Genomic DNA, 96,140 nt, shown 5'->3' with positions numbered 1-96,140 from the left:
CCGCTTTGAACGCCTTCGCCATCACTTTCAGCGACCGATTCCCGGCAGCTGAAAACTACTAAAACAAACCGCCGGATACACCGTTTATGAGATAGTCCCTCAACGACGGCACCGAGACCGACTTTGGCCGGTTCAAGGGCAAAGTGGTGATGGTGGTCAACGTCGCATCGAACTGTGGTTTCACGCCGCAGTACGCAGGCCTGGAGAAGCTCTACGAAACCTACCGGGACCGTGGCTTCGAAATCCTTGGCATGCCGTGCAATCAGTTTGCCGGCCAGGAACCGGGCACGGACAGCGAAATCGCAGAGTTCTGCGAGCGCAACTTCGGCGTCACGTTCCCACTGACCGTCAAGGCTGATGTCCGTGGCAAGGGCCAGCACCAGCTGTACTCCGAGCTGACCAAGTTCAAGACGGGCATCCTTCCGGGCCTGGTCAAGTGGAACTTCGAGAAGTTCCTGGTGAACCGGGAGGGCACCATCGTGGCCCGCTTCGCGCCCACCACCGCTCCGGACTCCACTGACATTTCAGCAGCTATTGAAGCGGCGCTCGGCTAAAGAACTGGTCAGCGGATCCCGCATTCGGCGAACCGGGTGCGCAAAAGCGCAGTTCTTTTGGTTTTTTCCACATCAGCACCGGCGATTTGCCGGAAGTTTGCCGGATGTCTGGTTGGATAAACGTTACTGAAAGGTAGAAGGGAAGCGCCGTTTCCCACCAACCACAGAGGCAGCAATGGAGCACATCGAGGCCGAACATCCCCGGCCACGCCACTTCCTTCTTCACCTGAGCGATCCGCACCTGTTGGCCGGACCGGAACCCTTGTACGGCGTCGCGGATAGCGACTCCCGCTTGGCTCAGTTGTTCGAAGAGGTCAAAGCCTCCGGTGCGAAGCCTGAGGCAGTTATTTTCACCGGCGACCTGGCTGATAAGGGCGACCCGGAGGCGTACATCAAGCTGCGTTCCATTGTGGAACCGGCCTGCAAGGATCTCGGGGCCCAGGTGATCTGGGCCATGGGCAACCACGATGACCGGGCGAACTTCCGCCGGGAACTCCTGGACCAGCCCGGCTCCGACGAACCCGTGGATCACAGCTACTTCATTAATGGTCTCCGCGTCATCACCCTGGACACCACCGTCCCCGGTTTCCACCATGGCGAGATCAGCCAAGACCAGCTTGAGTGGCTGACCCGGCAACTTGATACGCCAGCCCCGGACGGCACCATCTTGGCACTGCACCACCCGCCCATCCCGTCGGTGCTGGACCTGGCAGTCCTGGTGGAACTGCGAAACCAGTCAGCCCTGGAAAGGGTGGTCCGGAACTCGGATGTCCGCACCATCTTGGCTGGCCACCTGCATTACTCGTCGACGGCGAGCTTCGCCGGCATCCCCGTGTCTGTGGCCTCCGCCAGCTGCTACACGCAGGACCTCAACGTTCCCGTGGGCGGCACCCGGGGCCAGGACGCCGGCCAGGCATTCAACCTGGTACACGTCTACGAACACACCATTGTGCATTCGGTGGTGCCGCTGGGAAGCGCAGCGACGGTGGGCGAGTACGTGTCCGCCGAAGAAACCACGCGCCGGTTGGCGGCAGCGGGGATCAGGATCCCCCAAACCACCAAAGCGCGGGTCAGCCCCAGGCTGGGGATGCCCTCCCGGTTCCTCTAGGACTAACCAGCCTACGGGCTGCTACTTCTCCCAGGGCGCCTTGATGGGGAAGTACTTCTCCAGGAAGTCAGTCACCAGTTCTGCCCGCTCATCTGAACTGACCTCCGGGAAACTGCCATCGTTGAGGCAGAAGAAGTCCACGTTGCGCTTGGCCAGCAGCCGCGGGAGCGAGTTCAGCCCCGTACGCATGGTGGTGTCCACGTACCGCACCTTGGCCGCGGTCTGGGTAACAGCCCGCCCGGTCAACAACGCGTAGTAGTGGTAGAACGAGTTCGTCACGGAGATGTTGTCTGCGGCGCGGAACCTGCTGGCCGCCGTCGAACGGAATTCCTCCGGGAACTCCCGCTCCATCCGGGCAACAACGCTTCGGCGCAGCGGCGCCGCTGCGTGCTCGAGGTGGCGGGTGGTAATCCGGCCGAACCGGTTCCACAGAAGTTTCCGGTTGACCCGCGCGGCGTTCTCGAAACCGCTGCGCTCAGCATCGTTGTCGCCGAGCCCAATCCTGGTTTCGGCCTCGATGAACTTGGTGATGCCGCCAGGAGTGAAGAACATGTCCGGGCTGACGGCGCGGCCGAAGAACATGTCGTCATTGGAGTACAGAAAGTGTTCGGACAGGCCCTCAATGTTGTGCAGCTGGCACTCCACCGCCTGGGAGTTGTGCGTGGGCAGCACCGACGGGTCGGCGAAGAATTCCTCGCTCCGGACAATGGTCACCGTGGGGTGTTCAGCCAGCCACTTGGGCGCCGGCGAGTCCGTGGCAATGAAGATCCGGCGGATCCACGGCGCAAACATGTAGATGGAGCGGAGCGCGTACTTGAGCTCATCGATCTGGCGGAAGCGGGCCTCGTGGTCGTCACCCTCACCGAGGACGGCGTCCTTCTGCTGGGCCCGCCGGGCTGCGATGTACTCCGGCGAGCTCCCGTCGACCCAGGAAAACACCAGGTCGATGTCAAAGCTGATATCGCTGGCATGATCGGCGAACATGTTCTCGATGGTGGGCCAGGTATGGCCATAGCGTTCCACGGTGCCGCGGACAGCATCCTGCCGCAAGAGCGTGCGGCGGGTCAGGGAATTTTCGATCGGCAGGGTCAGCTGGTCGCCTTCAAAGCTCCACAGCTCGATCTGCACCCCTGCAGAGGCGCCAAATTCGAACCCACCCACGGGCTCTACCCGCGGCCGGTACAGCCTGAAGATTCGGGCCTTGCGGTTGGACGACAGCTCACCGTCGGCCACCAGGACCGAGGTTTTCTTCTTCGCGTCCACCGTCATCGAGTAGAACGGCTGGTCGCGACAGGCTTCCACCAGCGCGGCGCGCAGCTTCTTCCGGCTTTTCCAGTCCAGGGCGATGACCGGGCGGTGGTTGTTGCCGCGTACCAGGAGGTACGCGAGGCCGGCATCGGCGAGCACGTTGCGGAGGAAAACGAGGTCCTCCACCATTGCCTGGTACGGCGTCTGGGTATCGTTGACGACGGCGTAGCGACCCTTATGCCGCACCATATCCGCACGAGGTTCCAGGCGCAGTTGCGCCTCCGGTGAGGTGACTTCATCGTGGAATAGTTCCGCCACTGACGCTTGCCCGCCGTAGTAGACCTCGTCCTGAACCTGAGACTCTGTAATGGTTTTCCCCTGCTAGTGGATGTAAGTGCTCTTACTACTTGCATGATAGCCCGTGCCAGCCACGGCTCAGGCGGTGAGCTCTTCCCGCCACCGGCGCAGGAAGGCGCCCCCGGCGTCGTCGTGAATCACATCCGCGCCCAACCCCAGATCCGCAGCGGTGAGCACCGTGTACTCCTTCATCGGGACCCCGTCAGCCGGCCGGACGTCAACGTGCTTCACCGGGTGGCCGTTGTGGTGCAGCCAATCAGCCATGGCGTAGTCGGTCCGGGAGTCGCCGACGGTGCGCCAGGCCTGCGGCGTGATGCCCTGGGCGGCCAGCAATTCCACGGCCCGGCTGGCGCCCAAGTCCTTGCCCAGCCGCACCGATTCCACGTCGGTGGAGACGATGGTGGGATCCACGCGGTAGTCCACGGCGTCGTCGGAATCCGGGGCATGGTGATCCAGCCGGACCACCCCCAGGCCGTGCTTGACCATCAAGGCCACAGCATCGGCGTCGAACAGTTCCTGCTCCGCTAGGTAAGCCTCGCTGGAGACCTCAATGTGCTGCTCCACGGAGACCATGGCGCGCTTTGTCTCATCGAAGAACATGTGCTCAGCGTATTTTTCGGCAACCAGAGTCCGGATCTCCGCACCGTACGCGGCGGGAACGGCCAGCTCATGGTCAACATGGATGTGCCCGGCGCCGGCAGCCGTGTAGCTGAACCAGACGGCGCCCTTTTCGCAGATCGCGTGGATGACGGTTCCTGCCGGAATGCCCGCGGCGAGCATCGGCGCCATCACCTCCTCGCGGATGAACGCGTCCGAACGTCCCGTATTGAACACCACGGGAATACCCGCGGCAGCCAGCGCCACCAGGTCCTGGATGATCTCGGCACGGACGGAGCGGGTGACCGGGCTGGCGACGGGTCCGTCCACGTCCAACAGCAGGGCCAGCGGCGGAACGGTCTGGAGGATTCCGACGGCGGGAAGGGCGGGGGATTGCGGCACAGTCATGGCTCCATTCTCGCAGCCGCGGAGACACCCATATTCCGTGTTTCCGGACGTGACGGTGACCGCCGGGATGGTCACTGTTTGGCCACAACCTCACATTGGTCAGTGCTGGCTACTTTCGCTTGGCCGGGACCGTGCCTAGGGTGGCATGGTGATATTCAAAGCTGTGGGTGAGGGCCGCCCCTACCCCGACCATGGTTACAGCACGCCCAAGGAGTGGGCCGCGCTGCCGCCACGGCCGGTACGACTCGACGAGTTGGTGACCACCAAACGCACCCTGGACCTGGAGGCGCTCCTCGCGGAGGACTCCACGTTCTTCGGCGACCTCTTCCCGCACGTTGTCCAATACCAGGGGATCCTCTACCTGGAGGACGGCCTGCACCGGGCCGTGCGGACTGCCCTGCACCAGCGCACAGCCATCCACGCCCGGGTCCTGGTGATCGATGGCTAGGAAGCGGCAGCAGGATGTGACGGTTCTGCACGGCCACCACGTCGTCACCGGACCTGAGCTGCGCGCCGCCATGGACTCGGTCCGCAATCCCGACGGCACCGGCAGCATCCGCCGTCGGGCAGTACACGGCATGGTGCTGGTAATCCTGATCGGGCTGATCTGCGCCGCCATCATCCTGGCGTTTGCCATCATCAACGGCCAGCTCAAGGTCCCGGCAGCCGTCGCCGCTAAGGAAACCGTCAAAACGTGCCCTACGGACAGCTTCACCTATGCCGCCAACGAATCCATCAACGTCAACGTCTACAACTCCACCAACAGGCCAGGGCTGGCGCGCGCCGTGGCGGACGATCTCCTGGCCCGGAAATTCGTGGTGGGGGCAGTGTCCAACATCGATGCGAACTACCGCGGCGCGGCGGCGGTGGTGTCCGGCACGGCAGGGCAGGCGGCCGCGTTCAGCCTCCAACGGAACCTGCAGGGCTCGGACTACTTCCTGGACGCCCGCACCGACGCCAGTGTGGACGTGGTGCTTGCGCAGAATTACAGTACGCTCACCCCGCAAGACGTGGTGGACCAGACGCCAGGGCCGCTTCTCTGCCCCCGAGACAGCCGCAGGGTGGCGGACACGGGCAAGTCCCCTGTGGTGCCGTCAGCCGCGCCAGCTGGCTGACCCTGCATCTCAGCGGGTCGGCCCGTTGCGTCTGCCCGTGCCTAGTGTGCGATGGCCAGGGGGTTGAGCTGGAGCGGCCGCCCGCCGTCGTCGAACCGTGCGCCTGCACCCAGCTGAATAAAATGCACCGTGCGATTCACGCGTGCCTCCAGATCGGCGGGCTCGTTGCTGCCTCGGGCCGCGCTGGAGGAAAGCGTGCCCAGGATCAGTTGCGACTGCTGAACAATGTCACCCACCGGCAGGTATCCCTGCGCCATGCCGTCCCGCAGGATGCCTTGCAGGAGCACGCTCAGCTCGCCCACGTGATCGGAGAGTTTGGCGAAGGACGACGGCGAGAGGACAGCGCCCATGGCGGGTCCGGGCGGCAGGTGGCGGCGGGAGAGGTCAACCACTTGGGCGCGCACGTAGACGGCCAGCCGATCCACCGGGTTGTCCAACGCGGCCAGTGCGGAGCGGAGGTCGGTGAGGAACTTCTCCGTCTCGTCGAGTGCGTAGGCGATCAGCAGCTCTTCAATGTCCGCGTAGTAGTTGTACACAGCCGTCCGGCCCACCCCGGCATGCCGCGCCACATCGGTCATGGTCAGGCCGGGGAGGCCGTGCGAAAAGAGCAACTCGCCAAAGGCCGTCAGGATGCGGCGCTGGGTGTCCGCACGCTGTTCGGCGTTGCTGGCGGCAGAAATCCGAGGCATGGAGACACTTTACCGCGATGTGTCAGTAAAGCCCTACTTGACCGCGCAGCCGTTCGGCCCGCAAACTCCTTCGGCAGCGTTGACCAACTCCAGCGGTTTGGCCTCGTCCCAGGCCCGGGTCAAGGCGGCCGTGAACGTCTCACTGGGCTGCGCGCCGGACAGGCCGAACTTCCGGTCGATGACGAAGAACGGCACCCCGGTGACGCCGAGCGCCCGGGCTTCCTCGAAATCGAGGCGCACATCTTCGGCGTACTTGTCACTGCTGAAAAGGTCCGCAACTTCGGCCGCAGCGATGCCAAGGTCCTTGCCCAACGCGGTGAGGTACTCCTGGTTGCCGATGTCCTTGCCGTGCTCGAAGTGGTCGCTGAGCAGGCGCTCCTTTGCCGCGTCCTGGACGCCGTGGGCAGCGGCCAGGTGGATCAGGCGGTGCGCTGTGAAGCTGTTCGCCACCACTACCTTGCCGAAATCGTATTCCAGGCCTTCACCCTTGGCCTCGTTGGCCACATGCGTGAACATCTTCGCTACCTGATCCGCGGGCATGCCCTTGCGGGTGCTCAGGTAATCCTGCTCGGTGCCGTCGTAGTGGTCCGGCAGGCCGGGGTCCAACTGGTAGCTGCGCCAGATGACCTCCACGTTTTCGCGGTGTGGGAATGCTGCCAAGGCAGTCTCAAAGCGGCGTTTCCCAATGAAACACCAGGGGCAAGCAACGTCTGACCAGATTTCAACCTTCATGCTCACCCCAACTGGTGGTGCCGGGAAAGTATTCCGGTGCCCGTCCTGCGGTCCCACGAACCCCGTTACGGCAGGGACCGCTCCAAGACGAAGTCGTGCTCAACGGTGGCGCCCAGGGTGAACGTCTTCTCGCCCACTTGGCTGAAACCGGACTTCGTGTAAAACCTGATCGCGCGGACGTTTTGGCTGTTGACGCCCAGCCACATGCCGGCGCCGCCCATCGCTGCCGCCCGCACCACGGACGCGGCCATCAGCTCGGCCGCAGCCCCCAGCCCATGGTGATCGGGGTGGACGTAGCACTTGCTCAGCTCAATCGAGGGGAGGAGCGTGAGGGAAGCTGCGACGTCGGAGTCCTCCGTTGGCCGGTTGACCAACAGGCTATAGCCGCGGAGTTCGCCGGCTGCGTCCATGACCAGGATGGCGATGTCCGGGTCAGCCAGGTAGGTGGCGAAGTGGCTGGCGGTCAGGGTCCGGGCAAGGTGCGCCGCGATGTCCACAGGTGACGCCGACGGCGGGCAGGCCAGCGGGAAGGTGACGGCAGCCAGCGCTGCCAGGGCCTCGGCGTCGTGGGCGGTGGCTTCGCGGATATCCGTCATGGAAACGATCATGCCACGATCTGCAGGTACGCCCTGATCCCGTCCACCACCAACTGGTGGTCCTGGTCTGAACTCAACCCAGACGCCGTGACGGCTCCGATAACGCCGGCGCCGCGGACCCGGAGGGGGAACGAACCGCCGGCGAGCGTGTAGTCCTCGGGGGCCAGCCAGCCGCCCTGGGTGGGGTCGTAATCGCTGAACTGTTCAGCGAGCAGCGCCGTGCTGTGCTCGAAGCGCAGGACCGAGGCGGACTTCCGCCGGATCCACTCCTCTTGATCAGAAGTAGGCCCGGGCAGGACGCAGCGGAACAGCACCACGTTGTGTCGGCGGATATCGATGGCGACACCGTGGCCCGCAGCTTCGGCGGCGGTTGTGAGCAGGGAGCCCAGGCGCCAGGCATCGAGATTGTCAAAACGTTCAAAGACCAGTTCGTCTTCCTGAGCCCGCAATTCCAGCAGGCGCGGCGAATCACTCATGGAGTGCACCGCCCGCCAGAGCGTCAGCGGCGTAGCGCAGCCCGATCTGGCTGCGAATCTGGTCCATGGCCGCCATGACGGCCACCGTCTCAGCCGGCGGCAGCACCGTCCCTGAGGTGGCGCCGGCTGCGATGAGCCGTTCGACTTCCGCGGCCTGGTACTGCATGCCGCGGCTGGTGACGGGCTGGTCAAAGCGCTCCAGCACGTTGCCCTCTGAATCGAACACGGTGAAGGGGACGGCGTTGTACCAGATCGATTCGATGTCGATCCAGCCGTCGGTACCGATCACCACCGCCCTGTTGGCGCCCGCGGCGTCAAGTTCGCAGTCCACGTAGGCTTGCTGGCCGTTCCCGTACTGGAAGATCGCTGCCGTCTGCCGATCCACGCCCGTGGCCGTGGGCGAGGAGCTGGCCAGGATGGTGGCGGGGGTGCCCAGCACATCGAAGGCGAAGGAAATGGGGTAAATTCCCAGGTCAAGCAGGGCACCGCCACCCAGTGCCGGATCGTTGAGCCGGTGCGCAGGATCCTTGGGCAGGTTCTGGTTGTGGCTGGCTACTACCTTGCGGACCTCGCCCAACGTTCCTGCTGCCAGGATCTCCCGGATCCGCACCATGTGCGGGAGGAACCTCGTCCACATGGCCTCGAGTGCCACCAGCCCCTTGGCTTCGGCCAACGCCACGATCTCCTGGGCTTCGGCGGCGTTCATGGTGAACGGCTTCTCTACGAGGACGTGCTTGCCGGCATTCAACGCCAGCAAGGCGTGGGCATGGTGGAACGGGTGTGGGGTGGCCACGTAGACCACATCCACCTCCGGATCAGCCACCAGATCCTCGTAGCTGCCGTGGGCCGTGGCCACACCGTATTGCTGGCTGAAGGCGGTGCTGGATTCGAGTGAGCGGGAGCCTACGGCCTGAACCGCGAAGCCGTTGTCGAGGAGGTCCGAGGTCTGCAAGCCGGCAATGAAGCCGGTGCCGAGGATACCCCAGCGGATGGTGCCGTCAGAGGTGCCATGGGTGGGGGCCACGTATTAGTCCTTCGAGGGGTCGGAAAGTGGGTAGGCAACGTACGCGAACCGATCTGATGTCGGCGCCCAGCTGTTGACGTTCAGGGTGCCCTGGCCGCCAAACAGTGGCCAGGTGTGAAGTGGTTCGGCCCAGTTGTCCGCGGCGACCAAGACGACGTCGACAGGCAGGTCGGCGGGGTGGCCTTGTGTTCCGCTGGGGAATCTAATGTAGCTTGCGTGCTGGGCATCGGGGGAGAGGTGTGGAAACCAGTCCACGGTTCCGGAGGTGAGCAGCTGCTCGAAACCGGTCCCGTCGGGGCGCACGCGCGCTAGTTGCGCGTGGCCCGGCGCCGTCGAAAACGATTCCGTGTTCAGGTAGAGCCACTGTCCATCCGGTGAATATTCCGGCCCGTCGCAGTGGCCTGCGCCCACGTCCACGGCGGCGGGAGCACCGCCGTCGACCGCTATGGTCATGAGTTTTCCCGGCTGGCTGAAATCACCCGCCTCGATGCCCACGTACGCCAACTCTCGGCCGTCCGGGCTGACGCCGTGCAGGAAATGGAAGGAGCCGTCCTCCGGGGTGACGCGCGTGGTGTCGCCACCGGACAGCGCTGCGCGGTAGATATGGCCGTCGTTGGCCGAGAGGAATATCCCCTCGCCGTCCGGGGCCAGGACGTGGTCGTTGTTCAGGTCGGGAATCCCTGCCAGCTCCACCTGCGTCAAGGACCCGCTGGCCAGCTCCAAGCGCCACAGTGTGCCGCCGCCATTCAGGATCAACGCCGCACCATCCAGTGTCCAGTTGGGCGCCTCCAACAAGACCTCATCGGTACTGAAAGCCAACTCGGCCTTGCCGCTCAGCGATGCCAGCCACACCTCACACCGTTGGCCAACCTGCAGTTCCCGGATCACTGCCGGGCCTCGCCGAGTTCCTTGATGCGGATATTCCGCCACCGGCACTGCGCACCCTTGCCCCAGCGGGCTTCGCCAAACATTTCGTCGTTGTCGTGCACCTCGAGGGCCAGGTGGCCGCGCTCGCCGAGGACAGCCAGGACGGCGGCCGCATCGTAGTCAGGGGAAACCACCGTGGCGGTGTCCAGCTCGGCGATCTGTACGCCGTTGATCCACGTGCTGATGACCGGCAACGCGCCCACACAGCGGATCCGCAGCTCGTTCCAGTCGTCCCAGCGCCAGGCGGCCAGGAAATCCTCGACGTCGGCCGCGTAGCTGAGCCGGGCGCGCTTCTCTTCCGTGACGGGTTCCACCGAGGTGGCCGGGTCATCGGCGATCAGCCCCGTGGGCGCCCCGGAGGCGTCACGGGCCACGTCGATGGCGAACGGCACGGCCGAAAAGCTGGCCAGTCCGTTGCCGAAGAACCCCCCTATACCGCCGGAAGGCCGGTGATCCACCAGGACCTGAAAGCCCTCCCAGCTATCCCGTTGCCGACGCAGCATCACGCCGGTATCAGCAGGCCAGTCGGGGCGCATCTCCAGAACGAGCTCAAAGTCACCGTAGGCCTGCTCACTGACCAGGTAGCCGCCGTACCCACTGCCGGGAGCGTCTTGTTCGCCCACCAGGACACCATCTTCGACAAACCAGTGCGCCGGATGTGCCTCGGGTTCCACCGGCCGCTTCAGGCCGTGGGCATCGAAGTAGTCCAGCAGTGACGGTCCGCCCGGGTAGACGGTGCCGTAGATGCGGGGAACGGCCCGCCACCCAGCCAGGCTGGCGCCGTCGAACAGTGGGTGGTACCCGTCGACGTCGGGCAGGGTGCTGAAGGGCATGCGGAAGGCTCCGATGTTCGAGGTGGGGGCAACTGGCGTCCGCAGGTCAGTCCTGGTTGCTAAAGGCGGCGTCGAAGGAGGTGTTGGAGGCGGGAAAGTCGAATTTCTTGAGGGCCGCGAGGGCTTCGGGGGCGCCGTGCAGCCGGTCCATAGCGGCGTCTTCCCATTCGACGCTGATGGGGCCGTCGTAGCCGATGGCGGTGAGGGCGCGGAAGGAGGCTTCCCAGGGGACGTCGCCGCGTCCGGCGGAGACGAAGTCCCAGCCGCGGCGGGGGTCGCCCCAGGGGAGGTGCGAGCCGAGGACGGTGTTCCGGCCGGTCTGGCGGATCTTGGTGTCCTTGCAGTCCACGTGGTAGATCCGGTCCTTGAAATCCCAGATGAAGGAGACCGGGTCCATGCCCTGCCACATCATGTGGGAGGGGTCCCAGTTCAGGCCGAAAGCTTCGCGGTGGCCGATCGCCTCAAGGGTCCGCACGGTGGTCCAGTAGTCGTAGGCAATTTCGGAGGGATGGACCTCGTGGGCGAACCGGACACCGCATTCGTCAAAGACGTCCAGGATGGGGTTCCACCGGTCGGCGAAGTCTTGGTAGCCGGCGTCGATGACCTTTTCGGGGACGGGCGGGAACATGGCCACGTACTGCCAGATGGAGGAGCCGGTGAAGCCGACGACGGTGTCCACCCCGAGTGCTTTGGCGAGCCGGGCGGTGTGTTGCATTTCTTCGGCGGCGCGTTGGCGGACACCTTCGGGATCGCCGTCGCCCCAGACCTTGGAACCCACGATCGCTTCGTGCCGGAAGTCGATGGGGTCATCGCAGACGGCCTGGCCCTTGAGGTGGTTGGAGATAGCCCAGACCTTGAGGTTGTACTTGGCCAGGACGGCGAGCTTGGCTTCGACGTACCCGGGCTCGTCCCAGCGCCAGGCGTCCAGGTGGTCGCCTGACACGGCGATCTCCAAGCCGTCGTAGCCCCACTCGGAGGCGAGGCGGGCGACTTCCTCGAAGGGGAGGTCGGCCCACTGGCCGGTGAACAGGGTGAACGGGCGGGCCATGTCAGGCTCCTTCGGTAGCGGTGTGCAGTTGGATCAGCGAACTTTTGGCGGCAGCGGATTCTTCCACTGCTGCCAGGATGTGCTGGACGTTCAGGCCTTCCTCAAACGAGGGGGAGGGCGCCTCGCCGGTGGCAATGGCGGTGAGGAAGTCCCGGACCTGGTGCGTGAAGGTCTGTTCCCAACCGATGATGTGGCCCTGCGGCCACCAAGCTTCAAGGTACGGGTGCTCGGGCTCGTTGACCAGAATCCGGCGGAACCCCTGCTCGCGGACCGGGACCGTGGCGTCCAGGAAGCCGAGCTCGTTCAGGGATTCCAGGTCGAACAGGATGGTGCCCTTGTCGCCGTAAATCTCGAGTTTGAGCGAGTTCTTCTGGCCGGTGGCCACCCGGGATACCTCCACGGAGGCGATTGCGCCGGAGGCCAGGGACAGGGTGGCCCAGGCGGCGTCGTCGACCGTGACCTCCTCGGTGCCGGAGGGCCCGGGCCGGTTGGTGACGAAGGTGTGCAGCCGACCTGACACCTCCGTGACGGCGTCGCCCAGGAGGAACAAGACCTGGTCGATGGCGTGCGAGGCAATGTCGCCCAGGGCGCCAGAACCGGCTGTTTCCTTGCGCAGGCGCCACGTCATGGGGGACTCTGCGTCGCTGAGCCAGTCCTGCAGGTAGGCCGCCCGGACATGCCGGACAGTACCCAGCCTGCCTTCGGCGATGAGTTCGCGGGCCAGGGCCAGGGCCGGCACGCGTCGGTAGTTGAAGCCGATCATGGACTGCACGCCCCGGGCTCGGGCCTTCGCCGCCGCGGCGGTCATCAGCTCGGCCTCCGCGATGGTGTTGGCCAGGGGTTTTTCCACGAGGACGTGCTTACCGGCGGCCAGGGCAGCAACGGCGATTTCGGCGTGCATCCAGCCTGGTGCACAGATATCGATGATGTGGATATCGTCCCGTTCAATGACGGTCCGCCAATCGGTGGCCGACTCCGCCCAGCCGTACTTGGCTGCAGCGGCGGCGACCTGGGTGGCGTCCCGGCCTACGAGGACTTTCTGCTCGAAGGCCGGGACGTCGAAAAAGCTGGCCACATTCCGCCACGCATTCGAGTGGGCCTTCCCCATGAAGGCATAACCGATGACCGCGACCCCCAGAGGGGTCGGCAGTTGCCGGTCGGAAGGCAGGGGCGAGTGGGTGGGGGTGGTCATGGTGATGATCCTCAGTTACAGGGTGGCGGTTTCCGGTGCCCAGTCCTCGGGGACGGTCGCCGAAACGGGTGCGTTGCTGGTGACGTCCACGAACGAACCGGTTTCCACCGACTCCGAAATCGAGACCATGGTGTCCAGGACGTGATAGGCGAGGTCGCCGGTGGCGCGGTGCGCGGTCCCGGCACGCAGGGCGCGGGCCATGTCCAGGGCGCCCAGGCCGCGTCCGTTGGCCGGGCCCACAGCCGGGATGATCTCCGGCTCGTCGGCTCCCGGCCGCCACAGCTTGAGGTCACCGTCGAAGTAGTTGGGATCCGGCAGGGACAGTGTTGCTTCGGTGCCGGTGATTTCCACGAAGCCCATCCGCAGGCGCGGGGATTCGAAGGAGAACACGCTGTGGCTGGACGCCCCGGATTCGAACTGCGCCATCGCGGAGACATGGGTGGGAACCTCGACGGCGAATTCCTCGCCCGCCTTGGGTCCGGAACCGATGACGCGGGTTGCCTTTGCCGCGGATCCGACGGCGGCCACCTTGCGGACCGAACCGAAGGTCTGGATCAGGGCCGTGAGGTAGTACGGGGCCATGTCGAACAGCGGTCCGGCGCCCTTTTGGAAGAGGAACGCGGGGTTGGGGTGCCAGGACTCCGGACCCGGGGTCTGGAATGTGGTCAAGCCGGTCAACGGGGTGCCAATGTCGCCGCGTTCAATGATGCGGCGGGCGGTCTGCAGGCCAGCACCCAGGAAGGTGTCCGGCGCGGTCCCCAGGCGGATGCCAGCGGCGTCGGCTGCCTTGAGCAGTCCCAGCCCGGAGTCGCGATCCAGGGAGAACGGCTTTTCGGTCCAGACGTGCTTGCCGGCGTTGACGGCGGCAGTGGCCACCTCGACGTGCGCTGCCGGGATGGTCAGGTTGACGATGATTTCGACGTCGGGGTGGTTGAGGGCCTTCTCCACGCCGCCCCATTCGGGGATGCCGTACTCCTTGGCGCGCGCCTCAGCGGTGGCCTCGAAAAGGTCGGCGATGACCAGCACCTTGAGGTCTGGGAAGACCGTCAGGTTGTCCAGGTACTGCTTGGAGATGTTGCCGGCACCGATGACGGCGACACCTACCGGGCCTTTGCGTTCTGAAGGGGCGAAACCGGCGCTCATGCGGTGGCTCCTTCAGTGGCGCCTGCGCCGGTGTTTGCGGTGAGGTACGCGAGGCTTTCGGCGATGCCTGCGAAGATGTCGCCGTCATAGTCATCGAATTCCACCACTCCCACTTCCAGGGCGGTGGCGGCAGCAATGACGTCCAGCACGGGAATGGTGCCCTGGCCGGCAGGCTGCTGGGCCGTAATGTCGGTGGTGGCCGGGCCGTCCTTGATGTGGATGAGCTTGACGCGGTCGCCGAGCCTGGCCAGCAGTTCCACCGGGTTCTGGCCGCCCACTGCGGCCCAGTAGGTATCGACCTCAAGGACCAGTTCGGGATCCAGCAGGGATTCGAAGTATTCCAGGGCGGTGGTGCCTTCGATGGTGGACTCCAGCTCCCAGGCGTGGTTGTGGTAGCCCACGCGGATGCCGTACTCGGCGCCCTTCTTGGCTGCCGCGTTCAAGGTGGCGGCCGTGGCCTGGATGGTTTCGGCGTCCTGCCAGTGCTCGGCGGGGAGGTAGGGATCGATGACAGTGCTGATGCCCAGTTCCTTGGCCGCGGCGAAGATTTCGTCCTGGTCCTGCGTCAACAGCGGTGCATGCCCGGACGGTGCGGTGAGCCCGTTCTCCTTCAGGGCTGCGCCGAGTTCCGCCGCGGTGGCCACGAAGTTGTACGGCTCAACCTGGGCGAAGCCGATCTCGGCCACCTTTTTGATGGTGCCGGGCAGGTCCTCGGCGATGGAGTTGCGCAGGGTGTAGAGCTGGATGGAGTACGACATGAAATTCCTTTACGGGAGAAGACGGTAGGTGGGGGTGTCAGCGGCCGGCGAGGGATCCGCCGATGCCGCCAACGCTGAAGTATTTGTTGAGGGCTGCAAACACAATGATCGGTGGCAGCATCATGACCACGGCAAGGGCCATGACACCAGACCAGTCGGTGTTGTTTTGCTGGAAGAAGGACTGTACGCCCATGGGGAGGGTGAAGATTTCGCTGGAGCGCAGGAACACGATGGCCACCAGGTAGTCGTTCCAGGCGAGCAGGAACGCGAAGATCGCGGTGGACAGGATGCCCGGGAGCGAGTTGCGCAGCACCACTTTGGTGAACGAACCAAACACCGAGCAGCCGTCAATCCAGGACGCTTCTTCCAGACTGATGGGGATGGAATCGAAGTACGCCGCCATCATCCAGGTGGCCACCGTCATGGTAGAGCCAACATAGATGATGGTCAGGCCCACCAGGTTGTCCACCAAGCCCATGGAGGCAAACAGGATGAACAGCGGCACCACCGAGGTGATGATCGGCAGTGACTGCATGACGAACAGCAGCAGCGAGTAGCCCGAGACGGCCTTGGACCGGCCGCGGGACAGGACGTAACCGGCAGGAGCAGCGACGGCCACTGACACGACGACGGTGGCCAGCGTGGTCAGGAGGCTGTTCTGCAGCCAGACCCCGGCGAGGGTGGTGGAGAAGACGCCGGTGATGTTTTCCAGGGTCAAGCCGGTGGTGGTGCTGTTGGGCCCTGGGGTCAGGGCCAGGATGATGGTGACGCCGATGGGGACCAGCACAATGGCGGTGATGATGAGGATGAAGACGAATCTCCACCACCGTCCGCGGTTGCCGGCATCGGAGACGACGCGGCGGGGCTTGCCGGTGTTGGTGACGCCGAGAGCGGGGCCAGATTCGGAGTGGGCGTGGAGGACAGTACTCATTATTCGACGCTCGACTTTCGGATCTGGCGGTACAGGATGACCGAGACGATCACCAAAGTGATGGTCATGAGGAAGGCGATGGCAACGCCGGGGCCGGTAGCGAAGTCCTGGAAGACGGTGCGGTAGGCAAGGACCACCAGGGAGGTGGTGGCATCCACGGGTCCGCCACCGGTGAGCAGGTAGATGGTGGGGAAGTCGTTGACGCAGAAGATGGTCATCAGGATCCACGAGATGTACGTGGAGCGGGCGATCAGCGGCAACGTGATCTGGCTGAACTGCTGCCAGCGGGTGGCGCCGTCCATGCTCGCTGCCTCATAGACGGTGCTGTCTACTGAGGCCAGGGCTGCCGAGGTCATCATCATCATGAAGGGAAACGAGACCCAGACCTTGAAGATCATCACCGTGATTGCGGCCAGGGTGGGGTCCGCAAGGAAGAGCGGGGTCCCCAGTCCGAGGTTGCGGAAGATGGCGGGGACCAGGCTGTCCGGGGTGGCAACCAGCCAGTTCCAGGCAGTGGAGGACACCACGATCGGGACAACCCACGGCAGGAGCAGCAGGACCTTGAAGGTGCCGCCCGCGGGGATCTTGGTCCGGAGTAGCAGGGCCAGGCCCAGGCCTGCCAGCCAGGACCCGAACACGCCCACAATGGTGAACAGCAGGGTGAACTGGGCTGCCTTCCAGAAGGCCGGGGAGGACAGCACCGCGGTGAAGTTCTCCAGGCCAACAAAGTTGCCGGTCTGGATCAGGTTGCCATCGTGGGTGGACTGGATGCCTGCGTAGATGAGCGGATAGCCGTTGATCAGGATCAGCAGCACAATCGAGGGGAGCAGGAGCCAGAAGAAAGTCCGGGACGCCTGCGATGAAAGTTTGCTCTTGCGGTTCAGGTTCAGGGTCCCGCCCCCGGACCCGCTGGGCGCAAGCCCCTTGCGGGCCCGGGCGAGGCCGGAGCTGGTTGTTGATGACATGACGGGAACGCTTACTTCTTCAGGACTGTTTTGAGGCCGGCTTCGAAGGCCTGCAGCGTGGTCTTGGCGTCTGTCTTGCCCGTGAGTACCGTCTGCGTGAGCTGGTTGAGGGCCTGGCCGCCGTCAAGGACGGCAAGGTCGGCACTGAGCGTGTTGCCCTGGGCGGCAAACGTCTTGCCGATCGGCTGGTACTCCTTGACGATCTTGACGTTGTTGGGATCGGCGGTGAACTCGGGCAGCTCGGTGATGGACTTGAACACGGGCAGCGCGTTCATGAGCTTCTGCTGCCACAGCTGGGAGAGCTGGCCCAGGTAGTAGGTCAGGAACTCTTCCGAGGCGGCCTGCGACGGGGTGTTGGTGTACATCATGATGTTGTTGGGGAAGATCAGCGCCGCCTTGTCACCGTGCGGGCCGGCCATGGGGCTGGCCACCATCAGGTCGCCCGAGGTGTCACCCACGCGTTCCGGAACGCCAAGGGTCAGCATGCCGAAGGCAGCCTTCTTGTCTTTCCACTGTGCGTTGAGGTTGTCAGTGGTGTAGCTGACGGCTGCGGGGTCCACCACGCCGTTGGAGACGAGTTCCAGCAGGAATTCGATCGCTTCGACGTTGCGGTCGTTCATGACATCCAGTTCACCCTCGGGGGTCCAGACGCCGCCGCCGTTGTTGAGCATCATCATGATCATCAGGTGGTTGCCGATGTTGTTGCCCGCACCGGAACCGGTAGCGAAGCCGACAGCGCCCATGGCCTTGAACTTCTTGCCGGCCTCCAGCAGCGACGGCCAGTCGGTGGGGACGTCCACGCCGGCCTGGTCGAAGAGCGACTTGCGGTACCAGAGCGGGCGGATGTCCAGCTGCCACGGCAGGGCCACGTAGCCCTTGTCCGACTTGAAGGGCTCCAGGACGCCGGGCAGGAAGTCATCAAACTGGCCGTTGGCCTTGAGGGCGTCAACCACCTTGTCGGCGTACGCAATCTGGCCCTGCTCCTCGAACTGGAAGGCCTGGAAACCGCCGCCGGTGGAGACAGCCGGGCCGGTCTTGGACGCAACGGCGGAGGAGAACGTCTGGTAGAAGTTGTTCCACTGGATCAGCTGGTAGGACGCCTTGGCGTTGTTCGCGCCGGCGAAGCCCTCAGTGATCTTGGTGGCCGCGGTGTTGTAGTTCGGGGCTGCCCAGGGCATGTCCCAGAACTTGATGGCGTTGCTCCCGCCACCTTGGGATGCTGAGCCGCCACCGCAGGCTGCAAGCAGCGGAACGGATGCTGCTGCGGCGGTGAGGCCGAGGAAGCCGCGGCGGGAAAAAGCCTTGCTGGCTGTGGACTGAACATTCATGATGATTCCTTTCGGGACCGGGAGCTCCGTGCTCCGGTCCAGCTCAACGTCGAGAGGGGCAGGTACTGAATGGACTAGCTGGGTACTGCGTGGTTACAGCGGGGATTACGAAACGCCGGAGAGAAGTTGTGTGAGTTGGGCGAACCGGTCCAGGTCCGGTGGGGTGGAGCGGGAGTCGAGGTGCTCCTTGAGTCGGCGCCACGTGGTGCGGTGCGCGGATTCGTACAGGGTGGGAAGGAGAACGGCGCCCTGCGGACCGGTGACCGTGACGGTGCCGGGCCACGCTGCCACCGGATCCGGCAGCGTGACGCTGACGCCGCCGTCGTCCGTGAGGACGCTGAGGGTGACGTGCGCGGGACGGGCAGCAGACACGATCCCCTGCAGCGCTACCGGCGCGCCGTTGCCGAAGCGGGCCGACGCCGAGTAGCCGTGCGCGCCGCGGTGGAGCAGCCGTAGGTCCGCCAGAGGCCCGGTGATCCGAACGACGGCGGCAACGTGGTCGGTCAGCAGCCGGTCGAGGTCGGTTCCCACCGGCGCCATGGCCACGCTGTCGATCAGGGCCAGCCGGCTGGCTGCCGAGCGGACAGCGTGCTCGGCGTGGCGGACGGCGGGATTGGCGGCCCAGCGCTGGTCGAGGACAATCGCCGATCCGGCGGCTCTGGCGGCCACCCGGAGGGCGGCGGTGTCTTCGGCTGCCGGGTTGACCACCACGACACCGCGGGCACCGGCGTCGACGGCCTGCTGCGCTGCGGTGGTCCAGCCTGCGGTGCCGGCGAGGACAATCACATCGGCTCCGGCAGCACCAGGGGTGAAGGACTCCGGAAGCGAGGCGACGGCTAGGGCGACCGCACCGGCTTCCTGAGCTGCCGGGGTGGCCTGGACTGAGTACTGCGCGCTCATACGGCGGCTCCTTCGGGAAGGGACGCGGCGGCCACGCTGGCTACCGTGGCGGCTGCGATGTCCAGGGCAAAGGTCAGGTCGTCGATCAGGGTCTGGGCTGAGGGAGCGGCCTTCGTTCCTGTTGCCAGCGCCGCCAGTTCCCGCCATTCGCCCTCGTAACCGTTGTGGTCGAACGGGCCATAGGTACTGGTTGCGGTGCCGCGGCTGAGTGTGGCCACCGCTGATCCGGCCTGAACGTAGGACGGGGTGAAATCGATGCGCAGGGCCTCGTCAGTGGAAATGGCCTCGAAGCTCCATTCCGGCTGCCAGGTGCTGTTCATGGCGGCCCGCAATTCAATGGAGCGGGTGGGGGTGCGCAGCGAGATGACGTAGCCGAACGGGCGGACGAACCGGGCGGACAGCACCTCAGCGCTGGCAAAGTCCGGGGTGAAGGCCCGCACCAGGGGGAGGTCGTGGATGGCAAGGCCCATCACTCCGCCGAGGAGGAAGTTCTTGATGACCTCTACATCTGCGTAGTCGGGGGTGCCGGTGGCGGGCCTGGTGATGATTTCGGTGGCGAAGTCCTCGAACCGGGCGTTGGGCGGCAGGACGATCGAGGAACGGATGGTGTGGGCGGTAGCCGGCAGTGTTCCCCAGTTGTCCTGGGCTGCAAGCCAGCCTGGATCGAAGGTGTGCATGGCGCCCACGATGATGGGTACGCCGGTTTCGAGGCTCACTGCGGAGATCTCGGCGGCTTCTGCAGCGTTCATGGCGAACGGCTTCTCGCACAGCACTGCCTTCTTGCCGGCGCGGCAGGCGGCGATGACCTGCTCGGCATGGAACTGGTGGGGGCTGCAGATCGCCACCACCTCAACGTCGGGGTCGGCCAGGAGTTCGTCGATGCTGGTGCTGTGGTTGGCTCCGACGCGGCCCGCCACCGAGGCGGCTACGGCAGGGTCCACGTCCATGATGTGGCGGACCGTGAGGATGTCGCCAAGTCTGGCGAGGGAGGGCAGGTGGATGGCCTGGGTGACCGGTCCTGCGCCGAGGATTCCGACGCCCAGGGGGCGGGGTGGGACCTCTGGATTGCTGGGCAAGTTCATTTACCTCTTCGTAAGGAGCCTGGTGTGATGTGCTTCACTCACAACTTAGAAGGACTTTTGACGAGCGTCAAGCAAAAGTTGATTAATTCCCGACAAACTTTCGTCAGATGACACGCATAAGCAGGTGTGCTATCACTGGAGCATGACAACCGCCACCGGAAACGACGCTGCCAGGGACGCCTCCGCACAGGAGCTCGGCAGTCTTTCCCGCGCCGGTGACCTCTTCCAGTTACTACGCGATGGCCAGGCCCGGACCCGAGCCGAACTCGCCCTGACTACCGGGCTTGCCCGATCCACCGTTGCTTCCCGCATCGACGCGCTCATGAGCTCGGGCCTGGTAGGCCCCGCCGGCGAGGCCAGCTCCAGTGGCGGCAGGCCGCCGTCGCGCTTTGCCTTCAACCCGGCAGCGCGGGTGGTCTTGGCGGTCGACGTCGGGGCCACGCACGTGATCGTGGCGGTCACGGACCTGGGCGGCACCGTCCTGGCCGAGCGCCGGTTCTCGCAGGAGGTGGCGGACGGGCCGGACATCGTGCTCCGACGCGTCATCAGCGCAGGCCGGGAGTTGCTGGCCGAAGCCGGCCGAAGCACCGAAGCGTTGGCGGGAATCGGGATCGGCCTGCCCGGGCCCGTGGAGCACGATACCGGTCGGCCCGTGAAGCCGCCCATCATGCCCGGCTGGGACGGGTTCGACGTGGTCCCGTACGTGCAGCGATCGCTGCCCGTGCCGGTGCTGGTGGACAACGACGTCAACATTATGGCCCTGGGGGAGCGGACGTCCTTCTGGCCCGAACACGAGAACTTCCTCTTCATCAAGGTGGCCACCGGCATCGGCGCTGGCATCATCAGCAGCGGCGACCTGCAGCGTGGCGCCAACGGCACTGCCGGGGACCTGGGCCACGTCCGCGTTCCCCGCGGCGACGACGTGCTGTGCCGTTGCGGCAATTACGGTTGCCTGGAGGCCCTCGCGTCAGGTCCCGCCGTCGCGCGCTTCCTGCAATCCCAGGGGCTGGCAGCAGCCTCGGGCGCCGATGTCCTGGCCCTGATCCGCGAGGGCAATCTGCAGGCCATCCAGGCCCTGCGCCAGGCCGGCCGCGACGTTGGTGATGTCCTCGCCACGGTGGTTAACCTGCTGAATCCGTCCATGATCGTCATCGGCGGCAGCGTGGGCGACGCCGGCGAGCACCTGGTGGCGGGCATCCGCGAGGTGGTGTACCGACGATCCCTGCCGCTGGCCACCACGCACCTGCGCATCGGCCTCTCGATGGCTGGCGACCGGGCCGCGATCCTCGGTGCCAGCCAGATGGTCACCCAACACGTGCTCTCGCCGGCCGTCATTGAAGCTACGCTCCAAGCCGTGGGGTAGCGGCCCAGCCGAGCGCACCTCCGTGCGGCGCCGGACAGGCACCTGCGGCGTGATACCAATAAAGGTGATGTTTTTGACCGCGAGTGACGCCACGTGAACCGTGTCTTTGGGGCCGCCATCCCCGCCAGTTGGATTCTGCTCGCCGGGATCGGGCTGCTGGCTCTGAACCAGCGCGGGCCGTTCGTGGCAGTGGCCCCCGTGGTGGACCTGCTGCAAGCGGACCTCAACTTTTCTCCTGTGCTCCTGGGCTTGCTCACCAGCATTCCCGTGCTCTGCTTCGCCCTTGCCGCCCCGCTGGCGTCCCTGGCTGCCCGTAAGTTTGGCGCCGAGTTCGCCGTCACTCTCACGCTTCTGGGTGTCTTGGTTGGGGTGCTGGTGCGTTCCTCGGGTGGCCCGGCGGCCGTGGTGATCGGAACGGTGATCATCGGGGTCGCAATCACCATCGGCAACATTGCGGCGCCACTGATCATTCGGCGAGACTTCTCGCCGGCCCGCCAAGGGACGGCCATGGGCATCTACACGGCCGCCTTGAACATCGGTTCGTTCCTGACGTCCGTGGTGACGGCACCGCTGGCTGCCGTGGCCGGTTGGCGGTTCGCGCTGGCCGCGGTGGCGTTACTTGCGGTCTTGGCTGTGGTGGCCTGGATCCTCGCTGTGGGGCCTCGCCGAGCACTCTTCGTTGCCGGCGAAGCACCAGCCGAGGCCACCCTGCCGGCGGTGAAGGGCGCCGGTTGGGTCACCGCCGGACTCACCGCAGGGTTCGGTGGCCAGGCCTTCTCCTACTACGGCGTCACAGCTTGGCTGCCCAGCTACCTGCACGACGAACTCGGCCTGTCCGCAGCTGCGGCTGGCGGCGGCTCCTCCATCTTCCAGATATTGGCGATCGTGGGCGGCTTGGGCGTTCCCTTTGCCGCCAAATATTTCAGTACGACGGCGGTGGCGATCACGTTGGGTGGGTTGTGGCTTACTGTCCCGCTGGGGCTACTTTTTTCGCCGCAGCTCTGGTGGCTATGGAGCGCCATGGGTGGGATCGCCCAGGGCGGCGGAATCACCATCATTTTCATCGCCATCATCCGGCTGGCGCGCAACCAAGCGGCAGCCGGGAAAATGTCCGCCACGGTCCAAGGGCTTGGCTACTGCCTTGGTGCCGCAGCCCCACCGATTGTGGGGTTCGTGCATGACCACTTCGATTCCTGGCAGCCTGCCCTGCTGGTGGTTCTAGGCTCCGTCTTGGTCTTTGCCGTCAGCACCACCCTCTCCGTGCGCCAGGTTCCCCGGCGGCGCTGAGCCGGGATCCCGCCGTCGTACCTTCACCCCGGATTAAACGGAACGTCCCACCCTCTCGGTGAGGATGGGACGTGGTTCCGTCGCCGCCCAGCGCTCCGGATTTCGGAGGTGCCTGTTGCGAAGGACGTGCTGGGCGGCGGACGGTTGCCTGGGGTGCGGACCCGGCGGGCCCGGCGTTTAGGCGGCGGCGAGTTCCTCCACCGTGGCGCGGATCCGGTCTTCCGTGAGGTAGCGGGCGTAGGCGGGCGTGGTCAGGAAGGACGGGAAATCGCGGGCCAGGGTGACTTCTTCGAAGATGTCACGGGAGTCTTCGAAGCGGTCGCCATCGAACCGTTCCAGCCGGGCGAACTCCTGGTCCAGGAGCTCCTGCACCCACTGGTGGGTGACGATTTCACCCTGGTCGGTAATGGCGGAGGCAAACATCCACTGCCACAGCTGCGAGCGGGAGATTTCCGCGGTGGCTGCGTCCTCCATCAGGTTGTGGATGGCTACCGCACCGTTGCCGCGCAGCCAGGACTCGATGTAGCGGATGCCCACCTCGATGTTGTTCCGGATGCCCTGCTCGGTGATGGTTCCCTCGGTGGCCGCCACGTTGATGAGCGCACGATCGTCCGGGGTGACATCCTCGCGGGTCCGGTCCAGCTGGTTCTTCCGGTCGCCGAGAACGCCGTCAAACACCTCACGGCACACCGGCACGAGGTCCGGGTGGGCCACCCAGGAACCATCGAAGCCGTCATTGGCCTCACGGGTCTTGTCTGCACGGACTTTCTCGAACGCGTTGGCGTTAGCTGCCTCGTCCTTGCGGTTGGGGACGGCGGCGGCCATGCCACCAATGGCCATGGCGCCCCGTTTGTGGCAGGCGCGCACCAGTTGCTCGGTGTAGGCCCGCATGAACGGCTGCGTCATGCTCACCTGGGAGCGATCCGGCAGGACGAACCGGGGGCCGCGGGTCCGGAAGTTCTTGATTAGCGAGAAGATGTAGTCCCAGCGGCCTGCGTTCAGGCCGGCGGCGTGGTCGCGGAGTTCGTAGAGGATCTCCTCCATTTCGAAGGCTGCCGTGATGGTTTCGATCAACACGGTGGCGCGGATGGTGCCCTGCGGGATACCCAGCAGGTCCTGCGCCTGGATGAAGATGTCATTCCAGAGCCGGGCCTCAAGGTGGTTCTCGATCTTGGGCAGGTAAAAGTACGGGCCCTTGCCCTGGGCCAGCAGGCGGCGGGCGTTGTGGAAGAAGAACAAGCCAAAGTCCACGATGCCGCCGGCCACGGGTGTGCCGTCGATCAGGAGGTGCTTCTCCGGCAGGTGCCAGCCGCGGGGTCGAACCACCATGGTGGGCAGTTCAGCGGCGGGGCGGAGCTTGTATTCCTTGCCCTCGTCGGTGGTGAAGTCGATCCGGCGTTCCAGGGCGTCCGTGAGGTTGACCTGGCCCTTGATGACGTTGCGCCAGGTGGGGGTGGAGGAGTCCTCCATGTCCGCAAGCCAGACCTTTGCGCCGGAGTTCAACGCATTGACGGTCATTTTCTTGTCCACGGGTCCGGTGATTTCCACCCGCCGGTCTTCCAAGCCAGGTGCTGGCGGTGCTACGCGCCAGGAAAGGTCGTTCCGGATGTCTTCGGTACTGCGCAGGAAGCGTGGGTCCTGGCCGGCAGCGATCTCAGCCCGGCGCAGCCGACGTGCGCTGAGCAGCTCCTGGCGACGATCCGCCGTCGAACGGTGCAGCGCGGCGATGAAGTCGAGGGCCTCCGGGGTGAGGACCTCGTCCTGCCGGCAGATGGGTTGTGCGGTCAGGGTGATGCCATGAGGGGTGGGCTGGGTGGTTTGGGTGGTTCCGTGGGTGTTCATGGGAGGTTCTCCTGTGGCTCTTCCCAACTAGGTAGCGCTAAGTGCAGTTTTGAGGGGTCAAAACTGCACTTCGCGCTACCTAGATGAGGGATGGGGAATGCTTAGTGGAACTGGCCTTCTTCGGTGGATCCCACCAGTGCCAGAGTGGAGGCGTTCGGGTTGAGCGCAGTGGCGATGTCATCGAAGTAGCCGGTACCGACTTCGCGTTGGTGCTTGGTTGCGGTGTAGCCGCGGGACTCTGAGGCGAATTCCTTCTCCTGGAGTTCGACGTAGGCGCTCATGCCTTCACGGGCGTAACCGTGGGCGAGATCGAACATCGAGTAGTTCAGGGCGTGGAAGCCGGCGAGGGTGATGAACTGGAAGGTGAAGCCCATGGCGCCGAGTTCGCGCTGGAACTTGGCGATGGTGGCGTCGTCCAGGTGCTTGCGCCAGTTGAAGGACGGCGAGCAGTTGTAGGAAAGCATCTGGTCGGGGAAGTCGGCTTTGACGGCTTCGGCGAACTTGCGGGCAAGCTCCAGGTCAGGGGTGCCGGTCTCCATCCAGATGAGGTCGGAGTACGGTGCGTAGGCTTTGGCGCGGGCGATGCAGGGTTCGATGCCGTTGCGGACCTTGTAGAAGCCTTCCGGGGTGCGTTCGCCGGTGACGAATTCCTGGTCGCGGGGATCGACGTCAGAGGTGATCAGGGTAGCCGCTTCCGCGTCGGTCCGGGCAATCACTACGGTAGGGGTGCCGGCAACGTCCGCTGCCAGGCGGGCTGCGTTCAGGGTCCGGACGTGCTGCTGGGTGGGGATCAGGACCTTGCCGCCCAGGTGTCCGCACTTCTTCTCTGAGGCGAGCTGGTCTTCCCAGTGCACGCCTGACGCGCCGGCCTGGATCATGGACTTCATCAGCTCGTAGGCGTTCAGCGGGCCGCCGAAACCGGCTTCGGCGTCGGCAACGATCGGCACCAGCCAATCTTCGACCGTCTGGACGCCCTCGGAGAACTCGATCTGGTCGGCGCGGAGCAGGGCGTTGTTGATGCGGCGGACAACCGTGGGAACCGAGTTGGCCGGGTACAGCGACTGGTCCGGGTAGGTGTGGCCGGAGTTGTTGGCGTCTGCCGCAACCTGCCAGCCCGAAAGGTAGATGGCGCGGAGCCCGGCCTTGACCTGCTGCACGGCCTGGTTGCCGGTGAGTGCCCCCAGTGCGTTGGTGTAACCGCCCGTCTTTTGCTCTTCAGTGAGCTGCTTCCACAGTTTTTCGGAACCGCGGCGTGCCAGGGTCTGCTCTTCGGTGACACGGCCGCGCAGTTTGACGACGTCGGCGGCCGAGTAATCGCGGGTCACACCTTCCCAACGGGGATTGGCTGCCCACTCAAGTTCCAGGGCGGTTGCCTGCTCTTCGGGCGTCTGCTGGGTGGGCTCAAATGCTGCAGTCATCATTGTCTCCTGGGTAGTTCGCTGTCTCCTGCCAGCTGGGCCGCGTCTTCGCGTCTCAGTAGCTGGTTCGGCGGTGCATCTCTTTCCGTAAGAATTACTTTTCCGTACTTTCAACCCCGCGAATAGAAGAAACATGTGGAAAGAAATGCACTTCTTCGCGTAATCTGCATAAATGCAACCTACAAGTTGGAGCCGCAACGACGCGGCCCCCACCACAACACCGGCAACCCCCGCTTTGGACGTCATCAGCCTGGGGCGCAGGCTCCGTCACCTGCGCAAGGCAGCGGGCATGACCCTGGACGATCTGAGCGCCGCCGTGGGCACCGCGCCAAGCCAGCTCAGCCTGATCGAGAACGGCAAGCGAGAGCCTCGCTTGGGCCTGCTTCAACAGCTGGCGGCGGCAGTGGGTGTGGGGGTTGAGCAGCTGCTGGGCGCCGAACCGCCCAGCCGGCGGGCAGCCCTGGAAATCGAGCTGGAGCGGTACCAGCGCGGACCCCTCTACGAATCCCTGAACCTCCCCAGAATCCGGATCAGCTCGCGGCTTCCGCTGGATGTCCTGGAAGCCCAGGTGGGATTGCTGCACGAGCTGGAGCGCAAGCTCAATGAACAGGTGGCCACCCCGGAAGAGGCCAGGCGGGCCAACGTGAGCCTGCGCGCCATGATGCGGGAGCGGGGTAACTACTTCCCGGAGTACGAGGCCGAGGCACAGAAGGTGCTGGCCGGCGTCGGCTATACCGGCGGTCCGCTGTCTCAACACGTGATTGCGGACATCGCGGAAAACCTCGGTTTCACGCTCCACCATGTGGGCGATTTGCCGCACTCAACCCGCTCCGTCACCGACCTGAAGAACCACAGAATTTACCTGACGCAGAGCCAGCGGCAGGATCACGATCCGCGGTCGGTGCTGCTGCAGGCGCTGGGGCACTACGTCCTGGGGCACGAGACGCCGCGAAGCTACGGGGATTTCCTGTCGCAGCGGGTGGCCACCAACTATTTCGCAGCGGCCCTGCTCCTCCCGGAACAGGCGACTGTCGACTTTCTCCGTAAGGCCAAAGACGCCAAGGAAATTGCCGTGGAGGACATCCGGGATGCCTTTGCCGTGTCCTACGAGACCGCTGCCCACCGCTTCACCAACCTGGCGACGCAGCACCTGGGGATCACCACTCACTTCCAGAAGACGCACCAGAGCGGCATCATCTATAAGGCCTACGAGAACGACGGCGTGACGTTCCCGCAGGATCACACCGGCGCCATTGAGGGCCAGCCGTCGTGCAAGGCCTGGACGTCACGCGCCGTGTTCGACGTGCCGGACAAGTTCAGCGCCTACAGCCAGTACACCGATACGCCTTCTGGAACGTACTGGTGTACTGCTCGGACGGAACGCTCAGCCAACGGCGAATTTTCGCTGTCCATCGGGGTGCCCTACCAGCACGTCAAATGGTTCCGTGGCCGGGAAACCACGGCGCGGGAAAAGTCCCTTTGCCCCGACCCGAATTGTTGCAAGCGGCCACCCGTGGCGTTGGCCTCCGAGTGGGCAGGCAACGCATGGCCCTCGGCGCGGGCTCACTCACACCTGCTGGCTGCCATGCCGCCAGGGGCATTCCCGGGCGTGGATGAAACCGAGGTGTACACGTTCCTGCAGTCGCACTCGGGGAGCTGAGTGGGCTCTCAGCTTGCCGCGGTCATCGGTTGGCCTGTTCTCCAAGCTGATGGTCTGTCGGATCCATTGCCATGCGGAATCCGCCGGTCAGAATCGACATGGTGCCCACCGAGAACAGGACGCGCGTTACTTGCCAGCCGAATATCCCGCCGCCGAGGTGTCGTCGTCTCGTGGGCCGACGTCCAACGTCATGGTGACGGCAATCGGCCGACGAGAAATCCCTCATGTAACCGAGGCTACTCTGGCCGTCCAGTCAAGAGGTCCCTTTTGTGAAGCGTGAGAGCATCAGTGAATGACCGACAGTACTTCGCCTAAACTGCCGCCCCTCTTCGAATCCCTCACCTGGCTTACCCCGCTTTCCGAGGAACGCGCTGAGCATCTTGTAACGTTCTTGTCCGACCCGGCGCCGACTGAGGTTCTGGACATGGGGTGCGGATGGGGTGAACTACTACTTCGGGCTTTGGCGTCGGCTCCGCAGGCTCGGGGACGCGGAGTGGACAGTGCTTCCGTCTTCATCGACCGTGCGAAGCAACAAGCGTTGAAGCGTTGGCTACTCGACAGGGCGACCTTTGATTTGATGCCTGGACTCGAGGCCCAAGACCGCCCCTCAGACGCTGTCATCTGCATCGGCGCGAGCCAGATCTGGGGGCCGCCGGTGGAGGCCGCGCAGCCGCTCGACTACGCCGCAGCCCTGCGCGCCCTTCGTGCGCTGGTGCTTCCCGGCGGCAGACTCGTCTACGGCGAAGCGATCTGGTCAGCAGCACCTCATCCGGCGGCCACCGCCCCACTGGCTGGACGCGATGATGAATACCTCACCCACGATGCTTTGCGGGAGCAGATCCGCGCAGCTGGGTTCGAGGTGGTAGACGATGACCAGGCAAGCCTTCAGGAGTGGGACGTTTTCGAGGCCGGGTACCGCGACAGGTTTACCCGCTGGCTCGCTGCACATGATGCCGACCACCCCGCCGCAGAGCAGGTCCGTCGGCAATATGAGGAACAACGCGCTGCCTACGAAGAGGGCTACCGAGGCGTACTCGGGATGGCGTATTTCTGCCTGAGGGGGTAGCCGATCACCACCGCGCTTCTGCTCCCTCGGAGAGAACGAGCTCATCTGGTAGCCATTCGCTACCGCCCACATGACCGGCTCTCAGCGGACAACGGCGGATATTGCGGCGTGGGCCCGCTTCCCGGTGTCGTGGCGCGTTTCAACGTCGAGGACGTCAAAGCCGGCCTCGTTCAGAAGGCGCTCCATCTGCTCAACGGACCAGTAGTACGCAGTTGTAACCGCATGTGGGAAGGGGGTGCGCGGCAAACCGTCGAAGAATCCGATGAGTAGGTGTCCTCCGGGGACAAGAATGCGAGCAAATTCGCGGAGAGCCAGGGGAACGTCATCTGGGGAAATGTGAATCAAGGAATACCATGCCAGCACGCCGCTCGCGATTCTGTCTGCGGACTCCATGGCGATGAAGGATCCCAGTCGAAAGGGCACCTCTGGGAAGCGTCGGCGGGCGTCATTGATGAATTCAGGGACCAGATCGATCCCTTCTATCGTTGCGCCTTGTCCGTGAAGGTAGCTGGTCCAATGGCCGGGCCCGCAGCCGGCATCGATGATTTGGCCGTTGATGCTTGCTGACCACCGTGCAATCAGTTGCTGATCAAGCTCGTGCATGTCTTCCACGGAACCAAGAATCCGAATGTACTCAGCTGCTCGGGCCCGGTAGGCGGTGCGAGTAGATTCATCTCCCATGTGAACGAGCGTAGTCCGCCGCGGCGAGCAGTGCAGTTGTCTTGGCGGTCTAGGATGCAGCTAAAGCAGTCCGCCGAGATCTACACCCACGAAGAGGAGCGGCGTTCATGCGCGAAGTCCGCCATGCAAAGCGCGTCTCTGTCATCGCCGGTGGAGCGACAGTGCTGGCCGCAAGCCTTGGTTTGTGGCGGGCCGCTGTGCTTGGTGGCTTTGGTTCTCAATCAACCCGAGCTCCGTGATCCTGGCTCACCGCCCATCTGGATGCTGGCACTGGTACTCGGGTCAACAGTATTGTCCGTGCAGCCGGCCGATAGGGCTCGGCTCCTGGAGATCCCGCGGCTTGGCTCAGTCAGCTTTCCGGACTGGGTACGGTCTATGGAATTCGGCTTGAGCACCCTGGTGCTCGCGATTCTCTTCATGACGACCTATTTCATTTCACCGTTCCGGAATGATGTTCTGACGCCTGTGATTGCGGTGCTGGCACTGGTGTACGTGTCGCTATCCATCTGGCGCATCGTGGAAAAGTACCAGGTGTCCAAGGCAGGGCCGAGCCTGTCCCAGATGCAGATCATCTGGCTGCGTGCCATTCACGTGAACCAAGGACATGAAGCCGCGATCAAGGAATTGCGGTCCATAAATCCCAAGATGGGCACGACTCAGGCTGAAAGAGTCGTAGAAAATCTCTACCGGGCTGAGGACGAACGCTAACGTCGACTGGACCTCCGTTCCCGGAAGGCGGCTCAGCCGTGCAACGCGCGGTAGGCGGCAGCGGCAGCCGGGTGCAGCGGCACGCCGGCAGTACTGATCAGCGTTTCCGGGCTGAGGAACTGAACGCCCAGGCTCGACTGTGGAATGAGCTCGGAAGCATATCTGACCAGCACCTGGACCGTCCGTTCCACCGTGGGCGCGTCCAGATCCGTGCGGCAAAGGAGCATGTTGGCCGCACCCACTGTCCACACCGCAGGGATTCCCGGGTAGCTGTCGGATGGGACAAGAACCCTGTCATACACCGCCCCGTGCCGCCGCCGCAGCTCGGGTAGCAGCGCCGAAAGGTCCAGCAGCGCCAACGGTACCTCCAGCTGGGCCGCGGCAATGGCGGCCGTCGGAACTCCACCGGACCAGAAGAGCGCGTCAACCTCACCGGAACGTAGGGCCGCGAGGCCGTCGTTCAGGCCGAGGTTAAGCACGACGACGGTCCCCGCCCCTGGTGCCTCAGCACCACCCGAGCGGGTGGCCAGTCCAGCCGCCGCCAGCAACCGGGGCGTGGTCAGGGACGTCCCGGAGCCGGGCTGTCCTACTGCAATCCGACGGCCAGCAAGATCGCCGATGGTGCGGACGCCGCTGCTTGCCCGCACCACGCAATGAACGTAGTTTTCGTACACTTTGCCGAGGGCCACCAGTTCCCCAGGCTGGCCCGGCTGGGTGACGTCGACAGCGTCGGCCAAGGCCACAGCGAAAGTGGCTCGTTCAGCCCGCAACTCGGCCAGGTTATCCAGGCTCCCGCCGGTGGACATGGCCTTAGCAGTGCCCGCCACACCGTGCCGTTGCAAGGATGCGGCCAGCAAGGTAGCAAACTCCAGATAGAACCCGCCAGCTTCGCCGCCGGCAACCGTCACCGCATCGGGACGTGGGGCGTCGGTGCAACCAGTGAAGGCCAGCGAAACGCCCAGCGCTACGCCACCGGCAAGGCCTGCCCTCAGGACTGTCCGGCGCGACGGACAGACTGTCCCCTCAATCACGGTGCTGATCCGATCGATGGTCCGGGCCCGGGACTTGGACCAGCGGAAATACCAGCCGGGCGGACAACCCCTGCGGAACTGCGGCGGCCAGGACCAGGCTGCCGCCGTTCGCTGCGGCCAGTTCGCTGACGATCGTCATGCCCAGGCCCGTGCCGGACACGGACGCATGCCCTGGGGACCGCCAGAACCTGGTGGCGGCGAGACCCAGCTCGGCGTCTGAAAGTCCCGGGCCGTCGTCGGAAATTAACACCACAGCCGTGCCTTGCGAGGACGCAACGGACGCGGTGATGGTGGCCGCCGGCGCGTACTTGATGGCATTGTTCAGCAGCTCTCCCACCATCTGCGCCAGTTCCCCGGGGTGGCACGCAACAAGGACTGGGACTGTTGGCGGGGCCGCCAGAACCAGCCGGCAACCGGCCTGCGCAGCCAGGAGTGCTGCCCGTTCCAGCTCGCCTTGCAGGATGGGATACGGATCCAAAGGCAGTGGCGCCGCCCGGCCCACGTCACTGAAGCCCAGCGCTGCGCCCTCGGAAGACCTGTGCTCGGCCGCGGCCAGTTTCAGGACGCCGTCCAGAATTTTCTCCACCCGTTCCAGCTCCACCATGGCGTTGTGGGCCGCAGCGCGTTCCTTGGTGCCGGCAAGTTCAAGGTTCAGCAGGTCCATGCGCAGCCGCAACGCACCCACGGGGTTCCGCAGCTCGTGCGAGGTGTCTGCGATCAGCCGGCGTTGGGAATCGATGCTTGCCGTGACCGTGCGGGCCATGGCGCTGAACGACCTGCCCAGCTGCCGCAGCTCCGGTGGGCCGTCCGCCGGCAGTTGCTCGGCACGACCAGTCCGTGCCAGCGCCGTCACCGCGGCGTCGAGCCGCAGGACCGGCCGCAGGACCCAGCCCGTCAGGCGGGCCGCGGCCAACAGCAGAACCGCGGCCAAGGCCAACGCGGCCGCGCCCACCAGCACCCATCGGTCGCGCAACTTCTGCCGGGCAGCCGTCAGGTCCACGTCCAGCACCACGGCGCCGAGGACCTGGCTTGCGCTGCCAAAGGGGCGGAACACCACTTCGGTGCCGGAGTCCAGCGGCTCCAGCGGACTCAGATCCGTGCCGAAGATGTTGAGCCGCGCCTGGGCGAGCGCGTTTGTGACATCCGGCCGGCCGGCGTCGAGCCCCCCGGATGTCAGCGTCACCTGCTGGACCCTGACCACCATCCCCTCGCCGTACAGCCCTGAGTAGGTGTCCATTTCGCGTTGCAGCCGGGCGGTGTCGCCGTCGGCTGAGGCATCAAAGGCAACCTGTGCCATCCTGTTCAGCGACGCTGCGCGGTTGATCTGCAGTTCCTGCGTCAACTCCCGCGAGGCTGAGGCCAGAATCGTGCCGCTGACCAGCACCACCACCAACAGGCACAGCACACTCAAGATCCCCAGGACTCGGAGCCTCATGCCGGATCGGACTCCACGCGGTACCCAACGCCGCGCACATTGATGATGAATCCGGGCCTCTTCAGCTTGGCGCGCAGCCCGGTGAGATGGACGTCCAGCGACCGGGAGGACGCCACGAAGGCGTCGCCCCACAGGGCATCGAGAATCTGTTCCCGGGTGACTACTGACCCGGCGTGACGGGCCAGCAGGGCCAGGAGATCGAACTCGGTGGCGGTCAGCGGGATTGCCTCACCGCTGCTGGTGACGGACCGTCGGCCCAAGTCGATGTCAAGGCCGGCCAGGCTGACAGCAGCCGGGTCGCTGCCGCGGATCCGCCCCGCACGGCGTGTCACCGCCTCCATCCTGGCCAGTAGCTCCACAAGTTTGACCGGTTTGACCAGGTAATCATCGGCGCCGGAACGCAGGCCCAGGACCACGCTGCGTTCATCGTCCCGGGCGGTCAGGATCAGGATGGGGCAGTCGGTAACTTGGCGGAGTTTCCGCAAGACCTCAAGACCGTCCATGTCCGGCAAGCCCAGGTCCAGCAGGATGAGCCGGAAATTGCGGTGCACCAGCAGCGCATCAGCACCGCGGGACACCCTTTCGGCGTGCAGACCGGCCGATCCCACCGCGGCCGCCAGGGCAGCGGCCATGGCGTCGTCGTCCTCGACGATCAGCACGTCCATGATCCGTCCTTGTCTGCTCCGCAACTGCTCCGCGACTGCGCCTGCGAGGCGGAAGCCCTGCCAATGGAGACTACCGCGTGCCGGCTGGGACTGTGGCCGGCCCGCTTGCCGAGAACCGCGATTCCTAAGGAAGTGTTAGGAATGCGCCTGCGGCGTTGGCTGTGGCCCGCATCACCCATAGCTTGGTGGAGGTCCTCCGCGCTTTCGGGAGACTGCCCACGCCAAGGAAGGTTCATTGATGAGCACTCAAAACGTAACGCCGTCCAGCGAGGCGGCCCAGACCCGGAGGGCCGTGGGCAACATCCTGAAGGGATCCGCCGGCAACCTCGTGGAGTGGTACGACCTCTACGTGTACACGGTTTTCGCCGCCTACTTCCAGTCCCACTTCTTCAGCTCTGAAAGTGACCTGCAGGCAGGCCTCGAGGCGATGGCGGTCTTCTCCACCACGTTCCTCATGCGGCCCATCGGCGCCTGGTTCTTCGGCCGGTACGCCGACCGGAACGGTCGCAAGGCCGCACTGACCCTCAGCGTGACCATGATGTCTGCCGGATCCTTCGCTATCGCCATCCTGCCCACCAAGGACGTCATCGGCATCTGGGCCCTGATCATCCTCGTGTTCATCCGCCTGGTGCAGGGGTTCTCCGTCGGTGGCGAGTACGGCACCAGCGCAACGTACATGTCCGAAGCGGCGACCTCCCGCCGTCGTGGATTCTTCTCCAGTTTCCAGTACGTGACCCTGGTGGGCGGCCAGATGCTGGCGCTGCTGGTACTGATCATCCTGCAAAACAACATGGGCAACACGGTGCTTACCGAGTGGGGCTGGCGGATCCCGTTCGCGATCGGCGGCGTTGCGGCCCTGGTGGTCCTGTGGCTGCGCCGCTCAATGGAAGAGACTCTCTCGTCCGACCAGTTGCGCGCCGCGCACGTGAAGGTGGCCGGCGAAGCGCAACCCGGAACCATGCGCCTCCTGCTGACCAAGCACCTCAAGCCGCTGCTGATCTGCATTGGCATCACGCTGGGTGGCACCGTTGCTTTCTACACGTACACCAACTTCATCTTGAAGTTCATGAACGATACCTCCGGCATTGCCAAGACCGACACTTCCGTGATCAACTTCTGGGCGCTGCTGATCTTCATGTGCCTGCAGCCCGTCTACGGCATCATCTCCGACAAGGTGGGACGCAAGCCGTTGCTGCTCTGGTTCGGCATCACGGGGGTCCTCTTCACCTGGCCGCTGCTGTCTGCCCTGGGCGGGACCAAGGATCCGTTCACCGCGTTCTTGCTGATGCTGGGCGGGTTGATCATTGTGGGCGGCTACACCTCGATCAACGCCTTGGTGAAGGCCGAGCTCTTCCCCGCCTCCATCCGGGCGCTGGGCGTGGGGCTGGGGTACGCCATCGCCAACTCACTGTTCGGTGGGACGGTCCCCCTGATCGGCGCCGCGCTGCAGAAAGCGGGCAACATTGAGCTCTTCTTCACCTACGTCACGGTGGCGATCGCCCTGTCCTTGCTGGTGTACATCTTCGCGCTCAAGAACAAAAAGCCAACACAGTTGGACGCGGAACAGGGGAACGCCTGGGATGCTGCAGCGCCCGACGGCGGCGCGGACCTTGTGGACGCCAAGCGGTAGGTCGCGCCGGGGTGCTCGGGCCGGGGCATGCGCACCCGAGTCAGGGGTCGACGTCGTGCGTTCCCCGCGTGACGCCGGGGAAGAACTCCCCATGGCCTGCTGCGCGCTGGCGTTTTAGGATGGCGGGGGACCGATCGGTCCCCTGCCGTCACTTTTTTGGGGAAAAGGACCATACCCATGCCGTCGCCGAGACCTGCCGTCAACCATCCACCTCGCAGACCACGGCGGGGGGTGTGGGCAAAACCGTGGGCCGTCCTGGCTGCGGTTGCGTTGGTGGCCGCGGGTCTCTTCGCCAGCGCCGTGCCTGCCTCGGCCGCAACCTACACCTTCAAAGGCGTGGTCAAGGGGAAGCTTACGGCTACCGCAACCCCCACGGCCCTCGGCGACGTGTGGGTGGGTGCTTACACCAACGACGACCGGGCCAGCTCAGTTGCTGGTGTCTGGTCGGCAGCGGACGGGTCCTACAGTTTCACGGTCCCGGCCGCCGGCAGCTACAAGATCTGGACCACGTGTGGGAGCGGAAGCTGCTCGGCTACGTATGCCGATGAGTGGAATGAGAACAAGTCCAGTTCCTACGGTTCAACGCCCGTTGCCGTGACCGATGCTGCACCCACCACCACCTACAACCCACAGCTGGACGCCTTCGCCAGCATGACCGGCAAAGTCACCAACAAAGCCGGGGCGCCTTTGACCGCCGTGTCCGTCTCGGCGTCGCCCAGTGGCGGTGGTCAGGTCAGTAGCACCAAACCCGATGCAAACGGCAACTTTACGCTCACCAAGATCCCGCCTAACCAGGCGTACATCAGCGTCCGGGACGAGTCCGGCCAGCGGCTCTACCTGGAGAAGTACTGGAACGGCACCGCCACCGTTGACGCCTACACCGTGGCCAACGTCCCGGCCGGAGCCGCGTGGACCAACGTGGCCTTTGTCCTTAAGGACGAGACCATCATGGAAGCTACCGTGACCGATCCCGCCGGTGCGCCTATTGCCGACGTGGGCTACATTCCCTTGGTCTTCAACGACGCCACGGGGGCCTGGGATGGACCCCAGATGGGCCCGCTCACCTCTAACGCGCAGGGCAAGATCTACTGGCGCATGACTGTCGGCAAGAAGTACAAACTGTGCGTCGAAGACAACGTCTACGAGGGCGCACCGCGTGAGAAGCGGTACCAGGCCGAGTGCTATGACAACGTCGCAACTAGGGACACCGCGACCGTCTTAACGGCAACCGCCGAAGGCCAGCGCGTGCAGTTCACCATGCAGTTGGCCGAGGCCGGCCTCTCCCTGGCGCCGGGTCGGCCCTTCGTCTACGGATCCGCCCAGGCCGGCCAAACCCTCACCGTTGATCCAGGTGTCTGGGGCCCCGCGCCCGTGAACATTGCCTACCAGTGGATGCGTTCCAAGGACAATGCTCCACTCCAAGCGATTGCCGGCGCTACCGCCACCACCTACGTGCCAACCGCCGCCGATGCCACCTATGACATCTGGGCGAAAGTCAGTGGCAGTAAAACCGGGTATGCCCCGTACTCCACCACGGTGCACGCCGGAAAGTCCGGTGCCGATGCCGTGACGGCCTCCAAACCGTTCACGATCGCGGGCACACCGAGCGCCGGGAACACCCTGACAGTGGACCACGGCACCCTGTCCCCTGCACCTGATTTTGGCCCCTACTACAACTGGTTCGTCAACGGCGTCGAGGACTACCGGACCAACGGCCCCACCTTCGCGGTGCAGGCCGCCGACGCCGGCAAGAAAGTCACCGCCCGGCTCAGCGTCCACGACTGGCCGCTCCAGCCGTACTACGGCCAAGCCACCGTCACCATCGCAGCGGCAGCGTTGACTGCTCCGGTTCCGACGGTTTCGGGGACGGCCAAGGTGGGGTCGGTGCTGACGGCTGTTCCTGGTACGTGGGGTCCGGCTCCGGTGGCGTTGGCGTATCAGTGGTTCCGCAGTGGTGTTGCCGTTTCGGGTGCGACTGCTGCGACGTATTCGCTGGTTGCTGCTGATCAGGGGAAGGCCATGACGGTCCGGGTGACCGGTACCAAGGCTGGATTTACGACGGCGGCCAAGACGTCGGCGGCGACGGCGGCTGTTGCAGTGGGGACGTTGACCGGGCCGGTGCCTACCATCGCAGGAACGAAAACCGTAGGGAGCACTCTGACCGCCACACCTGGTACGTGGGGTCCGGCTCCGGTCACGCTCACCTACCAGTGGTTCCGCGGCAGCACAGCAATTACCGGCGCCACCGGATCAATGTACAAGCTCGTGGCGGCGGACAAGGGGAGTGCGGTGAAGGTGCGGGTAACCGGCGCCAAGACGGCGTACAGTCCGCTGGCCCGCTATTCCACGGCCACTGCCCTGATTGGCTGATCTGCTGCCAGGCTGAGTGCGTTCCGGCAGCCGGGAGAGTACCCAGCCTGGCGTACTATATTGGGCGGATCAGCAACAACCGATCTCGGGAGTGTGCACGAATGGCCAAGGAAATCGCCACCCAACTCATTGAACAACTGCAGGCTGCCGGAGTGCAGCGGATCTACGGAATCGTCGGCGACAGCCTGAATCCGATCGTCGATGCAGTCCGCAAGACCGGTGGCTCCAGCCAAGGTGGCATCGACTGGATCCATGTGCGGCATGAGGAAGCGGCGGCTTTCGCCGCATCGGCGGAAGCGCAACTGACCGGCAAACTCGCAGTCTGTGCTGGCTCCTGCGGGCCCGGCAACCTGCACCTGATCAACGGCCTTTATGATGCGAACCGATCCGGTGCCCCCGTGCTGGCCATCGCCTCCCACATCCCCAGCAAGCAGATCGGCAGCAGCTTCTTCCAGGAAACCCACCCGGACCGACTGTTCAACGAATGTTCGGTCTATTCGGAGCTGGTCAGCACTTCCGAGCAGGCGCCACGGGTGGTGCACAGCGCCATCCAGCACGCCGTCGGCCTGAACGGAGTCGCCGTCGTCACCCTGCCCGGAGACATTGCCGGGCTGGAGGCCACCGCGCCCACGCCGCTGCCAGCAACCTTCCGGCGGGCCAGTCTGGTTCCGGACCCGGCCAGCGTGCAGGAACTCGCTGATGCCATTAACGACGCCGGAAAGGTCGCCATCTTCGCAGGCATCGGCGTCGAGGGCGCTCATGCGGAGCTGATCTCACTGGCCGAAAGAATCCATGCGCCCATTGGGCATTCGCTGCGCGGCAAGGATTTCGTCCAGTACCACAACCCCTACGACATCGGCATGACCGGGCTGCTGGGTTACGGCGCCGCAGCGGAGGGAATCGACGATGCGGACCTGCTGATCCTCCTGGGCACCGACTTCCCCTACGACCAGTTCCTGCCAGACACCCGGACCGCGCAGGTGGACCGGGCGGCGCACAAGCTGGGCCGCCGAACCGACGTCGACCTTGCCGTCCATGGCGACGTCCTGCCCACCCTGACCGCGCTGCTGCCCCTCCTGAAACAGAAGACGAGCCACCGCTTCCTGGACCAGATGCTCAAGAAGCACGACCGGCTGATGAACAAGGCCGTGGGGGCGTACACGCGGAAGGTGGAGAAGAAACAACCGATCCACCCCGAATATGCGGCTTCGATCCTGGACCAGATCGCCGCTGATGACGCCATCTTCACCGCAGATACCGGCATGTGCAACGTCTGGACAGCCCGCTACATCAACCCGCTCGGCACGCGACGGCTGATTGGGTCTTACCTCCACGGCTCCATGGCCAATGCCCTGCCACATGCCATTGGCGCGCAGGGAGCGTTCCCCGGGCGCCAGGTGATTTCGGTATCCGGCGACGGCGGACTGTCCATGCTCATGGGCGAACTGGTCACGGCCGCAGCGCAGCGCCTGCCCATCAAAGTGGTGGTCTTCAACAACTCCACTCTGGGCATGGTCAAGCTCGAAATGCTGGTCGACGGGTTGCCGGACTTCGGTGTTGACGTTCCCGACGCGAACTATGCCGAGGTTGCCAAAGCCCTGGGTTTCCACGCCGAACGGGTCACGGATCCGACCCGGATTGAGGCGGCCTACCGCGCCGCGCTTGCCTATCCGGGACCAGCCTTGGTGGAGCTCATCACCGACCCCAATGCACTGTCCATCCCGCCCAAGATCTCCGGCTCCCAGGTGCTGGGCTTCGCCACCGCCATGTCCAAGGTGGTCCTGAACCGTGGTGCCGGCGAAGCCGTCAGCATGGCCCGCAGCAACCTCCGCAACATTCCGCGCGGGTAGGCCGGAAGATTCCGCGGCCGACGGCGGTGCCCCACCGCCCGCCGTCGGCCGCCCCTGGCGCGGTGCGCGCGCCAGTCGGGGAGACGGCGTCGGGCGGGCCAAAACCGCGAGAGCTCCGGGAGGGCTGGCGTTTCGGTCGCGAGAGCTCCGGGAGGGTTTAGCGGGGACCGCCCTGCCACAGAGCGTCGAACGGTGCGCCGGACGCTACGCGGTTGCGGATGCCGGCCGTGACGAACTCCTTGGCGGTCCGGGCGGCAGCCAGCGGCGTGGCGCCCTTGGCCAGTTCCGCGGTAACCGCCGCAGCCAAAGAGCAGCCAGCGCCGGACACGGCAACCTCGCCCACCTTGGGCGCGCTCAGGACCTCGAGGGTTTCGCCGTCGTAGAACACGTCCACGGCGTCCGGGCCGGCCAGGCGGACGCCGCCCTTGGCCAGCACAGCGGCTCCGCTGAGTTCATGGATCCGGATGGCGGCGGCTTTGAGCGACTCAACGTCGGTAATGCTCAGGCCGGAAAGCGACTCCGCCTCGAAGTGGTTTGGCGTCACGAAGGTGGCCAGCGGCAGGATCTCTGCCTTCAGCGCCTGGTCGGTGTCCAAGGCGTGCCCCGGTTCCTGGCCCTTGCAGATCAGCACCGGATCCAGCACCACGTTGCCAAACGCGGCAGCTTTCAGCGCGCCAGCCACCGTGGCGATCGTGGCGGGGCTGCCCAGCATGCCGATCTTGACGGTGTCCAGCACCGAGGGCGCGCCAGAGGCGGGACCGTAGGCGGCGGTGGTCGCCTCGAGCTGGTCGGCGATCACGTGCTGGTCCACGGGGACGAAGCGGTGATTCCAACTGTCCTTGGGATCAAAGGAGACAATGCAGGTCAGGTTGGCGATGCCGAAGACACCGAGTTCCTGGAAGGTCTTCAGGTCTGCCTGCGCGCCCGCGCCACCGGTTGCTTCTGAACCGGCGATGGTGAGGACGATTGCGGGAAGAGCGGGCTGCGATGCATCAGCTGAAACAGAAGTCATGGCACCATCTTCGCATTGAGCGCAGATCTGCCGCGTTGTGACGCTGAACAGCGACTGACGGTGAAGTGTGTTCAGCACCACAATGGGACCGTCCGGCACCAATCCGCCGGTCCCCATTGCCAACCGGTGCGAGAATTGGGTGACAGTGCTAATACAGCCGGGGCTGCAGGGATCGACGCAGCCGTGAGCGAACCACTTTGAACGGACTTTTCCATGCCATCTTCCTCGGGGCCCGACGCCCTTCCCGCGAACAAACTCAGACCCGCAGCTGGCCCAGGATCGGCGGCAAAATTCGCCTCGATCGGCTCGCCCTATTTCGGGATCCTGCTGGCCTTCATGGCCGTCATCCTGATCCTGTCCAACATCGGCGCATCCAAAGGCGTGGCGATCGGGCCCATCATCACGGACGCAGGATTCTTCCTCTTCCCGCTGGCCTACATCCTGGGCGACGTGATCAGCGAGGTGTATGGCTTCAAGGTGGCCCGCAAAGCCATCCTCACCACATTTGCCCTCTCCGTCTTCGCGTCCCTCTGCTACTGGGTGATCATCGCGCTCCCAGGCTTCGACGACGACTTTGGTGCCGCCAAGCAGACTGCCCTCGAAGGCGCGCTGGGCCCGGTACCGCAGATTGTGCTCGCCTCCCTGCTGGCCTTCCTGGCGGGCCAGACCATCAATTCCTGGATCCTGGTGCGGATGAAGGCCCGCTCCGGCGAGAAATCCTTGTGGGCCCGCCTGATGGGCTCGTCAGGCGCCGGCGAATTCGTGGACACCTTGATCTTCTGCAGCATCGCCGCGTCGGTCATCGGCATCACCGACTTCGGCACCTTCGTGAACTACGTGGTGGTGGGCTTCGTCTACAAGACCCTGGTGGAGTTCGCGCTGGTACCCCTGACGTCGCTGGTCATCCGCTGGATCAAAAAACGCGAACCCAGTTACGGCGCATAACGACGCCGGACCGCACCGTTCTGTGCGCGGTCAGGCCTTGAGCGTTCCATCCAGGAGGTCGCGGAGCTCGGCAAAGTGCCGCTCCGTGGCCTCCTCGTGGAACATGGACGTGTCAGCCATCGAGTAACCGTGCGGTGCCCCGGCGTACACCTCGTTGGTGGACACCAACCCGGCGTCGTCCAGGGCCGCACCCAGCCGGGAAACGGCGTCGAGATCCATGCTGTTGTCCTGGTCTGCATGGCCGAAAACAAAGTGTGCACGGGCCTGTCCCAACCCGAGGTGTGGGCTGTCGTCGGCGTCGGAGGCAAGCCCGCCGCCGTGGAATCCACCGCAGGCGACCACGGCTTCCGGATGCGCGGTGGCGGTGCGGACCGCGAGCCGGGCGCCCATGCAGTAACCGAACGTTCCGACGGGACCCGGCGCAACGCCGTCGAGCCCCTGCAAAGCGCCGAGCCAGGCGTCGATGTCCGGCAGGGCCTTGTCTGAGGTGAGCCGACCCACCCGTGGGAAGGCTGCCTTGCCGGCGTCTTCTCGGCCGTCCTGGGTGGTCATGTCCATGGCCGGTGCGAGTTCGGCAGCCGTGCCCTCGCGGTAGAAGACGTTCGGCGCCAGCACCACGTAGCCCCAATCGGCGATGCGCTGGGCCATTTCCTCGATCCGGGGGCGCAAGCCAAAGGCGTCCATATAGAGGATGACGCCCGGGAAGGGGCCGGTTCCGGTGGACGGGCGGACAACCAGGGCCTCGGCGGTGCCTTCAGCGGCACTGATCTCAATGAGCATCTGGTCAGGATAGCTCAGGCGTAATACTGCCCCAGGGTTTCGGCCTTGAAATCGAAGAAGGTGCCAGCCTCGATCGCCAGCCTGGCATCGTCCACCATCTTCACCACGAACCGCTCGTTGTGGATGGAGATCAGGGTTGCGGACAGCATTTCCTTGGCCTTGAACAGGTGGTGGATGTACGCGCGGGAATAGTTGGTGCAGGTGTAGCAGTCGCAGCCGTCCTGCAGGGGGCCGAAATCGCGCTTGTACTTGGCGCCGGAGAGGTTGAACCTGCCCTGCGGGGTGTAAAAGGCCGAGTTGCGGGCCACGCGGGTGGGGGAGACGCAATCGAAGGTGTCTGCACCGTTTTCGATCGCGGTAAAAATGTCATCCGGCTCCGAGATGCCCAGCAGGTGACGGGGCTTGTTTTCGGGGAGTTCCTCGTTGCACCAGCGCACAATCGTGCCGAGGTTTTCCTTCTCCAGCGCGCCACCGATGCCGAAGCCGTCGAAGGGCATGGCGCCCAGATCGAGGCACGCCTGCCGACGGAGGTCCTCATACTGGGCGCCCTGGATGACGCCGAAGAGCGCCTGGTACGGTTTCGTGGCGCGCGCTTCGGTGAGGTTGGCGTGTTCTGCGATGCATCGCAGCGCCCACAGTCGGGTCCGCTCCAGCGATTCTTCCTGGTAGCCACGGCTGTTCTGCAGGGTGGTCAGCTCATCGAAGGCGAACATGATGTCGGCGCCGATCTGATGCTGGACCTGCATGGAGATCTCCGGCGAGAACCGGTGCTTGTCACCGTTGAGGTGGCTCTTGAACCACACGCCGTCGTCATCAATATGGGCCAGGCGCTCCTTGCCGGGAGCCACCGAATCATCAGGCCCAGAGGTGTCCACCGACTTCATGTCGATGACCTTCTTGAAACCCGAGCCCAGGCTCATGACCTGGAATCCGCCGGAGTCAGTGAACGTGGGACCAGGCCAGTTCATGAACGAACCCAGCCCGCCGGCCTCGTCCAAAATGTCGGCGCCTGGCTGTAGGTATAGGTGGTACGCGTTAGCCAACAGGGCCTGCGCGCCAAGGTCCGCCATGGACTCGGGCAGCACCGCCTTGACGGTGGCTTTGGTGCCGACGGCGATGAAGGCAGGAGTGCGGATTTCGCCGTGCGGGGTGCTGATCACGCCGGTGCGGCCCAGGAAGTCGCCGCCATTTTGAGCGACGTGTGCGGCTGTCGGCGCGCACGATTCGGCCAGCCGGGTACCTATCTGGAAGCCGAACTCGGCCTGCCGTGCTGTGAACGTCGACGCCGGTGCTGCGCTGAGCGCGCCGCCGGGGTGACGGTCCGAAACCGGGGTGGCAGGGGACTGGTCAGGGGCGGGGTTGGCTGGCACCGTACCAGTGTGCCAGCATTCCCCGGTGTTCTGTCAGCTGGCAGGTTCGGGTGTGGGGTACTTCTCAGCTCGCCGAGCCTGCTGAGCTGGCCGAGCTGGCAGAACCCGACCAGCTGTCCCAGCCGGACCGGATGGCAGCCAGCCGGGCCGCGCCGAGCCCATAAGTGGAGGCGATCACCATGGCTCCGCCATCCGGGCGGACGTCAGCAATGACGGGTTGCTCCGCCACGATCAGGAGGCCTTCGCCGTGATCCGCATAGTCGTGCACCGTAAGGCCCACCTGGTGGGCGGTGCGGAACCACACTTTCCCCGAAATGTTCTCGCTCGTGGCAAGGCGCAGCTCGTACGGCTGACCGGCGGCGGGGAGGTCCGACAATCCGAGCTGCGCGATGGCTCCGTTCGTGCTGGAGTCACCCGGTGCCCCTGGCTTTTCAAAAAATAGGGTGCGGCGGGTGGCGTGGGGGTGCCGTTCCAACGCGAAACGGAGCTGGTGCAAGAATGTGAGCCAGCCCTGGGTGATGTCCTCATCCCAGGCGGCCCACTCGGGATCGTGGTCCAAGGCGGCGCGGGTGATGCTCACTTGGGTTCCCTCAGCCACTGGGTGCAGGGCGAAGACGTCACCGCCATTCACTGTCAGGCTGGTGTGGTCTGCGGCCTCTTCAACCTTGTTGGAGAAGTAGATCTCCTGGATTTCGGCGGCAAGCTCGTCTGTATCCCAGCCGTGCCATTGCGCCACCTGCGAGGGTTCGCGCAGCATGGTCCAGACCTGCGCCGCATCAGCATTGATCACTACGCTCAGATTGTTGGTCATAGCCCGAATCTACCGCTCCCGCGCGGGCCCCGGTAGGGGCAATCCGGACCGTCCCGCGGCCAAGCGCCCCGCTGGCCGAAACTAGGCGCGGACCGCCTCAAGTTCGTTGCTGATCCGCCGGTCCAGTTCGGTGGCGTTGATGGTTTCTGACCCGCCGTGGGCGCGCAGGAACAACAACGATTCCAGCCGCAGCAGCCGCCATTCACGCTCAGCGTCGCGGTTCGAATTGTCGATCGCGCGGAAGATTTCCTTGTCGTACAGGTTGGGTTCGTTCAGGGAACGTTGCCGGACCTTGGCGGCCATGCGGGCCTTGAACGGATCCGTTTCCTGGTTTTCGGGGGTCCGGATGAGCTTCTCGTAGACCTGCGCGCGTTCGGCTTGGCCATCCTGCCGGCAGATGTAACTGGCCAGTGACAGTGCTGCCTCCACGGAGCTCCAGCGGCCGGGGTTACCGTCGAAGGGCAGCACGGTGATGAGGTCCGCCACCTCCAGGGAGCGTTCGCCGTCCTTGAGTGCCACATAGAGTTCGTGAGCCAAATCGCTGAGGTCCTTGAGGCAGCTGCCGGACTTTACATTCACGCCCTTGGCCAACCGCTCTGACAACAACATCACGCCGATGGCGTCCGGGTGCGACTCCGCGGCTGCGGCGATCACCGACTCCGGGGTGCCTGCCGAAACCGGGATGAGGGCCAGGTCCTCCTCGCTCGGTCCCTGCAACGCCGGCGGGGCAGCAGGCAGGGGCGGAACCACGACGCCGGGTCCCGTCAGAGCAGCAGCCGCGGCGGAATCGGGCTGCTGTGGCACCTCCGCGGCTGGTGCGTCGGCGATGCGGAGGGGAATAACGTCGTCGGAATGGCGGCTGGGTACGGTGACGGTGCTGCCCACGGCGATGCGCAACGTCCCGCCGCCGGACAGGGTAGCCAGGACGATGGCGGGCGCGCCAAAGTCGTCCCGTTCAATCTCAACGTGATGGATTTCTGCGGTCCCCCGGCCGTCTGGCAGCACAATCTGATGTCCGCTGCCCAGAGATCCAGCCTGCTGTTCGGTCTTGTGCCGTTCGGCTGGTGTTTCGGTCATGGAAGTCCTTAAAGTCTCGCGCGGTCCGCCCTCCAGTCTACAAAGGCAGGCGCCGATAATCAGGGACGCTGGCGCGGTGATGCGGGTGTCAGTACCCCACGCCGGCGAAAGCGATGGCTTGGCGGACCAAGGCTCCGCGACCACCGGCAAACTCCAGCTGCACGCCGGGGCTCAAGACTTCCTCCGGGGTCATCCACGTCAATTCCAACGCGTCCTGGCGGGGTTCGCACTCGCCAGTCACCGGGATGAGGTAGGCCAGCGAGACGGCGTGTTGGCGTTCGTCGGTGAACCCGGTCTGCGATGGTGCTGGGAAGTATTCGGCCACCGTGAACGGCACCGGACTGATGGGCAGTTGTGGGAAAGCCAGCGGGCCCAGGTCCTTCTCCATGTGCCGGAGCAGGGCTGCGCGGATGGTTTCGCGGTAGATGACGCGGCCGGAGACCAGGGACCGGACCATGGTGCCGTCCTCGTCAGCCTGCAGTAGCGTGCCAACCTCGTTGACGAACCCCAGCGGATCCAAACGGACTGGCACTGCTTCCACATAGACCATGGGCAGCCGGGCGCGGGCCTCGAAAAGGTCGTCTTCGGAGAGCCAGCCGGGATTCGGGTCAGGTGTGCGCACGTTCATGGTTAAGTTCTACCCCATCTGCGGCGGGGTGGTGCTGTCCAGGAAGTACTGGCGGGGCGCGTTGCTGGGGCGCGCACGGGACGGGCCTGGGCCGGGTTACGGGTGTCGGCAGCGCGTGCGCGGTGCAGAATGGTGCCATGGCCATCGAACTTGAGGAACTGCTGGTGCCCGATGCCGCTGCGTGGCGAACCTGGCTGGAAGCCAACCACCAGGAGAGTCCCGGCGTCTGGATTGTGCTGCACAAGAAGGGCGGCCAGGTCACCGAGTTGACGTATGCCACGGCCTTGGATGAGGCACTGTGCTTCGGCTGGATTGATGGCCAGGCCCGGCGCCGCGATGACGAATCCTCGTTCCAACGGATGACCCCACGTGGGCGCCGCAGCATCTGGTCGGCGCGGAACGTCACCTACATCGCCCGGCTCGAAGGCGAAGGCAAAATGACGGCAGCGGGCCGGGCCGCCGTCGACGCTGCCAAAGCGGACGGACGCTGGGATGCCGCCTACGCGGGGCAGGCCACAGCCGAAGTGCCGGCAGACCTAGCCGCCGCCATCGCCGCCGTTCCAGCCGCGCAGGCCATGTTCGACGTGCTCACCAGGACCAACCGGTTTGCCCTCATTCATCGCACCAACTCGGTCAAGCAGCCTGCCACCCGGGAACGTAAAATCGCCGGATTCGTGGCGATGCTGGCCCGTGGCGAGGCGCCGTATCCGCAGAAGAAACGCCCGGAAGACACCTGACCAACTCGTCCGCTACGGCTCAGGCGGCAACGGGCCTCAGGTGCCGAACCGCGTTGCGGGGATCCCGCCGTCGTTCGGTGACGGGGCAGGCAATCCGGCCGCGGCTTCGAGTACCAGCCACGCCTGCAGTTGAGTGGAAAGTTCGACGGCGGTCCCCGGCGGGTAGGTCTCGGCGGCGGGTTGGGTAGCGTGTTGGGAGAAGATGCTGAGGCCTTGGTGCTTGGCGTCGGTTTGCCTGCCGCCCAGAGTGTCTGACGTGTCGCTGCTGGTCAGGGTGCGGCGGCCGGCCCAGAATGCGTCGGCGGTGTCCGTGACCAGGCGGGCCGCGATGGCCCGGGTGGGCGCAGGCAACCTGGAGTCCTTGGCGGCGATAGCCAAGTAGCGGCAGAGGATGCCGGTGAAGAGTCCAGCGTCGCCAGTACCGTCGCAGCGCAGGATCGTGGCTGGCTGTGGCGCTGCCTGTACCGCCGTGCTCATCGAAACCGGACTTGGCTGAGCAGGGACAGTCAGTGCACACTCAACCGCCTCGATCAGTGTGCAGGCCCGTACCAAGTTGGCCTCGCCGCCCAGTTCGAGCAGCGCTCCCAGGATGGGTCCTTGGTTATAGGTGTAGATGTTGCGTTCTACCAGGACAGTGCCGTCCGCCCCCGCTCGCGCACCGTCGAGGTAGAGGTTCGCCTCGGCGTCGAACAAGGTGGCGTCCAGCCAGTCCACGAGACCCTGAGCCTTCGCCGCCTGCCCTGTCCTCGCGAAATAGAGCGCCACCGGTGCTGTGGCGGGAGTGTTCTTGAAGTCCCGCTCCTTGCTCCAGAAGACGCCGCCGCCCAGGTCATCGCTGCACGCAGCCTCAAACTGGCCCGTCAGCTTGTGGCCTACCTTCCGGTAGCGGCGGCGGTCGGCGAGCTGGTCCAACCGCAGGGTGGCCAGCGCGAGCCACGCCATGTCGTCGTAGTAGTTATTGACCAACGTGTTGAGGTTCCGGAGCCGAATTCCGGTGAGCAGGCGGGCAGCAAGCCGGGCCGCGTCGGCCCCTTCCGCCGTGGGCTGCGCCATTTCCCGCTGGCCGGCATCCACCAACGCATCCAGGTAATGCGCTTGCCACCAGTAATGCCACGGTTCGAGCAGGTTGCCGCGCAGCCTGGCCACCAAACCCCGCGGGCGTGGCCAGCTCGTTGCGGCCAGGTGCGTCCCGGGCAGGAACAGCAGGCGACCGCCAAAAAGACCTGTCACCGACTGCGCTGCATGGGCGGCTCGCTGGTTCGCGTCGGGGTGCTCGGCAGGATTCATGGCTTCACCCTAGCTGCCACCCGCCGTCGGCAGCCCGAATGGCGTGCGGTCTCCACGAATTTCAGTTAACATTGACTAACTGATAGGTCTGCGGGCCGGGTTCCGCATCAAGGAGGATGTATGGATGTCAACGGCACAGTCGCACTGATCACGGGCGGCGCTTCGGGTTTGGGGGCGGCCACGGCCCGGCGACTGCACGACGACGGCGCTGCCGTGGTGCTGGTGGACCTCGCCTCCTCTGCCGGTGAGCAGGTCGCTGCCGAACTCGTGGGCGACGGCTCGGGACCAGCGGCCATCTTTGTCGCAGCAGACGTGACCGACGAAGACCAGGTGCAGGCCGCCGTCGACGCCGCCACCACGCTGGGGCCACTGCGGATTGTGGTGAATTGCGCCGGCATCGGGACGCCGGGGAAAGTCCTTGGCCGGGACGGCGTGCTGCCGCTGGCCGACTTCAACCGCGTGGTCCAGATCAACCTGGTCGGCACCTTCAACGTATTGCGGTTGGCGGCCCAGGCCATGGTGGAAACCGACCCCGTCAGCACCGAACTGGGTGGCCCGGAGCGGGGCGTCATCATCAACACCGCCTCCGTGGCGGCCTTTGACGGCCAGATCGGCCAGCCGGCCTACGCCGCGTCCAAGGGGGCCGTGGCAGCCATGACCCTGCCGCTGGCGCGCGAGTTTGCGCGCTCGCTGGTTCGAGTGGTGACGATCGCACCCGGCATTTTCGAAACACCCATGCTGGCGGGCCTGCCGCAGGCTGCGCAGGACTCACTCGGCGCCCAGGTCCCGCACCCTTCCCGGCTCGGTAAGGCCGCCGAATACGCCAAGCTCGTGGCGCACATTGTGGACAATGCCATGCTCAACGGGGAAACCATCCGCTTGGACGGCGCCATCAGAATGGCACCCAAGTGAAAGATCCAGAGGGGCTGCCCAGCGCCGATTTCTTCGAGGTCGAATCCCAGCTCAGCGCCTCCGAGCGGCACAAACTCGACGAACTACGTGACTTCCTGGCGGCGGAGATCGCCCCCTACGCCGGGGAATGGTGGGACAAAGCGGAATTCCCTGCGCACATCCTGCCTAAGCTCGCAGCCCTGGAGCTGAGCACCCCCGGCCAGCGCGGCTACAGCCATCTTTTCGCTGGCTTGGTCATGGCCGAAATGACCCGGGTGGACACGTCCATTGCCACGTTCTTCCTGGTCCACCACGATCTCTTTGTGGAGTCCCTCTATGCTTTCGGCTCGGCTGACCAGCAAGAACGCTACCTGGCCCCCGCCGCCGAGCTCCGCATCACCGGCGCCTTCGCGCTGACCGAACCAGCGCACGGCTCCGACGTGGCTGGCGGGATGGAGACCCGCGCCCGCCGGGTACCAGCTGCGGCAGGGACAGCAGACGCGCGCGACGGCGGTGCTGACACCTGGGTGCTCAACGGCGCCAAGCGGTGGATCGGCAACGGGACGTTCTGCGACTACATGCTGGTCTGGGCCCGCGACGAAGCAGACGGGGCTGTCCGTGGCTTCATCGTCGATGCGACCCTACCCGGGGTGAGCCGGACCCGCATCGAAAACAAGATCGCGCTCCGGACGGTGCAAAACGCCGACATCGAGTTCCATGATGTCCAGGTGTCAGAAGCGGACCGTTTCGCCACCATCAACAGCTTCGATGACACCAAGGAACTCCTGCGAGGTTCCCGCATCATGGTGGCCTGGCAGACGGTGGGGCAGCAGCTGGCTGCGTTCGACGTTGCCCGGCAGTACGCCGTGGAGCGCCACCAGTTCGGCCGGCCGCTGGCCAGCTTCCAACTGATCCAACACCAGTTGGTGACGATGCTGGGGAACACTGTGGCCAGCATGGCCATGATGGCGGGGCTGGCACGGTTGCAGGATGCCGGCGCGGCGGACATGGCGCAGGTGGCGCTGGCCAAGTCCTACCTCAGTGCACGGATGCGGGAAACGGTGTCGCTGGGCCGGTCCATCCTTGGCGGCAATGGGATTGTGACCGACTACCGGATGGCCAAGATTTTCGCTGACGCCGAGGCCATCTACACCTACGAGGGCTCGTTCGAGATCAACACGCTCATTGTGGGGCGCACGGTCACGGGGATGTCCGCGATCGTCTAGCTCGATGCCGTCCCCTCAGCCGCGCCCGCTTCCGCCCGCCTTTCGCCGGCTTCCACCCGGACGTCGAGGGTGTTGCCCGGCACCGGCATGGGGCAGGTGCCGAAAGGGGTGAACGCGCTGGGATAGTTGATGGCCCGATTGAAGTCGAGTACCACTGTGGCCGGGCCGTCCGGGTGCGGGCGTGGCTTCGGCGTGGTCACTTTGCGCCAACCGTCGGTGGTGTCGCCGTTGGTGCGGTCATGGAACGTCACGCTGAGGGCGCCAAGGTCTTCCCCGGCAGCCTGCAGCCGGAACTCGTGGCCGCTCCCAGGCAGCTGGAACACCAGGTCACCCACGCTGCGGTGCACGCCGTCCACCAGCGGGTTCGCCGTGCTGATGGGCACGTCCACCGGTTCGGCGTAGGGGTGGAACTGTGCTGTGACTTCCCAGGCCGGGTTGTAGTCGTAGGTGGGGACGCCCGTGAAACCAGTGAAGACCTGCGACGCTGCGTCGCGCGTCCGGATCGCGTAGTTGCCCGCCCGTAGCGCCAACTCCACCACCACCTGGGTGCCGTCCTCGCCGCCGGACTGCACCCACAGGAGGGATTCCTCGTCGTCGAGCGCGGCGCGAAGAGTGCCCACCACGGGTTCGCCCGAGTCCACCAGCGACAGACCGTCGCCGGGCGCGGCGGTGAGTTCCGCCGTCGTACCGTCCGTTGACCAAAGGCCGGGCACGTGTTCGACCGCGGCGGGCGCGCCAGCCAGCCACTGAAACGAGGTCAGGGTGAGCCAGCCGTGGGGACTGGCAAGGGCTGCGTTGCGGTGGGTGCGGAAGCGCTGCCAACGTTCCACTTTGGCTGTGTCGGTGGTGCTCATGGTTCCTTTCGAGGCTGTGTGGGCTTCAACGCCTACTATCTGAGATGGATTCCCACCCGGCGTTGGCCTGCGGGTAGCATCGTTAGCTAGTAATACGGCTCACAGTATCCAACGCAGTGTACGAGCCCCCGACCGATCCCTCGAAAGAGACTTCCATGGCGCACACTGCAGCACATTCCGAACCTGATCTCGCGTCCGAACTCCGCGCCGACGTGCGCCGGGTTTCCACGCTTCTGGGCGAATCACTGGTCCGCCAGCATGGGCCTGACCTCCTCGAACTTGTTGAGCAGGTGCGCCTGTTGACCAAGGAGTCCAAGGAGGCGGCCCGCGGCGGTGCAGACGCGACAGGGCCGTGGAGCGCCCACGACGTCGTGGAGCAGGTGCGCGAGTTGTTGGGCTCGCTGCCCATAGAGCAGGCCACGGACCTGGTCCGGGCGTTCGCGTTCTACTTCCACTTGGCCAATGCCGCAGAGCAGGTGCACCGGGTCCGGGGTTTGCGGAACCGGGACGAAAAAGACGGCTGGCTGGCCAAAGCGGTCAACGACATCGCCGAGCAGGCCGGCCCCGCCGCGCTGCAGGACGCCGTCAACAACCTGGACGTGCGGCCCATCTTCACCGCCCACCCCACTGAGGCTTCCCGGCGCTCCGTGCTGGACAAGGTCCGTAAACTCTCCGACGTCCTGTCTGAGCACACCCTCGAAGGCACCTCGGCCCGGCGTCGGCAGGACCGGCAGCTTGCCGAGGTCATCGACCAGATGTGGCAAACCGACGAGCTGCGCCAGGTCCGGCCCACACCCGTGGACGAGGCCCGGAACGCCATCTACTATCTGGGCAACATCCTGACCGATGCCATGCCGGCGATGTTGACCGACTTTGCCGAACTCCTCGGCGAGCACGGGGTCACCCTTGCCGGCCAGGACGCTCCCATCCGGTTCGGCTCCTGGATCGGTGGTGACCGTGACGGCAACCCCAACGTCACGGCCGCCGTCACCCGCGAAATCTTGCAGATCCAGAACCAGAACGCCGTGCGCATCAGCATCGGCATGGTGGACGAACTCATCTCCATCCTCTCCAACTCCACGGCACTCGCCGACGTTGACCAGGAGCTGATGGACTCGCTTGAGGTTGACCTGCGCAACCTGCCAGGCCTGGACAAGCGGGTCCTGGAACTCAACGCCCAGGAGCCCTACCGGCTGAAGCTGACGTGCATCAAGGCCAAGCTGATCAATACGGGCAAGCGCGTCGCGGCTGGTTCCAACCACGAACACGGCCGCGACTACAGCGGCACGCCCGAACTCATCGACGACCTTGACCTGGTGGAGTCATCCCTGCGGAACCATTCGGCGGCGCTGGCTGCCGATGGTGCGCTGGCCCGGGTGCGTCGCGCTGTCTCCTCCTTCGGGCTGCACCTGGCCACCTTGGACATCCGCGAACACGCCGATCACCATCACGACGCCGTGGGGCAGCTGATGGATCGGCTTGGCGGCCCGGGGGTACGGTATGCCGAACTCAGCCGAGAGCAGCGCTTCGAGGTCCTCGGCTCCGAACTCGCCTCCCGCAGGCCCCTGTCCGGGCACCCGATCACGCTCGACGGCGCCGCGAACGGCACGTACGACGTCTTCCGGGAGATCCGCCGGGCACTCAAAACCTACGGCCCGGACGTCATCGAGACCTACATCATCTCCATGACCCGCGGCGCCGACGACGTCCTCGCCGCAGCAGTCCTGGCGCGTGAAGCCGGGCTGGTCAATGTGGTTGGCGAAAACCCGTATGCCAAAATCGGGTTCGCTCCGCTGCTCGAGACCGTTGAAGAGCTGCGCGCGTCAGCGGAAATCATCGACCAACTGCTGGCCGACGCCTCGTACCGCGAACTGGTTCGACTGCGCGGCGACGTGCAAGAGGTCATGCTGGGCTATTCAGACTCCAACAAGGAATCCGGGGTCATGACCAGCCAGTGGGAAATCCACAAGACCCAGCGGAAGCTGCGCGACATCGCCGCCAAACACGGGGTCCGCGTGCGGCTCTTCCACGGCCGCGGCGGTTCCGTTGGGCGCGGCGGCGGACCTACCTACGATGCCATCCTTGCCCAGCCGAACGGGGTGTTGGAAGGCGAGATCAAGTTCACCGAGCAGGGCGAAGTCATCTCGGACAAGTACTCGCTGCCCGAACTGGCCCGCGAGAACCTGGAACTTTCCCTGGCAGCTGTATTGCAAGGTTCCGCACTGCACCGCGACCCGCGCACCTCTGCCGACCAGCGCGAACGCTACGGGCACGTCATGGAGACCATCTCCGATGCAGCCTTTGACCGCTACCGGACACTGATCGACCATCCTGACCTGCCCGCCTACTTCCTCTCCTCCACCCCCGTGGAGCAGCTTGGCTCGCTCAACATCGGCTCCCGGCCGTCCAAACGCCCCGATTCCGGCGCCGGACTCGGTGGGCTGCGGGCCATCCCGTGGGTGTTTGGCTGGACCCAGTCGCGGCAGATCGTGCCGGGCTGGTTCGGTGTTGGCTCGGGCCTGAAAGCGGCCCGCGAAGCTGGGAACGCCGAACACCTGGCGGAAATGACCGCCCACTGGAACTTCTTCCGCTCCGTCATTTCCAACGTTGAGATGACGCTCGCCAAGACGGACCTGGACATCGCCGGCTACTACGTGGCCACCCTGGTCCCGGAGGAACTGCATCACCTGTTCCGGGCCATCCGCGAGGAGTACGACCTCACCGTTGCTGAGATCCAGCTCCTGACCGGCGAGGACCTGCTCCTCGACGCCCAGCCCACCCTCAAGCGCTCCCTGGAGATCCGGGACCAATACCTGGACCCCATCAGCTACCTCCAGGTGGAGTTGTTGCGCCGCGTTAGGGCCGAAGCCGGCACCATCAGCGGCGCCGAAATCGACGAGCGCCTCCAGCGGGCCATGCTCATTACCGTCAATGGGGTCGCGGCGGGCCTGCGCAACACCGGGTAACCCTCCCGGAGCTCTGGCGCCTGTTTGGCTAACCCTCCCGGAGATCTGGTTTGGGGCCGGCCCTCCTCCCGCAACTACTCCGGGAGGGATGGTGGTTTGGGCGTAACTGCTCCGGGAGGGTTGAGACGGAAGTGATAGTCGGTTTTCGGTAGGGTATTGCCATGCCTTCGTTCCAGACCCGTCTCAAGATCACCGGGCTCCGGCCCGGTAACCTGCCCGAGTCCGTCATGGACGCTGCGGTGGAGGCGTTGGGCACGCGGCACCATGTCGAATCCCATCAGCTGCAGCTCGCCGGCGGCGTTCCGCAACTGCACCTGCGATTCCTCGTGGAGACCACCGAGGACGTCGGCGAGAATCAGCAGGCGTTGGCGTCGGCTGAGATGATGCGCGACGCCGTCGAACGCGTTGCGCTGACGGGCGCACTCCTGGTGCTGCGCCGCAACCGCGGCCGTTGGGCGCCGGTGTAGTCAGGCTTCCGTTTCTCTGACGGGGGAGCGGTTGCCGCGGCGTCGGGTGACAATGATGCCAATTACGACGCCGATCAGCAGGCCCAGTGCCACCCCGATCAGGGAGCTTGCCCAGAAGGGCAGCCGGGTGGCCGAGCCGGTGAAATAGCCCAGTCCCACCAGCCAGCATGCCCAGATGATGGCCCCCAACCCCGCGCACAGGCTGTACCCGCGGACGGACACGTTGGCGATTCCCGATGCCGCAGCGGTGGCCAACCGTCCGCCGGGAATGAAGCGGGCGCCGATGATGGTCCCGTAGGTTGAGGATCGGCCTGCCTTCGCGATGGCCCGATGGATGCCGCTATGGACGCGTCTGCCCCACTTCCAGCGATCCAGGATATGGCTGAGCCGGCGGCGGAACAGCTGGAAAACCAGCATGTCGCCCAGCCAAGACGCTACGGCGGACAGCACGCCGATCAACAGGACGCTGGCGCGTCCGTCAGCGGCGAGTGCGCCGCCGGTGATAACCAACATTTCGGAAGGAATGGGCGGAAAAAGGGCATCGCCGATGACCAGGGGGAAGATCCAGAAATAGATCGCCGCTCCCCAGCTGTCAGCGCTGCCGAAGTCCATGGCCACAAGGTACCGCATTTTGCGGACATTCCGGCCGCTGAATCAGGCCGAGCCCGCCCGGACCGACTCGCTGAGTTCAAGACCGCTTCGATATTCAACGGGGGTGCCGGAGATGGGATCGACGAATCGGATGCCGCGGGCCAGGAGCTGGAGCGGTTTCGAGTAGTCGTCGGGTGCCTTGTCCAGCAGGTCCGGGTAAAACGAATCGTTGACGATGCCCAACCCCAGCGAGGCCATGTGGACTCTGAGTTGGTGTGTTTTGCCGGTGTGCGGCTCCAGCCGGTATCTGGCGAGGGGCGCGCTGCCGGGAGTACCGCCGTCGAACGCTTCAAGCTTTTCGATCCTGGTTTCCGCGTTCGGCTCGCCAGGCACTACTTCCGCGAGGAGGTAGCTGCGGGATTTGGTCATCCGATTCCGGACCACCACAGGAAAGTCGACGGCGGGAAATCCGGCGGCCGGGTGGGCGGCGGACACGCACTCATAATCCTTCTGGACCTGGCGTTTTTCGAACAGGACCTGGTACTTCCCGCGCGTTTCCGGATTGGTGGAGAGCAGCAGGACGCCCGCGGTCATCCGGTCCAATCGGTGCATGGGGATCAGATCCGGGAGCTTGAGGTGGTTCCGCAGGCGGACCAGTGCTGACTCCTGGATGTAGGTGCCACCGGGCGTGGTGGGCAGGAAATGCGGCTTGTCCACCACCAGGAGGTGCTCGTCCTGGTGCAGGATGCTGAGCTCCACCGGGATCCGGGTCTCAGGCGGCAGGGTCCGGTAGTACCAGATGAACGTGTGGTCGCGGAGTTTGGTGGTACGGTCCAGGGCAACACCGCCCTCGCCAACGATTTCGCCGGCGTCGAACCGATCCTCGATACCTTGCGGATCGATGTGACCCCAACGATGCATCATGTAATCCATGGCAGTCTCCCAGGGCCCCTCCGCGGGCAGGCGAAGACGGGTGGCATTGACGCCGTCGCGCACTGGGAGGGGGGATTGCATCACCGGTCCATTCTACGAGTCCTAGGCGATGGCCGCCCGCGGCGGATCCGACAGGGTGCGGCGGAGCTGCGGCGCGGCCTCGAGCTTGGCCTGGGCGTTGCGCAGTGCGATGACCGCTGTTTCAAGGTCGCCCGCCGGCAAGGTGTAGGGAATCCGGAGGTGCTGCTCAAAGCTGCCGCCCACACCGAACCGTGGGCCAGCGGCCAGGCGGACGCCGAACTCGGGAGCCAGCACGGTCAACGCTGTACTGATCGGTGCCGGGAGCCGGCACCAGAAGCTCAGGCCGCCGTCGGACTTCAGCACCTCCCAGGTAGGCAGGTGCCGGGCCAGCAGGTCCTGGAGTGCGGCGCGTTGGCTCCGCAGCGCTGCCAACCGGGCTGGCAGCGGCTCGTCGAAGTCGGCAAGGAGGTGGGTGGCGGCAAGCTGCTCGGCAATCGGCCCACCCAGGTCCAAAGTCGTTCGGGCAGCGGCGTACCGGCGGATCTGGGCGCTGCTGGCCCGAATCCAACCGGTGCGGAGGCCGGCCCAGTGCGACTTGCTGAGCGACCCAATGGTCACCACGCCCGGGCCGAAGGCCGCCACATGCTGGGTCTGGAGGCCGTCAAGGTTCAGGTCGCGGAGCGTTTCGTCGATGACCAGGACGGTATTCGAAGCAGCTGCAGCCCGCACCAGGCACCGGCGTTGGGAGTCCGGCATCAACCGACCCGTGGGATTGTGGAAGTCCGGTACCAAGTAGGCGAGGGCAGGGCGTTGCTGCTGAAACGCCTGCTCGAAGGCGGCCATGTCCCAGTTGCTGTGGCCAGGCAAGCCCACGGAAACCGGAGTGACCCGCGCACCGGCAGCGACGATGGCGTCCAGCGCGTTCGGATAGCTGGGGTGCTCCACCAGGACCTTTGCCGGCTGGCCATGCTGCGGCTGGGCGTCGGCCCGGAGAGTGATGGTGAGGGCATGTTGCGCGCCAGAGGTGATGAGGATCTGCTCCGCAGTAGTGGGCAGTCCGGACTGGCTGTAGTGGGCAGCCACCGCGGCCCGGAGCGCCGGCAGGCCGAGCACTTCGTAGCCGAATCCCGGCAGCTGTGCGGGCAGGTCAACGATCGCCGCCGAATAGGCCCTGTGTACCACCTCGCCGCTGGCCGGCAACGAGGCGTAGGCCAGGTCGAGGAGACCGTCAGGTGCGGCCAGGCCGGGGGCTGCACTCTTTGCCGTTCGCGGCAGCCGGGCGCGGCCCTTCGCACCCTGCCCACTGCTCAAGAATCCCGATTCGCGCAGCTGCGCATAGGCGGCAGTCACAGTGGTCCTGCTCAGCCCCAACGTTTCGGACAGCGACCGTTCGCTGGGCAGTGACGTGTCGAGCGGCAGCCGGCCGTCCAGGATCAGCAGGCGTACGACGTCGGACAGCTCGCGATAGGCGGGCCCCGCACCGTGGTGCCAGCGGCCCATGAGTCGGGCAAGGGTTGCGGAGGTCAGGGCGGCTGGCATGAGGCCAGTATGTCAGACTGGCTATGGAATACAAGGCCAGTAAGGCGGAGGATAGACCCATGATGATCCGCAGACTCCTCCAACTCTTCATTGGCCTGGCCATGTACGGCTTCTCGCTCTCCCTCTTCATCCGCTCCGCACTGGGCACCGCGCCTTGGGATGTGCTGCATCAGGGGGTGGCGGCCAAGACCGGCCTCAGCTTGGGGGTGGTGGTCATCATCATCAGCTTTGCGGTGTTGCTGCTGTGGATCCCGCTCCGGCAGCGGCCCGGATTCGGCACCCTCTGCAACGCCATCCTGGTGGGGGTGTTCGCGGACCTGGGCCTGGCCCTGGTGCCCCAGTTCTCGCACCTCGGTGGACAGATTTCCATGTTGGCTGGCGCGGTGGTGCTCAATGCTGTGGCCTCTGCGTGCTACATCGGTGCCCGGTTCGGCCCAGGTGCCCGTGACGGATTGATGACCGGCCTGGCCCGGCGCACCGGGTGGTCAGTTCGGGTGTCCCGGACCCTGATCGAGGTGGTGGTCCTGGCTGCAGGCTGGCTTCTGGGCGGCACCGCCGGCGTGGGTACCGCCGTCTATGCGCTGGCGATCGGTCCGTTGGTGCAGCTGATGATGCCCTGGTTCATGGTGCCGGCAAAAGTCTCGGCCCCCGCACCGGCATCAAGCGCCGCCCCGGTCACGGCCCAGCTGACGGTTGCTGAGTCGCCGGAACGGGCGGCAGGGGCTGGCATTTAGGGCAGAAGTAGATGTCCCGTTCCTCATCGCCGTTGAGTCTGCCCAGCATGGCGTGCTGGATGGGCGTGCGGCATTTGAGGCACGGCTGGTGTTCCCTGCGGTAGACCCAATATCCCGGCCTGCCAGCGGCCCGGCCCACAGGAACACCACGGGCGTTCAGGATGGTGACTCGGCGTCCCGGGCCAAGGTTGGCTTCGAGCAGCACTTTGGCGCTGGCCAGCATCTCCGGCACCGAGGTCAACGCCGGCACGTCGCCGGCCTGAACGGTGGGGTGGACCCCGGCCAGGAAGAGCGTCTCGCACCGGTAGATGTTGCCGATCCCGGCAAGGTTCCGCTGGTCCAACAGTGCGACGCCGATGGGAACCTGGGGTGCGTCGAGGATCCGCCGCTCCGCCTCGGCAGGGTCCCAATCGGCGCCCAATAGGTCCGGTCCGAGATGCCCCACTACCGTGTCTTCGTCCTGGGTCTTCACCACGTCCAACACGCCCAGGGAGAATCCGACGGCGTCTGCCGTCGCAGTGCGTAGCACGCACCGTGCCGTGAACCCCGGTTTACGCCAACGCCCACCTGGCGGGTAGACCTGCCAACTACCTTCCATTTTCAGGTGCGAATGGATGGTCAATCCACGGCCGTCCGGGCTGACCACCCGGATGAGCAGGTGCTTGCCGCGGGGAACGACCTCACGGACCGTCCAGCCCACCACGCTCAGGGTGGCAAATCGGGGCACCCGGAAGTCTGAGGCGGTCAGGACGCCCCCGGCTAGGGCGGCATGTAGCTGTGCGGTGGCGCGGAAAACGGAGTCGCCCTCAGGCACGGATCCTCAGTCCCTTCGGAGTGGAGTAGGCGCCGGCGGCACTCAAAGCCGCGGCGATGGGGGTGTCCAGGATGCCGTGCCCGTTGACCTTCTCCATGATGAGCTTGTCCACTGCGCCGCGGGTTACCACGCCTACCAACGCCGCTCCGGCTGCTGCCAAGACACCCTCGTCGGGGCTGAACGACAGTAAGGTCTTGCCGCCCCGTTCCACGTAGAGCACCAGGGCGCCGTCGACAAGGACCACCAGCGCGCCGGCCTTCCGGCCTGGCCGGTGCCCAGTTCCGGCATCGTCGTTCAAGGCTGGCCACGGCAGGGCAGCGCCGTACGGATTGGCTGGATCCGTAGCGGCGAGGGCCAACGCCACGGGTTCGGGTTTGGCTAGCTGCGCGTCTTCGGTGAAGGAGCGGAGCCTATCCACCGTGGCCGGTACCGCGAACTGTGCGGCACCCAGGTGTTCAATGAAGTACCCACGGCGGCAACGGCCCGCTTCCTCGAGCCGGGCCAATACCTTGTACATCAGCCCAAATCCGCCCAAGATTTGCTCGGCCATCACGGAACCGCGCGTCACCACGCCGTACCGATCCAGCAGCAGTTCCGCGGTGGCGCGGGCGTGAATGGTGGCATCCAATTCCGGGGCGGGAAGCGCCGACCAGCGGCCGGCGGCCATGGGCGGGGTTGCCGAGGTGCCGGCGGTGCCATACCTGCCACCGCCGAAGGTTCCGGCCGGGCCGTTCGATGCCCCCAGCCGCCGAATCCGTGGCGCCCGGGCCCGAGGTGTCCGGGCAACCTGCCGGTGCGCCGTGTGGCCGCCCGCAATCAAGGCCCTGACCGGGGCAAACGTGTCTCCGGTGACGCGGCCCGCCCAAGCCAGGTCCCAGAGGGCGGACACCACCGCCTGGTCGCTGAGCACCGCGTCCATGCCGCCCGCCACCTCGGTCAACTGCCGGAAGAAGTAGCCGCCACCGTTGTTCCGCAGATGGTCCAGCAGTCGCAGCTGGGCGTCCCCCGGCTGATAGTCGATGACGGGATTGAGGGTCAGGTCCGCCGAGTCAGCCAGGTGCAGGCTGATCCAGCCGTCATTTCCGGGCAGGGACCCGGCCCCGGACCAGAGGACCTCGCCGGCCGCCATCAGCTCATCCAGCATGGCGGGTTGGTAGTTGGAAACCCTGCTGGCCAGTACCAACGGCTCCCACGCGGAAGCGGGCACCGGCACTCCGGACAGTTGGTCGACGGCGGTGATGATGCCGTCCAAGCCGCGCAGTGAGGGCTGACCGCGGCCGCCACCCGGCACGCGCACGTGCTGCCAAGCCGGCAGGAACCGGCCGTAAGCAGCTGCATCCACGGGTTCCACTTCGGCGCGCAGTGCAGCAAGCGAACGACGGCGGAGCTTGCGCAACACCTCCGCGTCGCACCATTCGCTGACGGCTGGTTGCGGCGGAGACTGGGGCGGATCTGCTGGGGGTGGGCTGCCCACGGGTTTGGATAAATCGGCGTCGGTTTCGCCGTCGTCGAACGCGGCCGTTTCCGCGTCATCGAACTCGGCCGTTTCGGCGTCATCGAACTGGGATGGATCGAGCTCGGCGGAATCGCCCTCGACCGCCTCGGCCGTCAGTCCTGAGTCAGCTGCCAGCGCCAGCGAGCTGCCGGCGTCGCCCTCCGGGCTGGTGTGCGGCCGGAACTCTCCCTCCACCACGCGACCATCAGCGGCGAGGCGTTTCAGCGCGGTCCCCACCACAGCAACACCGAGTCCCAACCGGGCTGCAGCCTCAGCCGCGGTAAACGGCCCATGGGTGCGCGCATAGCGGGACACCAGATCACCCAAGGGATCAGCCACGGGCTCGATGAATGCCAAGGGCACGCCCATGGGCAGGGGAACGCCAATGGCGTCGCGGAGCCGGGCCGCGTCTTCCACTGCGGCGTAGCGTTCAACGCCCCCGATATTGACTTTGATGGCGCGGTTGGCCCGGACCAGCGCCTGCAGATGCGCTGCCGCAAGGACGGGTGAGGTAGCAGCGTCAGAGTCAACGTCGTCCTGCAATCGAGTGGCGGCCTCCTCAGCTGCCAGCGGCCCCAGCAGGCGCAGCAGGTCGGCAGTGCCTTCGACGCCCTTGGCCCGGCGGTCAGGCAGCAGCCGCTGGAGTTCGTTCTCGGTGAGGTCGATGACCTTGGGATCGAGGAGTTCGCGTAGTTCAACCCGGCCCAGCAGCTCGTTAAGCAGGGTGGAATCAAGGGCCAGGGCGGCGGCCCGGCGTTCGGCCAGTGGCGAATCGCCCTCGTACAGGAACTGGGCCACGTACCCGAATAGCAGCGACTTGGCGAAGGGTGAAGGCTGGGACGTGGTGGTCTCCACGACTCGCAGCTCGCGCCGTTCCACCGACGCAGCGATGTCCTTTAGCGCGGGCAGGTCGTAGACATCCTGCAGGCACTCACGCACAGTTTCCAGCACGATGGGGAAGGTGGGGTACTTTCTGGCCACGTCCAGCAGCTGCGCCGACCTCTGCCGCTGTTGCCACAGGGGTTGGCGTTTGCCGGGAGTCTGACGTGGGAGCAGGAGCGCGCGGGCAGCACACTCGCGGAAGCGGGAGGCGAAGAGGGCGCTGCCGCCCACCTCTGCGGTGACGATCTGTTCGAGCTCTTCCGGGTCGAAGAGGAACAGTTCCGCCCCGGGTGGTTCGTCGTCCATCACCGGCACGCGCAGCACAATGCCGTCGTCTGCTGCCATCGCGGAACCGTCGAGGCCGTACCGCTGGTGCAGCCGTTGCCCCACGGCGAGGGCCCACGGCGCGTGCACCGGCATGCCGAACGGGCTGTGGAGGATGACCCGCCAGTCGCCTAGTTCGTCGTGGAACCGTTCCACCACCAAGGTGGTGTCGCTGGGTACCACCTCGGTGGCCAGCTTCTGCTCGTGCAGATACTGCACCAGGTTGTTGGCGGCGAAGTCGTCCAGGCCGCTGGCCTTGCAGCGTTCGGTGGCAGGGCCGACGTCGGACGCTGCCAGTTCCCGGACGAAGGCACCCAGGGCGCGGCCCAGGTCCACGGGCCGGCCTAATGAATCGCCCTTCCAGAACGGCAGTTTGCCGGGTTGGCCGAAGGCGGGGGAGACCAGGACCCGGTCATGGGTGATGTCCTCGATCTTCCAGCTGGTGGCACCGAGGGCGAAGACGTCGCCCACCCGGGATTCGTAGACCATTTCCTCGTCGAGTTCGCCAACGCGCCGGCCCCCCTTGGCTGCGGGCGCAGCCTTCCCCTCGCCGGCGGGGGACGGGGAACCCTCCGTCTCGCTGCCGATGATGTAGACGCCGAAGAGCCCCCGATCGGGGATGGTGCCACCAGAAGTGACGGCCAGGCGCTGGGCTCCGGGCCTGCCTTCGATGGTGCCGGCGTTCCGATCCCAGATGATCCGGGGCCGCAACTCGGCGAACTCGTCCGACGGGTACCGCCCCGCTAACAGGTCCAGGGTGGCTTCGAAGGCCGAGCGGGGGAGGGACGCGAAGGGCGCGGAACGGCGCACGGTGGCGAACCAGTCCTCCACATCGATGCTGCCCAGTGCCGTAGCGGCTACTGTCTGCTGGGCCAGGATGTCCAGCGGATTCGCGGGAATGCTGAGGCGCTCAATTTTGCCGGCCAGCATCCGCTCCACCGTGATGGCAGTGTGCACGAGGTCGGCGCGGTGCTTGGGGAAGAGGATACCCTGGGAAATTTCGCCCACCTGGTGCCCGGCACGGCCCACTCGCTGCAGCCCACTGGCCACCGATGGCGGCGATTCCACCTGCACCACCAAGTCCACCGCCCCCATGTCGATGCCCAGTTCAAGCGAGGAGGTGGCGACGACGCAGCGCAGCCGCCCGGACTTGAGGTCATCCTCGATCAGGGCCCGCTGATCCTTCGACACCGAGCCGTGGTGCGCCCGCGCAAGCACGGGGTCCGCACCTGCGGAGGTCCCTGCTTGGGCCATCATGTGCGCCGGGGTGGCAGTCGAGACGGGAGCGCCCGACGTCGACCGGTCAGCCACGGCATCCTCGCCGCCGCCCACCGCCACGAGTTGCCGTTCGGCGTAGATTTCGTTCAACCGGGCAGTCAGCCGCTCCGAGAGGCGACGCGAGTTGGCGAACACGATGGTGGATTGGTTGGCCAGCACCAGGTCCACGATCTTTTCCTCGACGTGTGGCCAGATGGAGGCCTGGGGTTGCAGTCCTGACGCCGGCCCCGAGTCGGAGGCGCTGGCTGCGCCCTGCAGATCGGACATGTCCTCCACCGGCACGGAGACGGTGAGGTCCCAGGTTTTCGATGCTGGCGGCGCCACGATCTCCACCGGCGCCGTGCCGGCCAGGAACTGTGCCACGAGTTCGCGCGGTTCCACGGTGGCGGACAGGCCAATCCGTTGCGCAGGCTTGGGCAGGAGGCCATCAAGCCGTTCCAGCGACACCGCCAAGTGGGCTCCGCGTTTGGTCCCCGCGACCGCGTGGACCTCATCGATGATGATGGTGTCCACCTCGGTCAACGTCTCACGGGCCTTGGAAGTCAGCATCAGGAACAGCGATTCCGGCGTGGTGATGAGGATGTCCGGCGGCGTGCTCAACAGGGACCGGCGATCCGCTGTGGTGGTATCGCCTGACCGGACACCAACGGTGATCAGCGGGGACGGCAGGCCCAATCGTTTCGCGGTCTGGGTGATGCCGATGAGCGGTGAGCGGAGGTTGCGCTCCACGTCCACGCCAAGCGCCTTCAGCGGTGAGATGTAGAGGACCTTGGTCTTACGTTTGGGCGCACGAGGCCGGCGGCCCTTGCTGCTGCCGGAAGTGCCCGAGGCCGCATCCGCCGGCAGGCCGGGCAGGGGCTCGGCAGGAGGATCGGTCTTGGGATCTGCGCTGGGGTCCGAACTGCCAACCGTGAGTAGCCGATCCAGGGCCCAGAGGAACGCCGCAAGGGTTTTGCCTGACCCCGTGGGCGCCACCACGAGGGCATGCGAACCGGAGGAAATGGCCTTCCACGCCCCTGCCTGTGCTGGCGTGGGTTTGCTGAAGGCACCCAAGAACCAGTCGCGGGTAGGGCGACTGAACTGGCTCATGGGCTGCTCCGCCGCGGACTTCCGGCCCGTGGCGGCCTTTTCCTTCGTCATGCCACCATCATGCCGCACCCCACCGACAGAACACGGGCCGGTGCTAAGTGAACTGAGTAACCTCGGTTATGCGGGCTGGAATGCGCCGATGGTCAGCAGGGTGATGCCCGTGTTGCTGCACGCAGTAGTGGGTTCTGGCAGGAAGAGGGAGGCGGTGTCTTCGGGCGGGTAGACGCGGAAGCCGGCGGCCTGGACCGGGGTGCAGTCGGGGAAGTTGCCAGCCTGGACATAGCGCAGGACTGCAGTGCCGGTCTGTCCGGGTGCCAGCAAGATGTCTACCTCGGGCTTGGAGTCATCCCGAGTGGCTGCTGCTCCGATGGGTTCGCCGGCAGCGTCAGCGGTGAGGGACACTCCGGCGAAGCCTTTGAGGAGGCACGGTGCGGTGCCGGTGTTGGTGAGGTTGAGTTTCATAAAGACGCTGCCCGCCGCACCACCACCAGAGGCGTCCGTCTCGGCGACGAGGCCGGGGGACTTGCAGAGGGCGGGTGACGCGGGATCTGACGTGGCGGGCGCCGAGCTGGCCGGTGCTGTGCTGGCGGGGGCAGAAGGACTGGCCGACGCCGATGCGCTGGGCGCTGCCGACGTTGCGGAACCCGACCCGGGCGCCGTCGTCGTGGGCTGCGTCTGCGGTGCGCTGGGACCGCAGGCAGTCAGCAACAGTGCTGCCGCTCCCAATGCCGTGGTGAGAAATAGACCCTTGAATTTTTGCTGAGACCTCATGGCTCAACCTTCGTCGCAGTGTTTGCCCACGTCAACAATCCGCCCTGACGGTGAAGCGGATTGATGCCCGGATCGTAATGTCCGGGCATCAACCCGGCGTACCTACTTGGCGGCGCTGCCCGCTGCCTTACGCCTGGCGCCGCTGCGGACGAACGCGAAGCCACCCAGGACCAGGCCGGCGACGCCAGCTACCAGGCCCGCCCAGCTGCGTCCGTCGGCACCTGAATCGCTGACCGAGGCGGCGTGTTCGGTGTCGGCGGTGGTGGCCGCGGCGCCGTGGCCGTCTTCGCTCGCCGCTGCGGTGATGGTGATGGACGGCGCAGGGGCCTTCAGCGAGTGCGGATCCTGGCCCGCGGCGGGGATCTCGGACCAGTCTGTCTGGCCGGTCTCGCAGGTCTGCAGCGTGGGGAAGTTGAGCGTGGTCCCCACCAGATCAGGCAGCTTCAGTGACAGGACCAGTGCGTCGCGCAGTTCGTGGTCCAGGGGCGTTTTGGCCGTGTAGACAATCTGGCTGGTCCGTTTGGTGATGGATGAACCGTCGGCAAGCTTCTTCGGCTCGGCCAACTGCTCCGTGACCTTCTCCACCGTCCAGTTCGGGTTGACGGTGGGCTGGGCGTCATTGAGTTCTTGCGGCAGGGTGATGGCCACCTTGGTGGTGGGGGACTCTTCGCAGCCGTGCGGGACGCCAAAGGTGAGGAGTGCGTAGGAGTTTGCGGAGGTCTTGTCCGGGGTGACGCCAACGTGGGCCGAAGCTCCACCGGCGGCTGCCAGGAGGAGGGCTGCGGTTGCTGCGGTTGCTGCGGTGGCGGCGAGGGTACGACGAATGAGGGTGCGGGTCATGGGACTGCCTTTCGGGGTGCGCAGGATAGGGCGCAGGGAGGTGGAAAGATCTCCGGCCCCGGAGAGGAATTTCCGGTGGCCGGTCAGGCCGGAAGAACGACGGCGGAAGGCGGGCCGCGTCGGCTGTGTTGCCTGAGATTTCGCCACGGCTGCCGTGGCAGCCCAGCAGGGAGGCTGAAGGCCCGAACGGTGGGGACGGCGTCGAGCACCACCGGGCGGGGAAGGGCAGCGAGCGGGCGGAGCCAGGCTGCCAAGGTCCACAGCGCGTCCTCACCCTTGGCGAGGAGTAGCGCGCAGGCCGCAGTGGCAAGGATGTGGGCAACCAGCATCAGCGGGCTCGTTTCGCCGGCGTGAAGTTGGTCCCCTAGTGGCATGGAGTCCGAGTAGGCCTGGAGCGCTGCTGCATGTTGGTGATCGTGGCCGCTGGCCACGGTGCTCGGTGGGCCCATGGGGGCGCTGAGGTTGTGGAAGACCGTGTGCAGGACGACTTGCCCGGAGCCGAGCAAGGCCACCATGGCAGGCAGTCCGAGCCGGAGACGGGTGGCGGCCGCGCTGGTCAGGAGCGTGAGTGCCAAAATGGCGAGCATGATGCCCGGCGCAGGAAGCGCACCACCGCCGGCTAGGTGAGCGCCGGCGGCAAGCGTCAGGACACCGGTGGACAGCACGCCGGTGCGGAGCAGGTGGAAGGGGACGCGCGAACCAGGTGCTGGCACTGTGTCTCCTTTCCTGCTGGCGTTGGCCGTCCAAATTCTACAGACGATTCGTTACCCGGAAAGCGCCGGATGGGCGTATGTGCGTAACGTTGCGGTCAGCTCAGCCCTGCGATGAGCTCCGTCAGTACGTCGTGGGCCGTGTCGTGGCGGAGCAAGGGGGCGCTTTGCCCGGCCCACAGGGACATGAGGTCAGTCCGCCCCGCGGCCGTCGCCCTGGCCCGGAAGTGTCCGGTGAGCCAGTTTTGGATGGGGAACGGGGCGTTGAGGCTCGGGTCGGCGAGCTCGGCCGTCACCCGGTTGGGGATGCCGCGCGCCAACCGGCCGCTCATGGCCCGAGTGAGGACGGTCTGCGCGGCGGCCGGGCTGCGGAGGACATCACGGTAGGCGGGCGCTGCGGCGGATTCCTGCGTGGCCAGGAAGGCGGTACCCACTTGGACTCCGGCAGCGCCCAAGGCCAGTGCGGCCGCGACACCGCGACGGTCCGCGATCCCACCCGCAGCGATGACCGGGATGCCGATGGCATCTGCCACCTGCGGGACCAGCGCGAACGTGCCCACCAGCGATTCCTCTGCCGGGGCGAGGAAGGACACCCGGTGCCCGCCGGACTCCATCCCGCTGGCCACCACCGCGTCCACGCCGCCGGACTCAAGCGCCACCGCCTCCGCCACGGTGGTTGCGGTTCCGATGACTTTGATACCCCGCCGGTGGGCAGCATCCACCACCTCCGGGCCGGGGACGCCGAACACGAAACTCACGACGGCGGGACTTGCCGCCAGCGTGGCGTCCACCTGTTCGTTGAAGTCGGGGAGGTAGTGGTTGGGCATTTCCGGTAAGGGCAGGCCGAGAGCGTCGAAGAAGGGCTTGGTGCGTTGGGCGTAGGCCTCGTACTCGGCGGTGGGGAGGTGGCTTACCTCAGTGCCCGTGGGCACCCACAGGTTGAGGGCGAAGGGCTGACCGGTGGCGGCGCGGAGCTCGGCTGCCGTGCGGGTGATGGCCTCCGGCGCATAGCCGTAGAGACCGAACGAACCCAGTCCGCCGCCGTCGCTCACGGCTGCCGCAAGCTGCACAGAAGACACCCCACCGAACGGCCCCAGCACCACCGGGGCGCTGATGCCCAGGAGGTCCAGGAGTGCGGCGGAGCTGGTGCGGTGTGCAGTCATGGCAGTGCCCTTCGTTGGAACATATGGCGTGGGACCAGTCTGCCAAGCGCTTCTTGGTTTGGGAAAGCTAGACTCGGGCCAATCCCAGGAGGTGTTGAGCATGGACGATCCCTACGCCCACGCCACAGGCGCCGCGCGTTACGCTCCCTTGCACGTGGTGGCCGACCAGTTGATCGGACACCTCCGCGCCACCTTCGACGTCGAGATTGAGGATGACCTTCAAGTGGCGGCGGACTTGTCGATGACTCCCCAGCAGGTGATCCGGGCCGTGCGGGTCAGCCCCCAAAGTTCGACGGCGGCGCCCCTCACCTTCGTGTTCACCGGCTTTCCCGGAGTCATGGTGCACGCCGGTGCGCTGTACGAAGCGGCTTTTCCCGTGTGCGGCTGTGATGGCTGCGAGGAACCTGTGGACTATTTGACGACTGCATTGGAGCGCCTGGTGGCCGCTGTGACACGTGGCGGGTTCAGCGAGCGCTATCCGGTGGGTCAGGAACGACGCTACGAGCTGGCGCTGGTCGACCCAGACGGCGCAGGTCACACCTCAGGCGCTGTCGAGCCTCCGCACGCGGACCCGGATCGACTCGCAGCGGCCGCGCTTCGGCTTCGTCATCTTCGCGGAGGTTGGGCTCCGTGGCCCGGCCGGGACCCGGTGGGACTAATAGGATGAGTTGGCCGTTCGCAGCAGCGCGGCCGCAGCACGCAAGGCAAGGAACGCTGACATGTCGGAAACGTACTTCCAGGTAGTTGTCCAGTACCAGGTGAAGCCGGAAGAACTCCAGACCGTTCTGGGGTTGCTGACCAAAATGGCGGTGGCCACCCGCGGCGAAGAAGCCTGCGTCTCCTACGACTTCTTCCAGGGCGTAGAGGACCCCGCGCAGATCGTGATCCTGGAACGGTACCGGGACGCCGCTGGCTTCGCCGCCCACCGCGAGTATGAGCACATCACCCGGATTGGCGCCACACAGATCATTCCGCGGCTCGAACGCCGCACCATCCAGACTTTCGAAATCACTGAAGGTTCCTGACGCGACAAACTTGTGGCGCGGCGTCGTCGTTTCCATGCACTTCCCAGCCCGCTGGGATAGCGTTGCGATCAGGACGCCGAGGCTCGTGTTTCGCCGTCTGCGCGCTCGGCCCATCGACGGGTCACTGCGGGTGCGCATGTTGTTCCGCATCGATGAAAGGTTATGAAGATGGCTGTTTCCATTGAACTGGGCAAGGCGCTGGATAAGGCGTACGAGAACTCCACCCTGGACGAGGTTCTTGCCGCTCCGCCGTCAGCCCTCGCCGGCCTCACAGAGAAGCACGACGAACTCTTGGCCGGACTCGGCATCAAAACGATCCGCGATCTGGGCAGCAACAAGTACTTTGCGACGGCGGGCGTTCTGGTAGCGCTGGCCGGCAAGGTCGGCTGAGAACACACCTGGGGGGACGGCGCGGAAGCGCCCACCAAACCTGGAAAGGCCCGGTTGGCAGTATGCCGGCCGGGCCTTTCGTCTGTGCAGCCCGCACTGCCAGGGTGCAGCGCACCGCCAGGATCTGGGGCGAATCGTGGCACGTGGAGGGGGTGGCGCGCGTTCTGCGCAACATGCTGTTCAAGAGCCGCGGCGAGAACAACTTCCAGTACAACGACTGGCTGTACGGCCGCGACGAGCCTGGTGTCCCCGCGGCCACCACAGCCAGCGATAGCAATCTGGTGACGGCATAGCCGCAGCTGGAAAGGGCGTGGGCCGGTCTGGCCCACCCTTGGTCAGTTCGCCAGAATCCGGGGGCGATCAACAAACTCGATGACGATCCCGTCCGGGTCCCGCACCTGCCCCACGGAACCGACGCCGCCGGCGGCGGGCTTCCCCGGGCCGTCCGGAGTACCACCCGCCGACGCCAGATGCGCGAGTGCTGCATCGACGTCGTCCACTACCAGGGCGATGTGATGCAGGCGCGGCCCGCCGTGGACTTCGGGGAGGATCTCCACCACGTCCGCGCCGTGGTGCAGGTAGGTGAGCGTGGTGTCCAGCGCCGGGATGGGGATCTGCCTGGCCACAGACATCCCCAGCTCACCGGTGTAGAAGCTGAACGTGCGGTCGTGGTTCGAGGATTGCAGGGCAAAGTGGTCGATCGCCTGGATGTGCGGGTGCGGCACCGTGCCCGAACGCAGCGGGAGGTCGCGCTGCAGGAGTTCGATGGAGACTCCATCCGGATCCAGCACGATTGCCTGCCGGCCTGCGCCGGACCCTGCGAGCCGCGGTGCCACCAGTGCCTCGGCGCCGCTGGCCACGATCCGCGCGAAATCGGCGTCCAGGTCATCGCTGTAGAAGCCGAGGTGATTGGTGCCGACGGGCAACGTGCCGTCCGCGAGGGACAGCAGCTCGACCAGGCCCTGGGCAAGCTGGAGATAGGCGATCTCCATCCCCGCAGCCTCCACTTTTGTTGCCCACACCGTCCGGGCGCCAAGCTGCGTGGTGTAGAAGTCCACTGACTTTTCAAGGTCCGAAACGACGATTCCGAAGTGGTTCAGTTCGTGGATCATGGCGTGCTCCCTCTCGATGGTTCAGCGTTGAACGTGGTGCTCCGCCGCCCCAACCCGGTACGGACTGAAAGTGGGGGAGGCGATGACCTCGGCCAGTTCGACCGCGACTCCGGTGCTCGCCGCGCGATAGATGGCGTGGATGGTGGCCAGCGTCTTCACGGCGTCGGCGATGGTGGCCAACGGGCTCCCTCCGGACCGAACGGCGTCTTCCAGGTCGGCGAACTGCCGAGCATGCCCGGACGCGTTGGTTGTCGCATCGCGATGGCAGGCGTGGTTGGGGGCAATCACCTGGTTGCCGGCACCGTGCAGGCCCATGTCACCCACGTGGGTGTTGTTGGCCAGGTGCAGGTAGCTCAGGCCCTCGTGCTCAATGATGGCGCTGCCGGTGGTGCCCATGATCTGCAGGCGCGCGGCCAGGCCGGGGTAGGCGGCAGTGGTTGCGTGCACCGTCGCCAGGGCACCGGAGGAAAATTCGACGACGGCGGCGAGGGTGTCCTCGACCTCGATCCGCTGGTGCGCGATGCGGCGGCTGCTGGCCGTGACGCGCACTGGCTCGCCCAGGAACCAGAGGAGCAGGTCCAGGGTGTGAATGCCCTGGTTCATCAGCGCCCCACCGCCGTCCTGGGCCCACGTCCCGCGCCACGGTGCGCTGTCGTAGTAGGCCTGGCTTCGCCACCAGCCCACCGAGGCGACGCCCAGGGCGCGGGCCAGGTCAACGTCCAGTGGCTTTTCCAGCAGCAGGTGCCTGCCGGAATCAAGCACGCGGGTGCCGATGTCAATGTGCGTCCCGGTGGGTGTCACCACGGAGACGAGCTGGACCCGTTCGTCCTGCAACACGTCCTCGACGGTCCGAGCCTTGACGTCTGGAGCGTTCCAGGCGTTGCGGTGCCTGCCGATGAAGTTTTGCGCGCTGGCCTCGCTGCGCGACCGATGGCAACGAGCTCCAGGCCGTCCGTTTGCTCGACGGCGGCAGCGTGGGTTTCCGCGATGGCGCCGGTGCCGATGATTGCCACACCGATGGGTGCCCTCATACTGCGCGCCCGGTGCGGGCTGCGGCGGATGTAGTCACTGGCCCTTCACTCCGGGGCAATGGGGAGGCTTCCCGTTGTGAGGCCCAACGTCACGTTTCCAGCGTCCCGGGCCACGCCCGTGGAGCTCCGCACCGTCAAGTGCGTGGGCATCACGGACCGAGTCCGGCTGCCCGCTGCGGTAGGCGGACCGAGCCGGGCCAAGAGCATGGTCACGGCCACCCGCCCAGCCTGTTCGATAGGGGAGGACATGGTGGTCAGCGGTGGATTGCAGAAGTCCGCGCCGAAAATATCGTCGCAGCCCACAATGCTGAGGTCCTCAGGAACCCGGACGCCGCGTTCCCGCAACCGCTGCAGCATGCCGATCGCAATGAGGTCGTTAAAGACGATGCACGCACTCGCGCCGCTGTGGACCGCGGCATCCGCAGCGGCCGCACCAGACTGGGTCTTGGGGGCGTAGGGGCCGAGCTTCTGCACGGTCACCCCGCGCTCCTCGGCGGCAGCGGAGAGTGCAGCCCAGCGCAGGGCGCTGGGCTGGGACGTGGCTGGTCCAGCCAAATAGGAAATGTGCCGGTGGCCCAGGGAGATGAGATGATCCAGCGCCTGGCTCGTTGCGGACGGCGTGTCAATGATGACGGCGGGCACGCCCGCCACATCGCGGTTGACCGCCACCAGCGGCATTGCAGTTGACGCCGCTATCAGAGCTTCGTCGGAAAGCCGGGAGGCGGCCACAATCACACCGTCGGCGCTTTTCCGAAGCTCCTGGATGGCGCTGGCTTCAACGTCGTCAGATTCTTCGGTATCGACCAAGAGTTGGGTGTAGCCCGCGGCCTTCAGTTGAAGCTGGGTGCCGCGGATCAGGTCGAAGTAGAAGGGGTTGGTAATATCTGGCACCAGCACGGCAACGGCGCCGGTCTTCCCTGAGCTCAGCGCCTTCGCCTGGCTGTTGGGAATGTAGTTCAGCTCCTCCGCGGCACGTTGAATGCGCTCGCGGGTGCGGAAGTTGACGCGTTCAGGTGTGGACAACGCGCGGGAAACCGTTGAGGGGGCCACGCCGCACACGGCTGCGATGTCGTGAATGGTGGTGGCCCGGGCTGAAAGGGGTTGAACTGCCATGGCGTTCCTCTCTGAACGTAATGACTGGGACACCGTTGTGACTCCCGCCACTGGGGATAGGTTCAGGGTGCCATAGATTGCTTCAATTGGCAACCGGTTGTCAAGCGTGTTGCAGTGGGCCTAAGGTACTGGTAATAGCTCTACGATCAACACGCGATCCCGACTGCCGGTATTGCCTCTCCCGAGTTTCACCGGCGCAACCTTGGAGGACACCATGACAGAAACCACAGCAACCTGGCCCTTGTCCGGATTCGGCGACGAAGTTGACCCGGACCCCAACGTCCAGGCCGCCGTGCTCCTGGCCCTCGGCGCCAGCCACATCGAAGTCCGCAGCGCCTGGGGCGTCAACGTCTCCGAACTGAGCACCGAGCAGGTCAAGGAACTCAAGGTCATCCTCGACGGCGCCGGCCTGAAGGTCTCCGCCGTAGCCAGTCCCATCGGCAAGGTAGACATCAGCCTGCCCGTGGCCCACGAAGTAGACCGCCTCAAGCAGATCATCTCTGTTGCCAAGACCCTGGAAACGCCCTACATCCGGATCTTCTCCTACTTCCGCGCGGAAACCCAAAGCGCCGAAGACATCCGCGAGGACGTCATGGAGCGCATGGCCGCGCTGGCCGCAGAAGCGGAAGCAGCCGGCGTCGTTCTCCTGCACGAAAACGAAAAGGGCATCTACGGCGACACCCCCGAGCACGTCCTGGACCTGCTGCAGACCGTCAACTCGCCGGCGCTCCGCATGGCATGGGACAACGCCAACTTTGTCCAGGTGGGCGCCAAGCCCTTCACCGACGGCTACGACAAGCTGCGCCCCTACCTGGAATACTTCCAGGTCAAGGACGCCATCGCCGCAACCGGTGAAGTGGTCCCCGCAGGGAAGGGCGACGGCGAACTGGACGCCACGATCGCCGCCCTCAAGGCGGACGGCTACTCGGGTTTCGCCTCCCTGGAGCCGCACCTGGCCAGCGCCCACGAACTGGGCGGCTTCTCCGGTCCGGTTGCCTTCGGTGCCGCCGCCCGTGCGTTTGCCGCGTTGGCTGCCAAGAACGGTGTAGAGCTCGTATGAGCACCCGGGCCGCCATCATCGGCTGCGGTGACGTCTCCGCAGTCCACTTCGAGGCACTTGCCACCATGCCGGACGCCACGCTGGTAGCCGTGTGCGATCCCGATCCGGAGCGGCTCGCTGCCGCCATGGCGGCCCACGGCGTCCCGGGGTACGCGGACCACCTCAGCCTTTTGGCCGAGGCCGCGCCCGACGTCGTCCACATCACCACCCCGCACAACACACACGCGTCGCTGGCCTCGGACTGCCTGAACGCTGGCGTCCATGTCATTGTCGAAAAGCCGTTGGCTCACACCCTGGAAGAGGGCCGGCGGCTGGCGGAATTGGCCGCGACGTCGAAGGCCAAGATCGGCGTCTGCTTCCAGAATCGATACAACGCCACAGCCCAGGCCATGCATGCGCTGCTGTCCTCCGGTGAACTCGGTGCCGTCACCGGCGCCGCCGCCACCGTCATGTGGCAGCGCACGCCTGAGTACTACATCAACCGGCCGTGGCGCGGAACGTGGGCCGGCGGCGGCGGCGGCCTGATGATGAACCAGGCCATCCACACCGTTGACCTGCTGCAGTGGTTGGTGGGCGAGGTGGCCAGCGTCAGCGGCCATTCATCGACCCGGTTCCTGGGCGACACCATCGACGTTGAAGACACCACCGAGTTCGTGGCAGAGCACGCCAACGGAGCGCGCAGCGCGTTTTACGCAACGCTGGCAAACGCCACCAATGCCCCGGTGACGTTGGACATCGTCACCGAAAAAGCCACCCTCAGCCTGCGTGGCGACCTGACTGTTACTTATGCCGATGGTCGGGTGGACGTCATTTCCGAGCGGCAGGCAGGCTCGGGTGGTCGCGCCTACTGGGGCGTCTCGCATGAACTGCTCATTGCCGACTTCTACGCGAAGCTGGCAGACCCCGAGCCCTTCTGGATCAACCCCGCCGAAGCGGAAAAGTCTTTGCGCATTGTCAAGGATGTCTACGCCCAGAGCTACCCGGATCGGGTTACCGAAGTGTCCTAACGCTGCCGGAATTGGGGCAATCCAAAAAAGTCTTGCAACAATTTCGACAACCGGTTGCCAAAGACGGCAATCATGCGTAATCTGATTCTCAGAAGGACAGATGTGGTCCACGCCACACCTCGCACCAGCAGTCCTCCCGACTCCCAAGGAGCCAACAATGAAGTTCGGTCCCAAGGCGGCAGCTGCCGCCATTGTCCTCACCTCAGCCATGGCGCTGACCGCATGCGGCGGCGGTGCCTCAACCGGCACGGCTGCAGCCAAAACCACCACCTTGACCATTGGGGCCATCGGCGATCTTCGTTCCTGGGATCCGTCCCAGGCGCACGTTGGCCACGTCCTGCAGCCCTACCAGGCGGCCTACGATTCGCTCATTCTGCGCGAACCGGACGGCAAGCTCAGCCCCATGCTGGCCACTGACTGGAAGTACAACGACACCAACACCAAGCTCACGGTGGATCTCCGCACGGACGTCACCTTCAGCGATGGCGCCAAGTTCGATGCCGAGGCCGCCAAGGCAAACCTGGACAACTTCAAGAAGGCCAACGGCCCGCAGATGGCCCAGCTGACCGCCGTATCCGACGTTGCAGTGGTCGACGCCGACACCATCGAGCTGAACCTTTCCCAGGCGGACCCGTCCTTGGAGTACTACCTCAGCCAGGCCGCCGGCCTGATGGGCAGCCCCAAGGCACTGGGCACCGAAGGTATCAAGACCGAGCCCGTAGGCAGCGGCCCGTACGTGATGGACAAAGCAGCCACCGTCAAGGATTCGCAGGCCGTTTTCAACGCCCGCAAGGACTACTGGAACAAGGACCTGCAGAAGTTCGAAAAGATCACCTTCAAGTTCCTCACGGACGTCACCGCCCGCACCAACGCACTGGTCTCCGGCCAGGTTGACGCCACCATCCTGGACCCTAAGAACGGCAAGCAGGCGGACGGCGCCAAGATGACGCTCGTTGCCAGCCAGGTTGACTGGCAGGGGCTGCTGCTCCTGGACCGCGATGGCACCAAGAACCCGGCCCTGGCCAACGTCAAGGTCCGCCAGGCCATCAACTACGCCTTCGACCGCAAGACCATTGTCGACCAGGTCCTCTTGGGCCAGGGCACGCCTACCAGCCAGCCGTTCGGCCCGGCCAGTGGCGCAGCCACCGATGACATGGAGAACTACTACTCCTACGATCCCGCCAAGGCCAAGCAGCTCCTCAAGGAAGCCGGATACGAATCGGGCGTCACCATCGATGTACCTGCAATTCCGAACTTCGAGACCCAGCTCGCTGTGGTCAAGCAGCAGCTCAGCGACATCGGTATCACCCTGAACGTCGGATCTGCAATTGCCCAGGCCACGTACACCAGTGACATCGCTGCCCAGAAGTACACCAGCATTTTCTTCTCCCTCTTCCAGGGCGAGCCGTGGGTTGCCACCAACCAGATCATCTCCACCAAGGCGCTGTACAACCCCTTCAAAAACACCACTCCCGAGCTGCAGGCCAAGATCGATGCAGTCCAGAGCGGTGGAACGGACGCAGCCAAACTGGCCCAGGAAGTCAACAAGTACGTTGTTGAGCAGGCCTGGTTCGCCCCGCTGTACCGCGTGAACCAGATGTATTACACCAACTCCAAGGTCACCGTGGAAGCTCAGATCCAGCAGGCCGTGCCGTCCATCTACAACTACGCTCCGGCCAAGTAACACCGAGCGAATCAGCCTCCGCACCGGGAACCGGCCTTCCAGCCGGTTCCCGGTAGTGGACGGCCCCTTCCCACAGCCCCTCCATCGGAGCCAGCAATGATCACCTTCATCCTCAAACGGCTTGGCAGCGGACTTGTCGTCCTGCTCGCTGTGTCGCTCCTCGTCTACTCCCTGTTGTACGTCTCCAGCGGCAGCATCGCGCGGAACATCCTGGGCGATACTGCCACTCCCGAACAGGTGGCACTCAAGAACACCGAACTCGGGTTGGACCAGCCGTTCTTTGTCAGGTACTTTGACTGGCTCGGCAGCGCTGTCCGCGGTGACCTTGGCACCTCCTGGTTCCCCTCAGAACCAGTAGGCAATGCACTCGCCACCCGCATCCCCGTGACCATGACCATGGTGTTTGCCGCCATGATCCTGATCGCCATCATCGCCACCCTGATCGGTGTGGCCGCCGCCGTCAAGCGCGGCTGGGTGGACCGCGTGGTCCAGATCGGCGCCATTATTGGCGACTCGATCCCCGGCTTCGTGATCGGCATCATCCTCGTTTTCTTCTTGGCTATCCAGCTGGGACTGTTCCCTGCTACCAGCACTATTGCCCCCGGCGTCGGCGTTGACGCCTGGGTCCTCTCCCTGACGCTGCCCGTGATCGCACTGCTGATCAACGGCGTCACCGGCGGTGCACAGCAGATTCGCAGCGCCGTGATCAAACAGCTCGAACGCGACTACGTCAGGACACTGCGCAGCCGCGGCATCACCGAACGCGAAGTCCTCTTCAAGCACGTCCTGCGCAGCGCAGCCCCTGCTGGCCTCACCGTCCTCAGCTTGCAGCTAATCGGCATGCTTGGTGGCGTGGTCATCATCGAATCAATCTTCGCGCTCCCCGGCATGGGCCCGCTGGCCGTTACCGCCACGGCCCAGAGCGACCAGCCCGTCGTCATGGGCGTCGTCATGTACACCGTCGTCGTTGTTATCGTCGTCAACCTTGTCGTTGACCTGCTCAACGGCTGGCTTAACCCGAAGGTGCGTGCCTCGTGACCGAGTCCGTTGAAACCTCAGCCCTGGTCCCCGTGCCGGGGACAGGACAGTCCGGCACTGTAGTCCGGTCCACCGTGCTGCGGCGCCTGTTCAAGAACCCGCTCGGAATTGCCGCTATGGTGATCCTGCTGGTCATGGCCGTGTTGGCTGCCTTTGCGCCACTCATCGCACCGTTCGAAGAGAACTTCGCGAACATCTCCAAGACCCTCGCCGGTCCGGACGCTATCAACATTCTCGGCACCGACAGCTCAGGCCGCGACGTGTGGAGCCGCCTGCTCTTCGGCGCGCAGCTCACGCTCACCTCCGCGCTGCTCTGCGCCGCTGTTGCCATCGCCATCGGCCTCCCGGCCGGCCTCATCGCCGGCTACTACGCCGGTAAGTTCGAGGCGGTCTCCAACTGGGTTGTCAGCATCCTGATGAGCCTCCCGGGCTTGATCGTCCTGCTGACCATCCGCGCAGCGTTTGGACCGTCGGTCTGGATCGCCATGATCGCTTTCGGCGTCTTGATCAGCCCGTCCTACTTCCGGCTGACGCGCTCGGCGGTCCAGTCGGTCCGCAACGAGCTCTACGTCGATGCGGCTCGAGTCTCTGGCCTCTCCGACATGCGGATCATCACCCGGCACATCTTCTCCGTGGTGCGAGCGCCGATCATCATCCAGACAGCTGCAATTGCCGGCGTGGCCATCGCCATCCAGTCCGGGCTTGAATTCTTGGGCCTGGGCGATCCCGCCAAGGCAACGTGGGGCGTCATGCTCAGCGAAGGCTTCAAAAACGTCTACCTGACGCCCAGCCTGCTGTTCTGGCCAGCCTTCTTCATGGCGCTGACCATCGGCGCGTTGGTTCTCCTGGGGAACGCCATCCGCGATGCCCTTGAGGACGGCGAAAAGATCAAGCACCGCAAGAAGGCCAAGGTGAGGGCCGCTGAGGGCTCAGCCGCAGGCGCTGCCAAGCGCTCGGCACGCAAGACCCGCGCCGCCGTCGAATCCGGGACAGAGCACCACCTGGTCAAAGTGACCAACCTCGGCGTCGGCTACCCGCAGGCAGACGGCTCCGTCAAAAAGGTCGTCGACGACGTCTCCTTCCACGTGGACCGTGGCGAGATCCTCGGCATCGTTGGTGAGTCCGGTTCCGGCAAGTCCCAGACCGCCTTCTCCATCCTGGGCCTGCTGCCGGACACCGCACGCATTGTTGGCGGTGCCATCCAGTTCGACGGTGAATACACCGTGGCTCCCGGCGAAGACCGGGTAGGCCAGGACCGGCTCTCCAAGCTACGCGGCAAGCGGATCTCTTACATTCCGCAGGAACCCATGTCCAACCTGGACCCCGCCTTCACCATCGGCTACCAGCTGGTCACCCCCATGGTCCGCGTCCTGGGCATCACCAAGGCCGAGGCCACCCAGCGAGCCATGAAGCTCCTCTCGGATGTTGGCATCGTCAACCCGGACAGGACCTTCAAGGCCTACCCGCACGAGGTGTCCGGCGGCATGGCCCAGCGTGTTCTGATCGCTGGCGCCATCAGCTGTGAGCCGGACCTTATCATCGCGGACGAGCCCACCACTGCACTGGACGTCACCGTCCAGGCCGACGTGTTGGACCTGATCCGCGACCTGCAGCGCCGCCTCGGCGTTGGCGTCATCCTGGTGACGCATAACTTCGGTGTTGTCGCCGACCTGTGTGATCGCGTTGTGGTGATGCAGAACGGCCGCCTCGTGGAAGAGGGCCCGGTCCGCAACATCCTCCGTGACCCGCAGGAGAAATACACCCAGATCCTGCTGGGCTCCATGCTCGAAGGCAAGGAACCCATGAGCATGCTCGTCACCAGCCAGAAAGGTGCGGAATCATGACCGCCGCTACCACCGAATCGGGAGCCGCAGCCGGCGTTGCCCACAAGGAGCTGCTCCAGGTCAAAGACCTGATCGTGGAGTACCCCGGCAAGGGTTTCCGGGCCAAGCCGTTCCGTGCACTGACCGACATCAACATCAGCATTGGCCAAGGCGAAACCCTTGGCCTGGTGGGGGAGTCCGGCTCGGGCAAGACCACGCTGGGCCGAGCGGTCTTGGGCCTCGCCCCGGTGACCGGCGGCAAGATCACGTTCAACGGCCAAGACATCAGCCACGCCAACCGCAAGGACCGTCGTGAGCTCAGCCGCGACCTTCAGGTGGTCTTCCAGGACCCGTACACTTCCCTCAATCCTGCCCTGGAAATCGGCGATATCCTCGCCGAGCCCCTCGGTGTGCAGGGAATGGAGTCCGGTGCCGCCACCAAGCGGGTCCGCGAACTGCTGGACCAGGTGGGGTTGCCCTCCGACGCCATCCACCGCCTGCCCCGGGAGTTCAGCGGCGGGCAACGCCAACGCGTGGCAATCGCCCGTGCCCTGGCCCTCTCGCCTAAACTGATCGTCTGCGACGAACCGGTCAGTGCCCTGGACCTCTCCACCCAGGCCCGCGTCCTGGACCTGTTCCTGCAGATCCAGCGCGATACCGGGGTTTCCTACCTCTTCGTCTCCCACGACCTGGACGTGGTCCGCCACATCAGCCACCGCGTCGCAGTGATGTACCACGGCGAAATCGTGGAGCAGGGACCGGCAGAGACTGTCACCCGCACCCCGGAACACCCCTACACTCAGCGGCTGCTGTTGGCCTCGCCGGTTCCGGACCCGGACCGGCAGGAAAAACGCCGCGCCGACAGGCACCGGCTCCTCGAGCAACAGCGCCAACAGCATGAGCAGGGCGCAGTCCTCGCCTGAGGAACTGCGACCTGACGCTTCACCCAGCGAACCAAAAAGCCAGCCCCTGCCGGGATGGCAACCAGAAAGGAAACCACTGTGGCCACAATCGGTGTGCAGGCAATGATGTTGAAGGACAGTTTCGGGGAGGTCGGCGCGTTCGAAACGCTCCGGAAGGTCAGTGCGATCGGCTACAACGCCGTCGAAATCTCCCAGATCCCTATGACGGCGGAAAACGTTGCCGAACTGGAGCGGTCCCAGACTGAACTCGGGATGGACATCGCCGCACTTTCCGTGGCCATGGAGGTGCCGAAGGGTTTCCCAGGTGACTCGCTGGTTGACCACTTCGACAAGATCGTGGCAGACGCCAAGCAGCTGGATACCAAGCTGCTGCGGATCGGCATGCTGCCGTTCTCGGCCATGAAGTCCCTGGACGCCGTGGTGGAGTTCGCCAAGAAGACCAACGAGTACGCCGAACGGCTCAAGGAACACGGCCTGAGCCTGTACTACCACAACCACCACATCGAGTTCGCGAAGTTCGATGGCAAGTACATGCTGGACATCATCGCCGAGAACTCCCCGGCTATGGGCATGGAAATCGATGTGCACTGGGTCCAGCGCGGTGGCCTCGATCCCGTCCGGACCCTGGAGAAGTACTCCGGCCGCACCGCCATGGTGCACCTCAAGGACTACCGGATCGGCGAACTGCCGGAAGCCTCCTTCGGCATGCTGGAGACCGGTGACTTCAAGGGCTTCATGCAGGAATTCCGGAACGTTGTCCAGTTCGCCGAGGTGGGCGAGGGCAACCTCGATTTCGCGTCCATCATTCCCGCGGCCCAGGCCGCCGGCGCCGAGTACCTGCTGGTGGAGCAGGATGAACTCTACGGCCGCACTGTCTGGGAAGCCCTGCAGACTTCCTACGACAACTTGGTGGCCCTGGGCCATTCAGACCTTTTCTAATTCGCAGCAATCAACGACGGAGCAATTTTTCATGAGCAACAAAGTACGCCTCGGTATCATCGGCCTGGGCCAGCAGGGCGGCATGTACGCCAAGTTCATCACCGACGGCCTGGTGCCCAACATGGTCATCGGCGCCATTGCAGACATTGACCCCAAGAAGCGCGAACTGGCGGCCAGCACCTACCCGGATGTCCCCGTCTACGACGACTACATCGCGTTGCTCGAAAGCGGTGACGTGGACGCCGTCGTGACCTGCGTGCCGCACTTCCTGCACCCGGAAATGGGCATCGAAACCCTCAAGCGCAACATCCACGCGCTGGTGGAGAAGCCTGCCGGCGTGTACACCAAGCAGGTCAAGGAACTCAACGAGTTCGCCGCTTCCAAGCCGGAGCTGTCCTTCGGCATCATGTTCAACCAGCGCAACAACCCGCTGTACATCAAGCTGAAGGAAATCGTCGACAACGGCGAGATCGGCGCGATCCGTCGCAGCAATTGGATCATCACCAACTGGTGGCGCCCGCAGGGTTACTACAACTCCAGCGCTTGGCGTGCCACCTGGGGTGGCGAGGGCGGCGGCGTCCTGGTCAACCAGGCACCGCACCAGCTGGACCTGTGGCAGTGGATCTGTGGCGTGCCGCAGTCCGTCTACTCCAAGGTGTCCTACGGTTTCCGCCGCGACATTGCGGTAGAAGACGAAGTCACCGCCGTGGCCGATTACGGCAATGGCGTCACCGGCGTCTTCGTGACCGCCACCCACGACATCGTGGGCACCGACCGGTTCGAGATCCTGGGCGACCAGGGCAAGATCGTCGTCGAGAACTCGAAGACCGCCACCGTGACCCGCCTGGTCAAGCCGGAGCGCGAGCTCAGCGACGGCATGGGCATGGAGGACGTCATGAAGCTCTTCACGGGCCAGCTGAACCCGGCCGAGCTCTACACCACCGAAGTCATCGAATTCGAGTCGGCGTGGGGCGCGCAGCACTCCGGCGTCCTGGAGAACTTTGCCGCCAACATTCTGGACGGCACCCCGCTGCTGGCTCCGGGTTCGGACGGCATAAAGGGCGTCCGCCTAGCCAACGCCATCCACCTGTCCAGCTGGACAGGCACTGAAGTTGGCCTGGACTTCGACGAGGACCTGTTCCTCGCCGAACTGAACAAGCGGATCGCCACCGAAGGTACCTTCGAACAGCGTTCCTGACCCCTTCCGCCCAACTGGCTAGCAGTAGTTGTCGTTCTGACCCGTCAAAACGACAACTATTGCGAGCTAGTTGGGTTATCCGCTCGTTAGGATGAACCAGTGAGTGACGCCAACACCAAGGACCCTGTCGTACCGATCAACGCTGCCAAAAAGCAGGTGCGGGACGGCAAGTCCAGCGCCACGATTTACGACATCGCCAAGATGGCCGGCGTTAATCCCTCCACCGTGTCCCGCGCCCTGAGCAAGCCCGGCCGCGTCAGTGCGAAGACCCAAAAACTCATCGAAGATGCCGCCGCGGAGCTGCGTTACCAGGTGAATCCGTTTGCCCGGGCCCTCCCCACCGGCCGCACCAACACCATCGGCCTCATTGTTGCCGACTTCACCAACCCCACCTTCTTCGACATCATTCGCGGCGCCCAGACCACCGGCACACTGCGCGATTACACCTTGGTGCTTGCCGAATCCGCCGAATCCGGTTCCACTGAACTCACGGCAGGCCACCGCATGATGGCCACCGTTGACGGCCTGATCCTCGCCAGCCCCCGGATGGACGACGACGACATCCGCGCGCTCGCCGCAGAGAAACCCGTGGTGGTCATCAACCGCGAGGTCACCGGGGTTCCCTGCGTCATTCCCGATGTCCACAAGGGCATCAGCGAAGCCGTGCGCAGCCTGGCAGCCAACGGGCACAAGAAGATCGCCTACGTGGGCGGGCCGGTGCAGTCATGGATGTCCGGCCGCCGCTGGGAAGGTGTCCAGGCGGCCTGCGAGTGGTCGCACGTCTCGGCGCTGCGGCTGGAGTCTGCCAAGCCAACGGTCGACGGCGGCCGGCAGGTAGCGCGCGATGTCCTGGCCAGCGGCGTCACGGCTGTGCTCACCTACAACGACCTTCTGGCCATCGGCCTGATGCGCGAACTGCAAGCAGGCGGGATGGTGGTTCCGGACCAGATCAGCATTGTGGGCTTCGATGACATTTTCGGCGCCGACTTCACCACCCCACCGCTCACCACTGTGCGTTCGCCGCTGGGGGAGTGCGGCTCAGCGGCCGCCACACGGCTTCTGGACGTGCTCGCTGGCGGCGAAGACGAGGGAACAGTCCGCGTGGAGACCGAGCTGGTGCTCCGAGGTTCGAGCGGTCGGCTCCTGAGCTAGGGCCTAACCGCGGGGGCTTTGAGCCGCCACCGGAATCGCCGTGGAAACTTTCTGGCAACTTTTGGCAACCGGTTGACAAAATTAGAGGGAAAGCCCGATTATTGAGATATGTCACAGTCGATAGTCCCCAACCCAGACCGGCTCCTGCCCGCTGATCCCGGAACTCGCAGCATTGCCCGCGACCTCCTGAAGCGCGTTGAGGACCTGCCCATCATCTCCCCGCATGGCCACGTTGACGCCGCTGTCATCGAGCAGAACACTCCCTTCCCGGACCCGGCAGCGCTGCTGGTCAGCCCGGACCACTACGTCACCCGACTCATCCACGCTTCCGGCGTTGACCAATCACTGCTACGCCCGCAGGCCGGAGCGCAGGGTGACAACGCCACCCCCGATTCCCGCGTTGTCTGGCGCGAATTCTGCAAGGCCTGGCCCCTGCTGGAGGGCACCGCCTCCGGCTACTGGCTCCGCAACCAGTTCCAGAGCGTCTTTGGCCTGCAGGAGGAACCGTCCGCTACCGACCCTGACGCCAGCTACAACGCCATCAGTGCCAAGCTCGAGGAGCCCGGCTTCCGCCCGCGCCAGCTCTTCACCGACTTCAACATCGAAGTCTTGGCCACCACTGACGATCCACTCGATGACTTGGCCAGCCACAAGGCAATTGCCGAGGATGCCAGCTTTGCCGGCCGCGTGCTGCCCACGTTCCGCCCGGACCAGTACCTCAACATCGCGCACCCCACCTGGTCCGCCAACGTGGACCGCCTGATTGCCGCAGCTGGCGATGGCGGCAGCGGCTACGCCGCGTACATCACGGCCCTCGAGAACCGCCGCCAGTACTTCGTGGAACACGGTGCAGTCTCAGCTGACCACGGCGTCCGCACGCCCCGGACCCTGAAGCTGGACGACGCCGATGCAGCCAGGATGTTCGACCGCGCCCGGTCAGGGCAAGCCTCAGCCCAGGACCGCGAAAACTTCGAAGCGCACATGATGTACCAGATGGCCCGGATGTCCGTGGCCGACGGCTTGGTCATGACCATCCACCCCGGATCGTTCCGCAACCACCACGAGCCCACGTTCAACACCTTCGGCGCCGACAGCGGACACGACATCCCGTTCGCTATTGACTACACCGAGAACATCCGGCCGCTGCTGCAGGATTTCGGCACGGCCAAGGACTTCCACCTGGTGCTGTTCACCATGGATGAGACCGTCTACTCACGGGAACTGGCTCCGCTGGCCGGCTTCTACCCTTCCGTCTACCTCGGCGCGCCGTGGTGGTTCCTGGATGCCCCCGACGCTATGCTGCGCTTCCGTTCGGCCGTCACCGAAACCGCCGGGTTCTCCCGCAACTCCGGCTTCATCGACGACACCCGCGCCTTCTGCTCCATCCCGGCCCGGCACGACGCGTCCCGCCGGATCGAGGCCTCCTTCCTGGCCCGCCTGGTGGCTGAGCATCGCGTCAGCGAAGATCGCGCCCACGAGATCATCGTGGACCTGGTTGACGGCTCGCCACGACGGGTGTTCAAGCTGTGAGCGCCGACCTGATCACCGAAGACACCATGGCCGACCTGCCCCGCCTGAACCGGACGCTCCGATCCCTTCCCGCCGCCCCCGTGCGGATGGTCCACCTGGGGCTGGGCGCGTTCCATCGCTCGCACCAGGCCTGGTACACCGAACAGGCGTCCGACGCCGGGAACTGGGGGATTGCCTCGTTCACCGGCCGCCGGCCCGACGCAGCCCTGACGCTCGCCGCGCAGGACGGCCTCTTCACCGTGGTGGAGCGCGCCGATGCCGGTGACACCTTCTCCGTCGTGGGCAGCATTGTCGAAGCCGTGGACGGCGCAGACGTTGCGCGCCTGGCCGGCCTGCTGGCAGTGTCCCAGACCGCCGTCGTCACCCTGACCATCACCGAAGCGGCCTATCTGGCCAACCCGGATGGCAGTTTCAACAGCGCCGCCCCCGAGGTGGTGGCCGACCTGGCCGCGCTGGGCGGCGCTGGGGATCCCGTGACGCCGTTGGGTCGCCTGGTCCTGGGCCTTGCCGCCCGCAGAACGGCCGACGCCGGTCCGCTGGCTGTGGTCTGCTGCGATAACCTCTCGAACAACGGCGAGGTGGCCCGCCAGTCCGTGGTGGGGATGGCCAACGCCTGGGATCCGAGCCTGGCCGAATGGGTCAGCGCCAACACCAGCTTTGTGAGCACCTCCGTGGACCGCATCACACCCCGGACCACCCCTGAGGATGTGGCAGCCGTTGCCGCCGCCTGCGGGTACGCGGACAGCTCGCCCGTGGTGGCGGAACCGTTCGCCAGCTGGGTGCTCAGCGGTGACTTCCCTGCGGGTCGCCCGCGCTGGGAGGACGGCGGCGCCCTGTTCGTCGAGGAGATCGAGCCGTACGAGAACCGGAAGCTGTGGCTCCTGAACGGTGCGCACTCGCTGCTGGCCTATGCCGGCCAGCTGCGCGGCCACGCCACCGTTGCCGAAGCACTTGCTGATCCGTTCTGCCGGGATGCCATCACGGCGTTCTGGGACGAGGCGGAAGCCAATCTGCCGGCCGAGGGCCTGCAGATCCCCGCTTACCGAGAGGCGCTGCTGGCGCGTTTCAGTAACGCCCGGATCGCCCACCACCTGGCCCAGATCGCCATGGATGGCACCACCAAGCTGCGCATGCGCGCCGTCCCGGTGCTGCGTGCCGAGCGTGCCGCTGGCCGCTCAGGTGCTGCGGCGGCCCTGATGATCGCCAGCTGGATGGACTGCACCGTGGCCCTGCCGCCGCTGCAGGATCCGCTGTCCGCCGAGGTTGCCGCGGTCAACGCAGACGATGAGTCCGGCCGAGTTCGTGCGCTGCTGGCACTGGTCGACGCGGGACTGGCTGCGGATGACGCGGTCGTGGACTTGATGTCAAGCCTGCGCGGAACGACCGCAGTTGCCTAGGTTCCTGCGCCCAGTTCGACCGTGAACGATGCCCGGTACTCCCGCAGGGGAGTGCCGGGCATTGGCGATTTCGGCAAAATTCGACAACGTTTTGGCAACCGCTTGCCAAAACGTTGCCAAGTGATTACGCTTACATCAGAACGCATCGCTACCATTCACGGTCACACCGCCTCCGGGCGGCAGGGTAAAGGAGCCCAAGCATGAAAAAGCTGAGCAAGCTAAGTATCGTCGGCTATGGCGCCGGCGATGCTGCCAATAACCTCGCATTCACCACCGCCACCATGTTCCTGCTGGTGTACTACACGGACGTTGCCGGCATCTCCGCAGCTGCCGCTGGCACCCTGCTCCTGGTGGTCCGTATCTTCGACGCCTTCGCAGACGTCTTTGCCGGCCGCATGGTTGACCGGGCCTACAGCAAGCGCTTCGGCAAGTTCCGGCCCTTCATCATGTTCGGGTCGATCCCTCTGCTCCTGCTCAGCATGGCCACCTTCTCGGTCCCGCAGCTCGGCGAATCCGGCACCCTGCTCTACGCCTACGTCACCTACGCAGCCCTTGGCCTCGCCTACAGCCTGGTCAACATCCCGTACGGCTCACTGGCCGGCGCCATGACCCAGGACCCCAGCGAACGCGCCAAGCTCGGCTCGGCCCGGCTGGTGGGCGGCCTGCTGGTTGGCTCCGCACTCGGCATCTTCGTGGCCCCGCTGATCAAGCCCGGCGCCGACCTGCAGGGCACCTTCACCTTCGTGACCCTGATCTTCGTGGTCATCGGCGCGGCCCTTTACTTCTTCACGGTCCTGACCGCCAAGGAACGCGTCTTCCGCGCCGTCCCCAACGTCACCATGAAGCAGAGCTTCGAAACCCTCAAGGGCAACAAGCCGCTGATGATGTTGTGCTTGAGCTCCTTCTTCTTCCTCACCGGCTACCTGGCCCTGAGCTCCGTTCAGCTTTACTACCTGCGTGACGTGCTGGGTCGCCTGGACCTCTACCCCGTCCTGTCGATTATCCAGCTGGTCCTCACCTTCGTCATGGCCGGCATCATGCCCAAGCTGGTCCGCACCATCGGCAAGAAGCAGGTCTACGTTTACGCTTCCCTGGTCAGCGTCCTGGGCGGCGCCATCATCTTCTTCACCCCGGCCAGCCTCTGGTGGCTCGGCTTTGGCGGCCTCCTGGTCTCCCTGGTGGGCGTCCTCGCGGTCAACATTGTGGTTTGGGCCCTTGAAGCCGACACGGTGGAATACGGCGAATGGAAGACGGGCATCCGCACAGAAGGCATCACCTACGCACTGTTCTCCTTCACCCGTAAAACCGGCCAGGCAGTGGGCGGCGCCTTGGCCGCCTACGCCCTCGCCCTGGGTGGCTACAAGTCCGGCGTCACCCAGACCCCGGAGGCGGTCCTGGGTATCCAGGTTGCCGCCGGTGCCCTCCCTGCCGTGATGGTACTCCTGGCCGTTATCGTGATGTCCAAGTACAAGCTCACCGACGCCAAGCACGCAGAGATCCTGGCTGAAATCCGGGAACGCCGCGCCGCTGCCGACGCCGCCTCCGCAGACGCAGCCCACAAGGCCGATCACTAGCCACACCACGTTGGCTGGGCGGGACCACACCAGGGCCCGCCCGACCAACGCCGCAGCACCAGATACGTCCCCCGCTCTGCCAGTTTTGTTGAAAGGAACAACTGTGAAAATCATCTCCGCTGAAGTGTTCGTGACGAGCCCGTCACGCAACTTCGTCACGCTACGTGTCACCACCGATGAAGGCGTCGTTGGCATCGGCGATGCCACCCTGAACGGCCGCGAGCTTGCCGTCGCCGCTTACCTCAAGGAGCACGTTGCGCAGCTCCTGATCGGCAAAGACCCGCACCGCATCGAGGACACCTGGCAGTTCCTGTACCGCAGCTCGTACTGGCGCCGCGGCCCCGTCACCATGGCAGCCATCGCCGCCGTCGACATGGCGCTCTGGGACATCAAGGGCAAGATCGCCGGCCTGCCCGTCTACCAGCTCCTGGGTGGCGCGTCCCGCGACGGACTGCGCGCCTACGGCCACGCTTCCGGCTCAGACATCCCCTCGCTCTTCGACTCCATCCGCGAGCACCTTGAACTGGGCTACAAGTCCATCCGCGTGCAGACCGCCGTCCCCGGCATCAAGGCCGTCTACGGTGTTGCCGCCCAGGCTCAGGCCTCCGGCGAACGCTACGACTACGAGCCCGCCGGTCGCGGCGCGTTCCCGCAGGAAGAGGACTGGGACACCCGTGCGTACCTGCGCCACCTGCCCACCGTCTTTGAAGCCGTGCGCAACGAGTTCGGCCCGGAAATCCCGCTGCTCCACGACGGCCACCACCGGATGACGCCCATCCAGGCCGCCAAGCTGGGCAAGTCTTTGGAACCGTACGACCTTTTCTGGCTCGAAGACTGCACCCCTGCCGAAAACCAGGAAGCGCTGCGCTGGGTCCGGCACCACACCACCACCCCGCTGGCCATCGGTGAAATCTTCAACACCGTCTACGATTACCAGACCATCATCAAGGAACAGCTGATCGACTACGTTCGTGCAGCCTCCACCCACTTCGGCGGCATTTCGCCGTTGAAGAAGGTCATGGACTTCGCCGCCCAGTACCAGATCAAGTCCGGCTTCCACGGCCCCACCGATATCTCCCCGGTGGGCTTTGCGGCGCAGCTGCACGTGGGCCTGGCCATCCACAACTACGGCATCCAGGAATACATGCAGCACTCGGACAAGACCAACGAGGTCTTCGAACAGTCCATGACGTTCAAGGACGGCTATCTGCACCCGGGCGACAAGCCCGGCATCGGCGTCGAGTTCAACGCCGAAGCGGCCGCTGCGTTCCCGTACCAGCAGGCCTACCTGCCCTACAACCGCCTGGTTGACGGAACGGTCCACGACTGGTGAGCACCACAACTACTGCTGCAACCGGGCCGCGCATCATTGTGATGGGCGTGTCCGGTTGTGGCAAGACCACCATCGGCGCCCTCGCCGCGCACGAACTCCGCCTTCCGTTCCTGGACGGCGATTCGCTGCACCCGGTAGAGAACGTCGCCAAAATGGCTGCCGGGATCCCGTTGACTGACGAGGACCGCTGGCCTTGGTTGGCTACCGTGGGCAGTAAGCTCGCCGAGTCCGGGTCGCAGGGCCTGGTTCTGGCGTGCTCTGCGCTGCGCCGTTCTTACCGCGACGCCATCCGCGCGCAGGCACCCGACACGATTTTCCTGCACCTGCACGGGAGCAAGGAAGTTCTGGGCGCGCGCCTGGAAGGCCGCAGCGGCCACTTCATGCCTGCTGCCCTGCTTGAGTCGCAGCTGGCAACCCTCGAAGCCCTCGAATCTGACGAGTCCGGGTTGGTGGTGGACATCGCCGCAACGGTGGAGGAAATCGTCGCCGAGGCGCTGACCGGTATTGCCGCCCTCCGGGGCGGCGACGCCAACGCTGTGCAGGCAGCCGGACCGTTCCTCGTTGACCTGTCGGCAGCCCCGTACAATCTCGACGACGACGCTGTGGCCTGGGTGGACTCCACCCTGGCGGGAATGACGCTGGACGAGAAGATCGGCCAGCTCTTCATCAACCACAACAACGCGTACACCCCTGAGTACCTGGACGATGTGGTGGCCAACTACCACGTTGGCGGCATGCGCTACCGGCCGGGCCCCTCGGCAGCTGTCCAGGAACACATCCGGTACGCGCAGTCCGTCAGCAAGATTCCCCTGCTGATCGCGTCCAACCCCGAAATGGGTGGCGCCGGCAGTTGCGACGACGGCACTTTCGTCTCCACGCACCTACAGGCCGGCTCGCACCCGGACAAGGGGATTGCGCGGCAGATGGGCCAGGTGGCCGGCGTCGAGACCGCCGCCTTGGGCTGCAACTGGGCGTTCGCGCCGATTGTGGACATCCACTACAACTGGCGCAACACGGTGGTCTCCACCCGTTCCTTCGGCAACACGCCGGAGATTGTGGTGGAGCGCGCCAAGGAATACTTCGACGGCATCAGCGAGTCACCGACTGTCTGCGCCATGAAGCACTTTCCCGGAGACGGCATCGATGAGCGCGACCAGCACGTGGTCACGTCCTACAACCCGCTTGGCTACGGCGAGTGGAACCGGACGTACGGCCACGTCTACCGCGGCATGATCGAGCACGGCGTGCAGTCCATCATGATCGGCCACATCGGCGCCCCCGAACTGTCCCGCCATTTCCGTCCCGCAATGACGGACGCGGAGGTCCTGCCTGCCACGCTGGCACCCGAACTCCTCCAGGACCTGCTGCGCGGCGAGCTGGCCTTCAACGGCCTGATCCTGACCGACGCCTCGCAGATGATTGGCCTGACCCAGGCCATGAAGCGCAAGGACCTGGTTCCTGCCACCATTGCGGCTGGTTGCGACATGTTCCTCTTCTTCCGGAACCCGGACGAGGACTTCGGCTACATGAAGGCCGGCGTTGAGTCCGGGATCATCACGGAGCAACGCCTGCACGATGCGCTGCGCCGGATCCTTGGCCTGAAAGCCAGTCTTGGCCTGCACGTGAAGCCTGCTGCGGACCTGGTTCCGCCAGTCTCGGCGTTGGCCCAGATTGGCAGCGAGGCGCACCGCGCCATCGCCGCCGAGGTCGCGGACAAGACCGTCACGTTGATCAAGGACACCGCCGGGAACTTGCCCATTACGCCGGCAACGCACAAGCGGATCCGGTTGTATGGCATCTCCGGCGGCGCCGACTTCACCCGGGCCGATCCGTTGTCCTACCTGGATACTGTCCGGGAAGAACTGGAAGCGGCCGGCTTTGAGGTGCATGTCTTCCGCACCGCGGATCAGCGTGAAGCTGCGGGGGAGGTTGGCGTGAACTTCATGTCAGTCATCTCCGAGGAAGCCACCGGGGACTACGCGGACAAGTACGACGCCGCGTTCGTCTTCGCCAACGTGAAGGGGTTTGCGCAGGAAGCTGCGATCCGGATCAAGTGGTCCACCCCGATGGCGGCCGAGATTCCTTGGTACACCACCGAGGTTCCCACAGTGTTCGTTTCGCTCAACCAGCCCAACCACCTGATCGATGTCCCCATGGTGCGGACGGCGATTCACGCGCACGCGGAATCCCGGGAGGCTATCAGGGCGGCGATCGAGAAGATCCAGGGCAAATCGGATTTCACCGGCACGTTCAACGAGAACGTGTTTTGCGAGTCCTTCGACACCAGGCTGTAGCCCGGTTCAGCCATAGAGAGGCGCCATTCCGGCCGGAAAAAATTCTGGCGGGAATGGCGTTTTTCTTTGGCGCAAAACAGACAGGGGACGTCCCATCTCCTGTACAATAATTCAAGAGAAAGGCCGCCAACCGACGGCTGCCTAAGGAGATATCGTGACCACAGCGCCTGCAGGAGTTTCGCCAGCCCGATTCAGTGCCCAGCTCCGCTCGCAGGCCCTGCAGACACGCATCATGGATCTCATCCTAGAGCGCGGACTGGACGTTGGGGATGCACTGCCCACCGAGAGTGAGTTGTCCGCCGAACTCGGCGTTGGCCGGAACACCGTCCGCGAGTCCCTCAAGGTGCTGCAAGCCTTGGGCGTCATCGAGATCCGGCACGGCTTTGGCATGTTCGTGGCTCCCAACAACTTCACGGCGTTGGTGGCTGGCCTGACGTTCCGCGGCCGGCTCTCGCTGCGCCATAAGGGCGAAGAAGCCATGGAACTGGTGGACGTGCGCCAGGCCTTGGAATCCGGCCTGATCGGCTCTGCCATCGACGTGCTGACCGAGGAGCACCTGGCCGAGCTCAAGGCCGTCATGCAGGGCATGCAGGAAGCGGCCAGCCGCGGCGAAATGCTGGTGGAGCACGACGCCGAATTCCACCGCCGCCTCTACGCACCCCTCAACAACGAGCTGCTGACCAGCCTGGTGGACGTGTTTTGGCAGGTCTACCGCCAGATCCACCTGGCGCTGGGCACCGGAACCGTCAACCTGGAGCAGCAGGCCCAGGACCATTGGGACATCTACGATGCCGTGGCCAACCGGGACAAAGCCTTGGCCTCCGAACGCCTGCAGCGGCACTTCGATGGCATCAGGCTCAAGCTCAAGGATGTTGCGGGGGAGTAGTTCACCCTTCCCGGCTGAACGTGCCCAGACCGGTCCGGTCGTAGAAGTCCAGCCGGACACTTGGCGCGGAGCCGTCAGACGGAGCGGCAAAGATGGCTCCCGCAAGGCCGTTGGCGTTCTCGCCGATCGAGTCGAAACTGAACGTATCGCCGTCGAACTGCGTGAGTGGGAAAGTAGTGGGCGCGGCGCTGGGTCCCATTGTCATGCTCAGCACGCCGTTCGCCTCGGCCACCTCCAGCGGCCCGTAATAGGAACTCGTGTAGCGGCCGGCGTAGCTGCTGAGGCTCTGCGCCGCCGAAGGACTGGCCGGCGCTTTGGTGTAGTCCACGGCCGGTGCGTCTGCTGCGTCGATCTGCTTGAAGGCACCATTGGTGAAGGTCAACCAATCCACCGTGGGGGATCCGTGCTGCAGGGTGTCCAGGAAAGCGGCGGTGACGGCCTCGGGGATGCCTTGCGGGCGCCCGTTGGTCACGGCAACAATTGCCAAACCCTCGCCCGGCAGCATGGACACGGCGGTGGCCACGCCCAGGTTGAAGGCGCCAGAGTGGCCCAGGACCACCCTGCCGAGATCGTCGCTGGAGACGTTCCAGCCGAGTCCGTAGGCGCCGCTGCGGGCGGCAGGATCCTCTGCCGGGCGGGAAATGGCGTGCGGTACATGACTGGTCTGCAGCGCCTCCGCGTCCACCACGGGTTTGCCCTCATAGGTGCCATTGCCCAACTGCAGCCGGAGCCACTGCGCCAGGTCGCGCACCGAGGAGCTGGCACCGCCGGCGGGAGCCTCGGCGTCGGGCGTCCTGCGGTATTTGGCTTCCCATTTCTTGTCCCCCAACGGCACGTGGATGATGGCGCGGTCTTCCCGCTTTTCATAGTCGGCATAGCGGTAAGAGGTGCTGGTCATGCCGAGCGGCTTGAACAAGACCTCATCGGCCAAGTCCTCCCACGACATCTTCATGGCGTCCGCCGCGGCTTGGCCACCCCAGGTGAAGCCGAAGTTGCTGTAGTTGTAGCTTGCCCGGAACGGGTCGAGTGGCTGCTGGTTGAGCCGGGCGAAGATGTAGGCGCGGTCGAAACCGAGGTCCTCCAGCAGGTCGCCGGCCCCCGTCTTGAGGCCGCCCTGGTGTGACATCAGGTCCGCGCTGCTGGCGTTCCGGGTGGCGAACTCGTCCTTCAGGGAGAAGTTAGGGCTGTGGCTGATGATCGGATCGGTCCAGGTCATGGCCTTCCTGCCCACCACCGCGGCCACCACGGTGGAAGCCAGGGGCTTGGAGACCGAGGCCAGCTGGAAGACGGTGTCCGGGCCCACCTTGTCCGGCTTGTCCACCTCTCCCACTCCGAAGCCCTTGGCGTACAGCACCGCATCCTGATAGACGACGGCGATGGCCATCCCGGGCAGGCCGGTCGAGTCCATCGCGGCTTGGGCGTAGCCGTCCAGCCAGGTGAGAGCGGCGTCCACCTTCTGCCGGTCAAGGATCGGCTCCACCTTGCCAGGCGGCACGGGCAGCAGCCCCCTCATCGGTGGCTGGTGGGAGTCGGGGAGTCCGGCCTCCATCGCCTGCGCCCAGTGTAGGGAAGGCTGCTCCAGCGCCGCTAGGGCAAAGTCAAAGCGGCAGCAAAGTTACGCGATTCAGGCGTGCATGGCGCCCTTGAACCACCCGGTGATGCTGGCAGGATGCGTGATCGCGGTTCCCACCACCACGGCAAACGCGCCAGCATCCAGGGCCTGCCGGGCGTGCTCCGGGGTATGGATCCGGCCTTCGGCGATGAGGGGTGCGGAAAGGTTCGCGGCAGCGATCTGGGCCAAGAGTTCCAGGTCCGGTCCCGCCGTCTTAGGCCGCTCGCCGGAGTAGCCGGACAAGGTGGTGCCGATCAAGTCGGCGCCGGCTTCTGCGGCTGCGAGGGCATCGTCAAGGGAACCGCAGTCTGCCATGACCAACGCGTGTGATTCGGCGTGGATCCCAGCGACAGTAGCTGCGAAACTCAGCCCATCCGGGCGGGCCCGGCGCGTGCCGTCGATGGCCACCACGTGGGCGCCGGCGTTGGCCACCGCCAGGGCGTGCCGCAGGGTGGGGGTGATGAAAACGCCGTCGTGGCCGTCCTTCCAGAGCCCAATAACGGGAACTTCGACGGCGGTCCTGGTGAACTCGACGTCAGCCAAACCCTGCACCCGGATCGCCGCAGCCCCGCCGATCACCGCCGACGCCGCGACCTGGCCGGTGGTCCGAGGATCCCGCATGGGCTCGCCGGGGTACGCCTGGCAGGAAACGATCAGCTGGGAGCGGAGGGCCTCAAGGCCTTCGGGGGTGAGGATCATGGGCTCTCCTAGGAGTAGTTCAGTGTTGGTTCAGGACGAGTTTTGCGGCGCCCACCATGGCGGCCGTGTTCCCCAGGCTTGCCCGCAGCACCGGCACGTCAGCCAGCGGGGCCAGGAGTTCAGCCCGCAGCGCGCGTTCCATGGGACGCCACCAGGGGTCACCGCCGTCGGCCAGTCCACCAGATACCACCACCGTGGCAGGGTCCAGGATGTTGATCAAGCCGCCCACGGCCTGCCCTGCCGCGCCTGCCCCGATGCCGATCGCCTTGATGGCGGCAGTGTCGCCGTCGTGCGCCAGCGAAAAGACGGCGCGGGTGTCGGGGACGTCGCGGGAGCCGCCGAAGCGGAGGAAAGTTTCGAAGATAGCAGGTCCGGAGGCGATGGCCTCGACATGGCCCGCGTGGCCACAGACGCAGGGGAGCGCGGCGCCGTCATGGTAGGCGTACGGTGAGGCGATGTGGCCCACGTGCCCGCCCACATACCGGTGGCCCAGGACGGGGGTTCCCGCGAGGACGAAGCTGCCGCCGACGCCGGTCCCGAACGCCACCATGAGGGCGCTGTCGGAGCCTGCGGCGGCCCCCAACCAGGCCTCGCCCATGGCGTGCGCGTGCACGTCGTTGACGGCGCGGACAGCCTCGGGGGGCAGGTCAAGGTGGGCAGCGAGTCCTGCGGTCAGGTGGGTTCCGGCCCAGCCGAGGATTGCGTCCGTGGCGGCCACCACCGTGCCGTTCGCGGCGTCGATGACGCCGGCGGAACCGATTCCCACGCGGCCGACGGCGATTCCGGCGTCGGCCACGCGGCGCACCAGGCCGCGGATCAGGTCTGCCGTGGCAGCGAGGATGGCAGCGCCGCCGTCGCGATTTAGGGTGGGAATGGTCTCGGAAAACAACACCTCACCAGCGGAGGAGACCACGCCAGCAGCAGTCTTGGTCCCGCCAAGATCAACACCAATCGCGTACATCATTCTTCCTAACAGGGGACAAACGGGGAGCAGGTCAACGGGAGGCGATGCTGGATACCCTTCTTTTGTGTAGGTTGCGTCAAAGCGCGAGGAACGAGCGCAGCAACCGGCAAAAGAAGGGTGCCCAGCACCCTAAGCCCCATGGGAAGAAACTAGACGAGTCCGTTGCGCTCCAAAATCACCTTGATGGCTGCAGTCTCGGAATCGTTCAATGCCGGCATGGGCACGCTCATGGTGTTGGACTCGATGACGCCCATGACCTGCAGCGCGGTCTTGAACGCACCCAGGCCCGCAGCGCCGCCGGAGACCCGGCCGTTGGGGGTGAAAACAATCTCGAACACGTCAGCCAGGCGGTCCTGCTCACGGCTCGCGCCGGCCCAGTCGCCAGCCTGTGCAGCGTCAAACAGGCGACGGTAGCCGGCCGGGTCAACGTTGCCGAGGCCGGGAACCACGCCGTGGGCGCCGCCCAGGAGGGCGCCGTCAACAACCACCTCGTGGCCGGTGAAGATGCTCAGCTCGGGGTTGTCCTTGGTGGCCAGCAGCAGCTGACGGAAGCCAACATCGTCGCCGGAGGAGTCCTTGACGCCGGTGATGACGCCGTCGCGACCCAGCCGTACCAGCAGGTCAACGGGGAGCTTGAAGTGGGTCCGGACGGGAACGTCGTAAGCGAAGATGGGCTTGTCAACGGCGGCGTGCACGGCCCGGAAATGCGTCTCGGTCTCCGCAACGTTACCAATGGCGTAGTACATGGAGGTGACCACGATCGCGTCGGCGCCGAGGTCGATGACCTTCTTGGCCTCTTCGATCACGCGGTTGGTGGTCTGCTCGTTGGCGCCCACAATCAGCGGCACGGATCCAGCGTTGGCCTCGGCGATGGTGCTGACCACCAGGCCGCGCTCGGCATCGGTCATGTAGGGCACCTCAGCGGAGGACCCGAGCACGAAGAGGCCGGAGACGCCGCCGTCGAGCAGGTGCTTGGTGACGTTCTTCAGGGAGTTGGTGTCGATGCTGCCATCGGCGTGGCGGGGAGTGACGACTGGCGGGATGACGCCGGAGAACTGAGGCATGGGGTAACTCCAATGATTGAAAAGCGAAAAAATACGGGGT

At 65.3% G+C, this 96,140-nt stretch carries 84 protein-coding genes and 3 pseudogenes; 38 read left to right on the top strand and 49 right to left on the bottom strand.

Annotated features, from left to right (window positions below):
- Positions 1-95: 95 nt before the first annotated feature.
- A pseudogene (locus tag PSET11_RS04540) lies at positions 96-554 on the top strand (glutathione peroxidase); the annotation flags it as partial.
- A gap of 175 nt (positions 555-729) precedes the next feature.
- Positions 730-1,662 carry a phosphodiesterase gene (locus PSET11_RS04535; protein WP_124090925.1) on the top strand — a complete coding sequence of 311 codons (933 nt, stop codon included), beginning with the start codon at positions 730-732 and terminating at the stop codon, positions 1,660-1,662.
- A 21-nt stretch (positions 1,663-1,683) separates the two neighbouring features.
- Here the strand turns inward: PSET11_RS04535 and PSET11_RS04530 are convergent, their stop codons facing one another.
- Together PSET11_RS04530 and PSET11_RS04525 are read right to left on the bottom strand one after the other, a co-directional pair.
- Positions 1,684-3,159, bottom strand: coding sequence for a stealth family protein (locus tag PSET11_RS04530; protein WP_203415902.1), 1,476 nt, complete (start codon positions 3,157-3,159; stop codon positions 1,684-1,686).
- Positions 3,160-3,345: 186 nt separating this feature from the next.
- On the bottom strand, positions 3,346-4,272 hold the full coding sequence (locus tag PSET11_RS04525; RefSeq protein WP_124090924.1) for a Cof-type HAD-IIB family hydrolase: 927 nt from the start codon (positions 4,270-4,272) through the stop codon (positions 3,346-3,348).
- A 148-nt stretch (positions 4,273-4,420) separates the two neighbouring features.
- Between PSET11_RS04525 and PSET11_RS04520 the strand changes: the two genes are divergently transcribed.
- Together PSET11_RS04520 and PSET11_RS04515 are read left to right on the top strand one after the other, a co-directional pair.
- On the top strand, positions 4,421-4,720 hold the full coding sequence (locus tag PSET11_RS04520; RefSeq protein WP_203415901.1) for a type II toxin-antitoxin system VapB family antitoxin: 300 nt from the start codon (positions 4,421-4,423) through the stop codon (positions 4,718-4,720).
- 16 nt (positions 4,721-4,736) lie between these two features.
- Positions 4,737-5,387 carry a LytR C-terminal domain-containing protein gene (locus PSET11_RS04515; protein WP_345788812.1) on the top strand — a complete coding sequence of 217 codons (651 nt, stop codon included), beginning with the start codon at positions 4,737-4,739 and terminating at the stop codon, positions 5,385-5,387.
- Between the two features lie 41 nt (positions 5,388-5,428).
- Here the strand turns inward: PSET11_RS04515 and PSET11_RS04510 are convergent, their stop codons facing one another.
- From PSET11_RS04510 to PSET11_RS04435, 16 genes are all read right to left on the bottom strand, one after another.
- On the bottom strand, positions 5,429-6,076 hold the full coding sequence (locus tag PSET11_RS04510) for a TetR/AcrR family transcriptional regulator (protein WP_124090921.1): 648 nt from the start codon (positions 6,074-6,076) through the stop codon (positions 5,429-5,431).
- 33 nt (positions 6,077-6,109) lie between these two features.
- A complete protein-coding gene (locus PSET11_RS04505) occupies positions 6,110-6,808 on the bottom strand; it encodes a DsbA family oxidoreductase (RefSeq protein WP_124090920.1) in 699 nt (232 codons plus the stop codon).
- Between the two features lie 65 nt (positions 6,809-6,873).
- Entirely contained in the window at positions 6,874-7,404 is a 531-nt protein-coding gene (locus PSET11_RS04500) for a GNAT family N-acetyltransferase (RefSeq protein ID WP_124090919.1), read from the bottom strand.
- A gap of 8 nt (positions 7,405-7,412) precedes the next feature.
- Positions 7,413-7,880, bottom strand: a complete 468-nt coding sequence (locus tag PSET11_RS04495; RefSeq protein ID WP_124090918.1) for a heme-degrading domain-containing protein — start codon at positions 7,878-7,880, stop codon at positions 7,413-7,415.
- Positions 7,873-8,904: a Gfo/Idh/MocA family protein gene (locus PSET11_RS04490; RefSeq protein ID WP_124090917.1), complete on the bottom strand. Its 1,032-nt coding sequence runs from the start codon at positions 8,902-8,904 to the stop codon at positions 7,873-7,875. The genes PSET11_RS04495 and PSET11_RS04490 overlap by 8 nt, the downstream gene beginning before the upstream one ends.
- 3 nt (positions 8,905-8,907) lie before the next feature.
- On the bottom strand, positions 8,908-9,792 hold the full coding sequence (locus PSET11_RS04485) for a TolB family protein (RefSeq protein ID WP_124090916.1): 885 nt from the start codon (positions 9,790-9,792) through the stop codon (positions 8,908-8,910).
- Positions 9,789-10,664, bottom strand: a complete 876-nt coding sequence (locus tag PSET11_RS04480) for a 3-keto-disaccharide hydrolase (RefSeq protein ID WP_124090915.1) — start codon at positions 10,662-10,664, stop codon at positions 9,789-9,791. Before PSET11_RS04480 ends, PSET11_RS04485 begins: the two co-directional genes overlap by 4 nt.
- A 46-nt stretch (positions 10,665-10,710) precedes the next feature.
- Positions 10,711-11,712 (bottom strand): sugar phosphate isomerase/epimerase family protein, encoded by a 1,002-nt coding sequence (locus tag PSET11_RS04475; protein ID WP_124090914.1) that lies wholly within the window; start codon positions 11,710-11,712, stop codon positions 10,711-10,713.
- Position 11,713: 1 nt separating this feature from the next.
- Positions 11,714-12,904 (bottom strand): Gfo/Idh/MocA family protein, encoded by a 1,191-nt coding sequence (locus PSET11_RS04470; protein WP_124090913.1) that lies wholly within the window; start codon positions 12,902-12,904, stop codon positions 11,714-11,716.
- Between the two features lie 15 nt (positions 12,905-12,919).
- The gene (locus PSET11_RS04465) at positions 12,920-14,047 is read right to left on the bottom strand and encodes a Gfo/Idh/MocA family protein (RefSeq protein ID WP_124090912.1); all 1,128 of its coding nucleotides are present in this window, start codon (positions 14,045-14,047) and stop codon (positions 12,920-12,922) included.
- On the bottom strand, positions 14,044-14,805 hold the full coding sequence (locus tag PSET11_RS04460; protein ID WP_124090911.1) for a sugar phosphate isomerase/epimerase family protein: 762 nt from the start codon (positions 14,803-14,805) through the stop codon (positions 14,044-14,046). Before PSET11_RS04460 ends, PSET11_RS04465 begins: the two co-directional genes overlap by 4 nt.
- A 37-nt stretch (positions 14,806-14,842) precedes the next feature.
- Positions 14,843-15,736: a carbohydrate ABC transporter permease gene (locus PSET11_RS04455; protein ID WP_124090910.1), complete on the bottom strand. Its 894-nt coding sequence runs from the start codon at positions 15,734-15,736 to the stop codon at positions 14,843-14,845.
- Positions 15,736-16,701, bottom strand: coding sequence for a carbohydrate ABC transporter permease (locus PSET11_RS04450; RefSeq protein WP_124090909.1), 966 nt, complete (start codon positions 16,699-16,701; stop codon positions 15,736-15,738). The genes PSET11_RS04455 and PSET11_RS04450 overlap by 1 nt, the downstream gene beginning before the upstream one ends.
- An 11-nt stretch (positions 16,702-16,712) precedes the next feature.
- Positions 16,713-18,029, bottom strand: coding sequence for an ABC transporter substrate-binding protein (locus PSET11_RS04445; protein ID WP_124090908.1), 1,317 nt, complete (start codon positions 18,027-18,029; stop codon positions 16,713-16,715).
- 105 nt (positions 18,030-18,134) lie between these two features.
- Positions 18,135-18,929, bottom strand: a complete 795-nt coding sequence (locus tag PSET11_RS04440; RefSeq protein ID WP_124090907.1) for a hypothetical protein — start codon at positions 18,927-18,929, stop codon at positions 18,135-18,137.
- The gene (locus PSET11_RS04435; RefSeq protein ID WP_124090906.1) at positions 18,926-20,011 is read right to left on the bottom strand and encodes a Gfo/Idh/MocA family protein; all 1,086 of its coding nucleotides are present in this window, start codon (positions 20,009-20,011) and stop codon (positions 18,926-18,928) included. The genes PSET11_RS04440 and PSET11_RS04435 overlap by 4 nt, the downstream gene beginning before the upstream one ends.
- Before the next feature lie 142 nt (positions 20,012-20,153).
- On the opposite strand from PSET11_RS04435, the gene PSET11_RS04430 reads away from it, so the two are divergent.
- Complete coding sequence (locus PSET11_RS04430) at positions 20,154-21,374, top strand: ROK family transcriptional regulator (RefSeq protein WP_124090905.1); 1,221 nt, start codon at positions 20,154-20,156, stop codon at positions 21,372-21,374.
- Between the two features lie 93 nt (positions 21,375-21,467).
- Positions 21,468-22,661 (top strand): MFS transporter, encoded by a 1,194-nt coding sequence (locus tag PSET11_RS04425; protein ID WP_124090904.1) that lies wholly within the window; start codon positions 21,468-21,470, stop codon positions 22,659-22,661.
- 177 nt (positions 22,662-22,838) lie between these two features.
- On the opposite strand, the gene aceB is transcribed toward PSET11_RS04425, so the two are convergent.
- Positions 22,839-24,503 (bottom strand): malate synthase A, encoded by a 1,665-nt coding sequence (gene aceB / locus PSET11_RS04420; RefSeq protein WP_124090903.1) that lies wholly within the window; start codon positions 24,501-24,503, stop codon positions 22,839-22,841.
- Between the two features lie 101 nt (positions 24,504-24,604).
- Positions 24,605-25,921, bottom strand: a complete 1,317-nt coding sequence (gene aceA / locus PSET11_RS04415; protein ID WP_124090902.1) for an isocitrate lyase — start codon at positions 25,919-25,921, stop codon at positions 24,605-24,607.
- A gap of 172 nt (positions 25,922-26,093) precedes the next feature.
- On the opposite strand from aceA, the gene PSET11_RS04410 reads away from it, so the two are divergent.
- Positions 26,094-27,581 (top strand): helix-turn-helix transcriptional regulator, encoded by a 1,488-nt coding sequence (locus PSET11_RS04410; protein WP_124090901.1) that lies wholly within the window; start codon positions 26,094-26,096, stop codon positions 27,579-27,581.
- Between the two features lie 292 nt (positions 27,582-27,873).
- Positions 27,874-28,647: an SAM-dependent methyltransferase gene (locus tag PSET11_RS04405; RefSeq protein ID WP_124090900.1), complete on the top strand. Its 774-nt coding sequence runs from the start codon at positions 27,874-27,876 to the stop codon at positions 28,645-28,647.
- 81 nt (positions 28,648-28,728) lie between these two features.
- On the opposite strand, the gene PSET11_RS04400 is transcribed toward PSET11_RS04405, so the two are convergent.
- Positions 28,729-29,250, bottom strand: coding sequence for a class I SAM-dependent methyltransferase (locus PSET11_RS04400; RefSeq protein ID WP_238989027.1), 522 nt, complete (start codon positions 29,248-29,250; stop codon positions 28,729-28,731).
- 465 nt (positions 29,251-29,715) lie between these two features.
- Between PSET11_RS04400 and PSET11_RS16620 the strand changes: the two genes are divergently transcribed.
- Entirely contained in the window at positions 29,716-30,036 is a 321-nt protein-coding gene (locus tag PSET11_RS16620; RefSeq protein ID WP_160118961.1) for a hypothetical protein, read from the top strand.
- Between the two features lie 32 nt (positions 30,037-30,068).
- Here PSET11_RS16620 and PSET11_RS04390 read toward each other — a convergent pair whose 3' ends face one another.
- From PSET11_RS04390 to PSET11_RS04380, 3 genes are read right to left on the bottom strand one after another with little or no spacing between them, the layout of a single operon-like run.
- Positions 30,069-31,067 (bottom strand): TAXI family TRAP transporter solute-binding subunit, encoded by a 999-nt coding sequence (locus PSET11_RS04390; protein ID WP_124090897.1) that lies wholly within the window; start codon positions 31,065-31,067, stop codon positions 30,069-30,071.
- Positions 31,060-32,502, bottom strand: coding sequence for a sensor histidine kinase (locus tag PSET11_RS04385; protein WP_124090896.1), 1,443 nt, complete (start codon positions 32,500-32,502; stop codon positions 31,060-31,062). Before PSET11_RS04385 ends, PSET11_RS04390 begins: the two co-directional genes overlap by 8 nt.
- A complete protein-coding gene (locus PSET11_RS04380) occupies positions 32,499-33,167 on the bottom strand; it encodes a response regulator transcription factor (RefSeq protein ID WP_124090895.1) in 669 nt (222 codons plus the stop codon). Before PSET11_RS04380 ends, PSET11_RS04385 begins: the two co-directional genes overlap by 4 nt.
- 238 nt (positions 33,168-33,405) lie before the next feature.
- Between PSET11_RS04380 and PSET11_RS04375 the strand changes: the two genes are divergently transcribed.
- From PSET11_RS04375 to PSET11_RS04365, 3 genes are all read left to right on the top strand, one after another.
- The gene (locus PSET11_RS04375) at positions 33,406-34,797 is read left to right on the top strand and encodes an MFS transporter (protein WP_124090894.1); all 1,392 of its coding nucleotides are present in this window, start codon (positions 33,406-33,408) and stop codon (positions 34,795-34,797) included.
- Between the two features lie 231 nt (positions 34,798-35,028).
- Entirely contained in the window at positions 35,029-37,167 is a 2,139-nt protein-coding gene (locus PSET11_RS04370; protein WP_160118960.1) for a carboxypeptidase regulatory-like domain-containing protein, read from the top strand.
- Positions 37,168-37,268: 101 nt separating this feature from the next.
- Positions 37,269-39,017 (top strand): pyruvate dehydrogenase, encoded by a 1,749-nt coding sequence (locus PSET11_RS04365; protein ID WP_124090892.1) that lies wholly within the window; start codon positions 37,269-37,271, stop codon positions 39,015-39,017.
- Between the two features lie 157 nt (positions 39,018-39,174).
- Here the strand turns inward: PSET11_RS04365 and PSET11_RS04360 are convergent, their stop codons facing one another.
- The gene (locus PSET11_RS04360) at positions 39,175-40,029 is read right to left on the bottom strand and encodes a hydroxymethylpyrimidine/phosphomethylpyrimidine kinase (RefSeq protein WP_124090891.1); all 855 of its coding nucleotides are present in this window, start codon (positions 40,027-40,029) and stop codon (positions 39,175-39,177) included.
- A 213-nt stretch (positions 40,030-40,242) separates the two neighbouring features.
- Here PSET11_RS04360 and PSET11_RS04355 point away from each other — a divergent pair, with 213 nt between their 5' ends.
- Positions 40,243-40,974 (top strand): queuosine precursor transporter, encoded by a 732-nt coding sequence (locus PSET11_RS04355; protein ID WP_124090890.1) that lies wholly within the window; start codon positions 40,243-40,245, stop codon positions 40,972-40,974.
- 30 nt (positions 40,975-41,004) lie between these two features.
- On the opposite strand, the gene PSET11_RS04350 is transcribed toward PSET11_RS04355, so the two are convergent.
- The 5 genes from PSET11_RS04350 to PSET11_RS04330 all read right to left on the bottom strand — a co-directional run bounded on the left by PSET11_RS04350 (position 41,005) and on the right by PSET11_RS04330 (position 45,640).
- The gene (locus tag PSET11_RS04350) at positions 41,005-41,754 is read right to left on the bottom strand and encodes a dienelactone hydrolase family protein (RefSeq protein ID WP_124090889.1); all 750 of its coding nucleotides are present in this window, start codon (positions 41,752-41,754) and stop codon (positions 41,005-41,007) included.
- Positions 41,755-41,768: 14 nt separating this feature from the next.
- Positions 41,769-43,124 carry a tRNA guanosine(34) transglycosylase Tgt gene (gene tgt / locus PSET11_RS04345; RefSeq protein WP_377946919.1) on the bottom strand — a complete coding sequence of 452 codons (1,356 nt, stop codon included), beginning with the start codon at positions 43,122-43,124 and terminating at the stop codon, positions 41,769-41,771.
- A 64-nt stretch (positions 43,125-43,188) separates the two neighbouring features.
- Positions 43,189-43,935: an SRPBCC family protein gene (locus PSET11_RS04340; RefSeq protein ID WP_124090888.1), complete on the bottom strand. Its 747-nt coding sequence runs from the start codon at positions 43,933-43,935 to the stop codon at positions 43,189-43,191.
- Positions 43,936-44,016: 81 nt separating this feature from the next.
- The gene (locus tag PSET11_RS04335; protein ID WP_124090887.1) at positions 44,017-45,012 is read right to left on the bottom strand and encodes a DUF6707 family protein; all 996 of its coding nucleotides are present in this window, start codon (positions 45,010-45,012) and stop codon (positions 44,017-44,019) included.
- Positions 45,013-45,100: 88 nt separating this feature from the next.
- A complete protein-coding gene (locus PSET11_RS04330; RefSeq protein ID WP_124090886.1) occupies positions 45,101-45,640 on the bottom strand; it encodes an NUDIX hydrolase family protein in 540 nt (179 codons plus the stop codon).
- 137 nt (positions 45,641-45,777) lie between these two features.
- Here PSET11_RS04330 and PSET11_RS04325 point away from each other — a divergent pair, with 137 nt between their 5' ends.
- Entirely contained in the window at positions 45,778-46,377 is a 600-nt protein-coding gene (locus PSET11_RS04325) for a YdeI/OmpD-associated family protein (protein WP_124090885.1), read from the top strand.
- Between the two features lie 36 nt (positions 46,378-46,413).
- On the opposite strand, the gene PSET11_RS04320 is transcribed toward PSET11_RS04325, so the two are convergent.
- A complete protein-coding gene (locus PSET11_RS04320) occupies positions 46,414-47,664 on the bottom strand; it encodes a glycoside hydrolase family 76 protein (RefSeq protein ID WP_124090884.1) in 1,251 nt (416 codons plus the stop codon).
- Positions 47,665-47,784: 120 nt separating this feature from the next.
- Here PSET11_RS04320 and PSET11_RS04315 point away from each other — a divergent pair, with 120 nt between their 5' ends.
- Both PSET11_RS04315 and PSET11_RS04310 read left to right on the top strand, forming a co-directional pair.
- Positions 47,785-48,576: an SDR family NAD(P)-dependent oxidoreductase gene (locus PSET11_RS04315; protein WP_124090883.1), complete on the top strand. Its 792-nt coding sequence runs from the start codon at positions 47,785-47,787 to the stop codon at positions 48,574-48,576.
- Complete coding sequence (locus PSET11_RS04310; RefSeq protein WP_124090882.1) at positions 48,573-49,781, top strand: acyl-CoA dehydrogenase family protein; 1,209 nt, start codon at positions 48,573-48,575, stop codon at positions 49,779-49,781. Before PSET11_RS04315 ends, PSET11_RS04310 begins: the two co-directional genes overlap by 4 nt.
- Here the strand turns inward: PSET11_RS04310 and PSET11_RS04305 are convergent.
- On the bottom strand, positions 49,778-50,635 hold the full coding sequence (locus PSET11_RS04305) for a DUF1684 domain-containing protein (RefSeq protein WP_124090881.1): 858 nt from the start codon (positions 50,633-50,635) through the stop codon (positions 49,778-49,780). The two genes, PSET11_RS04310 and PSET11_RS04305, sit on opposite strands and share 4 nt — an antisense overlap.
- A gap of 155 nt (positions 50,636-50,790) precedes the next feature.
- Between PSET11_RS04305 and ppc the strand changes: the two genes are divergently transcribed.
- Both ppc and PSET11_RS04295 read left to right on the top strand, forming a co-directional pair.
- The gene (ppc, locus tag PSET11_RS04300) at positions 50,791-53,601 is read left to right on the top strand and encodes a phosphoenolpyruvate carboxylase (RefSeq protein WP_124090880.1); all 2,811 of its coding nucleotides are present in this window, start codon (positions 50,791-50,793) and stop codon (positions 53,599-53,601) included.
- Between the two features lie 161 nt (positions 53,602-53,762).
- Entirely contained in the window at positions 53,763-54,068 is a 306-nt protein-coding gene (locus PSET11_RS04295) for a hypothetical protein (protein WP_124090879.1), read from the top strand.
- Here the strand turns inward: PSET11_RS04295 and PSET11_RS04290 are convergent, their stop codons facing one another.
- From PSET11_RS04290 to yczR, 3 genes are read right to left on the bottom strand one after another with little or no spacing between them, the layout of a single operon-like run.
- The gene (locus PSET11_RS04290; protein ID WP_238989025.1) at positions 54,069-54,698 is read right to left on the bottom strand and encodes a DedA family protein; all 630 of its coding nucleotides are present in this window, start codon (positions 54,696-54,698) and stop codon (positions 54,069-54,071) included. It abuts the gene before it with no gap.
- Positions 54,699-54,722: 24 nt separating this feature from the next.
- Positions 54,723-55,673: an RluA family pseudouridine synthase gene (locus PSET11_RS04285; RefSeq protein WP_124090931.1), complete on the bottom strand. Its 951-nt coding sequence runs from the start codon at positions 55,671-55,673 to the stop codon at positions 54,723-54,725.
- A 21-nt stretch (positions 55,674-55,694) separates the two neighbouring features.
- Entirely contained in the window at positions 55,695-57,152 is a 1,458-nt protein-coding gene (yczR, locus tag PSET11_RS04280) for a MocR-like transcription factor YczR (protein WP_124090878.1), read from the bottom strand.
- A gap of 59 nt (positions 57,153-57,211) precedes the next feature.
- Between yczR and yczE the strand changes: the two genes are divergently transcribed.
- Positions 57,212-57,886 carry a membrane protein YczE gene (yczE, locus tag PSET11_RS04275; protein WP_124090877.1) on the top strand — a complete coding sequence of 225 codons (675 nt, stop codon included), beginning with the start codon at positions 57,212-57,214 and terminating at the stop codon, positions 57,884-57,886.
- On the opposite strand, the gene PSET11_RS04270 is transcribed toward yczE, so the two are convergent.
- From PSET11_RS04270 to PSET11_RS04245, 6 genes are all read right to left on the bottom strand, one after another.
- Complete coding sequence (locus PSET11_RS04270; protein WP_124090876.1) at positions 57,828-58,700, bottom strand: Fpg/Nei family DNA glycosylase; 873 nt, start codon at positions 58,698-58,700, stop codon at positions 57,828-57,830. The two genes, yczE and PSET11_RS04270, sit on opposite strands and share 59 nt — an antisense overlap.
- Positions 58,693-63,819 carry an ATP-dependent helicase gene (locus PSET11_RS04265; RefSeq protein ID WP_124090875.1) on the bottom strand — a complete coding sequence of 1,709 codons (5,127 nt, stop codon included), beginning with the start codon at positions 63,817-63,819 and terminating at the stop codon, positions 58,693-58,695. The genes PSET11_RS04270 and PSET11_RS04265 overlap by 8 nt, the downstream gene beginning before the upstream one ends.
- Positions 63,820-63,885: 66 nt before the next feature.
- Complete coding sequence (locus tag PSET11_RS04260) at positions 63,886-64,539, bottom strand: DUF4232 domain-containing protein (protein WP_124090874.1); 654 nt, start codon at positions 64,537-64,539, stop codon at positions 63,886-63,888.
- 102 nt (positions 64,540-64,641) lie between these two features.
- Positions 64,642-65,379 carry a YcnI family copper-binding membrane protein gene (locus PSET11_RS04255; RefSeq protein WP_124090873.1) on the bottom strand — a complete coding sequence of 246 codons (738 nt, stop codon included), beginning with the start codon at positions 65,377-65,379 and terminating at the stop codon, positions 64,642-64,644.
- 83 nt (positions 65,380-65,462) lie between these two features.
- Complete coding sequence (locus PSET11_RS04250; protein ID WP_124090872.1) at positions 65,463-66,092, bottom strand: hypothetical protein; 630 nt, start codon at positions 66,090-66,092, stop codon at positions 65,463-65,465.
- Between the two features lie 95 nt (positions 66,093-66,187).
- A complete protein-coding gene (locus tag PSET11_RS04245) occupies positions 66,188-67,252 on the bottom strand; it encodes an NAD(P)H-dependent flavin oxidoreductase (RefSeq protein WP_124090871.1) in 1,065 nt (354 codons plus the stop codon).
- 100 nt (positions 67,253-67,352) lie between these two features.
- On the opposite strand from PSET11_RS04245, the gene PSET11_RS04240 reads away from it, so the two are divergent.
- From PSET11_RS04240 to PSET11_RS04225, 4 genes and pseudogenes are all read left to right on the top strand, one after another.
- Positions 67,353-67,919: a DUF6226 family protein gene (locus PSET11_RS04240; RefSeq protein ID WP_124090870.1), complete on the top strand. Its 567-nt coding sequence runs from the start codon at positions 67,353-67,355 to the stop codon at positions 67,917-67,919.
- 52 nt (positions 67,920-67,971) lie between these two features.
- On the top strand, positions 67,972-68,277 hold the full coding sequence (locus PSET11_RS04235; protein WP_124090869.1) for a putative quinol monooxygenase: 306 nt from the start codon (positions 67,972-67,974) through the stop codon (positions 68,275-68,277).
- Positions 68,278-68,445: 168 nt separating this feature from the next.
- Positions 68,446-68,667 (top strand): hypothetical protein, encoded by a 222-nt coding sequence (locus tag PSET11_RS04230; RefSeq protein WP_124090868.1) that lies wholly within the window; start codon positions 68,446-68,448, stop codon positions 68,665-68,667.
- A gap of 86 nt (positions 68,668-68,753) precedes the next feature.
- Positions 68,754-68,960, top strand: a pseudogene (locus PSET11_RS04225) (3-hydroxybenzoate 6-hydroxylase); the annotation flags it as partial.
- Positions 68,961-69,002: 42 nt separating this feature from the next.
- Here the strand turns inward: PSET11_RS04225 and PSET11_RS04220 are convergent.
- From PSET11_RS04220 to PSET11_RS04210, 4 genes and pseudogenes are all read right to left on the bottom strand, one after another.
- Positions 69,003-69,779, bottom strand: coding sequence for a VOC family protein (locus tag PSET11_RS04220; protein WP_124090867.1), 777 nt, complete (start codon positions 69,777-69,779; stop codon positions 69,003-69,005).
- Between the two features lie 21 nt (positions 69,780-69,800).
- On the bottom strand, positions 69,801-70,463 hold the full coding sequence (locus PSET11_RS04215) for a Gfo/Idh/MocA family protein (RefSeq protein ID WP_377946934.1): 663 nt from the start codon (positions 70,461-70,463) through the stop codon (positions 69,801-69,803).
- Positions 70,464-70,493: 30 nt separating this feature from the next.
- Positions 70,494-70,691 (bottom strand): annotated as a pseudogene (locus PSET11_RS17150) (Gfo/Idh/MocA family oxidoreductase); the annotation flags it as partial.
- A gap of 164 nt (positions 70,692-70,855) precedes the next feature.
- Positions 70,856-71,923 (bottom strand): LacI family DNA-binding transcriptional regulator, encoded by a 1,068-nt coding sequence (locus PSET11_RS04210; RefSeq protein WP_124090865.1) that lies wholly within the window; start codon positions 71,921-71,923, stop codon positions 70,856-70,858.
- Positions 71,924-72,137: 214 nt separating this feature from the next.
- Here PSET11_RS04210 and PSET11_RS04205 point away from each other — a divergent pair, with 214 nt between their 5' ends.
- The 15 genes from PSET11_RS04205 to PSET11_RS04135 all read left to right on the top strand — a co-directional run bounded on the left by PSET11_RS04205 (position 72,138) and on the right by PSET11_RS04135 (position 91,761).
- On the top strand, positions 72,138-72,983 hold the full coding sequence (locus PSET11_RS04205) for a sugar phosphate isomerase/epimerase family protein (protein ID WP_124090864.1): 846 nt from the start codon (positions 72,138-72,140) through the stop codon (positions 72,981-72,983).
- The gene (locus tag PSET11_RS04200; RefSeq protein WP_124090863.1) at positions 72,980-73,990 is read left to right on the top strand and encodes a Gfo/Idh/MocA family protein; all 1,011 of its coding nucleotides are present in this window, start codon (positions 72,980-72,982) and stop codon (positions 73,988-73,990) included. Before PSET11_RS04205 ends, PSET11_RS04200 begins: the two co-directional genes overlap by 4 nt.
- Positions 73,991-74,147: 157 nt before the next feature.
- On the top strand, positions 74,148-75,674 hold the full coding sequence (locus PSET11_RS04195) for an ABC transporter substrate-binding protein (protein ID WP_124090862.1): 1,527 nt from the start codon (positions 74,148-74,150) through the stop codon (positions 75,672-75,674).
- Between the two features lie 96 nt (positions 75,675-75,770).
- Entirely contained in the window at positions 75,771-76,712 is a 942-nt protein-coding gene (locus PSET11_RS04190; protein WP_124090861.1) for an ABC transporter permease, read from the top strand.
- Complete coding sequence (locus PSET11_RS04185) at positions 76,709-78,556, top strand: dipeptide/oligopeptide/nickel ABC transporter permease/ATP-binding protein (RefSeq protein ID WP_124090860.1); 1,848 nt, start codon at positions 76,709-76,711, stop codon at positions 78,554-78,556. The genes PSET11_RS04190 and PSET11_RS04185 overlap by 4 nt, the downstream gene beginning before the upstream one ends.
- Positions 78,553-79,458, top strand: a complete 906-nt coding sequence (locus PSET11_RS04180; protein ID WP_124090859.1) for an ATP-binding cassette domain-containing protein — start codon at positions 78,553-78,555, stop codon at positions 79,456-79,458. The genes PSET11_RS04185 and PSET11_RS04180 overlap by 4 nt, the downstream gene beginning before the upstream one ends.
- 78 nt (positions 79,459-79,536) lie before the next feature.
- On the top strand, positions 79,537-80,397 hold the full coding sequence (locus PSET11_RS04175; protein WP_238989024.1) for a sugar phosphate isomerase/epimerase family protein: 861 nt from the start codon (positions 79,537-79,539) through the stop codon (positions 80,395-80,397).
- A 31-nt stretch (positions 80,398-80,428) separates the two neighbouring features.
- A complete protein-coding gene (locus PSET11_RS04170; protein ID WP_124090858.1) occupies positions 80,429-81,595 on the top strand; it encodes a Gfo/Idh/MocA family protein in 1,167 nt (388 codons plus the stop codon).
- A 99-nt stretch (positions 81,596-81,694) separates the two neighbouring features.
- Complete coding sequence (locus PSET11_RS04165; RefSeq protein WP_238989023.1) at positions 81,695-82,747, top strand: LacI family DNA-binding transcriptional regulator; 1,053 nt, start codon at positions 81,695-81,697, stop codon at positions 82,745-82,747.
- Positions 82,748-82,855: 108 nt separating this feature from the next.
- Complete coding sequence (gene uxaC / locus PSET11_RS04160) at positions 82,856-84,277, top strand: glucuronate isomerase (RefSeq protein WP_124090857.1); 1,422 nt, start codon at positions 82,856-82,858, stop codon at positions 84,275-84,277.
- Positions 84,278-84,303: 26 nt separating this feature from the next.
- Positions 84,304-85,674: a mannitol dehydrogenase family protein gene (locus PSET11_RS04155; RefSeq protein ID WP_124090928.1), complete on the top strand. Its 1,371-nt coding sequence runs from the start codon at positions 84,304-84,306 to the stop codon at positions 85,672-85,674.
- Positions 85,675-85,874: 200 nt separating this feature from the next.
- Positions 85,875-87,248 (top strand): glucuronide transporter, encoded by a 1,374-nt coding sequence (gene uidB, locus PSET11_RS04150; RefSeq protein WP_124090856.1) that lies wholly within the window; start codon positions 85,875-85,877, stop codon positions 87,246-87,248.
- Positions 87,249-87,351: 103 nt separating this feature from the next.
- Positions 87,352-88,581, top strand: a complete 1,230-nt coding sequence (gene manD / locus PSET11_RS04145; RefSeq protein ID WP_124090855.1) for a D-mannonate dehydratase ManD — start codon at positions 87,352-87,354, stop codon at positions 88,579-88,581.
- Positions 88,582-88,622: 41 nt separating this feature from the next.
- The gene (locus PSET11_RS04140) at positions 88,623-90,875 is read left to right on the top strand and encodes a gluconokinase, GntK/IdnK-type (protein ID WP_124090927.1); all 2,253 of its coding nucleotides are present in this window, start codon (positions 88,623-88,625) and stop codon (positions 90,873-90,875) included.
- Positions 90,876-91,029: 154 nt separating this feature from the next.
- Positions 91,030-91,761 (top strand): FadR/GntR family transcriptional regulator, encoded by a 732-nt coding sequence (locus PSET11_RS04135; protein WP_124090854.1) that lies wholly within the window; start codon positions 91,030-91,032, stop codon positions 91,759-91,761.
- A 1-nt stretch (position 91,762) separates the two neighbouring features.
- On the opposite strand, the gene PSET11_RS04130 is transcribed toward PSET11_RS04135, so the two are convergent.
- The 4 genes from PSET11_RS04130 to PSET11_RS04115 all read right to left on the bottom strand — a co-directional run bounded on the left by PSET11_RS04130 (position 91,763) and on the right by PSET11_RS04115 (position 96,100).
- Positions 91,763-93,310 carry a serine hydrolase gene (locus tag PSET11_RS04130; protein WP_124090853.1) on the bottom strand — a complete coding sequence of 516 codons (1,548 nt, stop codon included), beginning with the start codon at positions 93,308-93,310 and terminating at the stop codon, positions 91,763-91,765.
- Positions 93,311-93,385: 75 nt separating this feature from the next.
- Positions 93,386-94,072 carry an N-acetylmannosamine-6-phosphate 2-epimerase gene (locus PSET11_RS04125; RefSeq protein ID WP_124090852.1) on the bottom strand — a complete coding sequence of 229 codons (687 nt, stop codon included), beginning with the start codon at positions 94,070-94,072 and terminating at the stop codon, positions 93,386-93,388.
- 19 nt (positions 94,073-94,091) lie between these two features.
- Positions 94,092-95,036 (bottom strand): ROK family protein, encoded by a 945-nt coding sequence (locus tag PSET11_RS04120; protein WP_124090851.1) that lies wholly within the window; start codon positions 95,034-95,036, stop codon positions 94,092-94,094.
- Between the two features lie 149 nt (positions 95,037-95,185).
- Positions 95,186-96,100 (bottom strand): dihydrodipicolinate synthase family protein, encoded by a 915-nt coding sequence (locus PSET11_RS04115; RefSeq protein ID WP_124090850.1) that lies wholly within the window; start codon positions 96,098-96,100, stop codon positions 95,186-95,188.
- Between the last annotated feature and the right edge of the window lie 40 nt (positions 96,101-96,140).

It is taken from the genome of Arthrobacter ulcerisalmonis (assembly GCF_900609065.1).
Taxonomy (GTDB): domain Bacteria; phylum Actinomycetota; class Actinomycetes; order Actinomycetales; family Micrococcaceae; genus Arthrobacter; species Arthrobacter ulcerisalmonis.
This window is presented reverse-complemented; position numbering and strand designations above follow the sequence as displayed.

Coding starts and splice junctions, on each gene's coding strand:
- PSET11_RS04535 (WP_124090925.1), top strand. CDS start 730: ATGGAGCACATCGAGGCCGAACATCCCCGGCCACGCCACTTCCTTCTT.
- PSET11_RS04530 (WP_203415902.1), bottom strand. CDS start 3,159: ATGGTGCGGCATAAGGGTCGCTACGCCGTCGTCAACGATACCCAGACG.
- PSET11_RS04525 (WP_124090924.1), bottom strand. CDS start 4,272: ATGACTGTGCCGCAATCCCCCGCCCTTCCCGCCGTCGGAATCCTCCAG.
- PSET11_RS04510 (WP_124090921.1), bottom strand. CDS start 6,076: ATGCCTCGGATTTCTGCCGCCAGCAACGCCGAACAGCGTGCGGACACC.
- PSET11_RS04505 (WP_124090920.1), bottom strand. CDS start 6,808: ATGAAGGTTGAAATCTGGTCAGACGTTGCTTGCCCCTGGTGTTTCATT.
- PSET11_RS04500 (WP_124090919.1), bottom strand. CDS start 7,404: ATGACGGATATCCGCGAAGCCACCGCCCACGACGCCGAGGCCCTGGCA.
- PSET11_RS04495 (WP_124090918.1), bottom strand. CDS start 7,880: ATGAGTGATTCGCCGCGCCTGCTGGAATTGCGGGCTCAGGAAGACGAA.
- PSET11_RS04480 (WP_124090915.1), bottom strand. CDS start 10,664: ATGCCCTTCAGCACCCTGCCCGACGTCGACGGGTACCACCCACTGTTC.
- PSET11_RS04475 (WP_124090914.1), bottom strand. CDS start 11,712: ATGGCCCGCCCGTTCACCCTGTTCACCGGCCAGTGGGCCGACCTCCCC.
- PSET11_RS04470 (WP_124090913.1), bottom strand. CDS start 12,904: ATGACCACCCCCACCCACTCGCCCCTGCCTTCCGACCGGCAACTGCCG.
- PSET11_RS04465 (WP_124090912.1), bottom strand. CDS start 14,047: ATGAGCGCCGGTTTCGCCCCTTCAGAACGCAAAGGCCCGGTAGGTGTC.
- PSET11_RS04460 (WP_124090911.1), bottom strand. CDS start 14,805: ATGTCGTACTCCATCCAGCTCTACACCCTGCGCAACTCCATCGCCGAG.
- PSET11_RS04455 (WP_124090910.1), bottom strand. CDS start 15,736: ATGAGTACTGTCCTCCACGCCCACTCCGAATCTGGCCCCGCTCTCGGC.
- PSET11_RS04450 (WP_124090909.1), bottom strand. CDS start 16,701: ATGTCATCAACAACCAGCTCCGGCCTCGCCCGGGCCCGCAAGGGGCTT.
- PSET11_RS04445 (WP_124090908.1), bottom strand. CDS start 18,029: ATGAATGTTCAGTCCACAGCCAGCAAGGCTTTTTCCCGCCGCGGCTTC.
- PSET11_RS04440 (WP_124090907.1), bottom strand. CDS start 18,929: ATGAGCGCGCAGTACTCAGTCCAGGCCACCCCGGCAGCTCAGGAAGCC.
- PSET11_RS04435 (WP_124090906.1), bottom strand. CDS start 20,011: ATGAACTTGCCCAGCAATCCAGAGGTCCCACCCCGCCCCCTGGGCGTC.
- PSET11_RS04430 (WP_124090905.1), top strand. CDS start 20,154: ATGACAACCGCCACCGGAAACGACGCTGCCAGGGACGCCTCCGCACAG.
- aceB (WP_124090903.1), bottom strand. CDS start 24,503: ATGAACACCCACGGAACCACCCAAACCACCCAGCCCACCCCTCATGGC.
- aceA (WP_124090902.1), bottom strand. CDS start 25,921: ATGACTGCAGCATTTGAGCCCACCCAGCAGACGCCCGAAGAGCAGGCA.
- PSET11_RS04410 (WP_124090901.1), top strand. CDS start 26,094: ATGCAACCTACAAGTTGGAGCCGCAACGACGCGGCCCCCACCACAACA.
- PSET11_RS04405 (WP_124090900.1), top strand. CDS start 27,874: ATGACCGACAGTACTTCGCCTAAACTGCCGCCCCTCTTCGAATCCCTC.
- PSET11_RS04400 (WP_238989027.1), bottom strand. CDS start 29,250: ATGCACGAGCTTGATCAGCAACTGATTGCACGGTGGTCAGCAAGCATC.
- PSET11_RS04385 (WP_124090896.1), bottom strand. CDS start 32,502: ATGAGGCTCCGAGTCCTGGGGATCTTGAGTGTGCTGTGCCTGTTGGTG.
- PSET11_RS04380 (WP_124090895.1), bottom strand. CDS start 33,167: ATGGACGTGCTGATCGTCGAGGACGACGACGCCATGGCCGCTGCCCTG.
- PSET11_RS04375 (WP_124090894.1), top strand. CDS start 33,406: ATGAGCACTCAAAACGTAACGCCGTCCAGCGAGGCGGCCCAGACCCGG.
- PSET11_RS04365 (WP_124090892.1), top strand. CDS start 37,269: ATGGCCAAGGAAATCGCCACCCAACTCATTGAACAACTGCAGGCTGCC.
- PSET11_RS04360 (WP_124090891.1), bottom strand. CDS start 40,029: ATGACTTCTGTTTCAGCTGATGCATCGCAGCCCGCTCTTCCCGCAATC.
- PSET11_RS04355 (WP_124090890.1), top strand. CDS start 40,243: ATGCCATCTTCCTCGGGGCCCGACGCCCTTCCCGCGAACAAACTCAGA.
- PSET11_RS04350 (WP_124090889.1), bottom strand. CDS start 41,754: ATGCTCATTGAGATCAGTGCCGCTGAAGGCACCGCCGAGGCCCTGGTT.
- PSET11_RS04340 (WP_124090888.1), bottom strand. CDS start 43,935: ATGACCAACAATCTGAGCGTAGTGATCAATGCTGATGCGGCGCAGGTC.
- PSET11_RS04335 (WP_124090887.1), bottom strand. CDS start 45,012: ATGACCGAAACACCAGCCGAACGGCACAAGACCGAACAGCAGGCTGGA.
- PSET11_RS04330 (WP_124090886.1), bottom strand. CDS start 45,640: ATGAACGTGCGCACACCTGACCCGAATCCCGGCTGGCTCTCCGAAGAC.
- PSET11_RS04325 (WP_124090885.1), top strand. CDS start 45,778: ATGGCCATCGAACTTGAGGAACTGCTGGTGCCCGATGCCGCTGCGTGG.
- PSET11_RS04320 (WP_124090884.1), bottom strand. CDS start 47,664: ATGAATCCTGCCGAGCACCCCGACGCGAACCAGCGAGCCGCCCATGCA.
- PSET11_RS04315 (WP_124090883.1), top strand. CDS start 47,785: ATGGATGTCAACGGCACAGTCGCACTGATCACGGGCGGCGCTTCGGGT.
- PSET11_RS04305 (WP_124090881.1), bottom strand. CDS start 50,635: ATGAGCACCACCGACACAGCCAAAGTGGAACGTTGGCAGCGCTTCCGC.
- ppc (WP_124090880.1), top strand. CDS start 50,791: ATGGCGCACACTGCAGCACATTCCGAACCTGATCTCGCGTCCGAACTC.
- PSET11_RS04295 (WP_124090879.1), top strand. CDS start 53,763: ATGCCTTCGTTCCAGACCCGTCTCAAGATCACCGGGCTCCGGCCCGGT.
- PSET11_RS04290 (WP_238989025.1), bottom strand. CDS start 54,698: ATGCGGTACCTTGTGGCCATGGACTTCGGCAGCGCTGACAGCTGGGGA.
- PSET11_RS04285 (WP_124090931.1), bottom strand. CDS start 55,673: ATGCAATCCCCCCTCCCAGTGCGCGACGGCGTCAATGCCACCCGTCTT.
- yczR (WP_124090878.1), bottom strand. CDS start 57,152: ATGCCAGCCGCCCTGACCTCCGCAACCCTTGCCCGACTCATGGGCCGC.
- yczE (WP_124090877.1), top strand. CDS start 57,212: ATGATGATCCGCAGACTCCTCCAACTCTTCATTGGCCTGGCCATGTAC.
- PSET11_RS04265 (WP_124090875.1), bottom strand. CDS start 63,819: ATGACGAAGGAAAAGGCCGCCACGGGCCGGAAGTCCGCGGCGGAGCAG.
- PSET11_RS04260 (WP_124090874.1), bottom strand. CDS start 64,539: ATGAGGTCTCAGCAAAAATTCAAGGGTCTATTTCTCACCACGGCATTG.
- PSET11_RS04255 (WP_124090873.1), bottom strand. CDS start 65,379: ATGACCCGCACCCTCATTCGTCGTACCCTCGCCGCCACCGCAGCAACC.
- PSET11_RS04245 (WP_124090871.1), bottom strand. CDS start 67,252: ATGACTGCACACCGCACCAGCTCCGCCGCACTCCTGGACCTCCTGGGC.
- PSET11_RS04240 (WP_124090870.1), top strand. CDS start 67,353: ATGGACGATCCCTACGCCCACGCCACAGGCGCCGCGCGTTACGCTCCC.
- PSET11_RS04235 (WP_124090869.1), top strand. CDS start 67,972: ATGTCGGAAACGTACTTCCAGGTAGTTGTCCAGTACCAGGTGAAGCCG.
- PSET11_RS04230 (WP_124090868.1), top strand. CDS start 68,446: ATGGCTGTTTCCATTGAACTGGGCAAGGCGCTGGATAAGGCGTACGAG.
- PSET11_RS04220 (WP_124090867.1), bottom strand. CDS start 69,779: ATGATCCACGAACTGAACCACTTCGGAATCGTCGTTTCGGACCTTGAA.
- PSET11_RS04210 (WP_124090865.1), bottom strand. CDS start 71,923: ATGGCAGTTCAACCCCTTTCAGCCCGGGCCACCACCATTCACGACATC.
- PSET11_RS04205 (WP_124090864.1), top strand. CDS start 72,138: ATGACAGAAACCACAGCAACCTGGCCCTTGTCCGGATTCGGCGACGAA.
- PSET11_RS04200 (WP_124090863.1), top strand. CDS start 72,980: ATGAGCACCCGGGCCGCCATCATCGGCTGCGGTGACGTCTCCGCAGTC.
- PSET11_RS04195 (WP_124090862.1), top strand. CDS start 74,148: ATGAAGTTCGGTCCCAAGGCGGCAGCTGCCGCCATTGTCCTCACCTCA.
- PSET11_RS04190 (WP_124090861.1), top strand. CDS start 75,771: ATGATCACCTTCATCCTCAAACGGCTTGGCAGCGGACTTGTCGTCCTG.
- PSET11_RS04180 (WP_124090859.1), top strand. CDS start 78,553: ATGACCGCCGCTACCACCGAATCGGGAGCCGCAGCCGGCGTTGCCCAC.
- PSET11_RS04170 (WP_124090858.1), top strand. CDS start 80,429: ATGAGCAACAAAGTACGCCTCGGTATCATCGGCCTGGGCCAGCAGGGC.
- uxaC (WP_124090857.1), top strand. CDS start 82,856: ATGTCACAGTCGATAGTCCCCAACCCAGACCGGCTCCTGCCCGCTGAT.
- PSET11_RS04155 (WP_124090928.1), top strand. CDS start 84,304: ATGGCCGACCTGCCCCGCCTGAACCGGACGCTCCGATCCCTTCCCGCC.
- uidB (WP_124090856.1), top strand. CDS start 85,875: ATGAAAAAGCTGAGCAAGCTAAGTATCGTCGGCTATGGCGCCGGCGAT.
- PSET11_RS04140 (WP_124090927.1), top strand. CDS start 88,623: ATGGGCGTGTCCGGTTGTGGCAAGACCACCATCGGCGCCCTCGCCGCG.
- PSET11_RS04130 (WP_124090853.1), bottom strand. CDS start 93,310: ATGGAGGCCGGACTCCCCGACTCCCACCAGCCACCGATGAGGGGGCTG.
- PSET11_RS04125 (WP_124090852.1), bottom strand. CDS start 94,072: ATGATCCTCACCCCCGAAGGCCTTGAGGCCCTCCGCTCCCAGCTGATC.
- PSET11_RS04120 (WP_124090851.1), bottom strand. CDS start 95,036: ATGATGTACGCGATTGGTGTTGATCTTGGCGGGACCAAGACTGCTGCT.
- PSET11_RS04115 (WP_124090850.1), bottom strand. CDS start 96,100: ATGCCTCAGTTCTCCGGCGTCATCCCGCCAGTCGTCACTCCCCGCCAC.